We start from the raw sequence: 115,343 nt of genomic DNA, 5'->3' as shown, positions 1-115,343 counted from the left end.
CATCCTGGATAGAACTTAGGTACCAGGAAGTAATCTGTACCGGTCTGCTTCTTAATCTACCGGGATTATTGGGTATGCTGTATTCTAAACATGAGACGTCTCCTCCAAAATAGTAAAGATAGCCATCCGGTGTCGTGATCTTGATGACAGAGCGTTTAGGAGCATTTGTGGTACTATAATCCTGAACAGACATTTCGCTTAAATCTATCCTATATCCGCCTCCTGATATACATTTTGCATTTCCATTATTGTCGATAATAAAGCGTCCTTTATGCCGCCCGAAATTAAAATCGAAGATATCTGGAGCCATATCATATTCAGTTTCCGGATAAGGACGGTTTTTAGTAGCATGGGGAATATTCAGTTTGAATAGATCCGCTTTACTGTACTGCTTAAACTTTCCGTCGCGAATAGCAGCCAACAGACCGCTTTTCTGCTCCTGGCGAACATCATCAGGATTTCCCACTACATTTCTTGTAATAGTGCCACCCACGTTCAGTATCCAGTTATTACCTACTACCGAAGGACGCCGCCCCGGTTTGAAACCATCGGAAATATACTTGATAGACATGTTCAACTCAAAAGCCGTATCTTTGTAATCGAACAATGGGATATCCAGATCAAGCAACCCGTTGTAGTAGTTCACACTAGTGTTGCCATATTGTACGAATTCTGCTGTTTGCGGTGTAGAAAACCCGAGATTCTGCGGTGAAAAATAGTACCCTTGAAAATCGGTCGGAATAAATCCGGAACTGTTTTGCGCATATATATGTGTGCCTGTGCCTAACAGCAGGAGCAAACACAACATTTGTTCTATAAAATTCTTCTTTCTCATTTTTTATATGATTTATCTTATGAGTAATAAAAAAATAGAGAGGGTGAAATAGAAAACTTATACACCCTCTCTTCAAATGAACTAACCCTCTGTATCTTTACAGATTCATCGCATTACCGCCCAATACGCCCGCTACTGCTGACGCCACTGCGATGACTACTTTCAGAATCACATCCCAAAGGGATTTTTTAACTGCCATAACCTTACACACCTCCTTTCCATACTCTATTAATAATTGACTGATTTCAGTAACCAATTACGTTTAATGATTAGTTACTTTCAATACCCTGTTACTTCCTGAAAACCTTCCTACCTCATTTTCTCGTTATCCTATTGAGAACTAAGCTTTTACTCATCAGGAGTTCAAAACTCCGCTTTCACCTCAAAACACGGACACGCCTTGATCCATTCTTCCGGTTCAATCTCCCCGTTTCCGTTGCGGTCGGGACTTAAATCCCGGTGACCGCACACCCGGCTACCGGGGAAAGTCTCAAATAATTGATGTACCAGTAAGCGGAGTGCCGCCCGTTGTTCCGGTGTCCGCGTGTCTGCCGGACAACCGTGGCCATCCAAACCGCCTTCGTAGCAGATACCGACACTGTTCGAATTGAATCCTTTCACGTGCGCACCGATACGTTCAATCGGTCGGGTGAGGTGCACTGTTCCATCCTTGCGGATGTAGTAGTGATAACCTGTTCCGTTAAATCCACGCCGACGGTGTTGCATCTCCAAGTCATCCGGGGTGAGAGAACGGTCGGCACGGGTGGCGGAACAGTGGATCACGATCAAATCAATCTTTCTCATCATAGTGCCACTATTTTTCTTATCAGTTGTAAACATTATCTGCACTCTACGAATTAAGCTGCCGGATCCGGAGCTTCACCACTACCTCCACCGGAGTCTCCGCCACCTTCATCACCGGGATCTTCACCATCGGTTTTCTTTTTCTTGGGCGCGTCGAGATCCAGGAACTCGATTTTCTCACCGGCACGGGTAGACGTCAGATTAGGACGGACACTGCTCGAAGGACGGAAATTAATGTTCACCGTCTTGATGTTCTTCATCGTACACTCATCTTTCGTGTCCACTCCCCGCGTGGTAGCGGAAAGGCTGAATACACCAAAATCATGGATATTGACGGATTTACCGTCGAACAGCGCCGTACGCATCGCTTCTACGAGATTAGTCAGCACACTCTGAATGTCACCCAGCGACAGGGAACTTTTCTCTTTCATCGTGTAAGCAAGTTTATCCAGGTCTACACTCTGTCCCTGCGTCACAAGTTGCGGATGATACTTCACCACCCCATCAACCTTTCTCGGGTCTTTACGACCCATTCTTTTAAATGGTATTGCCATGATAAATTAAAAATTGAGAATTAATAATTGAAAAATAAATATTACAGATTGCGGTTGCCGCAATCAATATCGGAAGAGAGGAACGAGCTCTGTTTCTTTTTCTTTCGATACCTCAAAGGTAGTGTATTATAAGGGGATGAAATGACGTACTTTGTCTTACTTTGACCTAGTTTGTCTTACTTTCATTCAGAATGTATTTACTTTTATTCAGAGTGATTTTATTTTACTTATATACTTGGACAAGCGGGAGATTTTCCGTATATTTGGAATACGATAAAATTAATTTTCCGAAGATATGAAAGCAGAAAAAGAAGAGATAGCAGAGGAGCCGTTTGTCATACGTCCGTATTTGAAATCGGAGCTGGCACATTTATATAATCCGTATGTACCGTTGGTGTATGCCATGCGAAAAATGAGGGAGTGGATCAGAAATAACAAGGAATTATATGACGCAATGTATAGTGGCGGCGAAGGAAAAAACGACCACGCTTATAGTGCAAGGCAGGTGCGGCTCATCGTGAGGTATCTTGATGAGCCATGAATCTCTTTAGGGCAAGTGCTGATTAGCTATAACGAAAATAAAATTAGCTATAATGAAATCGAGATTAGCTATAATGAAATCGAGATTAGCTATAATGAAATCAAGATTAGCTATAATGAAAACAAAAGCGGTTATGGGAGTATTCTGTCCGATATCTGTTTTATAATGCCAGCCCTGCAACCGTGCCCTGTCGATATTATGATGGGACGCGGTGTAATACATGGTATCTTGAGGACAAACAGGCTGTGTGTTTTCTTATTGAATGCTGTTAGTTTTCTTATTTAATAATGTACACGTGCGCAGGCGCGAGAGAATATTCTTTTTATATAGAAAAAGCGTGTAATTGAGGTGGAGGGGTTCCACCTCAATTACACGCTTTTTCCATCAAATAAAATATATAAAGAGAATAAAAAGTATAAGTAAACGATAGGAACAAAATAAAATGTACCTTTGCGTCTTTTTAGACCAACATTTTTTAACACTAATCAAATAACACTTAAAATCATGAGAAAAAAGACATTTTTTCCGAAGGCTTCGTTTACCAGAACAAACAGGCTGTAACACTCGAAAAGGGAGAATTTCCCCAAGTATCCCCGTTTATCACGCAAATGCTTGGCACTGTCAACAATTTGTATACCAACAGAATAGAGGTAAGTCCAGGCGACCGCAAGAAGTTTCTCCTCCCCTTTGTCCATCTCTGTTATGACCATGACTCTGTTTTTAACATTAAAAGCCCCAAATACTTTGCAGAGTTGTTGTTTATGGCTGTTGATTTCAAGAAATCGGATGATTCGGACGAATCATTAAGCGTGGAAGAGATTGATTATGAGATACAAAGAATGAAAAGAACGCTTCTTGAGGATTAACACGAAAGAACCGACTGTTAAAAAACTGCTTTTTGAGTACCAAAAGCAGTTTTTTTATTCTACATGAAAAGCCGTCCTTTGCAGTGTGTTAATATTGACACGACTTACATTCATATCAATAATTAAAATGGAAAATATCTCAATAACGACATACAGGGGATTATCACTCGTATCAGGAAGTATCAGTATCCGGCAAATGTTCGAATTTATCCGGGGAGATGTCTATCGCGACAGAATCCGGAGACTCCGGGAAGCAATGGATGCAGGAGAAACGGTGAAAGCAGACCACATGAAGAAGCAACTGCCCTACTGCACCATCACAGCTACTTACGCCAAGGAAAGGCTGGCTTACAGTCTGGACAAGTATCAGGACATCATCACGCTCGACTGTGACGATATGCCGGCAGAAAAGATCCCGGAATTCCGCCAACTAGTGAACGATTGCCCCGACACGCTAGGCAGCTTCGTCAGCCCCCGGATGCACGGGCTGAAGATCTTCGTCTATCTTACCGGCAATGAAGCGGAAACCTTACGCACCGAACTGAACGCATTGGGAACCGTAGACTTCCTCACCCTCGAACGCTACCACCACCGCATATACGCCCTGGCAAGCAGCCAATATGAAAAGCTGCTCAATACCAAAGTAGACACCAGCGGAAGCGACCCGGGACGCGGATTCTTCGTGTCGCACGATCCGGACGCCTTCCTCTCTACCGAACGACTGGAAAACGTGAAGCCGCTGACCGTAAAAGTGACACTGCCCACTGAAGAAGAATGTAAAAACAAGAAGCGCAAGAATCCGGGAAAACGATCCCCGCTCCTCCCCGTGCAGGAGAATGTGTCGCCCATCGACCTGCAAGTGCAACTCGACTTCCGCAAGGCGCTGGAATACACCAAACGCAAAGAGCGTCTCGAGATAGGCAACCGGGACAATTTCTTCTATTGTCTCGGCAATCAGTGTTACCACCGCCATATCACGGAAGAGGAAGCCGTCAGTCTGGCACACAGTCATTTCGGCGACCTACCCGACTTCGACCTCGAACTGCCTTTGCACAATGCCTACCAATACACCTCAAAGACCGATCAGGCGGAAGAAGAAAGCCAACAACCGAGAATATGCCAGGTCATCAAATTTATGGACGAACACTACGAAATCAGGAGAAACGTGGTGAAAGAGCAAATCGAGTTCCGGAAAATAATACCTGATCTCCCTAAAACAGAGCAGCCGCCTTTCAGTACATTGCGCACAAAGGATGTCAACACATTCTATATCAACGCACAGATGAAGAAGATATACAGTTCGCAAGCTAATTTGAAAGCACTGGTAGACTCGGACTATGCAAAGCCGTTCAACCCGTTCATCCATTATTTCACCTCACTCCAGACATGGGACGGGAAAACAGACCACATCGGCCAACTGACAAAAACAGTGAAAGCGGCAGACCAGGCTTTTTTTGAAGACAGCTTCCGCCGCTGGCTGGTGGGAATGGTGGCATGTGCCATCGACGACGAAGCGCAAAACCACCAGTTGATGCTGCTCCACGGCGCACAGGGAAAAGGCAAGAGTACTTTTGTCCGCCATCTCCTCCCACCGGAGCTGAAGGATTATTATCGCAACGGCATGATTAGTCCCGACAACAAAGACCACCTCCTGCAAATGTCGTCCTGCCTGCTCATCAATCTGGATGAGTTTGATACACTCTCTCCCGCACGTATGCAGGAGTTGAAAAGTCTCATCACGCAAGATGTAATGAACGAACGGAAGGTTTACGACATCCAAAATTATACGTTCATCCGCCGCGCATCATTCATCGCCAGCACCAACAATCCGCACTGTCTGCCGGACATCGGCGAGAACAGGCGCATCCTGTTCAATACGTTGCTGGAAATAGATTATCACACGCCTGTCAACCATCAGGGGATATATGCACAAGCATACGCACTCTACCGGCAGGGGTTTCAATATTGGTATGAGAACCAGGAGATTACGTTTCTCAACAACCGCAATGAGGCGTTCCGCCAAAAAGATCCGGTAGAGGAGAATCTTTTCTTCTATTTCCGGGCAGCCAGACCAAACGATATACAAGCAAAATGGTATCCTGCCTCCCAGCTGCTGTCGGTATTGAGCATGAACGGACGCACACAAGCCAACGCACAGATGAAACAAATGCTGGTCACGGTATTGGAAAACAACCATTTCCACTCACGGAAGACCTCCAACAACATCACGGAATATTGGGTGGTGGAGTATTCGGCCGAAGAGCGCAAAGAAAATTCAATACGCCCGCAGCTTCCGGTGCAGACGGGGTTGGAGTTGTAGTTTTCCCCGAAATGGCAGTTTTCCCACGGATAGTCGTTTTTCCACAAAATAGCTTTTTCCTCCAAATAGTCGTTTTTGCACGAAATAACAGATAAACGGATAAATTAGTGGCATTAAACGTGTCACATTCATCCGTTTTCCGTATATTTGCTCGATATGAATGATGAATAAAGAAAGGAATCACAATATGATGAAGCAAATACCATACGGATTGACGGATTTCGGTCGCATCCAAAAAGAAAACTATTATTATGTGGATAAGACGATGTTTATCGAAAAGATAGAAATGCAACCGTCTTATCTGTTCCTGATCCGTCCCCGGCGCTTCGGGAAAAGTCTGACGCTGGCGATGCTGGAGGCTTATTATGACGTTCGGTATGCCGACCAGTTCGACGAATTGTTCGGCCATCTGTATATCGGGCAGCATCCTACGCCGATACATAACCAGTTTCTCATCATGAGATTCAATTTCTCGGAGGTGAGTTCGAATATCAATGAGGTGGAGGAATCTTTCCGGTTGCATTGTTGCGGGAAGCTAAGACATTTTCTGCAAAAGTACGAACATATATTGGGAAAGGAAATCTGGAACGTGCTGAACGAAGAAACGCTCGAAGAACCGGGAGCACTGCTATCCGCCATCAATTCGTATGCCACCCTCAAGGGAGACATCAAAATCTATCTCCTGATTGATGAATACGATAATTTCACGAATACCATTCTTTCTACTTACGGCACGGACTTATATCGAAAAGCGACGCATGGCGAAGGGTATATCCGCAGGTTTTTCAATGTAATCAAAGCCGCCACGACGGGAATGGGTTCTGCCGTCAACCGTTTGTTCATCACAGGAGTAAGCCCGGTGACGATGGACGACGTGACAAGCGGATTCAACATCGGAACGAATATCACCACCGACCCGTGGTTTAACGACCTTGTAGGTTTCAGCGAGAAGGAATTGCGCGAGATGCTGACGTATTATAAGGAACAAGACGCTCTCCCGATGTCGGTAGACGATGCGGTGACAATGATGAAGCCTAACTATGACAATTATTGCTTCAGTAAAAATAAATTAGCAGATTGTATGTTCAACTCGGACATGGTGCTCTACTGCATGAAGTCATTGATATTGCACGGAGTAAAACCGGACGAGATTGTAGATCCCAATATCCGTACGGACTTTAACAAGCTTGCCTACCTTGTCCGTCTCGACCATGGACTGGGCGAAAACTTCTCCGTCATCAAGGAGATTGCGGAGCAAGGCGAGATAGTGACTGAAATAGTCACCCATTTCTCCGCACTGGAAATGACGGACGTGGGCAACTTCAAATCTCTGCTGTTCTATTTCGGACTGCTTTCTATCAAAGGGGTGGATATGATGGGGCGTCCCATCCTGCACATTCCCAATCTGGTGGTTCGCGAACAGCTATTCAATTTCCTGATTCAGGGATATGCCCGTCATGACATCTTCAAGCTCGACGTGAACCGCTTGCGCACTCTGTTTGAGAATATGTCTTTCAAAGGAGACTGGAAACCGTTGTTCGAATTTCTAGCAGAGGCCATTCGGGAGCAGAGCCGGATAAGGGAGTACATAGAAGGGGAAGCTCATATCAAAGGATTCCTCCTCGCCTATCTAAGTATGTTCCGCTATTATCAACTATATCCGGAATATGAGATGAATAAGGGTTTTGCCGATTTCTTCTTTAAGCCCAGTCCGGCGGCACCCGTATCTCCACCGTACACGTATCTATTAGAGGTGAAGTATGCGAAAGCAGGAGCATCGGAGAAAGAGATACGCGCACTTGCCGATGATGCACGGGAACAGTTGATTCGCTATAGCAAGGATGAATGTGTGGCAGAAGCTCGTGAGAAAGGGGGATTGAAACTGGCAACGATCGTATGGCGCAGTTGGGAATTGGTGCTGATGGAAGAGGTATAATAAAGTACTTGTCACATCACAAACACCGATTTAGGTATGCACTCACCTCCACATCTGATATTGGGCTAAATAAATAATCCCATCAGAACAAGTGAATGGAATCCTATCTATAAAAATCAGGCGCGGATTACACGAATTGCACGATTTCTTTAAAATCAGAAACGTGTTATCCGTGTAATTCGCGCCTAAGTTTTATACGATGGCTACGACATCCAAGACGGGGAATTACTTATCCCCGTACATCTTCGCTCTCAATTCCTTGATGTGATCGGACGTGATATATTCGTCATACTCCATCATCTTGTCGATGATACCGTTCGGTGTCAGTTCGATGATGCGGTTGGCAACCGTCTGGATAAACTCGTGGTCATGAGAAGAGAAAAGGATGTTTCCCCTGTATGTCTTCAGGTTGTTGTTGAATGCCTGGATAGATTCCAAATCCAAGTGGTTGGTCGGAGTGTCCAGAATCAGACAGTTCGCATTGCGGAGCTGCATACGGGCAATCATACAACGCATCTTCTCACCTCCGGAGAGTACGCTTACTTTCTTCAACACCTCTTCGCCGGAGAAAAGCATACGGCCGAGGAAGCCTTTCATATATACTTCGTTTCCTTCGCCAAACTGGCTCAACCAGTCCACCAGGTTGAGGTCGGTATTGAAGAAATCGGTATTATCCAGCGGCAGGTAAGCAGTGGTAATGGTTACCCCCCAGTTGAAGGTACCGGCATCCGGCTTCATGTTTCCGTTGATGATTTCGAAGAACGCAGTCATCGCACGCGGGTTGCGTGACAGGAATACCACTTTGTCACCTTTCTCTACGTTGAAATTGACGTCGTTGAAAAGCACTACGCCTTCTTCCGTCTTCTTGCTCAATCCGGAAACTTCCAGAATCTGGTTGCCCGGCTCACGTTCGGGAGTGAAGATGATGCCCGGATACTTACGTGAAGAAGGTTTGATCTCTTCTACGTTCAGTTTCTCCAACATCTTCTTACGGCTCGTAGTCTGCTTGCTCTTCGCTACGTTGGCACTGAAACGGCGGATAAATTCTTCCAACTCTTTCTTCTTCTCTTCAGCCTTCGCCTTCTGGTTCTGCTGCTGACGGAGAGCCAACTGGCTGGATTCGTACCAGAAACTATAGTTACCGGCAAACATATTGATTTTTCCGTAGTCGATGTCTACGGTGTGCGTACATACAGAATCGAGGAAGTGACGGTCGTGGCTCACTACCAATACGGTATGCTCGAAGTTGGAGAGATACTCTTCCAACCAGGTCACTGTCTCCATATCCAAGTCATTGGTAGGCTCATCGAGCAAGAGATTGTCCGGATTTCCGTACAATGCCTGCGCCAGCATGACACGCACTTTTTCCTTACCGCTCAACTCACCCATCAATACATAATGCTTATCTTCTTTCACGCCCAGTCCGCTCAACAGCATGGCTGCGTCGCTTTCCGCATTCCATCCGTCCAACTCGGCAAATTTCTCTTCCAACTCGGATACTTTCAGTCCGTCTTCATCTGTAAAATCTTCTTTCGCATACAATTCTTCGCGTTGCTTCATGATGTCCCACAACACAGTATGCCCCATCATCACAGTATCCATAACGGTATAAGAGTCCCACTTAAAGTGGTCCTGGCTCAACACCGAAAGGCGTTCGCCCGGTCCGAGCGCAATGGTACCCGTTGTCGGATCCAAATCTCCGTAAATCGTACGAAGGAAGGTAGATTTTCCCGCACCGTTAGCACCAATAATACCATAACAATTACCACTCGTAAACTTCAGGTTTACGTCATTAAACAACACTCTTTTACCAAACTGTACCGAAACGTTCGAAACTGTAATCATCTTCTTTATTTACTATTTTACTAGTTACTATTTTACTATTTTGCTAGCTACTATTTTACTATTTCGTTAGTTACTATTTTAGTATTAACTATTTTAGTGTGCAAAGTTAGACATTTAAAATGAATTATGAGCTATCTGATATGTGCCAATCTGACATAAAAGTGTTACCTTTGCTGCGTTTTTTGGCAAAACAGCCAACTTGGCAAAGTTTTTGCAGACAAAATCAATGACATCCGGTCAGCCCGGTATGTTTATTGGCGTTATTTTACCAAGTTAAGATAACGTGTGTGTTAAATAGTAAATAGTAACTAGTAAAATAGTAAATACCAAGATGGATCCGAAAGAAAAAAAAGTGAAGGAAGAAGAACTGAACGTTGAGGAAACTCAAAACCATGCGGAAGAACAACCGCAAAACGAACAAGCGGAGGACGCCACTCCCCTGACTCATGAAGAAGAGTTGGAAAAAGAACTGGAAAAGGCCCAAGAGGAGATTGAAGAGCAGAAGGATAAATACCTGCGCTTATCTGCCGAATTTGACAACTACCGGAAACGCACCATGAAGGAAAAGGCCGAACTGATTCTGAACGGTGGCGAAAAGAGCCTTAGCAGCATTCTTCCGGTGGTGGACGACTTCGAACGTGCCATCAAAACAATGGAAACGGCAACAGATGTCAATGCCGTAAAAGAAGGAGTAGAACTGATTTACAATAAATTTATGGCTGTCCTGGCACAAAACGGTGTGAAAGTCATCGAAACAAAAGACCAACCACTGGACACTGATTACCATGAAGCCATCGCGGTAATCCCCGCACCGTCGGAAGCACAGAAAGGTAAGATTCTGGACTGTGTGCAAACGGGATATACACTGAACGACAAAGTGCTCCGCCACGCTAAAGTGGTAGTAGGAGAATGAGGAGATTTATGAATTATGATTTATGATTTATGGCTGCGCTATTGGTCTGCAGAGTAAATCATAAATCAGAATTCATAAATCATAAATCTTTTCAATCATAAATCAATAAATGGGCATGGCAGAAAAAAGAGACTATTACGAAATATTGGAGGTGACGAAGACAGCCACAGTAGAAGAAATAAAGAAAGCATACCGTAAGAAAGCAATTCAGTATCACCCCGACAAGAATCCGGGCGACAAGGAGGCTGAAGAGAAATTTAAGGAGGCGGCCGAGGCATACGACGTGTTGAGCAATCCGGAGAAGCGTTCGCGTTACGATCAGTTCGGTCATGCGGGAGTGAGCGGTGCGGCAGGCAATGGCGGTCCGTTCGGTGGTTTCGGTGGCGAGGGAATGTCAATGGATGACATCTTCTCTATGTTTGGCGACATCTTTGGTGGCCGCGGCGGCGGTTTCGGGGGAGGCTTCGGAGGATTCAGCGGATTTGGCGGCGGTGGCGGTTCACAGCAACGCCGGTATCGCGGCAGTGACCTCCGTGTGAAAGTGAAGCTGACGTTGAAGGAAATCTCTACCGGAGTAGAAAAGAAATTTAAACTCAAAAAATATGTGCCGTGCGACCAGTGTCATGGCACGGGTGCCGAGGGTGACGGCGGATCGGAGACTTGTCCTACTTGTAAGGGTAGCGGCTCGGTGATCCGTAACCAGCAGACCATTCTGGGCACGATGCAGACTCGCGTCACTTGTTCTACGTGTGGCGGCGAGGGAAAGATTATCAAGAATAAATGTAAGAAGTGTGGTGGCGACGGAATCGTTTACGGTGAGGAAGTGGTAACCGTAAAAATCCCTGCCGGAGTGGCAGAAGGTATGCAGCTCTCTATGGGCGGCAAAGGAAATGCCGGCAAGCACAACGGTGTGGCAGGCGACTTATTGATCCTCGTTGAGGAAGAACCGCATCAGGACTTGATTCGCGACGAAAATGATTTGATTTATAATCTGTTGCTTAGTTTCCCGACGGCTGCACTGGGCGGTGCTGTGGAAATTCCGACAATCGACGGCAAAGTGAAAGTGAAGATTGATTCGGGTACTCAACCGGGTAAAGTGCTTCGCTTGCGTGGCAAGGGGTTGCCGAATGTAAACGGGTACGGTACGGGAGATTTGCTGGTCAATATCAGTATCTATGTGCCGGAAGCTCTCAACAAGGAGGAAAAGAACACGCTCGAAAAGATGGAAGCTTCAGACAATTTCAAACCTAACACGTCGGTAAAAGAGAAGATTTTCAAGAAATTCAAGAGTTTCTTCGATTAGTCTTTTTGCTATCATATTATCATATATAAGGTATAAGTGGGCTGCAATCTTTTTGTGGCCCACTTTTTTTATGATATTCTCTAAATAGACTCCCTCTCGCACAATCTTTTCATATAGTTTACCTAAATAAGGCGCGATATAGGGCTATCCTAAAAAAAATGGCATATATTTGTATAACAAACAAATAGATCGGCATAAAATAATTATCAACACTTTAAAGTTCAAATTATAAAAAACGAATTTATCAAAGAAACATTATTTAGTCGCTCCATAAAAAAACAATAACTGTTTAACTAAACTATATATTTAAAGAATGGCAGAACCTTTTAAAAACATGTTTAACGAGCAATTTTTCGATCTGTTTACGAAAGATTTGAAACTTGTTATCGACAATTTTGATGCTCGCGAGTTTGTATCTCAAGTGATGGACGATGAATGGGAAGGCAGGGAACTTAAACAACGCTGCATGCACATCACAACGGTGCTAAGAAAGTTTTTACCGGCAGATTACAAAGAGGCGATCGCTAAGATACTTGAATTGTTGGATCATATAAAAAAGACACGGCCTGATTTCTCGGTGATAGACGACACGAAGTTTGGCTTGACTTTAGAGTATGGGGGGATTTTGGATAATTATGTCGAACAATATGGGCTGGACGATTACGAAACTTCTGTCAAGGCGATAGAGAAAATCACACAGTTCACAAGCTGCGAGTTTGTGACTCATTCTTTTATTATCAAATATCCGGATCAGATGATGAAACAGATGTTGGTTTGGTCGAAACACGAACATTGGGGAGTCAGGCGGCTTGCGTCAGAAGGCTGTCGTCCGCGTCTTCCCTGGGCGATGGCGTTGCCGAACCTGAAAGAGAATCCTGCGCCTATCATTCCTATTCTGGAAAATCTAAAAAATGATCCGGCAAGATTTGTGCGGTTGAGCGTTGCCAATAATTTGAATGATATCGCGAAAGATAATCCCGAAATCGTCATTGATTTAGTAAAGAAATGGAAGGGAGAATCGAAAGAAGTGGATTGGATTATTAAACACGGTTGCCGGACGCTCTTAAAACAAGGCAATCCGGAGGTGATGGAGTTGTTCGGCTTCAACTCTACTATCAGCAATATCTGTGTGGAGGATTTCCAAATTTCAAGCCCGGAAGTGAAAGTCGGGGATTCGTTGGAGGTTAGTTTTAAACTGTTGAACAAGAACGATCAAACGACCAAGATACGACTCGAATATGGGATCTATTACCAAAAAGCGAATGGAACGTTGACGAAGAAAGTGCATAAAATCAGCGAGAAAGAATATGCCGGGAACTCAACCACGCGAATCACCCGAAAACATTCTTTCCGGGTGGTTACAACGAGGAAGCTCCATCTCGGACTTCACCAAATTGCTATGATTATCAACGGGAATGAATTTGAAAAATATGATTTTGAGTTGATTGAATAATAACTGCTGTTAATACCCCGGATTCTGCTTCAACTTCGTATTCATCACCCGTATTTTCTCCGGTATAGGGAACACGGTAGTATATCCGTTTCCCTCATCCGGCAATTGCGGGCGGCTACTGTAAGCTCTTGTAAACTTCCCGAAGCGAACCAAATCTTGACGTCTCCAACCTTCCCAAGCCAGTTCGAGTTGACGTTCGGCAAGGATATTTTCTAAAGTGGCAGGACGGGAGGAGGCATTGACGCGGCTACGGACTTCATTCAGTTCTTCATCTCCACTGGCTCCATTGCGCACTTTCGCTTCACTCTTCATCAACAGAGCATCCGCGTAGCGGAACAGTACAATGTCATTCTCCATCAATTTACCGTCTTTTGTGGCAGTCGGGTCGACTTCGTACTTCTTCATACGGGCTCCTGCTGTTTGTTCATACGGGGTATCTGTAATATCCAGAGCTACTTTCCAAGGCAGATACTCCAATACGGTGCCATCATCCAGCTTGATGATGTTTCCTTTCAGATCGTGCACCACTCCCGCAAAATAGCAAATATCAAAGCGGGGATCTTGTTCGGCTGTTTCATAACCGAAGGTTTCGAGGGCTTCAATAGTTGCACTGGGGCCGTTCTCACCGCTTAGGCCGTACGCCTTGGCATGATTGTAGTGGCGGGAACGGAATAGATATTGCATTTGATTGGTGTACAAGGTTTTATTCATCGGAATAGTAAAAATATTCTCTATCGATGATTCATTAAAAATGGAGAAATTGGTTTCGTATTTTGATTCCAATTCGTTGTAGCCCAGCGTCTTTAGCTGGTCACAGTAGTAGATGACTGTTTCCCAGGCATTGAGTTCGTTGCCGTTCACTGAAAACTTTATGTTTTTTCCGTCCGGACGTTGTCCGTCTGTCCAATCATTGTCCGTATAGACTTCGGAATTCAGAGCCAGTTTAGCCAATAGGAAAGTGACTACCGGACGGGTGATACGGCCATAATAAGGACCGGACTGGTTACTGTGCGCATCGCTCAACAGAGGAGCCGCTTCCTGCAATTCCTTGAATACAAACTCAAAAACCGTTTTCCGTTCACTCTGGACAACATCTTTCATTGCCACTGAAGAGGATTGAACCAACGGGATGCGTCCGAACAAATCCATCAGATAATAATAATACATGGCTCGCATGGCCTGCACTTCGGCACGATATGCCGGAAGTTCCGCATCGGAATGGGATTCGGCAAACTTGTCTATCCGTTCGAGCGATTTGTTGCTTAGCATGACGACTTTGTAAAGATATTCCCATGTAGCTTGAATAGCGTCATTCTCAACACCCCAATCGTGCAGGTAAAGTCCTTGCCAAAAGCCGCCATCGTACCAGTCGCCTCCACGGGTGGGGATGATGGCTTCGTCGGAAGTGAAAGTGTTCAGGTCGTAGACTCCCCTACCCGTTCCCTGCAATCCCTGACTGTCGCTATAACCGCCTACGTAGGTATAAAGCGAAGCTACCGCATTGAGATATACTTCCGAGATCGTATTGTAGACATCCTCTTCCGGTAGTTTGTCCTTCGGATTTTCCTGTAAGAACTTATCACAAGAAAATAAGGTCAGACTCGTCACCAGAAGAAATAATAATATTCTTGAAGGGTAGATTATTTGCTTTGAGATCTGCAAAAACTGATTTCTATTTTTCATATATCGTTTCATCCTCTCCTCCTCCATTAAAAGTTAATACTCAATCCTAAGGTGTACGTCCGTGCCAACGGATACCCCCGTTTATCGTCCACGCCCAACGTTGAGTTCACCGTGGAACTGTTAATCATGGGCGAAAGTCCCGAATAACCGGAGATGGTTGCCAGATTGTTGACAATAAATGCTAAGCGCAGGGAACGGACATATTTCTTTAGTTTCTGCACCTTCTCAATCGGCACGTTCCAGCCCAGCGTCACATAGTCGAAGTTGACGTAATCTCCCTTTTCCAGCCAATAGTCGGTGGCGGTCTGATCCTTGATGTTCTGTTGCGGAGCTTTCTTCATTACGTTGTAGTCGGGGAATATATTCATGTTCATATAGGTCAGGGAAGTTCCGTTGTAGATTTTATGTCCGAAGGCTCCGTTGATCTGCAAAGACAGGTCGAAACGCTTGTAACGGAAACTGATGTTAGATCCCAGAATCGTTTTGGGTACGGCTTGCCCTGCCACATAGCGGTCTTCACCATCTTCCAGACTGACGCCTCCGCCATTCAGGTCGGCGATGCCATAGGTATATCCACCGTTTCCGTCGGACTCCAGTCCGGTGCTGTGAGGAAGATAGAACACGCCCAACGGTTGCCCCACCATCTGATAAACGATGTGGTTGTAGCCGCCGTGGAAGCCGGCTCCATCAAGGCTGGCAAGACTTTTATATTCGGAAGCGGAAAGCATTTCGCCGTTATACATACCGCTCAATGAAAGCAGTTTGTTGCGCTGGAAGGTGATGTTGGCATTGATATTCAGTTCCATGTCCTTCGTTTTCAAAGGGGTGATACCGATGGCGATTTCCGTACCCCAGTTGCGCATGGAGCCGATGTTGGCAAGCAAGGTGTTATAGGTGAAAGGGGGCACGCTTACGTTGTAAAGGTAGAGCATATCCGTGGTGCGGGAGTTGTAATAGTTGGCGGAAAGCAACAGGCGGTTGCCGAATAAAGCGATGTCGAAACCGGTATTAAAGGTATGTTTCACTTCCCATTTCAGATCGGGATTCGTATTCCGGAGATCTCCCAAAGATACGATAGCGGAGTTTCCGACAGGGACGACACCGTTCGGCTTGACGAGATTCAGCGTTGTGTATGAGTCAATCCCGCTCTGGTTACCTGCCAGACCGTAACCGATACGGAATTTCAGATTGTCTATCACGGGGAATTGCTTCATAAATTCTTCTTCACTAATCACCCATGCCGCGGACGCAGAGGGGAAAAAGCCCCATTTATGGTTGGCTCCGAATTTGGAGGAAGCATCTGTACGGGCATTCAACGTCAGTACGTAGCGGTCGGCGTATGTATAATTGAAGCGTCCCATGAAAGATGCCAGGCGCGGTTGCTCGTAGTAGGAATTAGTGCCTTCCCACAAACGGAGCGCTCCTGCCTGAAGGTTATTATACCCGAACTTATCGGTGCTGAAATTGCTGACTGTGGTATAATAGCCTGTGTAAGTCTCTTTCTGAAGTTCGGCAAGTGCCAATACGTCAAAGAAATGCTTTTTCCAGTTTTTCTTATAGGTCAGCATCATGTTTCCCAATAAGGATTCGCGCTTTTTGGTTCCTTTATATGCCTGACCGTTCGCCCAGACGGAAGTGGGAAGGTATTGCGAATTTTCTACGATATTGTAAGTGTAGGCACCGAACAGGCTTAGTTTCAGTCCTTCCATCAGATTGAAAGTGAGACGGGCGTGCGTACTGATGTGCGAAGTGGCATCATCGTCCTGCACTTCCATCCATGCCAATGGATTGGTGATTTGGCTGGCGGTCGTTATTCCGTCCCACGAATTGGTGACGGGGTCTTTATGATTGGGATAGGTAGGATTGAACGTAGCTGCCGAATAGAACGTTTTCTGATAATCTACCAGGTTATGGTTCTTCTGAATGGAACCAAACATTCCCAGTTCGCAGTTCAGGAAGCCGTCGAACATTTTCTGATTCATGTTCATATTTGAAGTGAAATTCTTCATGTCTTCATTCAGAATCACTCCCTGACGATCCATAAAACCGAGAGAAACACGATAACTGGACTCACTGGAACCGCCATAAAAGGCGATGTGATGATTCTGTTGCAGTCCTGTCTGCTCAATCTCTTTCTGGAAATCGGTATTGTTCCCTTTGTCCAGAATGGAAATGCCGCGTTCCGATGCTACACGACGGAATTCATCACCGGACAGCATTTTCAAATTCTTGTAGACGGTGGAAATCCCGAAGCTACCGTTGTAAGCTACCTGTGTCCTGCCGCTCATCCCTTTTTTGGTGGTGACTTCTATCACACCGGATGCACCTCGCGAACCGTACTGTGCGGTTTCGGAAGCGTCTTTCAGAATGGTAAAACTCTCAATATCCGTAGGGTAAATGGAGGTAAGCATACTCAAGTCGCCAAATACTCCGTCGACGATAATCAAAGGGTCGTTGCCGCTGGTCAGTGAGGTAGTTCCCCGCAGGCGCACCGCATCCAGAGCCGCCGGTCCGTTGGAGCCCCGTTGGATGGTCAATCCCGGCACACGTCCACGGATTGCTTCCAAAGGGTTCGTTATCTGGTCTTTGTTCATCTGTGTCTCCGTGATTTTCTCTACGGAACCGGACAGGGTTTTCAAACTTCCGGTGGCATATCCTACGGTAATCAATGAGTCTATGGGCGCGACGGGAATCTTCTGTGCCAACGTGCCCTCGCACGGGATTACCAGAAGAAGAAGGCTGTAGAAAATGAGTCTAGCGTGTTGTACCATATTCTTAGTTTTTAAGGTAATAATACAAATATAACAAAAAAAGAGGGAATCTGGTTGAGTAGATTCCCTCTTTTATTTAAATGATATTGACAGGTTGAAATCAACAAGTCCGGATGATACGGATTACACGGTTGCTTTAGGCCGGAATAATCCTAAAAAAACGCATCATACGTATTATCCTTATGCCTGCAATATTTATTTCACAATAATCTCATCCGTAAATATCCAGCCTCCGAATTCACTTCCGGCCTGTGCCTGATAGCGTACGTATCTTCCTTTGGCTTCGCCCTGCCATGAAATATCCGTAAAGCGGATGGGTGTTTCTTTGCTCACTTCAAAGTGTTGGTTTCGCAACTCGGTGAAATGGGTTCCGTCATCGGAAATGGAAATCACCACAGTCTCCGGCAGGAATACTTCCGCACCTACCACCTGCATAAAGGCGGCAGTGACGGAATGGATGGAGGTTTCTTTTTCCATATCAATCGTCACATCGAGGCGGTTGTCCGAGATGAATCCTTGCCACGAGCCATCACCATAGGTCCAATCGCCACGTATGCCGTCCGTCAGAGCAGTGTTTCCCTGTGCCGGATAATGGGAGCTGTAAGGTGAATTATAAATCACCTTTTTACCCAATGCCAGATGGCTGACCGATTGAAGCGACTCGGGACGGCTGCCGATTTCTTTTTTCAAATCGAAAGGATGGTATCCTTTTGCCTGCAAATCGGCCACTGCCGACAATGCACGGACATGGAAATCCGGCCATGACTTACGTTCCGGAGCCGACCAGGCTGTTTCCGCCAATGCCAGGATTCGGGGGTAAATCATATACTCCACGTGTTCGGGAGTGGGAATGTATTCCACCCATAGGTTGCCCTGCACACCGTAGACCAACTTCGCCTGTTCCGCAGTTAAAGAAGCGGGAACGGGATTGTAAGAATATACTTTCTTCAACGGCAGGTATCCACCGATGGCTTCCGGCTGCGAATATGGGGCATCCTGATAACTGTCCAGATAGCAGTAGGCACCCGGCGTCATGATGGCACGATGGCCGGAGGTTACGGCAGCGATGCCCCCCTCTTCTCCACGCCATGACATGACGGTTGCGTTGGGGGCAATGCCTCCTTGCAGAATCTCGTCCCACCCCAGCAGATGACGCCCATGATTGTTCAGGAACTTCTCAATGCGGTGTATCAGGTAACTTTGCAGCTCGTCTACATTGGCAAGATGCTCGTCTTTCATTCTCTTCTGACATTTCGGGCAGGTCTTCCAAGCCGACTTGCCGGCCTCATCGCCACCGATATGAATGTATTCGGAAGGGAAAAGTTCCATGACTTCCGTCAGCACATTTTCCAGAAACGTGAAGGTTTCTTCATTGCCGACACAGAAATCGGAGTTCTTGTAAGGTTCGCCCGAACAGGATAACTGCGGGTAGGCTGCCAGCACTTCTTCCGAATGGGAGGGCATCTCAATCTCGGGAATCACCGTGATATAATGCTGACGGGCATATTCCAAGATTTCACGAATATCATCCTGGGTGTAATAACCGCCGTAAGCTCCGGGAGCATCGAAACGGACATATTTACGTCCGCCGTTCCACCATTGCTTCCAGGTGGGATCTGTACGCCAGGCTGCAAATTCGGTCAGCAAAGGGTATTTCTTGATTTCTAATCGCCAGCCTGCCGCATCCGTCAGATGCAGGTGCAGACGGTTGATTTTGTAATACGCCAGTGCGTCTATCTGTTTCTTTATAAACTCTTTGGTAGAAAAGTGGCGGGACACGTCCAGCATCAGTCCACGGTAAGCAAAACGGGGAGTGTCTTCTATCTCGACAGAGGCTATGGAATAGCTGCCTGCCCCCGAAGGTTGTGCCAACTGCAACAGGGTTTGCATACCATAGAATAATCCGGCTCCCGAAGTGGCGCGTATCAGGATTTGTTGCGGAGTGACGGAAAGGGTATAGCTTTCCGGCGATGGCAACTGGTGGTTCTTTTCAGTTATCAACAGAGAAAGTATATTCTGCGTATCCTTCTTTTTCCCTTTCTTCAAATGAACCGGCAATGCTTGCAAGCAATTTTCCAGAAGCTGCGCTTCTAAACCCTGCAAGTTTATATAAAGTTTTGTGTTCTCTGACAGTAAAAAACAGCCCGTCCCCTGCTCCATTTTTAATGGGACAGGTATGACGGACTGTGCTTTGAGGGAATGTGCGGTTAAGCACATTCCCAATACCCATAAGAAAAGACAAACTTTAGCGTATCTATTTCTTATATTCATTAATCTATCGTGATTTCGTCTACAAACAAAAATGCCGGACTATCTTTGCCGCCATGCCATGCCGGCATTTTACTTTCAGACAAGGCAACCACTTTCACGTATTGAGTTTTCACCGGGCTGAATGACAGTTTATGTTCATAGATACCATTCTTATCGCTTTCTTTCATAGCAGGATACTCCTCGGAAGCAACTTTGGTAAAGTTCTTGCCATCGTCCGAAACTTCTACGGAAAGTCCTCGCGCGTCAAACACCCAGTCGCCCTTCTCCACGCAAGTAGAAATAGCAACGCTCGAAATCTCGGTAGGCTGCTGAAGATCGATAGTCATGTCCATATCGTTCTTGTAGAACGCAATCCAACGACCGGTTTTGTAATTGCCATTTCCTTTCAAGCCGTCTACTAATGTAGATTCGCCTTTGAACATGTATTGCTTGTTGACCGGCTGGTTGGCTACAATCGGCTTCATGCTGGATTTGCTGAAATTAACCTTTTCAGAAACCACACGGCTATTTCCGGTAGGACGGACAGCAATGGCAGAGAAAGTTACATTTTCCTTGATTTTCAGCGGGCTTTCATAAAGCGGGGAAGCAGCGGTAGGTTCCGTGCCGTCCAAGGTGTAATGGATAGGCGCATTGTCAATGGTAGACAAAGTGATGTCCAGTGTACCGTCCGTCGGGTTCGGCGTGTATTCGGCAGTTACATTAAATACATGTTTGGCATAGTTGTATCCTTCCGCATCGTACCATTTAATCAGGCGCGGCAGACGGGACAGGAAGTCTTCATAATTCTTCTTGTCGGGAGCCGACCACTGGATTTCGGACAAGGCAGCCCAACGGGGCAATACCATATACTGGGCATGAGAGAAAGTAGGAATGTATTCAGTCCAGAGGTTAGCCTGCACGCCTTTGATATATTTCTGTTCTTCCGGAGTGAGGGAAGCCGGCATCGGCTCGTAGCTGTACACTCTTTCAAGAGGCAGGTAACCACCAATACCGAGAGGTTCGTTCTCCGTATCTTTTGTCTGGTAGTAGTCGAAATACAGGTAAGTGTTCGGAGTCATGATAACATCGTGTTTCTGCTTGGCTGCTTCGATACCACCCTTTTCACCACGCCATGACATAACAGTAGCGTTAGGAGCAAGTCCGCCTTCGAGGATTTCATCCCAACCGATGATCTGACGTCCGTGGTCGTTGAGGAATTTTTCGATATGGTTGATTACGAAGCTCTGCAGACGTTCTTCCTTGCTATGCTTATCATCCGATTTCAAGCCCAGCGCCTTGATACGTGCCTGACATTTCGGACATTTTTCCCAACGTACTTTCGGACATTCGTCACCACCTACATGAATATATTCTGAAGGGAAGATTTCAATCAATTCGCTATATACATCTTCGAGGAATTTCAAGACTTGATCGTTTCCGGCACAAAGCACATCTTCAGATACTCCCCATTGTCTCCATACTTCGTACGGGCCACCGGTACATCCCAATTCGGGGTAAGCGGCAAGGGCAGCTTGCATGTGTCCCGGAAGGTCGATTTCGGGAATAACTGTGATATAACGTTCGGCAGCATACGCTACTATTTCTTTCGCCTGCTCCTGGGTATAGAAGCCACCGTAAGGTTTGCCGTCGTATTCACCGGAGTTACGTCCGATGACTGTTTCTGTTCTCTTGGAACCGATTTCTGTCAGCTTCGGATATTTCTTGATTTCCAGACGCCAGCCCTGGTCTTCGGTAATATGCCAGTGAAAACGGTTCATATTGTGCAAAGCCATCATATCGATATAAGTTTTCACTTCATCTACTGTAAAGAAATGACGGCTGGTATCGAAGTGTGCACCACGATAGCCAAAGCGGGGAGCGTCATTGATTTCTACGGCAGGCATGGAAATGTCTGCACCGACAGCCACAGGCAATGATTTGCGCAGGGACTGGATGCCATAGAATACGCCGGCCTCAGTAGGACCAGTAATCGTGATTCCGTCACCGGTTACTTTCAACTGATAGGATTCCGGATTTTCGTTTGCCGTGCCCAATGTCAGTACGATTGCATTCTTACCTTCCGTTCCGGCTTCGATAGCGAAATCTTTTCCGGTAGCGGTTTTCAGATAGTCGGCCAGGAATTGTGCGTTGCGTTGCATCTTCTCGTTTCCTTCCGGATAAAGGATTTTCACACCGCTCTTCAGAATGAAGGGATTTCCTTGAGCTGTTACAATTTCTTGTGGCATGGGGATGATCTGGTAGTTGGCGTCCTGTTGCGCCGATTGGCAAGAGGCAAAAAGTCCTGCTAGTGCCAGACATCCGGTTAACTTTAAGAGTTGTTTCATAAACTAAAAAATTAAGTGTTAAGTTATTAATAAATTAATTATAGGTTTCACGAATATGTTTGATTGTCAAAGGCAACTCCTCTCCTTTCTTTATTTGGGGAGAAGTGATGACAACTGTCTTACGCTCTCCGGGAAGGAGGTCGAAAAAGTTGTCACTGAAACGGGCTCCCTGCAAAGGGATTTCAATAAAGACGTCTTTTGCAAGAGCGGGAGAAAGCAGGGTCAATTCGCACACGCCGTCTTTCTGTTTTATCTTGCAGGAAACGGTTGTCTTGGGCAGAAGCAGGTCTTTCGTCTTTCTAAAGAAGTAGACTGTTTCGGCTACCGTATGCCCGGACTTGTCTTTCAAGGTCAGTTGCATGAAGCAATGGCGCAGGTCATCCGCAAGCGGGCGCTTTGCAGGAAAAAACAAAGTGGTAAGCGAAGTGCGATATACACATTGGGAAGTGTTGGCCGGAAGAGTCAAAGAAGGAAGGACAACCGTTCTTCCGGCTTTCTTTCCTGCAAAATTCGTCAGTCTCATTTCCAGCGTCAGTTTCTCCCGGGTGTCAAGATGATCGGAAAGCAGGTAAACACACAGGTTGTCACCTTCCAGCAAAGGGTTGATATGAACGGGGGCAAATGCACGCTTTGCCTGATTATGCAAGGCTTTCCAGTTACCGTAGTAATCAATACCCGACCATGACACTACCGGCCAACTGTCATTCAATTGCCAATATAATGTACCCATACAATAGGGACGGTTGCGGCGGTGCGCTTCCAGACCGTGACGTATGCCATGTCCCTGCAATACTAGTCCGACATAGACAAAGTCTTCAAATTTTTCGGGAATGATATAGTCACGTTCCATATAGGTGCGAATCAGGGCATTGCCGATGCTGCTTTTCTGATGGGCATTCATCACCTCCGATTCGATTTGATAATCTTCAGGAGCCGCAAAGGTGGCAATAGTCTTCATCTCCGGGAAGGACTGGAAACCGAATTCGCTCATGAAACGAGGAAGATCTGTATCTAGTGATTCGAAAGTTTTTTGTCCATACCATACTCCCCAGTTGTGGCTGTCTCCTATCCCCCATGATTCGGGGCGTCCCCAATTGGCTAAATACGGGGAGCTGTGTATATAAAAACGGTCGGCATCCAGCTCTTTTACCTTGGTAGGAAGGAGTTGGTGGAACAGTTTGTCATAGCCTTGGAACATTTCCTGATAGATTTCCGGCGTGAATTTCTTGTCGAATCCCCAATATTTCAAGGCTTCCAGTATTTCATTATTGCCACACCACATCGCCAGGGAAGCATGATTGCGAAGACGGCGAATGTTGTAGCAGGCTTCTGCTTCTACTCTTTTCAGGAAGGTTGGATCGGACGGATAGGGAGTGCAGGCAAACATAAAGTCCTGCCATATCAGTATTCCGTTTTCATCTGCCAGGTCATAGAAACGGTCGTCTTCGTAGGTTCCGCCTCCCCACACACGAATGACATTCATGTTGGCTTCTTTGATGTCCCTAAATAAGGTTTGGTAGCGTTCGGTAGTGACGTTAGTCAATAGGGCATCCTGGGGAATATAGTTGGCTCCTTTAGCAAACATCGGAACGCCGTTTACTTCAAAATAGAAGGATTCTCCGTCCTGATCTTTTTCATTGACGAGGCGAACGGTACGCAGTCCTATCCGGTGGGATTGTTGGGCTACGACTTTATCTTCTACGATTATTTGAGCAGAGAAATCATACAAGGCGGGCTTTCCCCAGCCATTCGGCATCCAACGTACCGGCGACAGCACTTCGGAAGGAATAGATATATGATTGATTCCGGGCTGTAGGGTGATTGCCTGGCTAATGCCTTTTTCTGTGTTTCCTTCGAAGGAGGTATTGATTCTCACCTCTGCTTGAAGTGCTTGAGGGAGGATATTATTTATTTCCAATTCGTTGGATAGTTTTGCCAGTTGGTCGGTCAGCGAGAGTTGCTTTACGTGGTAGTCGCTGATAGAGGCTGCGTCGTAATAACGGATGGTTACCGGACGCCAGATACCACTAGTCACCATGCGGATTCCCCAGTCCCAGCCATAACTGTAAGGGGCTTTACGGGAGAATACGCTTACATGTTTTTCGTGATGGTCGTTGTCTGCCGGATAGTTGAATCCGTTAGAGTTATATTGAGGCATTGTCTGCCGGATGGGTGAATGAAAATAGATGTGAAGAAGGTTTTCTCCGAGACGGAGTTGTGACTTGACGGGTATCGTATAGCCGACGAACATGTTATCGGCTTTCAACAACAGTGCTCCGTTGAGGTATACATCGGCGTATGTATCAAGACCTTCAAAGACTAATTGGGCGTCGTCCCGTTTCAGTTGCTCGGGGGTAACTGTAAAAGCAGTCCGATACTCCCAGTCTTCATTTTCCACCCACTGAATCTTCTGTTCATTGATACCGTAAAAAGGATCGGGAATTTGTTTATGATAGATAAGATCCTGATGAACGGTGCCGGGAACCTGTGCCGGTCGCCATAGCTCCGTGCCTGCCTGGGAAAATTCCCAACCTGCATTTAAAACCACAACTTCGGAATTGTCATTGCTCTGCGCATATGCCATACTGCAACAGCATAGTAGTCCACATGCTATTTGAGTCTTTTTTCCGATCAAATCAATCATCATAGTGGGGGCATTAGATATTAACGGTTTCAAAGATATTACTTTTTCAGCAAATTTCACGGATAATTTAACAAAATATGTTGTTTTAGCATGAGCTGTCCAGAAAGCCCCAATTAAATCGGCTAAAATTTCAGTTTATAATTAGTTAAATAAAGAGTAGTATTCTGCCCTCAAATGTAAGCTGAAATGGCGTTTTTTATTATAATGATATTCTTTTTCATTATAACTAAATCTTGCTACCTATAAATCGTAAGCATAGATTTAAATCTTCGGACTTTCGGGACAGACTCTTTATTCCTTTATTATATCTGTCAATTTTATCGCTTGAAAGGTTATATGTGCGACGCTACTCTCATATAGTATACCAATTGTCTCTTTATCAATCATTGTCAGACAACTATACCCCCATCCTTCTGCCTCGTCGAGCATTAATTGATGTTCCGGCAACCAGGTAAGTCCTTTGTCCAGACTTGCTTTTATTGTTATATGATTACGTCCTTTGGTCGTATTCGGGTTCGAAAACAGCAGGATATCTTTATTTAATATGTTATCTTTGGCATCTACATGAATCAGACTAGCCATGCATACCGGTTCCTGAAGTGCTTGGCGGGAAGATGGGTGTTCTGTCCATGTTTCTCCCAAATCTTTCGTTATGGAAACAGCACGACTTCCTCCTCTATTATCACGCATATTCAGCATCAATACTCCCGGTTCTATTTCCACCACTTGCGCTTCTGTTGTATTGGTTCGTGCCATATTGTGCATTTTCCATGTGTTTCCCCGGTCTTTACTATACATGATTCCTGCATTCGGAACACGGGTAGAGTCTATAAATTGCGTTGGAAATACCAATGTGCCATCACTCATCGTTATTCCACGTCCGGGACCTTGAAGCAGGAAGTACCAGGAAGGATCTTTCACCTGCTCTGTTATATTGATAGGCTTCGACCAGGTTTTACCATCGTCTGTGCTTTTAGCCAATACTAACTGTGCCGTATGATTCAGATCCATTCCCGGATGGGAATTCCACCAGGCGCGTTGATTACCCATACCATGTGTCCATGCGGCAACCACCCAGACGGTATTCGTCTTAGTGTCTACTAAAATAGAGGGGTCCCCTACCCCATTCTGTGCTTTAGGCAGACCACCATACTCGCCAAATGAAAGCGGAAGACGCATCTTCTCCCAACTCTTTCCTCCATCGATGCTACGGCTCAAACCCACGTCAACATATTCCTGTAAATCGACACTACTGTTGTATCGAACATCATACACGCCTAATAAGGTTCCTTTATTGGTAGTCACCAACCCGGGAATACGGAAAGAAGCAGAACCGTCATCACCGGCATGACGAACTCCAACTGCCATCCGGTGAACGATATTCTTTGGAGAAATAGATTTACAACATAATTCTTTCCCATCTACTTTTACGGCACACAAGTCAGAGAGTATCTTAGTCTGCAAAGAGGCATCTTTTTTCATCTGCAAACTGATCCAAAAATAATTTACACCCGGAAATAAATTGTAATTACCTTTTAATACAACTTTTTCTGATGATCCCACCTCTGCACATTTGATCGAATAGGAAGGAATAGCCGCCAATGTCCCATCCGGACGGTGGCTGGATATGTACTCTACTGGAGCAAAGCGATTTTTGTCTTTGTCCTGCAACGCCTCTGTTCCTCCATAATAGAGTTTGATTGCCTGAATATCAGTCAGATTCGTACTTTTACTAAAATCTAAAATGATTTCATCGAGCTTCTTACTTTCTTTTGCATCCAAACGAAGATAGAACAGAACATTGTCTTGCCGCTCTATCAAAACCGGGATTTGTGTTTCATGGATAAATACTGTGTCTGAAGCTTTTACGTCAAAAGAATATCCTAAGAGGATAAGGAAAAGTAAATAATAAATTCTTCTCATAATGGGGGTATTAGTTAGTTTAACGCGATAAAGATAAAACTTTTCTACTATAATATTACTATGCAAACAGTAAACTTTGATTTTACCAAGTTCTGGTAGGACTAGTCAATACTTTGACCACCATTCTGGCTCTTGTCATCATTGATAAGGTAGGCCGCAAGAAACTTGTTTATTACGGAGTTTCGGGAATGGTTGTTTCTCTGATTCTCATCGGCCTGTACTTCCTCTTCGGAGATTCCCTGGGAGTATCCAGCCTCTTCCTGCTTATTTTTTTCCTGTTCTATGTATTCTGCTGTGCCGTTTCTATCTGTGCCGTGGTGTTCGTGCTCCTCTCTGAGATGTATCCCACCAAGGTTCGCGGACTGGCCATGTCGATAGCAGGATTCGCTCTGTGGATCGGAACGTACCTGATCGGACAGTTGACCCCCTGGATGCTCCAGAACCTTACCCCCGCCGGAACATTCTTCCTGTTCGCCCTCATGTGCGTGCCGTATATGCTGATTGTCTGGAAACTCGTGCCGGAGACTACCGGGAAGTCGCTGGAAGAGATTGAAAGATATTGGACCCGTTCGGAATAGTAAAACAAAAAGACCTTAATAACTTAATAATAAAAGATGTATGGATTTTAAGAAACTGGCAAATCAATACAAGGATGAACTCTTGGATAATGTTCTTCCTTTCTGGCTTGAGAACTCACAAGACCATGAGTATGGTGGCTACTTCACCTGTCTGGATCGTGAAGGAAAAGTTTTCGATACAGATAAATTTATCTGGCTGCAAGGTCGCGAGGTGTGGATGTTTTCCATGCTTTACAACAAGGTAGAAAAACGTAAGGAATGGCTTGATTGTGCCGTTCAAGGTGGTGATTTTTTAAAAAGATACGGACATGATGGAGACTATAACTGGTACTTTTCACTTGACCGTTCGGGTAGACCATTGGTAGAACCATACAATATCTTTTCGTATACATTCGCTGCCATGGCTTTCGGGCAATTAAGCCTTGCAACCGGTAATCAGGAATATGCTGACATAGCCAAGAAAACCTTCGACATTATCCTTTCCAAAGTAGATAACCCGAAAGGTAAATGGAACAAGCTTCATCCAGATACCCGTAATCTGAAAAACTTTGCCCTGCCGATGATACTATGCAATCTTGCTATGGAAATTGAGCATATTTTAGGCAAGGACTATTTGGAACAAGCGATGGATACTTGTATTCATGAAGTTATGTCTGTCTTCTATCGTCCCGAACTTGGTGGTATCATTGTTGAGAATGTAGATGTGAATGGTAATCTGATAGATTGCTTTGAAGGACGGCAGATTACCCCTGGCCATGCGATTGAAGCCATGTGGTTTATAATGGATTTAGGGAAACGCCTAAACCGTCCGGAATTAATCGAAAAGGCTAAGAATATCACTCTTACAATGCTTGAATATGGTTGGGATAAAGAATATGGAGGTATCTACTATTTTATGGATCGTAACGGTTGTCCTCCCCAACAACTGGAATGGGACCAGAAACTCTGGTGGGTGCATATTGAAACACTCATATCTCTTCTGAAGAGTTATCAATTGACCGGAGATAACCAATGTCTGGAATGGTTTGAAAAAGTACACGATTATACATGGACCCATTTTAAAGATAAAGAGCATCCCGAATGGTATGGATACTTAAATCGGAGAGGTGAAGTGCTACTACCACTCAAAGGAGGAAAATGGAAAGGATGTTTCCATGTACCAAGAGGATTATACCAATGCTGGAAAGTATTGGAACAGCTATAAACAATAATGGATATGTTAACCAATCTATATTAATAATCTAAAAATTAATTCTATGACAGAGTTTAACTCAAAAATCAAGAAGAACTCTCGTATATTGAAAATATTTATGTTTTCAATCTGCGCACTATTTGCATGTGCTATCAGTAGTCATGCACAGAGTTTAGTGAAAGGAACTGTTACTGATGGTATAGGAGAACCGCTACCAGGAGTAAGTGTTGTCGTAAAAGGAACTACTAATGGCACTATTACAGATGTAAATGGAAAATATAGCATTCAGGCCACCGCAAAAGACATTTTATCATTCTCATATGTTGGAATGTCAGATCAGGAAATAAAGGTAGCAGGTCAGACGACCATTAATGTGGTTATGAAAGATGATGTGGCAGCTTTGGATGAAGTGATTGTGGTAGGATATGGTACTGCCAAGAAGCAATCTTTAACCGGAGCCGTATCTGCGGTGAAAGGCGACGAACTGCTGAAAGCACCGGCAACCAATGTGTCGAGTCTTTTAGGTGGACGTTTGCCAGGTATTTCATCTGTTCAAGTATCTGGTGAACCCGGAGACGATCAGGCTACATTACGAGTTCGTGGCTCTATTTATAATGTTACTTATATAGTAGACGGAATGCCTCGTTCTATTAATGATATTGACCCTAATGATATCGAAAGTGTATCTGTTTTGAAAGATGGAGCTTCTGCAGCTGTTTATGGATTAAAAGGAGCCGGTGGTGTTATTATTATAACTACAAAAAAAGGTCAGGAAGGAAAATCCAAAATCACTTATAATGGTTCAATAGGAGCATCTATGAATGCAAACTTCCCGCAGTTTATGAATGGACCTCAATTTGCATATTATTATAATATGGCTGACATGATGGATAAAATGGCTAATGGAAGCATTTCAAACATTAGTCAATATAATCCCGTTTTTACAAAGGCGAATGTGGAAGCTATGTTGAATGGTGATCCTACTGACGGATGGGATAATGTTAACTATATTGATAAAGTATTCGGAACCGGTATTAATCAGAAACACAATGTAACAATACAGGGAGGTAGTGATAAGATGCGTTACTTTGCTTCTGTGGGTTATTTAGGTCAAAAAGGTAACATTGACAATTTCTCTTACAAGAGATACAATTTAAGAACTAATCTTGAGACTCAACTGGCTAAGAACTTCCAGTTAAGTTTAGGTATTGCAGGAAATGTCGGTAAACGTGAAACTCCGGGATATGCTTCAGGCGGTACGGATTCTAATTCCGAATTGGGTGAACAAGGTTGGTTGTCAGTAGCTCATCAGACTATAATGATGCATCCATATTTGCCGGAAACATATGACGGACTTTATTCTGCTACCACACAGAATAACACAAGTCTGCCCAACAGTCCATTGGCTGCCATTTATGAATCAGGATACAAACATACCAATAGCTTTGATTTACAAACTAACATCTCTTTACAATATAATGTACCTTGGGTTAAAGGCTTGAGCGTGAAAGTAACCGGAGCTTATGACTATACAACTTCTCATAATAAGAATTTGAATACACCTTACTCCACATATATACATAAAATGCCGACTTCGACAGCAGATTGGACTTGGTCTAAAGCAGACGATCCTCGCGGCACAGCAAATGGAATAAATTTAGGTGAAGGACAGTATAGTTCTCATCAAATGGTAGGCCAAGGAAGTATAAACTATGCAAGCTCCTTCGGAAAACATAATGTAGAAGCAATGGTATTGGCAGAAATCCGGGATTATAAAGAAAACAGTTTCTCCGGCTATAATAAAAACATGAGTTTCTCTGAACTACCGGAATTGAGCTTTGGACAACCTGCAGACTCTCCAATCTCGGGATACAGTGATGCAAACCGTAGTATTGGTTATGTTTTTCGTTTGAAATATGACTATGACAATAAGTATTTGGCAGAGTTTACAGGTCGATATGATGGTTCTTACAAATTTGCCGGCAATGTTAGTGGGAAACGTTGGGCATTCTTCCCGTCAGCGTCAGTAGCGTGGAGAATATCTAAAGAAGATTTTATGTCTAATCTGACATTTCTGGATGATATGAAGATACGTGCATCTGTCGGTTTATTAGGAAACGATGCAGTGAGTCCGTATGCTTTCCTTAGTACTTACAATTTGATGGATGGTAACAAAAATGCATACCAGACAATTCTGAATGGAAAAGTAATGCAAGCATTACGCGCCTCTGTAATTGCCAATCCTACTCTAACTTGGGAGAACACCTTAACCTACAATGCAGGATTTGACTTTACGATGTGGAATGGTCTGTTGGGAATGGAGTTTGACGCATTCTATAATTATACCTATGATATTTTGACAGCAATGGGAGGCGATTACCCGCCATCTATGGGAGGATATTATTATACTTATGCCAACTATAATAAGGTGGATAGCAAAGGCGTTGAAGTAACGGTGAGCCATCGTAATAAATTAAACTTGGCAGGTAAGCCATTCTCCTATGGCGCAAGCTTCAATCTGACATTTGCAAGAAACCGTTATCTCCGTTATCCAGATAGTCCGAACACAGTAGAGTGGAGAAAACGCACAGGACGTAGTGTTGATGCTTCTGTTGTGTGGGTTGCAGATGGCTTATTCCGTTCAGAAGAAGAAATAGACAATTCAGCCTGGTATGGCACTCGTCCTAATGTCGGTGATATCAAATACAGAGATTTAAATGGTGATGGTAAAATAGACGAAGATGACAGAACACGTGTTGGACGTGGCAATCGTCCCGAATTAACTTACGGTTTGAACCTGAATTGTGCCTGGAATGGATTCGATTTAAGTGCACAATTTACTGGAGGTGCACTGTTTGATGTATCGTTGACAGGAACTTATTACAATGGATATGACGATAATACAGTCTGGACACAGGCATTTAAAGAAGGAGCCAACTCACCACTATATCTGGTTCAGAATGCATATACAGTAGAAAATCCGAATGGAACATTCCCACGACTTACACTGGGTAATCAAGGACACGGAGGAGATAATGGATTAGCTTCCACTTTCTGGTTGCGTAACGGTAGATACCTTCGTCTCAAATCCGCACAATTGGGTTACACATTCCCCAAGAGATGGATGAGTCCTGTCGGTATTCAGAATCTTAGAATTTATGTAGAAGGTTCTAATTTATTCACGATTTCCGGTCTTCCTGATGGAATCGATCCTGAATCTCCGGGAGTAAATAACGGATACTATCCTCAACAACGCACCATTATGGGCGGTATAACTTTGACTTTCTAAACCTTTAAAAGTTCTATTATGAAAACAAAAGTATTAAGTATCATATTGTTGGGAGCCTCTTTAGGGCTTGGCTCATGTAGTGATTATCTGGACATGACTCCAACAGACAGAGCATCAGATAAACTTGTATGGAGTAAACTCGACTATGCAGAACAGGCAGTCAACGATTTCTATCGCTATATAGATTATTTAGGAGTCTACAGGGATGGACAATGTTTGGCAGGAATGACAGAAGCTCTGACAGATCAGCTTAAATATGGTTCCTACAACTATATGGCTAAATGTCAGATACCTAGTGAAATTGCTTATGGAGGTTCTGTTCTCACAGTGAATTATGTTAGTACTTACCTTGGCAACTGGGGGACGATGTACGAATATGTGCGCCGTGTCAATGAAGGTATCAACAAATTAAAGAAATATGCTTCATTTGGTCAGGCTGATGAAGAACGCTTGGAAGCTGAAATGCGTTTCTTCAGAGGGTATCTCTATACAGATTTATTAAAGCGTTATAAAGAAGTGATTATATACGATGAGAATCTGGATAATATAAAAAAGGATATGCCAGTTAGTTCGGAAGCCGACGGATGGAATTTTGTATATAATGATCTAAAATATGCCGGTGAACATTTGCCTGTTGATAAAACTCCTAACGGACGTTTAACTAGCGGAGCTGCTTATGCAATGTTATCGAGAGCTATGTTGTATGCGGAAAGATGGGATGACGCTCGTATCGCAGCTGAAAAGGTGATGGGAATGGGTTATGAATTAGAAGCAAAAGAAGACTATTCAAATGCCTTTAAAGCAGGAAGCAAAGAAGCCATTCTACAATATTGTTATGATAAGAGTTCCACTGTGACTCATGACTTTGATGGATATATGGTTCCTGGGGGTGATAAAGCGCTCGACGGCAATTCCATGACCGGAGGATTCGGTACCCCGACACAAGAAATGGTTGAATCGTATGAATATGCAGATGGTAGTGGTTTCCCCGATTGGAGTGCATGGCATACTGCTGAAGGTACTACAACGACTCCTCCTTATGCCAAATTGGAACCACGTTTTAAAGCTACCATTCTCTATAATGGAGCAACATGGAAAGGCAGAACGATAGAATCTTTCGTAAACGGTACTGATGGTTGGGCTGCATGGAAAACAGATGCCAAACCGGAAGGACGTTCTACTACCGGGTATTATTTACGTAAATTGGTAGATGAAGCTCATAATTTTACTTCCATACAAGCCAGTACACAGCCATGGACAGAAATTCGTTACGCAGAGGTATTACTGAATCATGCAGAAGCATGTTATCATCTGAATGGCTATACGGATAAGGCAAATAAAGACATAAAAGATATTCGTAACAGAGTGGGATTGTCTTACACAGACAAAAGTGGGGATGATTTAATGAAAGCCATCCGTCAGGAACGCAAAGTAGAACTTGCTTATGAAGGACATTATTATTGGGACATGCGTCGTTGGAAATTATCTGCGACAGCATTCACCGGTATTCGTCTTCATGGAATGAAAATAGAGAAAAATGCAAATGGGTCTTTCACTTACATTTATACAGAATGTGATGATAAAGATCGTAATTTCCCGACTAAGATGTATCGTTTCCCAATGCCACAGGCAGAGTTGGACAATAACGGTGCGGTAACTCAATATGCAGAATGGCAATAAATCTAAAATGAAAACATTATGAAAAAGAATATACTATATCTATTATTAGGGATTTTGGCTCTCACGAGTTCTTGCCAGGATCCGGAATATGTGCTTCCTACTGCGGACAGACAGGGAATCACGAGCTTGACTGCACTCTTTACTTCTGGGCCATACGTGGATAAAGAGGCTGTGGTATATACTATTGCAGATGCTTCTGTAGATAAGTATGTAATTCCTATGCCATGGTATTATCCGGAAAATAGTGATAATGAAACTTCAGAATATATGAAAGCGATGAGGATTCAGGCAAAGTTGGCACCAAACTGTACTATTGAACCGGTTCTTTCAATTCTCGATCTGACTAAAGAGAATTATTTCACTTATACAGACGCTCAAGGATATAAGAAACAAATCTGCATCACAGGCGAAAGAGTTAAGTCTACTAAGTGTCAGTTATTAAGTTTCTCAATACCGTCTGAAGACATTACAGGTATTATTGATGAAGACCACAAAACTGTATCTTTAATCTCTGCGGAAGATTTATCTTCTTGCTTGGCAGATTATTCACTGTCGGCTCATGCGACCATGTCACCGGATCCTAAAACAGAGCCTCTTAATTTTAATTCACCTGTTGAGCTTACAGTGATTGCTCACGATGGAGTGACAAAGCAAACTTATACTATTCAAAAAGCAGTACCGGATAAGATTCCTTACGGATATAGAAAAGGTAGTGAGACAGAATTATTTAAATTGGATATGGGAGTTATCGGCTTACCTTGGACTGGAGCAAATGCACCTTCTTTAGCTGTTTCCGGAAATAATCTGGTAGTTTGCTTGGGTGATGGTACCACAACTCCTGCATATTACAATGCATCTACGGGAAATAAGATTGGTAATGTAACTTTGGGTAGTGTGAGTGTTGCATCTTTAGGATGTATGACAAGTGATAGTAGGGGAAATATATTATTAGCAACGAAGGCTACTAATGGCAAGTCTTTCTCAATCTATAAGACTTCTTCTGTTACGACTGCTCCAACTTTATTGACTACTTATACTAATAATACAGGGTTAGATATGGGTACGAAAGTGTCTGTTCAAGGAGATATTAATACTAATGCCTCTATTATTGCTACTTGTGACGGAACAGCCAGTTCAGGTTCCAATAAGTTTGTTCGTTGGATTATAACAGACGGTGTATTGGGAAGTCCTCAAGTAGTAACAGTGAATGGTGTAGGTAATTGGGGAGCTCCCGCATCAAACACTAAAGTTGTGACTAAAGGAACTACTGCTCAAAGTGATTATTTCTTGTCATACTATGATTCTAACATTCTTTATTGGGTGAATGGAACAAATAATAATGCAAGTAAATCTCTGGAAGACTCCGACAATGGTAATTCTTGGGCAATGAATAACAACTGTCTGGATACAAGAAGCTTTAATAATGCACAATATCTTGTATTGGTATGTACAGCTCATTTCCCGCAATGGGGTGGAACTCCATGCTTATATATGTATGATGTAACGTCAGACGGATCATTCACTGGTACAATATCTACTTCAGATGCTCTGTCATTCAATCCTTCACTTTCCTCATACAATTCATCCGATGGTGTAGCTGCAACAGGTGATGTATTGCTTGCTCCGACAACAGATGGATATAAGCTCCGTGCTTACTACGTGGATAACAACTGTAAGGTTATCGGAGGATATGAGTTTGATTGTATCGACAAATAATTAATTGATCTCTTTATCTCATATATGATGAGAAAATACCCATTCATCATATATGGGATAAAGAAATCTGTAAATCATTTAAAGGAGTAGCTATATGTCAACAAAGAAAAAAATGTTATGGTTATTATCATTACTGCCTTTTTTCATAGCATGTGGTGATGATAACACTGATATCCCGGATTGGCCATGGGCGGAGCCGGAGACTCCAACTGAACCTGTTGAAGCCAATCCTGATATTGTAAATTTAGGCTGGACCAATGTGAAAAGCACTTATGGAACCTTGCCTGAACATATCAACGTATATAAATCACCAGAAACACTGGAAGGCAAAAAAGCGATAGCTTATATTGCGGTAGGTGATATGAGTAAGGCAGCATTTGGTGTATTAGGAGAAAAGACTGGATTGAAAAAGCCAAAAGAATTTTATGAAGAGAACAACTCCACAATTGTAATCAATGGAGGTTTCTTCTATGAGGGGTCATTAAGCCTAATATGGCGTAACGGTGAAATGGTGTGTAAGAACAATGATGTAACAGCAGAAGATTGGACTAACGGTCCATTCTGGTATCCTGTATTAGCTGCATTCTGTGAAATGAATGATGGCTCATTCAAATCAATGTGGACTTACACAACACTATCCAATGTTACTTATTGGTATTCGGAGCCCTCACCGGTAAAATCAGAAACAACTCCTAATGAAAATTTTCCGTCTACAGGAACTGTCTTAAATGCTAAAACAGGAATAGGCGGTGGCCCCGTACTTCTGTTGGATGGAAACATAAAGAATACATACGAAGAAGAAATTTTATCAGATATTGGCGCCACGGTGAACAGACCTCGTTCGGCTATTGGTATCACCAATGATAAGAAAATGATTCTTTTTGTGTGTGAAGGAGATGGAATGACAACGGGAGTTGCCGGTATGACCACCGAAAATGTAGCTAATATCATGAAAACACTGGGATGTACGGATGCTATCAATTTGGATGGCGGTGGTTCCAGTTGCATGTTAGTCAATGGGCAAGAGACGATCAAGACAAGTGACTCCAGCGGAGACGAAAGATCCGTAGCATCAGTAGTCACTCTTAAATAAAAAATGTACTGCGGATATATCAGGCAGTATATACCTAATAAAACAAGTATGATATGAGAAAATTTCTAAAAATACTAATACTGACTTTCTTGGGAGCAGTTACAATAACCTCCTGTAGTGATGATTCTGATGGAATTCCCGGATGGCCGTGGAACGATAATTCGACAGAAAAGCCGGACGAGCCGGATGTTGCAGAAGCTAAGCCACGATATATTTGGATTGATGCGGCTGCTAATTTTCCTGACTATGCCAATAGTAAGGAAAACATAGCCAAAGATATGGAAAAGATAAAAGCGGCAGGATTCACTGATATTATTGTCGATGTACGTCCCACTACAGGAGATGTATTATTCAATACTAATGTTGTAGATCAGGTGAAACGTATGGATGTATGGGGTAATTCCGGATATAGTTATTATGAAAGGACGGAAACTTGGGATTATTTACAGGCATTTATTGAGGAGGCTCGTATACAAGGATTAAAAGTGAATGCTTCTATCAATACATTTGTAGGAGGCTATTTATGTCCGTATAATTTAGGACATGATGGAGTCTTGTTCCGTGATGAATCAAAAAAAGGATGGGCTAGTGTAGCTAATCTAGCTGACGGGCTAACCAATACGATGGATTTGTTGGACGATGAAACCGATTATGGAGCGAAATTTTTCAATCCCGCTAATGATGATGTACAAAACTTTGTTTTACAGTTGTTGGCCGACTTGGCTAAATATGATTTGGATGGCATCATATTGGATCGTTGTCGTTATGATGACTATGGCTTAGAAAGCGATTTTTCAGATATTTCCAAACAGAAGTTCGAAGAATACATCGGTGAAACTGTAGCAAACTTCCCGGCAGATATTATGGCACCCGGTACGGATGAAATACCTTCTGACCAGCCTGTTTATTTTAAGAAGTGGTTGGAATTCAGAGCGAAAGTTATTCATGATTTCATAGTAAAGGCACGCGAGAAAGTTAAATCTGTCAATAACAATATCAAGTTTGGAGTTTATGTTGGTGCCTGGTATTCAACATACTATACATCAGGCGTGAACTGGGCCAGCCCTAAATACAACACCTCCGCTTATTATCCGAAATGGGCTACTTCCGATTATAAGAATTATGGATATGCGGACCATTTGGACTATATCTTTTTGGGTGCTTATGCTTCCGTGAACAATATATATGGAAGTGGCGAATGGACCATGGAAGGTTTTTGTAAGAATGGACGTGAACTGTTACAAGGAGATGTACCTTTTGCAGGCGGACCAGATATCGGTAACAGTACCGGATGGACTGACGGAGGACAATCTGCAAAAATTCCGGATACTATTGATGCTTGTATCAGTAATAGTGACGGCTTCTTTGCCTTCGACCTTTGCCACGTTAAGAAATACGACTATTGGAACGCTTTTAAAACAGGCTTTGATAAATATCTGGAATCTATCGAAGAATGAGGTTTGAACTAACCAACTAATTATGAAAATATATTTATTACAATTCTTTTTATTAATAGGTCTGGGCTTGAATTTACAAGCCCAGATTCCTTCTAACCCTATTCGCGGGAAAGTAACCTGTAATGGGACAGGAGTCCCGGGGGTAGTAGTGACCGACGGAATAGACTGTGTGTTGACTGACCAACAAGGCCAATATACTCTCCCCCCTAATAGGAATGTGCGTTTCATTTATTTATCCACTCCTTCCGGATATTTACCGAAAACAGAACAAACAATACCTTTATTCTATCAGAAGCTGAATCCGGCCAAGCAAGATATTTACGACTTCGAATTGGTAAGAAATCCGCAAAATGAGATCAATCATTTGTTTTTGGTGCAGGCAGATGCGCAGGTTACTTCCGAAGATGACGTAAAGGCTTATGCTAAATATCTGCAAGATATGAAAGAATATATTCGTCCGTATATGGGCAAAAAAGAAGTATTCGGCATAGATTGTGGGGATATCGTAGGAGATACTCCTTCTTTATATCCTTCCTATATAGATACGGTATCATCATTAGAGATTCCCATCTATCGGGCAATTGGTAATCACGACATGACGTATGGAGGGCGTACTTTTGAATATTCTTATCGCACTTTCGAAAGTTATTTCGGTCCTATCTACTATTCATTAAATAAAGGTAATGCTCATTATATCGTGCTTGACAATTGCTTTTATGTCAACCGTGATTATCAATATATAGGTTACATTGATGAACGTACTTTCCAATGGCTGGAGAAAGACCTCTCTTATGTGCCCAAAGACAAACTTGTCTTTGTAGTGATGCATATTCCTTCCAGTCTTCAGAAGAAGCTAAGATATAACACGCTAGATCAAGATGAAACGGTCAATACAGCTGCACTATATAAATTATTGGAAGGTTATAATGCCCACATCATTTCCGGACATACACATTTTAATGTAAACGTATGTTTTAATGACTCATTAATGGAACATAACACAGCTGCCGTATGCGGTACTTGGTGGCGTGCAGATATTAATGTGGATGGTACTCCGAGGGGATATGGGGTATATGAAGTAGACGGGAACCAAGTGAAATGGCTATATAAAAGTGCAGGCTACCCGAAAGAGCATCAATTACATGTATATCAGGCCGGATCATCTGACGAGTACCCTTCCGATATTATTGCTAACGTATGGAACTGGGATGAACAGTGGAAAGTGGAATGGTATGAAAACGGAAAGCGAATGGGAGAAATGCAACGCTACAAAGGATATGATCCTGCAGCCAAAGCAATCTGTTCTGACAAAGAAAAGGTGAAATATGAATGGATTTCCCCAGTTCTTACCGAACATCTATTTCATGCTACTCCCCGTAATAAAAATGCTAAAATAGAAGTGAAAGTAACAGATCGCTTCGGCAATGTGTATACTGAAGCTGTCGAAAACAAATAAGAATCATATGTTGAAAGCCAAATATTTTATATTATTGATATGCTTCTCGTTTCTCCTGAAAACAGAAGCGAAAGTAACCCTTACTTCCATTTGGGGGGATAATATGGTGTTACAGCAACAATCGGAAGTTACTTTTTCCGGAACAGCGACTTCGGGAAAACGTGTGCAGGCTACCGCTTCATGGAATAATAAAAAAATCCAAACGAATGTTGATGCAAAAGGTGAATGGAAACTTTCTCTCCAAACACCGGTAGCTGGAGGTCCGTATAGTATTACGTTCTCGGATGGAGAGGACCTCACATTGCAGAATATTTTAATAGGAGAAGTCTGGTTCTGTTCCGGACAGTCGAATATGGAAATGCCAGTGAAAGGATTCCGTGGACAGCCTGTGTTTGGTTCCCAGCCATACATTGTATCTGCTAATCCCAAACGTCCACTGCGTCTCTATACTGTAAAAAATGCCTGGAGTACCATTCCACAGGAAGCTGGGGTGGACGGAGAATGGAAAGAAGCCTCTCCGGAAGATGTTGCTGATTTCAGTGCAACTGCCTATTTCTTTGGCAATCAGTTACAGCAATCTTTGGATGTTCCTGTCGGTCTGATACATTGTTCCTGGAGCATGTCAAAAATAGAGGCTTGGATGAATAAAGAGACTTTATCGGGCTTTCCGGAAATAGCATTGCCTGATGTAATACAGAGAGAGTTCGGGTGGACGGCAGGGACTCCTACATTATTGTGGAATGCAATGGTGAATCCATGGAAAGGATTTCCTGTTAAAGGAGTGATTTGGTATCAAGGTGAAGCAAACACACCCGATCCCGGATTATATAAGAGATTATTTCCTGCAATGGTTTCTCAATGGAGAACATTCTTCAACAATCCCCAAATGCCATTTTATTACGTACAGATTGCACCATGGAAATCGGAAGGCAATGATAAACTGGATTGGGCTTGGTTCCGCCAGTGTCAGTTGGAGTTGATGTCAGCTGTTCCAAATGTTGGAATGGTGACCACAGGTGATGCCGGGAGTGAAAACTTTATTCATTCGCCCTATAAGATAAAGGTCGGTGAACGACTGGCTTATTGGGCATTGGCAAAAACGTATCATCGTAAAGGTATTCAATATTCCGGTCCTATATACAAATCCCACCGAGTAAAAGGGAATGTAGTAGAAATAGACTTTGAACATGGTGAAGAAGGATTGATCCCGGAAAATCAAAACGTGAAAGGATTTGAAATAGTGGGGACGGATGGTATATTCCGACCGGCCAAAGCGGAAATTATCAATGGTTCTTCTACTGTAGAGGTCTGGAATGATTCGATCAATGCCCCCATAGAGGTACGTTATTGTTTCCGGAATTATATGTTGGGAGAATTATGCAATAATGCGGCTATTCCTGCTTCTCCTTTCCGGATTGTAATCAAAAAGAAACCTGCGTTAATGTGGTTCGATGCCGAAGCTAACTTCGAACGTTTCAGCCATAAAGACTCGATTGACTATTATTTGGAGAAAATCAAATCAGTAGGTTTCACTCATGCAATAGTGGATATACGGCCCATTACGGGAGAAGTACTTTATCAAAGTCAGTTTGCTCCACAAATGAAAGAGTGGAAAGGCGCAAAGGCCGGGAATTTTGATTATTTGCAATACTTCATTAAAAAAGGGCACGAATTGGGTCTTGAGATTCATGCTTCATTAAATGTATTCTGTGCCGGACACAATTATTTCGATCGTGGAATGGTATATAGTGGACATCCGGACTGGGCATCCATGGTATATACTCCCGATAAAGGCATTATTCCGATTACGGAAGAAAAACAAAAATATGGTGCTATGATTAATCCTCTGAATGAGGAGTATCGTGCGCATATTCTAAATGTACTGAAAGAAGTAGTGACCAAATACCCTGATTTGGATGGCTTGATGCTCGACCGCGTACGCTATGATGGTATAACAGCCGACTTCTCACCGCTTTCACGCGAAAAGTTTGAAGCGTATATAGGTAAGAAAGTGGCGAAGTTCCCCGAAGATATTTTTGTTTGGAAGAAGAATACGGATGGGAAGTTTATCACACAACCGGGAAAGTATTTCCAGAAATGGATGGAATGGAGAACGAAAAACATTACTGATTTTATGGCATTGGCACGTAAGGAAGTGAAAGCCGCCAATCCAAAAGTTTCTTTCGGCACATATACCGGAGCTTGGTATCCGTCTTACTATGAAGTGGGAGTTAATTTCGCCAGCAAAAAGTATGATCCGGCTAAAGACTTCAGTTGGGCCACTCCCGAATATAAAAATTACGGATACGCGGAACTGATCGATTTGTATGCAACCGGAAATTACTATACAGACATAACGATAGAGGAATACAAGAAAACGAACCGCAACATCTGGAACGAGACTGATTCGCAGGCTCAAGCCGGTACATGGTACTGTGTAGAAGGTTCCTGTCAGCACTTGCGTCAGATTCTTAAAGACAACAAGTTTATGGGCGGCATCTTGGTGGATCAGTTCTATGATAATCCGGGGAAATTATCCGAAACAATAGAGATGAACCTTCGTCGATCGGATGGACTAATGGTATTCGATATAGTACACATCATCCAAAAGAATCTTTGGAAAGAAGTAGAAAAAGGAATGCGCGAGGGGGGAGCTTTATGAACAACAGAGCTTTAGCTTTAGATGCCTTACGGGGATATGCAATTATTACGATGGTGCTTTCGGCTACCATCGTAACGCATGTTCTTCCCGGTTGGATGAGTCATGCTCAAACGCCTCCGCCAGATCATGTGTTTAATCCTCTGTTGCCCGGTATTACTTGGGTAGATCTTGTGTTTCCTTTTTTCCTGTTCGCTATGGGAGCCGCGTTTCCTTTTTCCATAAGGAAGCGTGCTGAAAAAGGTGATTCAAAATTAAAACTTGTTTATGAAGCTGTCAAACGGGGGATTCAGTTGACCTTCTTTGCTATTTTCATCCAGCATTTTTATCCGTATATGTTAAGCTCTCCGCAAGATATGAGGGCATGGTTGCTGGCTATACTCTGTTTTGTTGTTCTATTTCCCATGTTCATGCGTATTCCTTTGAAAATGCCGGATTGGGCACATACTTCTATAAAAGTCGGAGCTTACATGGTTGCTGCTATCATGTTGGCTACCACTTCTTATGCGGATGGAAAAACATTCAGCTTATTCTCCAGCAACATCATAATTTTGCTGCTAGCTAACATGGCTATTTTCGGTTCTATCCTTTACATTTTCACAATGAATAATCGTTGGATACGTTTAGGAATTCTAATATTGCTAATGGCTATGATATTAGGGAGTACAGTGGATGGTTCTTGGACACAGAGTGTATTTAATTATACTCCTCTGCCGTGGATGTATCGGTTTGACTATTTGAAATACTTATTTATCGTTATTCCCGGCAGTATAGCCGGGGAGTATTTAGCGGAGTGGATGAAAGCATATCAAAAAGAAACGGATGATTATGCTACATCTCCTTATCGTAAAATGAGTATCATGTTGATGATATTATCCGTTGTTATCATCATTAGCAATCTTTACGGCCTATACACTCGTAATTTGGTTGTTAATCTTGTGGTTACTGTTTTATTGTTATTAGCTGGCAAGTGTATATTTCTACGTAAAGTGGATGGAATAGCTCTATTGTGGAAAAAGTTGTTTAATGCAGGAGCATATTTACTTCTTCTGGGTTTGTGTTTTGAACCTTTTCAGGATGGTATTAAAAAAGATCCAACTACTTTTAGTTATTTCTTTGTCACTTCCGGGTTAGCTTTTCTGGCCCTTTTATTTCTAAGTATCGTTTGTGATTATTTCCGGTGTATCAAAAGTACTCGTTTTTTGGTGATGTCCGGTCAGAATCCGATGATAGCTTATGTGGTCGGAGATTTGCTGATTATGCCATTGATTAATCTACTTGGACTTGCTTCATTGCTATCTTATTTTCAACAAAATGCCTGGCTAGGTTTTCTCCAGGGAGTAATCCTTACTTCTTTGGCTGTGTTAGCAACTATGTTCTTCACTAAAATCAAATGGTTTTGGAGAACATGATTTTCAAAAGAATATTTTCTCGTTTATATTTATGTCTGTTTTGTAACCCTAGGAAATATTGATCATTTGCAACCGATCCTATTCCTCCAGGATGCCATACAATACATATATATATCATTCCTAGTTTATACATAGTAAAGTTACTATTCATTAGATACAAACTTCTTTTGATTAGAGGCTAAAGTTATGTTTGATAGATGGCAAACTTTAATTGCAAGCTTTGATTATATAAATGCAAGTTTCATTTTTATAATCAAAGCTTGCAATTATAAAAACGAAACTTGCATTTAAAGATTGAGATTAGCTAAAAAAAGTTTACTATGTATGCAAAAGAAGTTTGGACTTCATTGAAAGGAAGTTTTCTATGTATGAACTGGAAGCAGCCACCTTTATCGAAGGTGTCAATCTCGCACCACAATCAGTATAACAATTAAAAAAAATGATTATCTTTGTCGCACTCTAGGCAGAAACATGACAGAAGGATTAGCAGTGCTAATCATTGCCAACGTAGCTAATGCAATGAAAACAATAAAGGCAGTGACGGCAAACAAAGGAAAGTGCTGACCGCTGCCGGAATTAAATAGATGATGAAACAATTCTTTCTTTTCACAATGTTGTGCCTGTTCGGCATACAGTTGCAGGCACAACAACTGACGTACTATGATGCGTCATGCTTTCCCCTTTTAGGAAAAGCAACACAAGACACAGGGGCAAGATATGAGAGACTACCGGATTCTCTCAAAAACATTTCTCGTTCCCCTTTATGGAATTTGAGTCGTAATTCGGCAGGAATGGCGATACGATTTCGTAGTAACTCTACCCGAATAGCGTTGAAATGGGAGAATCTCTTTAACAATCACATGAATCACATGACTGATACAGGAGTAAAAGGACTTGATTTATACTGTTGGGAAAGCAACGGAAAGTGGAGATTTGTAAACAGTGCCCGCCCGAATGGAAAAACGAATCAAGCAACGATCATTGCCAATATGCAACCCCAAGAAAGAGAATATATGCTTTATCTTCCTCTTTATGATGGCCTTGTTTCTTTGTCTATAGGAGTGGACTCGTTATCCACCATCGATCAGCCTTTCATTGATTATCCGATCCGCAAAAGGCCGGTTGTATTTTATGGCACCAGCATTCTTCAAGGGGGGTGTGCTTCACGTCCAGGAATGGCACATACCAATATCATATCGAGAAGACTGAACCGTGAATGTATCAACTTGGGATTTAGTGGAAATGCACTTTTAGACTTGGAAGTGGCCAAAGTGATAGCCGAAGTAGATGCCAGTGTTTTTGTTTTAGATTTTGTGCCTAATGCTTCTGTAGAACAGATGAAAGAACGGATGGAAACATTTTATCGTATCATTCGTAGTAAACATCCGGATACGCCAGTCATTTTTATAGAAGATCCTATTTTCACTCATACGCTTTATGATGAAAGAATAGCTAAAGAAGTGCAAAGAAAGAATGACACATTAAAGGAAATATTCAACCGGCTAAAGAAAGAAAATGAAAAGAATATCATTTTTATCTCTTCCAAAAATATGCTGGGAGAAGATGGGGAAGCTACAGTTGACGGCATACATTTCACAGATTTAGGTATGATGAGATATGCTGATTTAGTTTGTCCGATCATTAAGAAAGCAATAAAATAATGACGCTATGCCAACAACATGGCGTCATTATTTTAGATCTCATTCTATTGAATTCCTATCTCACTAACAAACATCCAAGGAACAAGAGTAGAGGCCTTTGATACAGAAGCATTTGCTTGAATCTTAACAAAACGTGCCTTTGTAGATTCAAAGTCTAGTTGATGTTGGGATACACTGGCTTCTTTTCCCTGTTTTGCTATTATTCTTTCTTCTTTTACACATTGATAATATTTTCCATCATCAGAAACAAAGACAGAAATTAAATCCGGGTCCAAGATATTATCACTTATCACCGAAAGGTTAGTAAAAAGTAACTTACTAATGCTCGTTTGTTGTCTAAGATCAATGACTGCTTCAAACCCTTTAGGAAAACCTAACCATCGGGCATCGTCAGGACGCGTAGAACCGATAATGCCATCCACTAGCATTGAAGCTCCACCATATACATGCATGCGGCTTAACTCTGAATGTAATGTCACAGGTTTAAATGTCGCTTTATTACAATCAACTTTTAAACTCGAAACCTGTGACATTTGATTATTCCGATATGCCATAGCTTTCAAAGTTACACTACTATCTATTTTCAATACTCCTTTATATAAATAACTATTTCTATCGGGAAGACTTCCATCTAAAGTGTAAAAAATAGAATCATTCCCCAGAGTAGAAAGAGAAACTTCCAAATCTCTATTTTTTATATCAACCTTATCTGTAATAGATACATCCAGAATATGACGCGCGTAGTTATATCCATACAAGTCATATATATCAATGATTTGTGGTAAACGGGATAAAAAATCCAGATAGTTTTTCTTTTCCGGCATTGTCCATTGAACTTCGGAGAGGGCAGCAAGCCGTGGCAGAATCTGATACTGGCGTATCCGTTCGTTAGGCATATACTCGCACCAGACATTGGCTTGAACCCCTATTATATGTTTTTTTTCATTATCTGTCAGTCCTTCAGGTAATGGTTCAAATGAATATACCCTTTCTACATTTATATATCCGCCTACCGGTATTTCTTCTTTACTACTATCTAAGGTCTGGCTATAATCAAAATACATGTGAGTGGCAGGTGCCATGATGACATCATGATTCAATCTCGCAGCTTCTATTCCTCCGGAAATGCCTCGCCATGACATTATAACAGAACCATCCATGGGCATTCCTTCCAATATTTCATCCCATCCAATAACTTGTTTCCCTTTAGAATGCAGGTATTGGGCTATTTCTCCCATAAAATAGCTTTGCAAATAATCCTCTTTAGAAAATCTGGAATCACTTTTTAAATGAAGCTGTTTAATTTTGCCCTGACATTTCGAACATGCCTGCCATCGCTCTTTGACGCACTCGTCTCCTCCTATATGAATATATTTTCCGGGAAACAGCTCGCATACTTCATCCATCACGTCTTTAAACAACTGAAGGGATTGCTCATTTCCTGCACAAATTACATCTTTAATAACTCCCCATCGGTTAGCCACTTTATATTCTTTTTCAATACATCCTAACTCTGGATAGGAAGCTAACACTGCAGATGTATGTCCCGGCAAGTCTATTTCCGGAATGATGGTAATATATCTTTCGGCCGCATACGCAATAACGTCTTTTATTTGGTCTTGAGTATAAAAACCTCCATGACGTTGATTGTCTGTGGGATAATCATTACCACCTATATAGCGTCCCACCACAGTATTATCACGCCATGCGCCTATTTGTGTTAAAAGAGGACGTTTCTTTATCTCCATTCGCCAACCTTGATCGTCTGTCAAATGCCAATGGAATACATTTAAGTTATGCAAAGCCAGGATATCAATCGTTCGTTTCACCATTTCTACATCCGAGAAATGTCTACTCACATCAAGCATCATTCCTCTGTATGCAAATCTGGGATAATCTTTGATTTCCGTTGCCGGAAAATGAACTTCGGAAACTTCTTGCACAGGTATTGATTTAACAAGCGTCTGCATTGCATAAAATGCTCCGGATGGAGTCACAGATTGTATATGAATCTCGGAGGAATCAATATTGATTTGATAAGCCTCTTTATGGGTATGTTTCAATCCCAGTTCAAAGATGACGACATTTGCTCCTTCTTTCTTATCGCCCTGTTCTACTTGAAGATTGAGGTTGGCGTTACGCTTTACTGTCGTGGAAAATTGATTAGCGATACCCTTTAACGCTAAATCTTTAAAGAAAATCCGAGTAGCAGAATTCATAGTAAAGCTTCTCTCTGTTTTCTTTAAACTAATTTGTTGGGGCAATGGAATGACTTTATAAGATGCGTCAGAATATTTCTGCGTACATGCAAAAAGTAAAGAAGAGAATAATAGTGTTATAATTGATTTCTTCATACGTAAAAATAGATAAAAGTCTGCTCTAGTTTTGTTATTAACTAGAACAGACTTCTTAAGAATTTAACAATTAATATTTAATGCAACGTATAGCGTATCCTAAAGTAAATCCTCCTTCTGTTTGCAAAAGGCTACTACTTTCACTGGCATTTAGATTGAATCGTCCTAATCCTTCACCGTAAGTCGTTGAAGACAAATAGAATACATGGGCTTTTATTCCATCTGGAGCCAAAGTTCCGTCTCCATTTCCATATCCTATGCCATAAGCAGAGAAACCGGAGATATTAGTCCCCCCCTTATAGTCATACCAGACATTCCAGTTTTCACCAAAACCCGTAACCTTCAGCTTACTTCCAACATCTACCGTATTTGTCCCTGACAGATAACTAACTAACGAACTCCATTTTTCATTGGAAGGAATAGTAAAACCTTCCGGAGAAATAGCATCAGCAAAGGCACCGCTCAAATATCCACATGCGACGGCATTATATAAAAATCCTGCATCCGGGTTTTCCGGTGAACTAGATTCCCTATAAGCAGCAGTAGTCTTCCATGCATCAGCTCCTGTTATGCCCGTTGCAATGTCACTTCCATTGGCTAGTTTTGTAGTCTTCAGGTTATATTGCATCCAATATTGTGTTCCTATTTTTACTATACCATAATTATTGCCACTGGCATCTGTTGCATAATAAGGCGCAGTGGTTAACGTTTCATCACTAAGTGCTTCTACTGCTTTTATCTCACCGGAATTGCTAATAGATAAGAACTGGGCAGGAGCGGCCTTTGTACCAGCAATATAACTGGATATAGAATTAGCCGATTTGTCAAAGGCCACACTTCCATTATGAATGGGTTCTGAACTTACGTTAAAGACTTCGGTTGGCATATCCTCTTCATATACCTGATCCAAAACAGAAACTACAAATCCGCGAGTTAAATCAGCACTATTGCCTACCATTGGATATACGACGATAGCCTGTTTGTCAATATTGCCAGAAGAACATAAGTACTCGCGACAGATTTCACCTACCTGCGTATTTCCATCCATCAATTTATATACAAAAGTCTTATCTGTCCCTGTAAAGGTAGGAACAGTGAAGGTTTTAGGCTTTGCTTCCGGTGCTGGGGCAGCATCTTGTTTTACACGTATACGACTTCTTGCATCATTTAGTTTCACTGTTAATGTGGTAGAACGCTCTTGTTGGTCTACATTTTCATCCACTACAATTTTTACTGAATTATTTGCTGTGGATACATGGGCCCATGTTTCATCTCCAGTAGTGACTGAAGCCACAAAAGTATTTTCACTTGCCGTTACATTGATTGTTTTAGCCTCTCCTTCGTAAGTGAAAATCAAATCATCTTGCGGTACAGATAAAATCGTTTCGTCATCAGTAGCATATTCATCATTATCATCATCACAAGCAACAAATGCAGTTGTGATGAACAAAAGGCATAAAATCGAAAATAAATCTTTAAAATGTTTCATAATATAAGTATTGTTAAGTGAGTAATCTGTTATTTTTCACCTCTGATATGTTGTCTTTTCACAACAATGTCGGCAAACCAATTATATAAATCATTGTCTTCTTTATAGGAAGAAGTTGCCAGGTCATAAACCATGCAGTCTCCAATATAATAAGCTAATGGAATATCATAGAGTGCTCCATATTTTTCATAGGCTTCCATGTACTCATGTAGTCTATCCGCTCTATAGTCCGGGCTTTTCTTTAGTGCTCGTTCATCAAACTCGACTTCCAGATACATCCCTTTTTCTTTGGCAAATTCACAAACTGTCTTCAGGTGCATCGAATCTGGTTTTTGCTCATAAAAGAAATAGTTGGGTTGCTGGTAAGCTACATCAAATTTTAGTTCTTTCCATTCTCCATGCCCATCCGACCCCCAATATGGAATCCAATAGAATTTATAACCCAATGAACGCATATATGCGCCTATTTCATTCAAAATTGTCCGGCTATTGGTGGCTTCTTCCGCTATCCAATAGAACCCATCCAGAGATATATTTTCGAATTGAGCCTTCTTAAAGCGGTCTATCGCATAGTCAATATACCATTTACAAGCATTTATACGATCTGCCTCATTAGAGAAATCAAGCTGCCTACCGTTAAGCTCTCCCCAATCTTTTTGGTTAGGGACAGGCTCTGGCAATGTCAGAACAACCTTACGCGCATGCCGGGGAGCTCCTATTTCTTTTTTTACATCGTCAATACAGCTTTCAATAGCATCCAAAGCTTTACCTTTCTGAAAATACTTATCGCACAAGCCTTTCCATTCACTTTTCCTAGCGGACATGGGCTCATAATAGGAAGCAAAACTACGCCCTTTTCCATCCTTGAATTCTAAAAATAAGAAGCCGTCAAACATCCAATGTAAATCACCTTTTTTATCTCTGTAGGCAACATTTTTCATACATTGTTCTTCATTCCATTCTGTCTGGCGATGTGCACCTCCATAGTACATCAGTACCATATCGGCTATAACACCATTTTCTTTTATGATTGGTTTCTTTCTACTGCTGGCACAAGAAATAGCCAGCAGTGTCAAGAAAGAAAACATAACCAAACTTTTGTTCATATAGCCCATATTTATTTCTCTCCTCTAGCCTTTTGCCTTTTAGAAATCATGGTACACAATTCATTATACAAAGCTCGGTCTTCTTCGTATATAGAGCTTTTTAAGGAATACACCATGCAGTCACTTTGATAATAAGCTATAGGGAAAGATTTGATAATTCCATAAGAATCAAAAGCGCGTAAATAATCACGTAATCTGTCAGCCCGGTAATCTTGACTGTTCTTTTTCAATGCTCTTTCATCAAATTCCATTTCCAGAGCCATATTCTTACTTTTCGCATAGCTAATGACTCTGTCGAAATAGCTTGTATAATCAGGCTTTTGAGCGGGAAAGAAGTAATTTGGTTGTAGGAAAGCAGCATCAAATTTCATACTTTCCCATTCTCCCATACCATCAGTGCCCCAATAAGGAATCCAATAGAATTTTAGATTTTTTGATTTTATATAGTCTGCAACTTGAGGAAGATAGTGCCGATTATCCGTTAATTGTTCTGCTACGAAATAAATGCCATCCAAAGATAAATAATTTAAATTGGCTTCATTAAACTTCTGAATAATGTAATCAACATACCATGAGCATGCGCTGACACAATCAAGTGTTAACGAAAAGTCCATAGCTCTTCCTGATATTTCTCCCCAATCTTTCTGGTCTTTATATGCAGCAGGCATACTGATTATAAGCCTGCGCTTATATTTAGGAGCCCCTAAACGCGTAGCCGACTTTGACAGGATAGAATTTAAGCGAGCGATAGGACCGTCTGCCGCAAAATATTTGTCAACCAATCCCTGCCATTCGGTTTTCCGAGCTCCTAATCCGCCCAGGCCATTTTCAAAATTGCGACCCTCTCCTGTATGTGTTTCCAAAAACAAGAAAGAATCAAAAAGCCAGTTCTCTTTTCCTGCTGGGTCTGTATAAGTGACATTTGCCTGCAATTCTTCTTCTGTCCACCTGGTAGCGCGATGAGAACCACCATAATATAGTAGTGATATATCGTGTACAGGTCCATTCTGCATCACTCCGCCACCTATAGATTCCGGGAGATAGTTTCCAACAATGAGATACCGATAATCTTCACCCTTATATTCCAAATAAATAGGAATAATTTCTGTCAAGTCAAATGTGTTAGAAGTAGAAGATGGAGATTTCATCGTAACGCCAGACGCCAATTCAAGTTCCACAGGAATAGCTGTAGGTGTGCTCCCTATTGGAAAATCAATAGATATTTTATTCATTTCGTTATCAATCCGAATGCTAGTAGGACGCAAATCCCCTCCCACTGTGACCCCGGTAACAAAATCGGTAAAATAGTCATGTTTCACTTCCTCCTTATCATCATCTGTACAAGACAAGAATAAAGGAAATAGAGCTAATAGTAATATTATATTTTTCATAAATAATGTGTTCTATCAATTTATTATTTTAAAAGTATACTTTTGTATAAGTAGAGATACCTATTCTAATATGGGAATTAAAATCATTCTGGAAGAAGTCTCATTCACATCCACATTTCCATCAACATGCAACTTCAGTGGCAATACATACTTTTTTTCACCTCTTTGCTGATATCGTTTTATTATATCACCATCAAAAGTAATCAAGCTTTTATACGACACAGTGGAAGTCGAAAAGTCAAAATTTGTTTTGGAAATAGAATAGCATACATCAGGTATGATTTCAAAAGATGTATTTTCCTCCTCGTTGTAAACTTTTAGCGTCTCTTCGTCCACTTCTATCGAAACGTTTGCCGTTTGTTCACCAATACCCGATTTATACACTGTCACTGTATAATCGGCAAAGTCTCTATAATTTACATATACTTCCTGAACTCCGGACTGGACCAGATATACTTTATCTTTCACCATCCCATCCATTCTATTGTCTTCACAAGCTATAAAAAATGATATACTTGTTACGACCATAATTATTTTAATGATTAAATTTTTCATAACTATATCTTGTTTTAGTTCCAGCCTTCATTTTGGGTAAAGTTCTTCATTTCATTCAGTTGGGTTTGGGCAATAGGGAATAAATGATGTTTTCTTTCGAAAACAATGGGTTGACAAATTTTCGAGGTACGTACCCAAGAACTTTCATAATCAGTTGCCAGCAGATTCAAACCATAACGCAAACCGTTCGCTTCTTTATCAGCTACCATCCATGTACGTAGGTCATAATAACGCAGTCCTTCAAAAGCCAGTTCAACCATTCGTTCCTGACGAATCCATTTGCGCAGCTCTTCCTTACTGTCGACCACTGCCGGATATGCATTTTCCAGTTTACCTAATCCAGCTCTTTCGCGTATCTTGTTTATATATACTAAAGCTTCTTTGGCATCTCTGGCAGGCTTTTCATTGCATGCTTCCGCATAATTCAAATAAATTTCAGCCAAACGCAAATAACTCCACGTGAAAGAACCCCATGTGTTTTTACGAGTATCAATATTAGGATCTGTAAATTTAGTAAATACAAAACCTGTTTTTACATAATCACCGCTGCTATGGGCATAGGATGAAGTACCTCCTGTGAAGAAAGTTACAGGGGCATACTGTTCTTTAGTTCCATCCGGATGGATCCAATACATTCCATTAAAAAATATAGATGCGTAAAAACGTCCGTCTCTTCCTTTCATGCTATTATGTACTTTAATACCTTTGTCTCTATGAGTAGGATGCAGCCAACCGTCAGTGAAACCATTTGCTTCGTAACCTGATTTATCATCTATAATCGGGGAACCGTCTGCTTTATATCCTGTGACTGGATATCTGCCTGAAGCCATCATAGGGTATGCATCGACCAATTTCATGGTGGGAGTATAACCACCCAAGCCCACTCCAAATACTCTTGGGGGAACAACCCGTTGATTCCATACCTCACCATCTTTATAATATCTGGCAATAATTAATTCTTCATTCCATTTCTCGGTAAATACTTCTCGATAGGAATTCATCGCTTTAAGTACAGGGTCTGTTTCCGTCTTGTTAAAATGGAGTTTGTAAACATCCAGATCAATAACCATTTTTGCAGCTTCGGCAGCTTTCGTCCACTTATTCAAATCCTCACCTTGAGGGAAGATTGGTTTACCTTCATGATTGACCATTCCTCTGCCATATCCAATACTACCTCCCCCGTTGAATAAAGGGCGAGCGGCAAAGAGCAAAACTCGGGAACGCATACCTAATGCAGCCCCTTTGGTCATACGGCCCATCCAGGTAGTAGGATCTTGGATTGTTTTAGGTAAAATCTGTGCTGCATCATACATCTCTTTTTCGATAAAGCTTACGCACTCATCAACCGTGTTTCTATCTATTACTTCTGATTTAATGGCTAAATCTGCTATTTGATCATACCAAAGATATATGGGACCATATTGTTTGAATAAATTGAAGTAATAATAAGCTCTAAGAAAACGGGCCTCCGCTTTCATAACTTCCCTTTCTTCTCCCGTCAGCTCTTTGCATTCATCAATATGGGCAATAAATGTAGTCGCTTGATTAATTGCTACATAGTATTTTGACCAAGGATTAAATTTAGGTGTCCATTCACCTCTTACTCCTGTTGTCGACTGATTGTAACTTCCACTATTGACCAATTCATAGTCCATCTTTTCCCAAGAAAAATAAGCATCATCAGCGCAAGGGACAAAAGACTGATCGTATGCATTAATCTCTTCTGGTATATAACCGTAAAGTCCTGCCAGAAAGCGTTCTGTTGTAGGACGTTTGCTGAAAACTTCTTCTATTGTCATCTGATCATTAAAATTATGTTCTAAATAATCAGAACAAGAAAATAAACCTAATGACAAAAAAGCAATTATGATATATCTTAGTTTCTTCATAATATATTAGAAATTAAAGTTTAAACCAATATTAAATACACGCATATTAGGATATGATGAACCTTGTGAATTATCAATTTCCGGATCCCACAATTTAAATTTGGAGAATGTCAACAGATTCGTACCTGATACATAAAACCGTACGAGAGATATTCCCATCTTGTGGCACACTTCTTTGGGCAGCGTATAACCAATTTCTGCGCTTTTCAAACGCATAAAACTTTTGTCCACCTGATTGTGGGTTGAGGGTGCTTTATTGTTTTCACTACCACTGATTGCCAATCTCGGATATTTGGCATTAGGACGGTCGGGTCTCCAATAATTCAACGCAACATCTTGATAAACATTCGAGAATAACTGATTCGTATCAGACATATCGATTGTTTCACCACCTATGAATCCGGTAACATTGCCAATACCTTGAAAGAAGAATGCGACATCAAAATCTTTATAACTAATATTGGCACCAAAACCATAGTTTATTTCCGGAATGGCCGTGCGCCCTATTGCTACATAATCATCAGTATCAACAATGCCGTCTCCATTAATATCTTTGTATTTTAAATCTCCTACTCTCGGGTTACCAATTTGTTTAGGGCTATTTTGTATTTCTGACTCCGTTCTGAAATATCCCAATGCTATATAGCCAAACTGTTGATTCCAGGGCTTACCTATTACATCTTTATATGGGTAGTTCGCTGAAGGTTGATCATCATACAATTTTTTATTTCTATTGTATGTGAAATTACCTCTCACTGAAATATTCCAATCTTTATTGATAGTTTTATAATATTCTAAAGAGGCATCAACACCTTTATTCTCCATCTCTCCTAAATTAAGGTATGGATTAACATTTACACCTACTACTGACGGAACAGCACCCCGTTCAATAAAAATACCAGAGCGACGTTCATGGAAATAATCAACATTCAATTTTAATGAATTATATAGTTCCAACTCAACACCTATATTCATTTTCTTTGCTTCTTCCCAAGAAACATAGGGGTTACCCGGATATCCCGTACCTATACCAGAAATCGGATTTCCACCTGTAGTTCCGAAAGTATAGCCATTCACATCCGCCATTTCCGAATTAAAGGCAAATCGTCTGTTTCCACCAATCTGATCATTACCTATAATACCATAAGAACCTTTAAATTTCAGAACACTGACAATATGAGAGATTGGTTCCCAAAAAGCTTCATTACTGATCATATATCCGATAGCAGCCGACGGGAAAAAACCAAATCGTTTTTTAGGGGCAAAATTTTCTGAACCATTGTAACCAAAGTTTCCTTCAATAAAGTAACGGTCCTTATATGAATAGGTGACACGTCCTGCAATACCTTGATTCCTATATGGTAATGACATTATGTATGAATCCGGAAAGTTATCTGTTTTTTCTCTCATGTTGAATAAGAATAATCCCCCCACACGATGTGCGTTAGCAAAAAGATTTTCGTATGTTAGTGAAGCTTCCAGATAGGTTGTCCGATTTCCTTTATTATCTTTATATAACACCAAGTAATCATTCCCATCATTATTTTTCGTATACATCAGGTTTCCATCCTCATTACGTCCGGTAGCATAGTAAGTAGATGGATTTTTGGACCGATTCAGATGAGCATAATTATATGCATCCCATGAAAACTTTATATTGGCTTTTAACCCTTTAATCCACGGACTGAAGTCTTGTGTCAATCCAATCAAAGATTGAGCATTATTCGTGAATAATTCATTGTATCCATTGAGATTCAACAAATTATATGGATTATCGCCAATAGTAGGACGCGCCACAGTCCCATCACTATACTTTTTGGGGATAGCAATAGGTATTGTTTTAAACGTGTATATCCATAAGCTAGCATTATTATTAGGCTGCTTCTTCACATCGTATTGATTGGACAGATTGATGTTCAATACCGTATTTTTGAACAAATTGATATCCAAATTTGACCTGAAGTTAAATCTGGACCAACTGGAGGCAGGATTATATCCTAACCCCTTATCCGGTCTAAATACTCCATTTTCTTTATAATAAGAACCAGCTACATAATATTTTACCTTTTCTGACCCGCCAGTTACATTTATGTTCACACGTTCACTGGTTGTCGAATTTTTATATATTTCATCCATCCAATTAATATTAGGATACAGATCGGGATCTGAACCATTCAAATACTTAGCCATGGCTTCTGGTGAGTAGAATTCTTCTCCATTCTTATTATCAGCGTATGCAAAATTATACATCTCCATGAACTCTTGCGCATTGGCCATTTTCGGCATCTTAGTGGGTTGCAGTATTGAAAATTCTGCTCGTGCGCTGATTACAGGTTTGCTTCCTTCTTTTCCTTTACGAGTAGTAATCAATACAACGCCATTAGCACCTCGCACGCCATAAATAGCCGTGGCTGTAGCATCTTTTAGAATAGAAAAGGTCTCGATATCTTCCGGATCAACCAGGTTTAAATCTCTTTCAATGCCATCCACAAGAACTAACGGACGATTATTAGCACCAAATGTACTAACGCCTCTAATCCAGAAGTCAGACCCTTCACCCGGTTCACCACTGCGCTGCACGGCAACAACACCAGCCATTTGTCCTGCTAAGACATTACTTAATTTGTTGACGGAGCGATTGATCTTACCAACCGGAAGTCCTGTAATGGCACCTATCACACTGGCTTTCCTTTGGGTACCATAACCAACTACCGTAACCTCCTTTAATTCAGACGTCAAAGGTTCCATTTTGATTGGAATATCCTTACGCCCATTTACTAGAACTACATTTTTCTGATAGCCGATGTACGAGAATTCCAGTTTTTCATCCGGCGCAACCTCGATTGAGTAATTTCCATCTATATCAGTAATTACACCCTTTGTTGATTTCACTGCTAAAATAGAAACTCCGGGAAGGGGTTGATTAAATTCGTCTAATACACGCCCCTGAACTCTAATGGTACTCTTTTGTTGCGTTTCATCAGGTGTTTCCATGGCCATCACTTGCAATGCAGGCAACAACGACAGAAAAATAATGAGTAAAACCGCTTTTGTGGAAAGATGCTTTATATCATTAAAGACTTTCCTTTTTCGATTGTCGATACATGTTCTCATATTATTACATTTATAAAAAAATTATTAGATATATTACTTCCATTTCATTTATCAAAATAGGGGTTATACTTTATGTATAGCAAATTGGCAATTCTTATAGGATCCTCTCCTGAAGATTCAGAGTATACATTTGTTTGCAATGTCCACTGGTATTCGAATTCTGTGATTAAATTATAGAAAGATTTTTCGTCTATTTCTTTTCCATGCGACATCTCATCAATAGCATATTGGGTGAAAAGTTCCCATCGTTTCCGATAATAAGAATCAGTAAGCCCTCCCCATCCTCTATTCGCATAATCATTTAATTGAGTAGCCTTCTGTCCCCAAGTGGTCAATATACAACGTGCATTTTGTTCATAATATTCTTTCTCTTTGAGATTCTTACCCCAATCGCGAGCATCTTTTATCCATTTGCCTATAGAAAAACTGGACTCACAAGACAATAATCTATCGACATCTGTAAAAAGCGTGTTCATCTTTTCTGCCCACTCTTTCATGCCTTCTATATTTTTCTGTCGATAACAAGCTGTAAATGAATCCCGAAAATCAGAGAATAGATTTCCTAAGACCTGTCTTCCTATGTTTATTACGTCAAATTTATATCCGGATGAATCCACATTTTTTGCTTCCAGGAATTTTCCCCAAATATGCCATAGTTCCTTGTTATCGTAATAGATATCAGGGTGTGTATTCCAACTGTCAGTTCCTTCAAGCATGGGACGGGCGTTCATCAACACTGCTTGTCCTGCAGTGGCGTGATGGATATATATTTTTTTATATAATTGCTGCCAAGCATCTATAATATGGCTACTTTTACTTCCTCCCCGGCATAATGCCCAATTTTTCATCCAGTCTGCATTAGTGATGGTATGACTCCAGGCCTTCTCTAATACAAATTCATACATGAATGGATTTACATCCAGCCCTTCTAAAGTAGCTCCCACTCCGGATATATTTTTTCCTCCTTCAACAAACAGCCGATTCAGCTTAGCACTAACATCATCCACGTGACCTGCCAACATCGAATTTCCACCAAAATTGCCCAAGTAACACCAAATGTATGGCTTTCCATAATATTGCTGTGTCTCTCTCCAAATCTCAACGCTATCGCAATAGTAATCCAGTAAAATTAGTTTATCATCCGGCACTGAATTTAAAAAAGCCTTAATACGAGGTTGACTCCATTTGTCTTTGCTATGATAAAACATCCACGTCATCTGTATCCAATGTGCCAAACTATCTACCTGCTCAATCGAATGGAATATTTTATCTGATACAGTACGTAAGAAGTCCTCATCCCAATTAGGAGAATCGACTTCATTAAAAGGGTCAATGCCATATATATGGTCTGTTCCATAAAGTTTAGTCTGTTTCTCCAGATATCTTTTTTGGATTTTACCGAATAAAGGATCCATCGGATCAATAAAATGACTCCGATATTTTTCATCATAACCTCCCCATTGGCTCATTTGAGTAATTGCGGCATCCGGATATAACCTTTTGAGCTCTGCGGGAACATGGCCGGAGAAAGCCGGCAACACTGGTGTCATGCCTAAAAGTCTTTCCCGATCAACAATCTGTTTCTGCAACTTTCTTTGATTCTTCAGCCAGGATAAGGGTAATGGACTTTGCCAATAGTCAACATTTGACATCCTATGCCACGGCAGATGTGCAGGTCCTGTAAAATATGACCGGATTTCTTGATCTTTTAAGCCCATTTCTTTCCATACATCATACCATATAGCTTCTTGCCCGGTGATAGCAAGCGGTGTGTTCACTCCATTTAATGCCATCCAATCAATTAAGCGTTCCCAGTCCTTCCATTTCCAATAAGGCATTGAATATCCAAATGTGCAATAGTTCAGAAAAAATCTTGTTTTGCACTTTGCGAAAATGGTTATTTTATCTAACAAAACAGGTAGTTGCCGCGGCATTTCTATTTTATCGGTAGCATACCAAGACACATGTGTATGGCAATAATATTTCAGATAATGATTTAACCCTGTTGCCAATGAATTATTGTTATTCCCCGAGATTTTAATTTTATCATTGATAGATTCGATAGTAAAGAAATCATTCTCTAAGGAATCAGGCGCTAATTCAAAAGTAAAATTGCCTGAATGTTCGGGAAACAACCTATTGCACATATCTTTCATAGCCCTATTTTCAGCAAAAACAGGACTGCACCCAAATGATATTATCAGTAGTAATAGAATGTATCGCATCATTTATAGTTGTTATTGTTTATCATTTCTTCTATAACTTTATTTGCTGTCTTAGAGATATCTTTTCTGTTTGATAGTTCCCATAGCGATGTGTTTTTCTCCATTAGGAATTGAGTGCCTACAATCCAGCTTTGTATCCATCCGGTTAGCGTGCTCCATGCTCCCCAACCTGCATCAGCATTCGCAGCCCAATAATTCCAATCCTGATAATTGAAGGCTCTGAACCAAGCTCCATCCACATTTCTGAATTTGTCACTTTTTACCTGAATACGAATCAGAAAGTCTCTCATTTGATTCACTGCTTTTACATAGGTAGAATCATTGGTGGCCTTTGCCGCTTCGCATAATCCCACAAATGCAAAATTGGTTGTATACAGCATATCCGCTACAGGATCTCCATTGTCGAAAATTAAAGAGGCCTCTGTGCTGCCATACGCTTCATTGGAAGGTGAATGCCCGAATGAACTCTTAGATTCATCTCCCAGCTCTTCGCGGATACCTCCACAAGTTACTTGATTTTTAAGTAACTCATTTGTCATATAATGGAGCCATTTCAAATGTTCCTCTGTTGGTTCTACCCGGTATAACCAAGCCAATGGAAGAATCATACGAGCTCTTTCCTGCTGTATACCATTTGTCCACGACCATTGTTCAGGATAGGAAGCCATCATCATAGATAAGGCTTTTTTAGACCTTTCGAGTAACGGCTCATACTGTGTCTGATTATATAACCAAAGGTAGCAAGCCCAATTCCAAGCCTCAAAATGCGCATGAAGGTTCACTGTATTGTTATCATAGAATGACTTCCATCCTCTTTTTTGTATGTCTGTATCAAGCAATGATCCTCCTCTAAAGCCGTTAATGCCAGTCGTTCGGAAATTCCCGATAATTCCTTCGGCTATTTTCTTGTCCCATTCAGTGTCATTTAATAATGCAGATGAAGCTATGACTCCTAAAAGAAAGCGTGCATTATCGTCACCGTAATAGGTACCTTTATGCGTGTAAGCCCATCCTAATAATCCATACGAAGGAGATGCCGGATCGTTTCTTTCCGAATCCCTGTATTCCTTAAAAGAATAATCTATCAGATTGGTGGCTACCTTAGAATATTCATTATTCTCCAATAGATCTCCAGCCGCCGCAAATGCGTATGACGCCTCTCCTTGGACATCTGCTCTCATCCAATATCGATACAATTGACTTCCATCATAACGGATCTCGGACATGTGCCCTTCCAATACTCCTAAACTTCCATCACCATTTTGAAACTGATCTGGTATACTTGGGCCTATAGGCATTGTGCCATCTCCCATATATTTATCAACCCAATTCTGTTTCCATTCAGAATTCACTAGAAAATGCCCATTGTAAAACCATTCGATTCCTTTTTTTATGCTCTCGTAACCTGCATTTTCTGGCAGCACATCGCTGGGGGTATAAGAGGGGGTTATGTAAGTTATCCATGATGAGAATGTGACTGTATTCTTACTAAGTAACCACCTGAATATATATTCATACAATGATTTTATTTTTTGTTCAGGCATATATCTGTCGGATGCAAAATGACTAATGCAGGTTGTGGATACCAGAAGATGCGGAGTTCTATAATATAAAACAGGTCGGGTCTCTGTATCCTTAAGCCCATACACGGCTTTATCAAATCCTGCAACTTTGGCAGCAACAAGTATCGGATGATTGATAGAATCGCTGGTTTCTTTTAAAATACATCTATTAAAAGATAACAAGCTCATGAAAGGAAGTTCCGTGTTAATTGAATCACAGACTACAATCCGCTCTAAATTTAGTGTGTCAGACTTGCTACTATCAGTAGTTCCTATTCTTTGTGGAAATTCAACAAGAACACGCAATGATTTAGCTTCAATCAGACTTTCGTCTTCCTGACTAATGGATGTCCCTTTTACTGGATATGAATCACTTAACAAAAGGACGCCGGATTTTTCTGGAGCATTCTGCAGAGCTTCACTCACGGATGGATAAAATTTCAGAGTGTATCCTTCCTTTTCCAGAAGTTGTACTAAGTCACTGTCAGATCCTCCATAACATGTTATTTCATCTTTCATTTTACAAGATGCAAAAGTTAGGATCAGACAGCATATATATATGATTCGTATGTTTAGCATAAGTGACTTTTTTCATCAATAGAGTTTAACATTTTCCAGCATTGGTACAGTCCTCTTGGCACATGGAAACAACCTTTCCATTTCCCTCCTTTGAGTGGCAGCAACACTTCTCCTTTTCGGTTTAAGTATCCATACCATTCGGAATGCTCTTTATCTTTGAAGTGTGTCCATGTATAATTGTGTACCTTCTCAAACCATTCCATACACTGTTTATCCCCGGTCAATTGATAGCCTTTCAGCAGTGAGATAAGTGTTTCAATATGTACCCACCAAAGTTTTTGGTCCCATTCCAACTGTTGGGGAGGATAGCCATTACGGTCCATAAAATAATAGATACCTCCATATTCTTTGTCCCAACCATATTCAAGCATTGTAAGGGTTATATTCTTCGCCTTTTCTATCAATTCCGGACGGTTCAATCGTTTGCCTAAATCCATGATGAACCACATTGCCTCGATGGCGTGACCCGGAGTCACTTGGCGGCCTTCAAAGCAATCAACAAGATGACCGTCAGTGTCCACATTCTCAACAATAATTCCTCCCAGTTCCGGGCGGTGGAAAACATCCATCACCTCGTGAATGCACGTCTCCATCGTTTGTTCCAGATAATCGCCAGGCAATAAATGCTCAATCTCCAAGGCAAGGTTGCACAGAATCATCGGCAGGGCGAAATTCTTCAGATTTCTCGTCCCCGGATGCAGCTTGTTCCACTTGCCTTTAGGATTATCCACCTTGGAAAGGATAATATCGAAAGTTTTCCTGGCAATGTCTGCATATTCCTGATTACCTGTCGCAAGACTCAATTGTCCGAAAGCCATGGCAGCGAATGTATACGAAAAGATATTGTATGGTTCTACCAATGGTCTACCCGAACGGTCAAGTGAAAAGTACCAGTTATAGTCTCCATCATGTCCGTATCTTTTTAAAAATTCACCACCTTGAACGGCACAATCAAGCCATTCCTTACGTTTTTCCACTTTATTGTAAAGCATAGAGAACATCCACACTTCGCGGCCTTGCAGCCAGATAAATTTATCTGTATCGAAAACTTTTCCTTCACGATCCAGACAGGTGAAGTAGCCACCATACTCATGGTCTTGTGAGTTCTCAAGCCAGAAAGGAAGAACATTATCCAAGAGTTCATCCTTGTATTGAATTGCCAGTTTCTTAAAATCCATACATCTTTTATTATTAAGTTATTAAGGTCTTTTTGTTTTACTATTCCGAACGGGTCCAATATCTTTCAATCTCCTCCAGCGACTTCCCAGTGGTCTCCGGCACGAGTTTCCAGACAATCAGCATATACGGTACGCACATAACGGCAAACAGGAAGAATGTTCCGGCGGGGGTAAGGTTCTGGAGCATCCAGGGGGTCAACTGTCCGATCAGGTACGTTCCGATCCACAGAGCGAATCCTGCTATCGACATGGCCAGTCCGCGAACCTTGGTGGGATACATCTCCGAGAGGAGCACGAACACCACGGCACAGATAGACACGGCACAGCAGAATACATAGAACAGGAAGAAAATGAGCAGGAAGAGGCTGGATACTCCCAGAGAATCTCCGAAGAGGAAGTACAGGCCGATGAGAATCAGAGAAACAACCATTCCCGAAACTCCGTAATAAACCAGCTTCTTGCGGCCCACCTTATCGATGATGACAAGAGCCAGAACCGTGGTCAAAGTATTGACTAGTCCTACCAGAACTTGGTAAAAAAGAGAATCTCCTCCTGAAAGTCCTGCGTTTTCAAAGATAGAAGGGCCATAATAAAGTACTGCGTTCACACCCATAAACTGTCCTAAAATCGCAATACACACACCGATAATAACAGCTTTGAAAATTCCAGGCTTCATCAATAAAGACCATTCCGATTTTGTTTCAGAGGTCAGCACAGATTTCGTTTCATTTAATTGACTTTTCGCTTCTGTAATCGAATTATATATTTTCTCTAATATATTTACAGCTTTCAATTCCTTTCCACGTACGATTAACCAGCGGGGACTTTCCGGAATAAAAAATATGATAATGAAGAATAAGATTGCCGGCAATGTTTCCATACCCAACATACCTCTCCATACTTCAGTTATAAATATTTTATTCAACCAATCCACACTTAATTGCGTACCACTCTCCGCCCATGCCAATAATTGATAGTTAACTAAATAAGCTCCCAAAAAACCAACTGTTACAGCCAACTGATACAATGACACCAAACGTCCTCTATACTGCGCTACAGCTAGTTCTGATATATAAAGAGGAGAAACAATGGACACAACCCCTATTCCTACTCCACCTATAATCCGATAAACTACCAATTGGGCAAAATCGGCTGATAGAGCACATCCTAGAGCTGATGTGGAAAACAACACAGCTGATATAACCATCGTAAGTTTTCTTCCTAACTTATCGCTTAAGATTCCAGCAAAAAGAACACCTACGATAGAGCCTACTAAAGCACATCCTACATACCATCCCTGTTGTAGTGCATCTAATTGAAAAAGTTGAGTCACTTGGGCAATTGTTCCCGATATAACTGCGGTATCATATCCGAACAAGAAGCCTCCCAATGCTGCCACAACAGAAAGGAATATAAGATAACCAAAATTGATTGTAGACTTCATAACATTTATTTTATTTCAAAATATTCTTTATATCTGTCATATAAATGACCAGCTTGTAGATAGGCTGATTGCGGACTCATAAAATGAGAAAATTCAAAAGTAATAGCCTTATCATATCCGGCACGTTTAGCTGCTTCCAACTTCATCCGAAGTTTATCAAACTTAATGGGTAGAAAACGAATTGGCATATCACGGTCAAAAGATTCGGCATTTGTCCAACATTGCATACCATACTTATCTGCTAATTTTTTATTGACAGAAAAGAACGCATCCAATTCGTCATAATCAATATGCCCATCTTGAAATGCACATGCATCTACCACCTCATGAATTCCATCAAAAATTTCATCCCATTCTTTTTCGTGTTGTTGTACAGAAACGGCATCTTCTTTAGTCATTTTTGTCGTTCCCATGATTGCTTTTTTTCCATCAATCCAAGGCGATATAAAAGTCGGTAATCCATTAGATATATCCTTACATTGTTTTCCTAATGCATGGAAAGCACCAATCGCTCCTTTCGTTGCCCGGCTTATTTCACCACTGATATACCATCCTCCAAAACTTTTATACTTGGAACCATAATTTTCCCAAACTTCATCAATTACATATTTGTTATCTTCCACTTCCCAGGTCATATCTCCTGTGTCCCAGTATTTACCCGAATCGTATAGTCCAAAATAGAATTTCATTCCATACTTTTCAGCTAAACGTAAAAACATATCCACCAAGTCAACGGAAGGCATATAACAACCTTTCTTCAATAAATAAGGAGAAGGAAAAGTGACAAACTTACGATAACCAGAACGGATCATTATTACCGTATCAATTCCTATATTTTTCATGTGCTGAAAATCCAAGTCCCATTCTTTCTCACCCCAGTTCTGATGTGGAATATCATGTGATATTTCATCCAAAAAAGTTCCGGTAATTTTTAAGCCATTGTTTTTAGGAACAATGAGTTTACTTTCCAAACCATCAGTTGCCACTACTGTACTGGCACTAGCTTTTGAAGTACAAGATTCAAACAAAGTTGGTACAGTCAAGGCTGACGCGCTAGCCAATGTGGCTTTTTTTAGAAAGTCTCTTCGATCTAATGTTTTCATATTAGTTTAATTAAAACAGCAGTTAACACTTATATTATTATTACCTATTGAATATACTGTCCTGTAATATCTACTTTTTTATTATTGAAAGGATCTAATATCTGATCAATCAAAATAGCCATTTCACTTCGTAGGATGCCTCGATTCATATCAAAGTCCTTCAATTCAAATTCATTCCATATCTCTTCTACCCTACCCTCTTTCATCTCAAAACCTTCTTTTTCGGCAATTCCTCTTATTAACTCTGTAGCTTTCTGAATTGATATGGTATTATTACCTTCGAATATTTGCTTATTGACAAAAGGATAAACATCACCCAATCCTTTCAACTCATTTGCCAATAATAATGTATCCGCTCTGAACCACATTTGATTTGACCAGTCAACACTTTTACCTATACCTTTTAATATACCTGTAGAGCCGATACGTTGTAGTGACTTAAACATTGGGTGATCTAACTCAACATCTAAATAAGGCAATAAATATCCTTTTCCATCCAAAATCGCATTTTGTACTTCCCGAACAGATACTTCTCTTATATTTTTATCTTCTTTCACCGCAAGAGCTGCTAATGCTCCCGCTGCCTGCCCGATCTGCATAACCATCGGCTGCAAACGAGTGGTACCATTAATTATATTAGAAACAGATATTGATTTTTCAGCAACAATCAATCCTTCAACATCTTTCGGAATCAAAGTTCCTAAAGGTAAACCGTATGACGGTATCGGATGAAAATAAAGATTAGGCAACTCTTCATATCCATGATAACGCGTATGATGATGGTCCACAGGATAATTCCCCACGGCAATACAAGTACGATAAAGAGGTTGAGACTGCCTGAACGGTTCACAAGCATGATTTAAATCAAAACGTACTAGCCCATGGATTCTCCTAGACTCTCTATGGTAAGGAATAAATGGCAATTTGTCGGCTGTAGGATATTCATCATCAGCTAAGCCCAATGTATTAAAACCTAATTCATGTTGCAGAAAATAAACGAAACACATCGTATAATGTTTTGCATATTTCAAGGCTTCTTCACGTTCCTCACGGGTCATTTCAATCAAGTTTACATAATAATCATTGCCTTCTATCGGCCAATTAATCATGTATTTATTATTAGGAAGTTTTCCATAAGTTATCATCATGTCTTTAGACCATACACGATCCGGTTCTTTAGGCGTGATACAAACATGACTGGCACAAGCACAAGCAAATTCATCCTTATTATATCCTTCAGGACAAGGAATAGTCACATCTTTACCATAATCTTTCAAGATTGCTACGTATGTAATATCCTGAACTATATTATTTTTCTCTTCCGGAGCGATATCTTCTTTAGTATCATGACGGCTTTCCATACCGACATCATATTTCACCCCGCACATTTTTGCTATATCCCCCAATTCAGTACCATCAATCAATATTTTAGCATGTATTTTTTTGATTGTATTATCTTTCATCTGAATTTGAGCAATCCAAACATCTTTCTCTCTTTCCAGCTTTACCAAGGTAGCATTATGCCATACTTTTAGATTTTTCTCTACATCAACCATTTCATGGAAAATTTTATTTCCGACTGAAGGTTCAAACAACACTGCACTCACCCAACCGGTTTTTAGAGAATCAAGTCCGCCATAATAATCTGCCAAATGTTCGCGAAACTCACCAAACAAGCCTGCTGGCAAATCATAGTTTCCGTCAACAGCACTTACGCCTGCAGATGTAAGCATTCCACCCAGCCATTCAGTTTCTTCTACTATCAATGTTGCAGCCCCCATTCGAGCAGACTGAATACCAGCAGTCACTCCACTGGCACCTCCACCAATAATTAGCACATCAACAGAATCATCTGAATGAGAGCATGCTGTAAAACACAAAGCAAATAATAAACACAGACCTAAAAAATAGTTTCTCATACTAAATTCATTTAAGGATATAGAGTTTTATTAATAATATCACGGCACAAATATAACTATATTTATTAAACAAACAATAGATAATAAAATATTTTATTAATAAAATCATTATTTCTCGCATTATTAATTAATAGAAGGAGGAATTACCTCACAAATCATCTTCTTTCATTTATTATATCCACAATCATCCATAGCTACATTATCCTATATATAAATCCATTACATAGTATATAGGAAATATAACATTCAAGATATTCTAATTTTCAAGGCTTCAAAACCACGTATTAATAAAAAAATTAATTATCTTTGTGTGAATTACCAAATATGCATAGTTATGAACCAACAATTCTTGAAAGAAATAGAAAAGGGCTCTAAAAGCGCTCTCGTCAAAAAGAGGATTATTACACATTATATATATAATGGAAGTTCTACAATTCCCGTTCTTTCAAAAGAGCTGGATTTAAGTGTACCAACTGTCACCAAATTTATCGGTGAAATGTGTGATGACGGATATATTAATGATTATGGCAAATTGGAGACTAGTGGCGGACGCCATCCCAACCTCTATGGGCTTAATCCGGAATCCGGTTACTTTTTGGGTGTAGACATCAAAAGATTCGCCGTCAACATCGGACTGATAAATTTCAAAGGCGATATGGTAGAATTGAAAATGAATATACCTTATAAGTTTGAGAACTCAATCGAAGGGATGAATGAGTTATGCAAGCATATTCTCAATTTTATAAAGAAGCTCACTATTAATAAAGAGAAGATCTTAAATATTAATGTAAATGTGTCGGGACGTGTAAATCCTGAATCAGGGTATAGCTTCAGTCAATTCAATTTTGAGGAAAGGCCGTTGGCGGATGTATTATCCGAAAAATTGGGATATAAAGTAACCATTGATAATGACACGCGTGCCATGACTTATGGCGAATATATGCAAGGCTGCGTAAAAGGAGAAAAAGATATCATTTTTGTGAATGTAAGCTGGGGAGTAGGTATCGGAATTATTATTGATGGTAAGATTTATACCGGGAAATCCGGATTCTCCGGTGAATTTGGACACATGAGTGCTTATGATAATGAGATAATCTGCCATTGCGGAAAAAAAGGTTGCTTGGAGACGGAAGCTTCCGGATCGGCACTTCATCGTATCTTATTAGAGCGTATTCAAAGTGGGGAAAGTTCCATTCTATCTACACGAATCGCCACAGAGGAAAACCCGATCACTCTTGATGAAATCATTGCCGCTGTGAATAAAGAAGACCTGCTTTGCATTGAAATTGTAGAAGAAATCGGACAGAAACTAGGCAAACAGATTGCCGGGCTAATCAATATCTTCAACCCGGAACTGGTCATTATAGGTGGAACTTTATCTTTAACCGGTGATTATATCACCCAGCCCATAAAAACAGCCGTACGCAAGTACTCTCTAAATCTGGTTAATAAAGATTCAGCCATCATCACATCTAAGCTGAAAGACAAAGCCGGCATCGTTGGCGCTTGTATGCTCGCACGCAGCAGAATGTTTGAAAGCTAGTTTTATCTTCTACGTTGGGAGAAAAAGTTATCTATAAAGCGAACGATATAGACTACGGCTACTCCGGCAACCACTAAAACAATAATACGACTCAACATAGATTACATTTTTATATTTCACATCTATTACATACGCAGGATTTCCCTTTTAAAATAAGAATAGGGAATCCTGTAAAAATTAGAACGCTGATTATTAATTAATAATCAGCGTTCTAATTTGAGAGCCGCTAGCCAGACTTGAACTGGCGACCTACGCGTTACGAATGCGTTGCTCTACCAACTGAGCTATAGCGGCGTTTGTCTCTCGTTTACGGCGTGCAAAATTACAGCTTTATTTGAGAAAACAAAAAGAATCCGATTATTTTTTGAGCATAATTTTTAAATCAACTTTTGTTGACGTAATCTAGAACTTTTCTTTGCGTTCAAATTTCCCGTCCTCGGTATAGTACTTCCATGTACCCTTCGGTTTATTATTTGCATACTTTCCACGAAGCTTCAATGTCCCATCTTCATAATATTCACGGTAACGACCGTGACGTTTTCCTTCCTTTACTTCCACTTCACTCTTCAACGCTCCCTCCGAATAAAACTCCCTCAAAACGTTTCCTTCAAACTTTTCGACATAGAAACGCTTCAATTCGCTCATCTGTTCTTTTTCAGTTTCAGCATCTTCGTTCATTTCCTCATCATCTTCATCGGTAGCAACGGCAACAACCTCCTCCGGTTGATATGGACTGTAATCCATCACATATTGCAAAGAAGCTGACCGTCCATCTCCTATAACCTGCATAGTCCAGTAAGGAAACGAATACAGAATATCTTTATTGGATTGTATTTCATTCCATGTGGCAGGATTCATCATAGGTTTCAGTTGGGAATAAAACTTGTGCACATCCGTATATAAGAAAATGGTAGAACTTGACTTTAAATAGGAAAGCGCATTTTCAAATCCCGGATTATTTTTCAATAAATTCTTCTGCTCGTAATCTTCCACAAAAGAGAGCAAAGATGCAGCCTTATTACTAAAAACTACATAATCATCGACATAAGTATAATATGGCTTTTCAAATTTATCAAATAGTTTTCCAAAGAACAGGCGGAAAAAGCCTTTCATTTCGACGTAATTAATCTCGAAATCTTTATAATTAACCGTCTTTATCTTAACCGGACTGCGCCGCTTAATCTTCTTTTCTATTAATTCCATGTTCTTACGGGCATCTTTTATACTTTTAGCTCTGATAGCCAGAATTAGTTCTGGGTCATGCCCCAACAACCCCGGTTCAGATTGCGTAATAGCAAATTCTCCCGACATCCAACTCAAAAAGTTTTCTTCCAAAGATATCCCGAATAGCCCTTCAATCTTTTTCCGGGAACTTTGATAAGAATCATACAATTGTTTATTATGAACCGACATCGCATTCTCCAGCTCTTTTACAAAAGTTACCGGGTTGTTGAAACCTATATTGGTATAAAGAGCCGTCCGCCCGGACAGAATCTCATGCGCTTTCATTTTATGTTTTCCCGAATTCAATAAAGCAGTGACATAAGGATCGGCAGAATCTTTTCTCAACGTATACCCTTTCACTTCCATCCGCTCCTTATCCGTATTTAGGTAAAGTCCGGCAAAATTCATAGAATTGCTAAACAGATCAATGTATTCGTTTCTTGCCCCCAGATAAATAGACATGAATTGAGGTACGCGCGCATAATTAATAAAGACTCTGACAAGCCCCTTGCCGGAAACCAACTTCTCTGTTTCAATAAAAGACTGGTCAAGTCCGATTTTGGGTTTATTACGCGAATCAATAGCCGATTCGACAAGCCCGGACGTATAAGATCCTACCAAATGATTATCCACAAAAGCAATATAGAAAATATCCCTTGTTTCGGAATCACGCATTTCAAGGATATTAATGCCGTTATGCATCCGGTTGGTGACAGTAAAGCCACTCATGACCAATACAGTTTCCACCTGGTCTTTCAATAAATCCATTTTCGATGTTTTCTGCATATCCAGAATCAGCAGAAAATCCCACTTTGTGGCACGGGTCTTGTGAAGCGAAATAAGCATATCCCGTTCACCAACAAGCGACAACAACACTTTATTGCTTTTGACTACCGAATCGAGCTTCTCTACACTCTCCGTTACTTCCTCGAAAGATTTCGCTTTCTTCAGACATTGCCATGTTTCACTTCCACTAAACTTTTCCCAATCTTCAATCGGGGCCGATGATTGAATGATAAACGCAGCATCTTCGGGAACCAGATAGATTTGCTGAATATTACGATCAGGCGAAACAAATAAATAAACTACGGAATATACAACATATACCGCCAAAGCTAATGCAGCCACAACTAAAGTTCTCTTTACAATTTTCGAGGTACTTTTTTTCTTCTCCGGGCCTGCATATTGCTCTTCTTGCCCGCAATTTAATTCATTCATTATTGTTCTGTTATAAACTTGAGTGGACAAAGATACTAAAAAAACTATTCTGAATAAAACATAAACCATTGACTCGTATCGTAAATATGTACTAACTTTACAGCATGAAAAAGAAATTCCAACTCGAAGTTCCGGGAGGAGCCGATAAAGTCTTGCTTCATACTTGTTGTGCTCCTTGTTCATCAGCCATTATTGAATGTATGATGCAACATCATATCACCCCCGTTATTTATTATTGCAATCCTAATATTTATCCGCAGGAAGAGTATATTATAAGAAAAGAAGAATGTACGCGCTATGCCCAATCATTGGGATTGGAGATCATAGATGCTGATTACGATCATGAAAACTGGCGATGTCACATAATAGGAATGGAGCAGGAACCTGAAAGAGGAGGACGTTGCCTGCGTTGTTTTAAACTGCGTTTATTGGAGACAGCCCGTTACGCACACGAACATGGTTTCTCTGTAATTACCACGACACTTGCCTCCAGTCGTTGGAAAAGTCTGGAGCAGATCAATGAAGCCGGACAATATGCTACCGCCTCTTACCCGGATGTCACATACTGGGAACAGAATTGGCGGAAAGGGGGACTTAGCGAGCGACGTATTGCCATCATTAAAGAATACAACTTTTACAACCAACAATATTGCGGTTGCGAATTCAGCATGAGAAAAGAAGAATAAAACAAACCTGTCATCACCAGCCAATCAATGAATCGAAATAAAAAAGGTAAAAACAGAAAACTATTCAAAAAGAAATCACATTCTAATAATAGATTAGGATGTATCATCGCCATTATTGTGCTCATTCCTATTCTTTTTGGTGTTTATTTGTATTGCCAGCAGATTAATATCCAGAAAAATAACGAACCGCAAACTGATACTTCCTTTCAAATTCCACCCGGTAAAGATCTGGAGACACCTATATCACTAGTTCCCCGGCAAGAACAAATCATCCGCCATAGCGGATATACGGTATCATACAACAAAGATTTAAAAATTCCCAACTGGGTTTCTTACGAATTAACAAGAAAAGAAACCAAAGGAAAAGAAAAAAGAGGTAATCGCTTTATTACCGATCCACTAGTGACAGGTCCGATTGCCACAAATGCCGACTATACCCGTTCAGGATATGACAAAGGTCACATGGCTCCCGCCGCAGATATGAAATGGAGTCCTGAAGCCATGAAAGAATCATTTTATTTCAGCAATATGTGTCCGCAACATCCACAACTAAACAGAAGAGGATGGAAAAATCTGGAAGAAAAGATCCGGGATTGGGCCATAGCAGACAGCACCATCATTATTATATGTGGTCCTATTATTGAAAAATATCCCAAAACAATCGGAAAGAATAAAGTCGTAGTACCTCAAAAGTTTTTTAAAGTAGTCCTTTCTCCTTTTGTCAAGCCGATGCGAGCTATCGGTTTCTTATTCAATAATGAGCAGGCAGTAGAACCTCTATCATCCTATGCGGTAACAATAGATAGCATCGAGAGCCTGACTAACATGGATTTCTTCGCACCTCTGCCCGATGAGATAGAAAACAAAATAGAAGCAGATATTAATTACTCCCTGTGGCCTAATTAAGTAGCAAAACTCGTTTCTCTGAAATGAATTCATTTCCTTGTGCCAATGGCATTCTAGTTACAAACAGACTCTCACTTCAATAAAAGGGAGTTGTTGTATTACTCTCAAGGTTTCCCATTGTAACGTCAAGAGATTGTCTTATTCCCACATATTGTGGGAAAGTATTCTCTTATTTTATGAGAAAACATTCCCATATATTGCGGGAAAATAGTCCCACAATATATGGGAATAATGGAACTACTCTGGAAACAAAAAGATAATCACAATGAAAACAAAGAGACACAATAAGCAGCTGAATAAATCAAGCAAGGCAGACGTAACGTGAAAGAATGAATTCACAATCGCACCGAAAGAAAATATACTTTTGATGTAATCGCCTTATGATTCATCCTAAAAAGAGAACACTCCTATCCAAATTCTTTTTATCTTTGACGAACTTTTTAAATACACCTCAAAAGATGAAGAAAAAAAAGAGAAATATTCTACTATCAATTCTAATCGGAGCATTCCTCCTTTGTGCAGTTGCCGGAGGCACCTTTTATTATTATCTGTTTGCCCCCCAATTTCACCCATCTAAAACCGTATATATTTATGTAGACCGGGATGATACTGCCGATTCTATTTACCATAAAATAAAAGAATTCGGGCATGTCAATAAGTTCACCGGATTCCAGTGGATGGCAAAATACAAGGATTTCAATCAGAATATCCACACCGGTCGTTATGCCATTCGCCCCAATGACAACGTCTATCATGTATATAGCCGTTTTTCCAGAGGTTATCAGGAACCTATGAACCTTACTATCGGAAGCGTCCGGACATTAGACCGATTGGCGCGAAGCATCGGCAAGCAACTCATGATAGACTCTGCCGAAATCGCGAGCCAACTGTTCGACTCTACTTTCCTAGTTCAAATGGGATATACCAGTATAACACTCCCCAGCCTTTTCATACCGGAAACCTATCAGGTATATTGGGATATGAGCGTAGACGAATTCTTTAAACGAATAAAGGACGAACACAAACGCTTCTGGAATAAAGATCGCCTGTCACAAGCTACCGCCATCGGCATGACACCGGAAGAAGTCAGCACACTTGCTTCCATCGTTGAAGAAGAGACCAACAACAACGAAGAAAAGCCAATGGTAGCCGGATTGTATATCAACCGGTTACATCAAGATATGCCCTTACAAGCAGATCCCACCATCAAATTTGCCCTGCAGGATTTTGGCCTGCGCCGAATTACCAACGAGCATTTAAAAGTCAATTCTCCCTACAATACCTATATAAATACCGGATTACCTCCGGGTCCCATCCGTATTCCCTCTAAAAAGGGAATAGACAGCGTGTTGAACTATACCAAACATAACTATATCTACATGTGCGCCAAAGAAGATTTTTCCGGTACTCACAACTTTGCCTCCAATTACGCCGACCACATGGCAAATGCAAGAAAATACTGGAAAGCCCTGAATGAAAGAAAGATTTTCAAGTAAATTTGTGATAAAACGAACGGAAAAGCCTATCTTTGCCCGATAGATTAACAAACTGTGATCAACACTAAATAAAAGAAATAGATATGAGCAAGCAACTCTTACTTGGCGATGAAGCCATTGCACAAGCTGCACTGGATGCCGGACTTTCAGGCGTTTATGCCTATCCGGGTACTCCTTCAACTGAAATTACGGAATATATTCAAATGGCCCCTATAACGACCGAACAGAATATACACAACCGTTGGTGTGCCAATGAAAAAACAGCGATGGAAGCTGCGTTGGGTATGTCTTTCGTAGGTAAACGGGCATTAGTTTGTATGAAGCACGTAGGTATGAATGTAGCTGCCGACTGCTTCGTCAACTCTGCCATCACAGGCGTGAAAGGCGGATTGATTGTGATAGCCGCAGACGACCCCAGTATGCACTCCTCGCAGAACGAACAGGACAGCCGTTTCTACGGAGATTTCTCACTGATACCGATGTACGAACCAAGCAATCAGCAGGAAGCGTATGATATGGTATACAGTGGTTTCGAATTCTCTGAAAAAGTAGGCGAACCGATCCTGATGCGTATGGTAACCCGCCTGGCACACTCCCGTTCAGGAGTAGAACGCAAAGAGCAGAAGCCGCAGAACAGCATCTCTTTCAGCGAAGATCCGCGTCAGTTCATCTTGTTGCCGGGAAATGCCCGCAAACGCTACAAAGTATTGCTTGCCCGCCAAGACGAATTTATCAAAGCTTCAGAAGAATCACCTTATAATAAATACACAGACGGTCCTAACAAAAAGCTGGGAATCGTAGCTTGTGGTATCGGTTACAATTATCTGATGGAAAACTATCCGGAAGGTTGCGAATATCCGGTACTCAAGATCGGCCAATATCCATTGCCTAAAAAACAATTGCATCAATTGATCGAGTCTTGTGACGAAATCCTAGTTCTGGAAGACGGACAACCCTTTGTAGAAAAACAATTGAAAGGTTATCTGGGTATCGGCGTTAAAGTAAAAGGACGCCTCGACGGTACTCTGTCACAGGACGGAGAGTTAAATCCGGACTCTGTAGCCCGTGCCGTAGGTAAAGAGAATAAATCGGAATTCGGTATTCCTTCTGTTGTAGAAATGCGCCCGCCTGCACTTTGCGAAGGCTGCGGACACCGCGATATGTATATCACGCTGACCGAAGTTCTGAAAGAAGAATATCCATCTCATAAAGTATTCAGCGATATCGGCTGTTATACATTAGGTGCAAATGCTCCTTTCAATGCAATTAATTCATGCGTGGATATGGGTGCTTCCATTACGATGGCAAAAGGTGCCGCTGACGGAGGTCTTTTCCCGGCTGTAGCTGTCATCGGCGACTCAACGTTCACCCATTCCGGAATGACCGGACTGTTAGATTGCGTGAACGAGAACGCCAGTGTAACCATCGTCATCTCCGACAATGAAACCACCGCCATGACAGGTGGACAGGATTCTGCCGGAACCGGACGCATCGAAGCGATCTGTGCAGGTATCGGAGTAGATCCGGCCCATATCCGTGTAGTTACTCCATTGAAGAAGAACTATGAGGAAATGAAGCAAATCATTCGCGAAGAAATCGAATATCGTGGTGTATCTGTCATTATCCCACGCAGAGAGTGTATCCAGACATTAGCACGCAAAAAAAGAAGTAAGTAAGCCATGAAAAAAGACATTATATTATCAGGAGTCGGCGGACAGGGAATTCTGTCCATTGCCACAGTAATCGGCAAAGCTGCCTTGAAAGAAGGATTATACATGAAACAAGCGGAAGTGCACGGAATGAGTCAACGCGGAGGAGATGTCCAATCCAATCTCCGTATCAGCGACCAGCCGATTGCTTCAGACCTGATCCCGTCAGGCAAATGTGATCTCATCATCTCACTGGAACCGATGGAAGGATTGCGTTACCTCCCCTACCTTAGCCCTACCGGCTGGTTGGTGACTAACGAAACCCCATTTGTCAACATCCCCAATTATCCGGAAACAGACAAAGTGATGGCAGAAATCAACAAACTGCCTCATAAGATAGTATTGAACGTAGACAAAGTGGCAAAAGAAGTAGGCTCCGCCCGCGTTGCCAACATTGTCTTACTGGGAGCAACAATCCCATTCCTGGGCATTGATTACGAAAAAGTGCAAGACAGCATCCGCGAAATCTTCCTGCGTAAGGGAGAAGCAATTGTAGAAATGAATCTTAAAGCATTGGCAGCCGGCAAAGAAATTGCGGAAAAGCTGATGCAATAAAAGGCATTACCATGAGTACACAATACTGGGAAGAAGAATTAGAAACCATGAGCCGGGAGAAGTTGCAGGAATTGCAGCTTCAACGGCTTAAAAAAACAATTAATATAGCTGCGAACGCTCCATATTACAAAGAAGTTTTCAGCAAACATGGCATCACAGCAGATAGCATACAGTCATTGGATGATATCCGCAAAGTACCTTTCACTACCAAATCTGACATGCGCGCCCACTACCCGTTCGGACTGGTGGCAGGTGATATGAGCAATGATGGTGTACGTATTCACTCTTCCAGTGGTACCACCGGAAACCCGACTGTTATCGTTCACTCACAGCACGACCTCGATTCTTGGGCCAATCTGGTAGCCCGCTGTCTGTACGCAGTAGGAATACGCAAGACTGACGTTTTCCAAAACAGCTCCGGATACGGTATGTTTACAGGAGGTTTAGGCTTCCAATACGGCGCAGAACGCTTGGGCTGCCTGACAGTCCCTGCCGCTGCAGGAAACAGTAAACGACAGATTAAATTCATCAACGACTTTAAGACTACCGCTTTACATGCTATCCCCAGCTATGCCATCCGCCTTGCAGAAGTCTTCCAGGAAGAAGGTCTCGATCCCAAAGGAACCACACTGAAAACCCTGGTTATCGGCGCCGAACCCCACACCGACGAACAACGCCGGAAAATAGAAAAGATGCTGGGTGTAAAAGCATACAACAGCTTCGGTATGACAGAGATGAACGGCCCCGGTGTTGCCTTCGAATGTCAGGAACAGAATGGAATGCACTTTTGGGAAGACTGTTACCTGGTAGAAATTATCGACCCGGAAACAGGCGAACCTGTTCCGGAAGGAGAAATCGGAGAATTAGTACTTACGACTCTTGATCGTGAAATGATGCCGTTAATTCGCTATCGTACCCGCGATTTAACCCGTATTCTTCCCGGAAAATGCCCATGTGGCCGTACCCATATCCGTATCGACCGTATCAAGGGCCGCAGTGACGATATGTTCATTATCAAGGGAGTAAACATCTTCCCGATGCAGGTAGAAAAGATTCTCGTACAATTCCCCGAATTAGGCAGCAACTACCTGATTACGCTGGAGACAGTCAACAATCAAGACGAAATGATCGTCGAAGTAGAATTAAGCGACCTTTCTACCGACAATTATATTGAACTGGAGAAGATCCGCAAGGATATTACCCGCCAATTGAAGGATGAAATATTGGTGACTCCTAAAGTTAAACTGGTAAAGAAAGGCTCTCTTCCTCAAAGCGAAGGAAAAGCCGTCCGGGTAAAAGACTTAAGAGACAACAAGTAACGATTCAAATATCCATGTGCTAATATACCAACCGCCGTTTTCACCATGCGGAATGGAATATTAGCACATTATTAATTAATATCATACAGCATGCAATTACTTAAAAAAAGAATTCTGCAAGACGGAAAATGCTACGAAGGAGGTATCCTGAAAGTAGACGGTTTTATTAATCATCAAATGGACCCTGTCCTGATGAAATCAATCGGAGTCGAGTTTGTCCGTCGTTTTGCAGCCACAAACGTAAATAAGATTATGACAATCGAAGCCAGCGGCATCGCCCCGGCTATCATGACGGGCTACCTAATGGATTTACCAGTTGTATTTGCAAAGAAAAAGTCTCCTAAAACCATCCAGAATGCACTAAGCACCACTGTGCACTCATTCACTAAAGATCGTGATTATGAAGTCGTTATCAGTGCCGATTTCCTCACTCCAAATGACAATGTTCTTTTCGTGGATGACTTCCTCGCGTATGGCAATGCTGCATTAGGCATTATCGACCTCATCAAGCAATCCGGAGCAAATTTGGTAGGAATGGGCTTCATAATTGAAAAAGCCTTCCAAAATGGGCGTAAAAAACTCGAGGAGCAAGGCGTCAGAGTAGAAAGCCTGGCTATCATTGAAGATTTATCCAATTGCTGCATTAAAATCAAAGACGAGTAGATTAATTGGCGAGTAGATTAATTAGGATTGAAATACTGCCCTTTATCTTTCGTTCTTTTCCCATATTGCACCGCATGCTGCGGACAAACATGATAACATGCCAGGCATGAGGTGCAATCCATCCCCCAAACAGGCTTTCTGCCCACCATCATAATATTCCCTACCGGACAACTCTTCTCACAACGCTTACATCCAATACAAGCATCCGTAGTATAAAAATTCTCGGGAGACATCTGAAAGCGATTAAATAAAGGATTGATAATCCTCGTCTTAATAAAAGGGATACTCCCTTCATGACAAAGAAACAACTCCTCTCTCCTACTTATCGAAGCATTTATTTGATTGACAGTCGGAATAGCATCTGCCAGCTTTTTCTCCTCCAGCTCTTTCTTATCTACGTCAAAACCGGGAAGCAATACATAATTATTGGGCATAGTCACAGAAAAGCCTGCATGACACTTCCAGCCTTTATAACTCAAAGCCTTCTCCAACACCTGCTGCGTAAGCCCGGTATCATCCCCACAGGAACAAACAAAAAACAAATATTGCCTTTTATACCCCTTTAAAGAGAGTTGCCGAATAAAATTAAGTACGATTGCAGGAGGCGCCCACGAATAGACAGGAAATACAAAACCGATCTTTTCATCTTCCCGCAAACAAAACTCAAACGTTCTGTTCTTTAACGCATCGGGAATAAAAACCAATTCTTCTTTTTGCTCTTTGGAAAGCTGATTTGCAATCCATTTAGAATTACCTGTACCGGAGAAATAGAATATCATAGAAAAGTATATAAAAAAGCCGCATCGACGATGTGATGAAACTCTGATAGAACAAGATTTGAGCGCTCGCCCTCTTTGTAATCCACCGGCTTAAAGCTGTCCCGAAGGATGTGGCCCGCCATTGAAGAACGAAGCTTTCTCGGTGCATCAGATTAATTTGAAGAGTTTCCCGATCCAGTCGATACGGCTAATATTTTTGTATCACAAATGTAATAAGAATACATGAAACTAACAAGAAAAAAAAGGATTTTGTTTGCCAACTAACATTTTTTTTATTCCCTTTCATCTGCCTAACAAAAGAAAAGTGTCAGTTACTAGCTTAGTAACTGACACTTTGTAACTCGTAAACTATTGATGCTTAAGCAGCTTTTGCTTTTGCAACTACAGCTTTGAAAGCTTCCGGGTGATTCATAGCTAAATCAGCCAAAACCTTACGGTTTATTTCAATACCGGCTTTGTGCAGACCGCCCATCAATTTAGAATAAGACATTCCTTCAAGACGTGCAGCAGCGTTGATACGTTGTATCCAAAGAGCGCGGAAGTTTCTTTTCTTATTTCTACGGTCACGGAACGCGTAAGTCAAACCCTTTTCCCAAGTGTTTTTAGCTACGGTCCATACATTCTTTCTTGCACCAAAGTAACCTCTGGTTAATTTCAAAATTTTCTTTCTTCTTGCTTTTGAAGCAACATGATTTACTGATCTTGGCATAGTTTTACTTTTTTTGAATGTTAGCGCCGCTACTTCACGCAGCGAACTTCAGGCTAATGCATTCGGTTAATACTTTAATAATACTTTTACGCTTTTGATTACTTCATTGCTAAGAGTTCCTTAACCTGGCTTACATTTGTTGTATCAACAGTTGTAGAGTAGCACAGATTTCTTTTTCTCTTCTTAGTTTTCTTAGTCAAAATGTGACTGTGAAAAGCGTGCTTTCTTTTGATTTTACCTGTTCCGGTAAGGGTAAACCTTTTTTTAGAACCGGAGTTAGTCTTCATCTTTGGCATCTTACTTGTTTTTAAATTATTAAATATATAATGGCAACGCACTATACCTGCGCGTTACGCATCCTTTCTTATTCTTCGCCCTTTTCCGGCTTCTCTGCTTTTTGTGCAGGAGCAGCAGGTTTCGGTGCTCCAGCTGTTGCCGACTTTTTAGGAGCTTCTTTCTTTTTCGGAGAAAGCTGAATAGTCATGCGCTTACCTTCCAGTATCGGCATTTGATCTACTTTAGCGTAGTCTTCCAGGTCATTTGCAAAACGAAGCAAAAGCACTTCACCTTGCTCCTTGAAAAGGATGGAGCGACCTTTAAAGAATACATAAGCCTTCACCTTATCGCCATCTTCCAAAAATCCTTTAGCATGCTTCAACTTAAAGTTGTAATCATGGTCGTCTGTCTGGGGTCCGAAACGGATTTCCTTCACATTAACCTTAACCTGCTTCGCTTTCTGTTCCTTCTGGCGTTTCTTTAATTGATAAAGAAATTTAGAATAATCAATAATACGACAAACAGGGGGTTGAGCATTAGGAGAAATTTCCACTAAATCCAATTCTCTCTCTTCAGCCATTTTCAGAGCCTGAAAGATTGGATATACTTTCGGTTCAATATCATCGCTTACTATGCGAACTTCCTTGGCACGAATCTGTTCATTGATTCTGTATTGCCCTTTTAGAGTGTCATTCTTCATTAAAAACGTATACTTCCTAGTTTGATCTTTTTATTGTTATACTAAATATTTTATTCTGAAACGGCTGCAAAGTTACCATTTATTTATCATATTCTGAACTTCTTCGTTCAAAATTTTAGCAAATTCTTCAAATTTCATGGTTCCTTTGTCACCTTCGCCTTGTCTACGAACAGAAACTTCTCCATTTTCAGCTTCTTTTTCGCCGACAATCAGCATATAAGGAATACGTTTCATCTCATTATCACGAATCTTACGGCCGATCTTCTCGTTACGATCATCTACAATCGCACGGATTTCGTGTATCTTCAGATACATCTTCACCTGCTCTGCATATTCATTGAACTTCTCACTGATTGGCAGAATAACTACCTGTTCCGGTGTCAGCCACAATGGGAATTTACCGGCAGTATGTTCAATCAGTACGGCAACAAAACGTTCCATTGATCCGAACGGAGCACGGTGAATCATTACCGGGCGATGCTTCTGATTGTCAGAACCCATATATTCAAGTTCAAAACGTTCCGGCAAGTTGTAGTCAACCTGGATCGTACCCAGTTGCCAACGACGACCGATAGCGTCTTTCACCATAAAGTCAAGTTTAGGACCATAGAAAGCAGCTTCTCCATACTCAATCTTAGCCGGCAAGCCTTTTTCCGCACAAGCCTCGATAATAGCCTGTTCAGCCTTCTCCCAGTTATCATCGCTACCGATATACTTTTCACGGTTCACTTTATCACGCAAAGATATCTGTGCTTCAAAATTCTGGAAATCCATAGAACGGAACACGATAGATATGATATCCATCACACGAAGGAATTCATCTTTCACTTGTTCCGGACGGCAGAAGATATGCGCATCATCCTGTGTAAAGCTACGTACACGAGTTAAACCATGTAACTCACCACTTTGTTCATAACGACAAACCGTACCAAATTCTGCAATACGCAATGGAAGGTCCTTATATGAACGTGGGAAGTTCTTGTAAATCTCACAGTGGTGAGGGCAGTTCATCGGTTTCAAGAAATACTCTTCACCCTCTTCCGGAGTATGAATAGGCTGGAATGCATCCTTACCATATTTTGCATAGTGACCTGAAGTCACATACAGCAATTTATTACCAATTGGCGGAGTGATTACTTCCTGATAATCGTAACGTGTCTGAATACGACGCAAGAACTCTTGCAGACGCAGACGCAATGCAGTACCTTTCGGCAACCACATAGGCAGTCCCTTACCTACAGTTTCGGAGAACATAAACAACTGCATCTCCTTACCGATCTTACGGTGGTCACGCTTCTTCGCTTCTTCCAGCAATACCAGATATTCATCCAGCATTTTCTTCTTCGGGAACGTGATACCATAAATACGGGTCAGCATCTTACGATCTTCATGACCGCGCCAGTAAGCACCAGCCACTGAAGTCAACTTGATAGCCTTGATCGGAGCAGTCGTCATCAAGTGAGGACCACGACAAAGGTCAGTAAATGCACCCTGAGTATAAGTTGTAATGTGTCCGTCTTCCAATTCGGAGATCAATTCACATTTGTATGTTTCGCCACGATCGCCAAACATTTTCAGAGCATCTGTCTTTGCGATGCTTTTTCTGACTACCTCTTCTTTCTTTGCAACCAGTTCCAACATTTTAGCTTCAATGGCTGGAAGGTCGCTTTCTTTAATCACAGCTTCACCCGGATCCACATCATAGTAGAATCCGTTCTCGATAGCCGGTCCGATACCAAACTGGATACCCGGATAAAGTTCCTGCAAAGCTTCCGCCAGCAAGTGTGCACTTGTATGCCAAAACGCATGTTTACCTTCTTCATCATCCCATTTATAAAGAACAAAATTAGCATCTTCATTAATAGGACGTCCTAAATCATAAGTCTCGCCGTTCACTCCACATGCCAGCACTTCCTGTGCCAGACGCGAACTGATACTTTCAGCAATCTGTAAACCGTTCACTCCTTCGTTATACTCACGAACGGAGCCATCGGGAAATGTTATCTTTATCATAATATGATGATGTTATATTTTCATAATTTGAACGCAAAAGTAACTAAATCTTTTGAGTTTTCTATTTTTTATCAAAAAAATGTTATTCCGATTGATCCGTAAAACGTTTGATAACATTATAAGCAGAAACAATCCCCAACTCACCGGCTTTACTCAAATCTGAAATACCTAGTTTATTATTTCCTAAGAAAATATGAGTCAATCCACGGTTGAAGTAAGCATCCGCAAAATCAGGATTCAGTTCAATCGCCTTATCATAGTCGACAATTGCAGCCCGGTAATCTTTCAACATGGCAGAAACATTGGCACGATTATAATATGCATATACAAAGTCCGGAGCCAGATTTATCACCTTATCCAAATCTTTTCTCACCACCTCATAATCTACTGCGGTAATCTCTTTACGCTTATTATCGCCAGGAACAACATCTGTTTCGACAGCTTGTTCCGCTTTCTGATATTCCAACTGTTTACAACGAATCAATGCACGCATAAAATATGCCGGGAAGAAATCACCATCCAACAAGATTGTCTGAGTCAAATCAGAGACCGCACTCGAGAAGTCCTGCACCAAATAAAAATCAATTGCACGGGCAAAACGTTTTGAGGCATTCTTATCATCTTCCACAATAGCCGATGTATGTGTATCGATCAAGGCAAAATGCACTTTCACCTGTTCTTCCGTCAACGGAGCTTCCATATTCGTGATGCGAAGACGTTTCGGAAGTATACCTGTACGGTTTAAATCCTCAATATATTTGTGGAAGTTCACCGAACGCTTCACGTCACTCATCTTCTCATAATAAGTCAAAGCGAACATCGGTTCCAGTTTTATATTTACGTTCTTATCCTGCACACGTCCACGATAATCACTTGTATAGCGTTGTTCAGCTTCGGAATCATCGGCAATCACTATCTTACGATAGTTATTCATATTCTTATCTGATTTCTTACGGGTCTTCTCTCCGCCTTCCTCTTCGTTTTCCTTATCCTTATTCTGTGCTACATCTTTATTCGTCACACCGTTCTGCTTATCTATCTGAGCTTTCATGACTTTAAACTCGTCCTGCTCCGCTCCTTTCTTGTCACCAATCTTTCTGCGAGCTTCTGAACGCTGGTAATATCCGGCAAGGAAGTTCGGATACTGGTTGATAACAGTTGTGTAATCTTGTATTGCCCCGCGATAATCACCCGTTTGGGCACGTAGCAATCCACGGTTAAAGACAGCCATCATATTATCCGGCTCCATCTTGATGACAAAGTCAAAATCTTCAATAGCCCGGTTGTCATCTCCTACCCGAGCACGCAACAAACCACGGTTATAATGACCGATAAAGTTATTCGGATCAATATCCAACGCCAGATCATAATCGCTCATAGCGCCTCTCAAATTATTCTGATGAAAGCGTGCCAATGCACGGTTTATATAATTTCCCGCATTCTTAGCGCTCAAAGGAATAGCACGGTTGAAATCCGCTTCAGCTTCCGCATACTTAGCCTGCTGTAATTTAACGATCGCTCTTGCAGACCATGCGTCCGGATCATATTTATCCAGTTCAAGAGCCTTATTGAAGTCGTTCAAGGCAGCAATCGTATCTTTCTGTTGCAAGGACACTTCCCCCCTCATCAAATAAGCGCGGGTATAACGCGGAGATACTTTCAGCAAACTTTCCAAATCCTCTTTCGCAGCATCATAATCTTTCTTCTGGATATGAGATAATGTCAGATTATGCCATAAGGTAATATTCTCCGGATCATAATGCAATGCTTTCTTGTAATCTTCAATCGCTCCATCAAATTTACTCTGACGAATCCTTGCCAAACCACGAATCTGATAAGCACCCACCACAAACGGATTGCGTTGGATAGCTGCATCACAGTCTATTTCAGCACCCTGGAAATCCTCCAGGTTTAGTTTTGCCAATGCCCTGAAGAAATAAGGCTCATACAGATAAGGTTTAGCGTTAATAACCTGGTTAAAGTACTGAATAGAAAGTACATAGTCCTCAAAATAAAGAGCGTTTCGGGCAATAGTCATCACCCGATCCGTATTTATCTGAGCACACACCAGCGTTGGGAACAGTAATAAAACTGTTAAGATTCTTTTTACCATTGATATTTTATGCTTGTAAACGAAGCAAAAATAATGCTTTTCGCTTACTTAACAGGGATATAAACGTTTTTTATCTTTATTTCACCTGTTTCATCTTATAAGAACTGCGTGCTTTTCCCTTCAACATCGTATTCAGCTTTCCTTTAATCATCTGCTTACGAAGCGGTGAGATATGGTCGATAAACATCTTACCATCCAAATGATCGAATTCATGCTGCATCACCCGAGCCAGATAACCCTCCACCTCTTCTTCATGCTCCACAAAATTCTCGTCCATATATTTCACGCGAATTTTATCACCTCTTTTCACTGTTTCATGAATACCGGGAAGACTGAGACAGCCCTCTTCCATGTTCACTTCTTCGCCCCCGACTTCCAGAATGTGGGGATTGATATAAGCCTTATTGAAGTCTTTAAATTCAGGATACTCCTCCGAAAGCGGATCCAACGTAATAGTAACCACGCGAATAGGCAAACCAATCTGCGGAGCAGCCAGTCCTACGCCATCGGCGTGCACCATTGTTTCAAACATGTTTTCAATCAACTCTTTCAGGTTCGGATAATCCGGTGTTATGTCCTCTGCAACCTTTCTCAATACAGGCTGACCATATACATAAATAGGTAAAATCATATTTTTATACTCTACTAAAAATTAAGTTATTCAATATCTTCTATTAAAAACGTTTACTCTCCAAATATGTTTGCAAAATAATAGTAGCACTTATCTCATCCACCAATGCTTTATTTTGGCGGTCCTTTTTCTTCAGACCGGCCTCCAACATGGTACGATGCGCAAGAACAGAAGTGAACCGTTCGTCCACATACTCGACCGGAAGGTCCGGATAGCGCTTCTTCAGCGAACGAACAAAAGGTTCTATATTCTTCATATTCTCCGAAACCTCATTATTCATTTGCTTTGGCAATCCAATAATAATCCGCTCCACCGGTTCTTTAGCCATATATTCACCGATAAAGTTTAGAAGTTCATGCGTAGGCACTGTTGTCAATCCGTTCGCGATCAACTGCATAGTATCGCTCACAGCTATCCCAGTACGCTTTCTTCCATAATCAATTGCTACTATTCTGCTCATGGGGTACAAAAATACAAAAAAGACGCTTCCTGTGAAAGGAAACGTCTCTTTTATTCTATTATTTAAAATGTATATTATTCTTCAACAATAGCTACACGGCTTAACTTAGCATCATCATAGAACATGTTGCCTACGCCACCCTTGTAATCAACTTTCAACTGAGAAGCAGGAACACCGAATTCATTAACCATCAAGTCACGAACTGCTTCAGCTCTCTTCTTACTCAATTTCATGTTATATTCAGCAGAACCAGTACCTTTATCAGCATAACCTGTTACAGTAAATACTTTATCAGTTGCTTTGATACCTTTAGCCATAGCTTCGATATTCATATACTCTCTCTTGCTGATGTTGCTCTTTCCGATATTAAATACAACAACGTAACGTGGAATGAAACCAGCTTCTTTCTTAACGATCACTTCCGGTTTTTTGTTACGTGCTTCAACCAAGTCACGTTTCAAAGATTCGTTTTCACCCTTCAGAGCGTTTACTCTGTCTCTCATGTCGTTCAACTGGCTTTCCGGAACCATCGGTACAGTAGGAACAGCATCCCAACCACGTTTCTTGAACTTGTAAGTAACACCTACAGTCAGACCAGCCAATCCTTCAGGACCTGAGTTACCAAATGCGCCTTTCATCAAAAGTCCGCGCAATTCAACGTTAAGATCCAAAGCTGAAGACAGACGGAAGCGGTTGATCAAACCGGCATTGATACCCAGTTCATCATAACCCGGACCTTTACCTGTGTGTACGAATCCAGCACCTACATAAGGAATGAATGAGTACAGACGATCTTCTTTATAACCACAGAACATATTGGTAAGGTTCAACAATACGTCTCCGTGAAGGTTAACAACATTCCATTTTTCTTTGTAGTAACCATTAGAGTACTGTCCTCCGTCTACAAGCGGACCGTTAGCATAAGGAGTAGCACCTTTAGCCTGAAGACCGTTGTAAGCCACGCGTAATCCGATACCTGGAGTAAACCACTTACCTACAGCAATGTCAAGTGCCGGAGCAAGACGTTTTCCGAAATCAGCTTTACCATCATTGTCGCCAAAATACATTTGTGCGCCAACGCCACCACTAATAAACCAGTTAGCACCAAAGCGGTTAGTTTCCACTCTATAACTCTTTGCTGCATTTTCTTTTTCTTGTGCAGGCAAACATACAGATGCTGCTGCCAATAAAATAAACAATAAACCCTTTTTCATCTCAATTTATTTTAGTAAATAATATATTTCAATTGTCTTACAGGATAGATACACAACCCAAATGTTCTACACCTGACTAAGAGACAATAAACGTCATTCTTCTTTCTAAATTTAGTGCAAATATAGATATTTAATATAACACAAACAAAAAAACACGTAAATTTTCATTCATTCATAGATTTTTATAGAGCGATAAAAGTCTTTCTGATTATCCGTTTATGCACCTGTTATATTCGCAATTACTAGTCTGTCAAAGAGTTTGTCTCCAAAATACCGTCTGTTTAATTTGTAAATAAACTCGTTGAGATACAACTGTAAGTATTTCCTTTTGATTTTATGGTAGTTGCCCAGCAATGTCCGTTTTGCATTACTGATTGCGATATGCACCCATTTGAGTGTTTCCTTGGTGGTTTTGGCGTCTGATTTCTCGGTGACGTGCAATTCCACCAGATCGGAGATGTCAACGTAAGAAGTGCTTTTGTCCGAAAATACGATGGCATCATCCTCCATGCAGTCCCTGACCACGCCGTTGATTCCTTCACTTTGATGGCTATCCAGTACCCTGGCCTTGAAATAACGCACATGCTTCTCCTTTTTGCCCGTTTCGATATCTTCCAACGGGGTGCTTTCGGCCATCACCGCAACGTTCTGCTTTCCCTCGGCTCCCCGGCCACGTGTACCCTTGCCTCGCTCGATTTCCTTACTGGCCACCGAAAAGTAACCCTCATCCAGTTCTATCATCCCTTCCAGTGTATACCTTGCATCCCGGTTGCCCATCGCCCTGCGGAGTTTGTGTACCATCGCCCATACCGGTTCGTAACGCTTCAATCCTAATTGCTTCTGGAGTTCGTTGGTGGAGAATCCCTTTTTTGTGCAACTCATCAGGAACATCGTTTTGTACCACACCAGAAACGGCAGCTTGGAGCTCTCCATGATCGTACCGCTGCGCAACGAGGTGCGGAAACGGCAACCTTTGCATTCATAACTCCATTTACCCTGTAACCAATAATGGGAAGTGCCCCCGCATCGCTTGCAGACAACCCCTTCCTTATCACGCTGCTCCTTGAAATGCAAACGACAATCTTCCTCCGAACCGAAATGAGCCGTAAAACTGAATATGTTCATAATCCCTGCTTTTTGAGCGCTAATATACTAAAAATATTAGGTGTGTTTGCGGAGAATCAGAAAAGTCTTAGATAACTCCAGAAGGCATCTGAAAGGGTTTGTGACAAAAGAATTAAAACAAAAAAAATAGTCAATGATAAATAATATCACTGACTATTTTTCTTCTTTGTCTATATACTTTGTTAATATACCAGTTTTACATTGTCAACCCATAATGTATTTCCCGGAGAACCGATATAAGCTCCTCCATGACTGGATGTAAATTGAATATACATATGAGTCGGAACATCATTTTCATCTCCCCAGGCCACTTCGTGGATAGGCACGCTTTCACCCTTGCTGTTCACCGTATAACTTTCGGTTGCTTGCAGACGCATCATGTGCGCCTTGTATTCCGGACGATTCGTTATATCACCATACATAATCTCATAAGTTACATTATTTTTCCAGTCCGTAGAGTGATAATAATAAGTCACCATTGTCCCTATCCGTTTCGCATACACATTTCCATTGGCATCTTCCCAACGTTTTTGCAGCAACAGGATAGCTGCCGGATAATCTTTTCCGGGCACATCCGTAATCTTACTGAAACCGGTAGCACGAATACGATTCTCCCGGTCAGACATCTTCACCTTGTAATCAAACTGAAGAGCAACCGGTTTTTTTGTAAACGGAATACCCGTCTGCAACATTTTCTGCGGATTTTTAGTGCCCTTAATCGGCTCATGCACCGAACCGGTAAAGATAGAACCTGCCGCCAACACTGTAATATTAACCAATCCCAGCACTTTCACACTTTCCATGCGTGTATCCAAACGGGCACAGTATCCATCTCCCCGCTTCTCCGGAAAGACCGAAGTATTAGTTTTCGTAATACCGGCCACTTTCGCCATCACATTCGAAGTAGCCCAAGGCGAACCACCCATATTCTTATAAACCTGATCTCCCTTGATCACCGACGTCGGCCCTATCGCATATACATTCTTAGTATTCCCGCCAATAATGCTCGACTCCTTTATCTGACGGTCCACCCATTGATCCATGTCCCCGAAAGGAACCACCTCAACTTTATGTTGCGCCATCAAAGACAAGGAAGAAATAAATGCAACGAAACCTGTCATCAACAGGCGATGAATGCTTTTCTGAATCATCAATACTTTTCCTTTCTTTTTCTTCTTATAAATTATAATCCCATTGTTTCAAAGCAAAATCCCAGTTCTTTTCTACCAACTGAATCGTACGGTCGTCATATTTATATTTATTCTTCTTATATCCCTTCTTTCCGCCCACGTATTTTTCTATATCGCTACGTGCTTCAGCAAATCCGGGGATAGAAAGAGACTTATAAATAGTTTCCGTCATACCCATCGCATCCGCTTCGAAATCTTCAAATTTCACTTCCATCAGGTTACCTTCCGGAATAAACTTCTTATCCGATTCATACTTATGATAAAGCTTTGCATAGATAGAAAGGATATTTTCCTCCAATTGTTCATTGCTGACATCCTGCAACTTCAACGGCTGAATCGTATTTGTAAAGAAACTGCGTGTAGATTCGAATACGGTATACGGATTACGCATCAGGTAGATAAACTTAGCATTCGGGAACATTTTCACTAATTCCTTCACCCTTCCGGTATGCGGAGGGTTCTTACTAAGGAATTGAGTACCATGAGTATTCCACAAAGAAATCTTAATCAATTTAGTGAACACCTCTTCAAATACCTTCAATTCGGCATCCGTTATGTCATCAAACAAAAGATATTTATCAGCATACTCCTGCTGATACTTCGGCAGAAACCAGAAATTATAATAGGTATAAGGCATCATGTTCGACAAAGCAAACTCCTCTTCCTGGGGAAGATCCACTGCCAGTTCCATATTATCCGTCGGACGCTTATCCGGCATCAGCCAACTCATATTCTTTTTGAAGAAAGGTTGTCCCCACATCATCAGATGAGGAAATACAGTCTGATAAGTAGTGTTATACCCAAAATGCTTATCACAAGAGAATACATTATGTACAAACGTAGTTCCGCTTCGCCAGTGTCCCAGGATAAATACCGGGTCATGCTCCAACGGCTGATTAGCGAGCAGTTTCTCGTAACGCTTGTCCTGCAATGACGCCAATGGAGAAAGCAAGCGGCACACAGCCTTAGTCAATCGATATTTCCCCTTGTAGGCTGCATCAATTTCACGACCGGCAGTAATAGCCTTGAATGTCTTCCAGTCGGCACCTACCAATGTATTAATCGGAAGTTTATTAAATTCGAGTAATCCCACTTTATTAATTAAAAATTAAAAATCGAAAATTAGAAATGACAGTAAAACCATCATTTCCAACTTCCAAATTATTGTTTAACAATCTATTTTATTAGTCGTACGGCCAAGCCCTGGCGTTCCAACTCCTTCACTGCTTTTTCTACTGCTTCATAATGCTCCGGAGCAATTCCCAGCTTCGTCATATCCAATACCGGCACATCTTCCGTGTCGCTCATATCTTTCATTTCCACCCGGTCGATAATCATACCTACCGCTGAAGTATTATTGGTGATCGGATCGATCAAGATAAAGGAACCGCACGATTTATTTTTCTTATAAGGATCAAAGAACAGCTCTTTAGCCGTAGTCAATACCACGCGGGCAATCTGATTCAATTGCAAAGGCAAAGTCTCTTTGGTCAACTGACCATTCTCCAGAGACAGATGTTCCATTGTATTCACATCCACCTTGTACTTTATTGTATCGATGCGCGTACGGCTCAAATTGGTAGTCTGTTTAATAAAGAACGATTTATTAATATCCATCGGTTCTTCATCCATCCAAACCATCATCGCTTCAAAATTACGATCCACAGTCGGCAGATTGTCAGGATGCACCAACATTTCACCACGTGACACGTCAATTTCATCTTCCAGCGTCAAAGTCACAGACTGCGGTGGGAAGGCATAATCCAACTCTCCGTCATAAGTCACGATGCTCTTCACCTTAGAAGTTTTTCCGGAAGGAAGTGCCATCACTGTATCGCCTTTGCGAACAATCCCCGATGCCACTTTACCGCAGAATCCTCTGAAGTCCAGATTCGGACGAAGCACATACTGAACCGGGAAACGGAAATCCGTAAAGTTGTGGTCATTGTCGATATGAACCGTTTCAAGGAAATCGAGCAAAGAAATTCCCTTGTACCACGGAGTACGTTCTGACTTATCCACCACATTATCCCCATCCAATGCAGAAAGAGGAATGCAGTTTACGTCCGGAATACCCAACGGAGTAACAAACTTCTTATAGTCAGCCACAATCTCATTAAAACGCTCTTCCGAGAAGTCCACCAAGTCCATCTTGTTGACAGCCAATACCACATGCTTGATCCCCAGCAAAGACACCAGAAAAGTGTGACGACGAGTCTGGGTAATCACTCCCGTGCGGGCATCCACCAAAATGATAGCCAGGTTAGCCGTAGATCCGCCGGTAATCATGTTACGGGTGTACTGTTCGTGCCCCGGAGTATCCGCGATGATAAACTTACGTCCATTAGTAGAAAAATAGCGATAAGCCACATCAATTGTAATTCCCTGTTCACGTTCAGCCTTCAAACCATCCAGCAATAACGCATAGTCAATATGCTCACCTGCATTTCCTACACGTTTACTATCACGTTCCAGTGCATCCAGTTGATCTTCATACAATTTCTTACTGTCAAACAACAAGCGTCCGATCAATGTTGATTTTCCGTCATCCACCGAACCTGCAGTCAACAGTCTCAATAAGTCTTTCTGTTCATCCTTGTCCAGAAAAGCTTTTATATCTAATTTATTATCTGCCATTACTAGTTACAATTAAAAGTATCCTTCACGTTTCTTTTGTTCCATACTACCCTCCTGGTCAAAGTCAATCACACGGGTAGTACGTTCACTCTTGGTGGTAGTCATCATTTCTTCCACAATCTCTTCGATTGTAGCAGCTCCGCTTTCCACCGCCCCAGTCAGAGGCCAGCAGCCCAACGTACGGAAACGCACCATCTTCATTTCAATCTGATCCCGGTACTTTTCAGGCAAACGCTCATCATCTGCCATAATGATATTACCATCCAAATTAATCACCGGACGTTCCTTAGCATAATAAAGCGGAACAATCGGAATATTCTCCAGACGAATATACTGCCAGATATCCAACTCTGTCCAGTTACTAATCGGGAATACACGGATACTTTCCCCCTTGTGCACACGGGCATTATAAATATCCCACAATTCAGGACGCTGATTTTTCGGGTCCCATTGATGAAATTTATCCCGGAAAGAGAAAATACGTTCCTTCGCGCGTGACTTTTCCTCATCGCGGCGGGCCCCACCAAATGCAGCATCAAACTTATATTTATCCAGCGCATGAAGCAATGCCTGCGTCTTCATCAAGTCTGTATGCACTTTACTTCCATGCGTAAAAGGTCCTACCCCTGCATGAAAAGCCTCCATATTACTTTCCACGATCAGATTCCATCCGTACTTCTTCGCATATTCATCACGGAACTGAATCATCTCCTTGAATTTCCATTTCGAGTCGATGTGCATCAATGGGAATGGCACTTTACCCGGATAAAACGCTTTTTCAGCCAAGCGTACCATCACCGAAGAATCCTTTCCGATACTGTAAAGCATCACCGGATTCTCAAATTCCGCCGCCACCTCGCGGATGATATGAATAGACTCGGCTTCGAGTTCCTTCAAGTGGCTTAATTTATATTCTTCCATTATTTTAAAAATTATGAATTACGAATTATGAATTTGCTGATAACCGCATACTAATTCTTCATCCCTAATTCCTCATTCTTCATTTTATACTCTTCACTTTTGGCAAAACAAGCTCCAACAAACGGTTCACCGATTCCTCCAAAGTCAATTTGGAAGTATCCAGTGACAAAGCCGGATGTTCCGGAACCTCGAATGGTGCGGAAATTCCTGTAAAATTCTGAATCTCCCCTTTCCGTGCCTTCGCATATAAGCCTTTCACATCACGTTTCTCACACTCCTCCAGCGGAGTGCTAACGAAAACTTCCAGAAAATCATCCTTACCGATAATATTCGCAGCCATTTCGCGAATATCATTATTAGGGCTGATAAATGCAGCAATCGTAATGATGCCACTATCCAAAAACAGCTTAGACACTTCAGCTATACGACGAATATTTTCCACCCGGTCCGTTTCGGAAAATCCCAGGTTATTATTAATTCCACTACGGATATTATCCCCATCCAAGATACGGCAAAGCAATCCACGCTTATGGAGTTCACGTTCCAATGCAATAGCAATCGTGCTCTTTCCGGAGCCGCTCAATCCGGTAAACCAGATCATCACACTGTGTTGCCCTAAAAGTTCTTCTTTATCCTGCCGCGTCATCATGCGGTCAAATATCGGATATATATGGTTCTTTTCTTCCATTTACAGATTTATTTATTAAAAGTTCCAGATCAATGGGATCAGGATAATAGATATTAAGAAAGTTATAATATTAAGCGGCAAACCGATACGTACAAAATCCGTAAACTTATAGTTACCGATACCTTGCACAATCAGATTCGTTTGATAACCGATAGGCGTTGAGAAGCTGGCAGACGCAGCCATACAAATCACCACAAAGAAGGGCGTCGGGCTTACTCCCAATTGTGAAGCAATCGACAATGCCAGCGGGAAAGCCAAGGCAGCCGCAGCATTATTCGTTATCAGTTCCGTAAACAGATTCGTAATGATAAACAACATCGCGAGCAACACGTGCGGACCATAATCATCACTCAATCCGATAATAAACTTCGCAACGCTATCTGCCACGCCGGAGTTCACCATTGCCTTACTGATAGCAAACGCACAGGCAATCGTAATCAATATATCCCACGAAATATATTTAGTGTATTTACGAGCAGGGAACAGATTTGTCCATGCCATAATAATAGTAGTGATAGACACAAAGAAAAACATATCCAACTTGATATCCGGAAACATCTCCTTTGTTACCGGAAGTTCACCTACCGTTGCGCCGACAATCATCAGAACCAACAATAACAAAGCAAACCACCGCTTTTTCTTTCCGGTAGTATCCGGTTCATTTCCGTTCGTCAACAAGACAAACACAGAAGATTCACCCCATGTCGGAATAAATGTATCATCAGCCATCACCACCAGCGTATCTCCTTCGTGAAGTACCACATCCTCCAGATTCGACACAAAACGTTGTCCGTTACGTGTTTTAATCTCTTTTACCTCCGCACCGTAATGACGTTGGAAATTAAAATCCTTCAGTTTTTTATTGATACCGGGAAAACGAGCCCCCAAAACAGCCTCTACCCGATGCAACTTCTCCCCCTCTTCTACTTCTTCATCCGGCACAGCCGTGTCCGGACGCGCATCCGGCAAAAGACGCTTGGAAAAAAGAAATATATAAATAATTCCGGCAATAGCGATGAATATTCCCACCTTTCCGAGTTCGAACATAGAAAAGCCCTCAAATCCGGCCTCCAATATCATTCCGTGCACCACCAGATTGGTAGAAGTACCAATCAACGTACAGATACCTCCCAAAATAGTCACATAAGAAAGAGGAATCAGGAACTTCGTAGCCGGGAGATTCACCGATTTAGCCCAATGCTTGATAATCGGGGCAAAAATAACCACGACAGGCGTATTATTCAGAAAGGCAGAAATAAAAGCCACCGAAGGCAAGATACGCAACTGTGCTTTAAACACCGTTGTCTTTCCCTGCGGAAGCAACTTCTTAATCACTTGTCCCAGTGTACCCGACTGACGAATACCTTCACTCACCAAAAACAGCAGAGCAACGGTAATCATCCCTTTATTACTAAACCCTTCCAGCATCTCCTTAGGAGTCAGAATGCCGGCACACAGAAACAAAACCACTACCGAAAAAAGTATCATGCCCGGACGCATCTTGTCTGCTACCAAAGCCGCTACCATTCCTAATAGGGATAATAGTACAAATACAATTTCAAATGTCATATAAACATTATTTAGTGTTCTCTTTTTGGCTCAACAACAAACCACGGATTCAATAAATCCTCCTTGTTATATCGTAGAGGTTCTTCCTTTCCAGCCTGATATACTTCCATCCCTGCGGCACGGGCTATCGCATGCCCTGCAGCCGTATCCCACTCCATCGTCGGAGCGAAACGCGGATATACATCAGCCTTTCCTTCAGCAACCAGACAGATTTTAATAGAACTTCCACTCGAAATCAACTCCACACTGCCGTGTTTCTTCTTTAAATCTGCAATATATGATTCTGTTTCAGGCGACAGGTGCGAACGTGAAGCAACCACAATCAGATGATCGTGCACTTCCTTCAAAGGTAACCGTTCTGATTTTCCGATCAGTTCTTCCAATGCCACGCCGTCACCTTCCAAACTGACAATACCGGAACATTTATAAGCTCCTGCACCTTCAATCCCGAAATAAAGTTCTTTTTTCACAGGCACATAAATAACACCGAACACAGGCACAGAGTTCTGCACCAAAGCGATATTTACCGTAAATTCTCCATTACGCTTGATAAACTCCTTCGTTCCATCCAGCGGATCTACAATCCATAAAGTATCCCACTCACGTCGAGTCTCATACCCTAAATGCTTCCCTTCTTCACTAAGAACAGGAAAAGGAGTATCATTCAGAATAGCCACAATTGCTTCATGCGCTTTTCTGTCTGCTATAGTTAGCGGAGAGTTATCAGCCTTCCTTTCTATTTCAAAGTCCGATGCCGGATCATTATAAATAGAAAGAATCTTTTCACCTGCTTTTAAAGCCGCGTCGATAGCAGCCATTACATATTTTTGTTCCATTCAATCTCTAAATTAATGCCCTATTCACATTCAGGCAATACATTCTCCAAATTAAGAATTGACAAAAGTAAAAACTTTCTTTGCTATAAAAGTTTCCCTCCTATCATTTATAACTTCTTTTAGTAGAAAGATAAAAATATCTAAACGAAGAAGTCACTCATTTTCAATAAAAAAGCAGTAACTTCCCAGTTACCGCCTTCTTATTCGGAAAAAAACGTTCGTTCTTTCCAATATATATTACCAAAAAGAAATCAATATACGCGATACAGCAACCAAGCACCCTGGAAATCCGAACGGTTCGGATATTTAGCCTTGAATGCGTCGCGAGCTTCAGCAGCAGCAGCCTTATCAGCAAATGAATTCACGATAACGCGATACATTGCCTTGTCAGCATTAAATGCAATCGTAGAGTGATATCCTTGTCCATCCAACCAATCTTTCAGGCCTTCAGCATTCGCTTTCACACCAAAGCTACCTGCTACGATACTATAATCTTTCAACCCTTCGTTGCCGGAAACCACTGTAACCTTTTCCTGACGAACGCCGGATGTATCTGCCACTTTAGTAGTTGTCACAGGAGCTGCAACCACCGGAGTTACTTCTACCGGAGCTTCCACCTGCGGTTCTGCCAATTCTTGCTGTTTCGCTTTTTCGTAAGCTTTCTTATAGGCACTTTCGCTGGATTTACAAGATGCAAATGCTAGCACCAAGCATACTCCCATTCCTAATACGACTAATTTTTTCATAATCCTATACTCTGTTTTAATTAATAATTCAATATTCTCGTCTATTATATTTAGTTTCGGGCAACAAAATAATAGAAATTTTATCATCCGGCAAAGAAATCCGTCAAAAAAACGTCTATTCCGGCTTCTTCTTATACGAAATAGTGCCTGTTGCCTGATAAGTAGGCATCAAAAGTACCTCCGCAATCTGAATATGTGCAGGAGCCGACGCGGCAAAATAAACCGTTTCTGCAATGTCATCTCCCGTCAACGGACGAATCCCTTTATAAAAATTATCGGCAGCTTCCTTATCTCCCCGATAACGCACCACTGTAAAGTTTGTCTCCACCATTCCCGGTTTGACATTCGTCACTCTCAATGGAGTATCCACCAGATCAATCCGGAGTCCGTCCGAAAGAGCCTTCACGGCAGCTTTCGTTGCGCAATACACACTTCCGCCCGGATAAGCGGCATCCCCCGCAATAGATCCTATATTAATAATATGTCCGCGTCCGCGTTCCACCATACCGGGCACCACCAAACGCGTCATAGCCAACAGTCCCCTTATATTCGTATCGATCATGATATCCCATTCATCCAGGCTACCCTCGAATTCCTTATCCACACCGATCACCAGTCCGGCGTTGTTCACCAACACATCAATCGCCTTCCATTCTTCGGGTAATGATTCCAAAGAGGCGGCAGCCAATTTCCGGTCGCGCACATCAAAAGGCAATATATAAACCTGGACACCATACGCCCCTTCCAGTTCAGCTTTCAGTTCTTCCAGTTTCGATACGGTACGGGCATTCAGAATCAGATTCCATCCCTCCCTCGCAAATTTACGGGCACAACCCTCACCAATTCCGCTACTGGCGCCAGTTATAAAAACAATCTTAGCTTCCATTATGTTTTGATTTACAATATTCGAAAACAAAAGTACGCCTTAACCTTCAAAGGTTAGCTACGAAAGTCAGTTAAATAAGATTAAACCATAAAAGAAAAAAAGAATTATAAAACGTAGCAAAAAATTTCAGTTTTCACGAACAACCTTTCCATAAAAATGTTATATTTGTTGTATCATAATCATTTTAAACATTATACATTATGAAAGGATTGAATGTTTTAGCAGCTTTTCTGGGTGGTGCAGCCGTAGGTGCAGCCCTTGGTATTTTATTTGCTCCTGAAAAGGGAGAAGATACCCGTCATAAAATCGCAGAGATTCTTCGTAAAAAAGGAATCAAGCTTAATCGCAGTGAAATGGAAACTCTCGTTGACGAGATCGCTGCCGAGATGAAGGGAGAAATAGCAGAATAAGTGAGTAACCAAAGACTAAAAACAGAGCGACCATGTTTGCAGACGATAAAAGTATTGAGAATTTTCAGCAGTTGTTTTTCGAGTTCAAGAAATATCTGGAGCTTCAAAAAGAATATACCAAATTAGAATTGACGGAGAAGTTAACCATACTTTTTTCCACGTTAATTATGATATTAGTACTTATTATCCTTGGCATGGTTGCCCTGTTTTATCTGCTTTTTGCTCTTGCTTATATATTGGAGCCTTTAGTGGGCGGTCTGATGTCGAGTTTCGCCATCATAGCAGGCATCAATGTTGTTCTCATCGCCCTGGTTATTATTTTCCGCAAGCAGCTCATCATTTCTCCGATGGTGAACTTCCTCGCTAATTTATTTTTAACTGATTCAAATAAATAAATTATGAATGCGCAGACCCCGCAGAAATTTACATTAGAAGAGATTGCCGAACGTAAAAAGAAGCTTTTAAATGAGATCCATGCCCAAAAAAAAGCCATGACAGCTACTACACGCGAAATATTTGCCCCACTTGCTCCGGCAACCAACAAGGCGGATGCACTCATGCGTTCGTTCAATACCGGTATGGCTGTATTTGATGGCGTAGTGATGGGAATCAAGATTATGCGGAAGATACGGGCGTATTTTAGAAATTTGAGATAAAAACCATTTAGTCAATCGCTTGATTGGATATTTTCAAATCGTCTATGATTTGTTGCAACACATCTTTTAACTTCGGCAAATCATGTTTTATCACGTCATAAACAATTTCAGCATCTAAATCAAAATAATGATGTGCGATTATATCCCTCATTCCCATTACACCTTTCCAATCCATCTCTGGATAGAAAGATAATAACTTTTTATCTGTTAATTTATCAACACCTTTCACTCCTTCACCGATGGCTATTAATAACATACAAGTACTCTCTAGTCTTTCCATTCCGGATGGAGTCAATAAATAAAAAGAAGGGGAAGTAATAGTTTCCGAGTTCGCTAATATCCTTTCCACCGTTTGGAAAATTTTCTTTAGCAATGATTCTATTATCTGACTTTTACACATAAATTCCATCTTTATTGATACACCCTCTCAATAATTCATCCATATTATTTCGCAACCGAACCAGATCAACAGGGCATTTCAATAGTTTTTCCAATTCTTCTTTAATATGAACTAAAGTAAAGATAGAAGGTCTATCAATTTCAACACAAATATCGACATCACTACCCTCATGTTGTTCACCACGAGCAACGGAGCCAAATATCCCCATGCGAGAAATACCATATTTAGCAGCATTCTTGCGCATATACTCACGAAGCAAAGATAAGTATTCTACAGTAGTCAACATAATAAATTGCTTTTATCTATATTACAAAGAAATGCATTTTCTTTCAAAAACACAATAGATAATCAATAAAAAATATTCTAATTCTTTCTATTATACAAAACTAGAAATCTGAATATTATCTTTAATCAATAAGCATGGTATTAAAAAAACAATATATCAACGATCTTCACAGACAGTTGATATATTTAGAATACATATCAGCATTTTGCCAATATGAGGGGACAGATCAGGAATATACCGCTGTATTTTTCCCAACCTGCAGAATGTAGGGGATTCATGTGTGTAGCATGAAGTTAGGGACCTACATATTTCGTTATATTATAGGCTAATAATCTTCAGAAGTTTATTTTTAGAAAGTGGCTAGTTGATCAACACAAATCAACGATCAATTTCATTTAATTGCCATTATCCTTTCAATAATGCCAATACAAACTGTGGTACTTTCCATGCCATCTTCTCTAATTTAGTCAGAGTAGGCCATAGACCGTGAGAGGAATACACTCTAATGTCCTCTCCCCACATTTTCTTACGCTTAGCACTATCAGTAGAAAGCCCTCCCATACGCATACGTACAACATACTCTTTCAAATAAGTAACAGAAAGTCCGCCCGTCATCAGATAACGCACCAGCAGTTCACTATCCGCAGCAATCTTATAACTTTCGTTATAAAGACCTAGTCTCATCATTACCTCGCGGCGAATATAACAAGTAGGATGTAATGGAAGCCAGCCATGACGTACCTTCCACAAACGATAATCACCGCCAATCCAGTTACGTACTACCTTGTCAGTATTATCGGGATTCACAAAAAGTCCGTCACCATACAGAAAATCCGCTCGAGTAGTCTTCATGTGTTCCACAATGCGGCTTATGACCCCATTATCATAAAAGAAATCATCCGAATGTAGCAATCCGATTACATCACCTGTAGCCACACGAATTCCCTTATTGATGGCTTCATACATACCATGATCAGGCTCACTGATAATAGTTGATATACGATCTTCATATTCTCTAATAATCTCTAACGAACCATCTGTACTCGCCCCATCTACAACAATAAACTCTATGTTATTATAGTCCTGCGCCAAGACACTCTCTATAGCACCACGAATCGTCGCCACACGATTAAAGCATGACGTTATTATAGATACTTTCATAAGATTCTATTTTGAACTCGCTAATTATTGTCATCTCGGAAACCACTCCTGCAGTTTCTTCTCAATCAGTTTCTGTGCGTTTCCTTTCTCTATTTGCTTAAACTCAAAAGTTTTTGCCTGTTCCATTTTTGCAGCAAGCTCCCTTTCGTCAAATACCCCTAGCACACATCCCAAAGTATCCAATTTCCTAATTAATTGAAATTGGTCATGGATATGCTCTACCTTGTCATATCTTGGTATCACAACTATTCTTTTCCTCAATTCCATCGCTTCCGATATTGCTCCCCAGCCACCTTGAAGTATTAATATATCAGCTCTAGAAATATAACCCTTCATCTGCTCCTTTGTACAAAATTTAAAAGCTTTCGCATGTTTGTAGGGATAATCTGTATACCCAGTTTGTACTATCACCTCTTCCTTAGTTATAGCTGCCCATTCATCCACGGCTTTTGCCATACGATTGAAGGCTATGTTCATTGTACCTAAACTAGCAAAAATCATAAAACACCACAACAAATTGAATTAGGAAATAATTGCCGCATCTCTTCCCATTGGACCAAAAATAGATCACTATACCGTTCTATCCATACGGGAGTTTTAGAAGCATGTGTCACATCAGCAGCCGAATTAACAAATATTACTTTTGTCCCCAATAGTTTTTTTGCGAAAAAAACCGTAGGTACAGTCACACCAGCTCCTGTAGTAATGATTACATCTGGGCGTTTCACCAGCACCCAGAATATTGCTTGCAAACAGTTCACTATCAGTGTCCATTTCTTTGCTGGTTGAAAATTCACTAAAAATACATGTTCCTTGTCTGCCATAAAAGCTTTAGTTGATGTCGTTTTTAAGGTAAGCCAATAGCAATCCCATTGCTCGGGAATAGCACCGATAGCCAATTGTAGCTCACGTAAATGCCCGCCTGCCGAACAAGCTAAACAGATTTTAGGAGATTTATGCAACATAAGAGCCACCATAATAATGATTATTCACCATAAATATTTCTTTCTTTTATAAATCTTGCAGGATTACCTGCATAAATGCCAAAATCAGTAGTATTTTTGGTAAGTACTGCGCCAGCACCAACAACCGAATATCGACAAAGATGTAATCCTGGCAGAATTATGGCTCTTGCTCCAATAAACACATCATTGTCAATAACCACATCACCTACAACCAAAGGTAATTTATTATCAGATAAGTCATGGGATCCATTACAGATATAAGCATACTGTGCTATGGTTACTCTTTCTTTTATAATAACAGGTCCCAAATTATATATTTCGCTTCGAGTCGCTATACAAGACCTATCTCCTACGGTTAAAAGCCATGGGGCATATATACGGGCAGTAGGTGCAATAAAAGGATGACCACTAATATGTGCACCAAACAGTTTCAATAGAAATATATGCCACCGATAAAAAGGTTTTGGCAACCACCTTACAAAAAGTGTCCAAACCACTTCCCATATACGAATCATGATTGCTTCTTTCTTTGGCCATGGGCTAGAATACGCATCACGTTGGTTCTTATTTTTACGATAAAGCTCACTCACCACCTAATACTTTTTTAAAAATACTCATATACATATCAGACACTCTACTCACACTAAAACCTGCAGACTTTTTAATTGCTTTCGCTGACATTTCTGAATACATTTTTTCATCTGATAATAAGCGCATTAAACAATTAGCTAACAATTCATCACATCGTACATCAGTATGATCAAAGACCAATCCGTTCTCATTATCCACTATAAAGTCCTTAAAACAATCTAAATTCGAAACAATAGGAACCAATCCTAAGCCCATTGCCTCAAGAGGGGCTACACCGAATGTCTCACCTAATCCAGCTATAGAAGGATAGCAAAAAATATCACCTTTACGTATTTCTTTTGCCAACAAACTAGGTGAGAAAATAGGTTCCACCCATGTTATCCTGTATCCTCTTACTAAAGATTCTAAATAATCTACATAGTCTTCACCACTACCTCCGTCTTCTATTTTCGTTGCACCAATTATCCGTAATCCAACAGATATCCCCACCTCATGGAGTCTTGTCACTGCTTTTACTAATATATCCAATCCCTTTTCTTTATGTACTCTGCCAGAATAAACCACTTCCGGACTATCTGAAAGAGTTTTTACCATGTGTTCATTACAGAATATATGAGTATCAATCGGATTGGGTATGACACAAGCCCTAGATTTCATACTCGGACTCTGTTCTATTAATGCATTGTAAACTGCAGTTGACACACATGCCAAACTACTCATAGCAAAATACGCCCCCATCTGTTTCTTCGGAAATCGTGCCACATTATATAAAGCCCTACGATACTTCCATTTAAATAATAGACAAAGAATAGGGCTCCATATTGAATTAAGCACAAGCATATCACATTTAGGCATTTTACTTAATGCCTTTATTGAAAAAACAAAATCCAGAACAAAGTCCTTTACCCAAGATCCAGTTCTTTCATAGCCATGCAGAAGAAGATTATCATCCATAGAACTCTCTTTTAGTGGTTTCTTAGATATAAAGATGACTTGATGTCCCTTATTTCTCATATCTGTACCGATAGAGTACCATAATTTTTCCACTGCTCCAATAGCATATGGGGGTAGACAGCCAAAAGGCCCTGTTATTATATTTACTTTCATGTCAGCTCAATGATATTATGCAGCATCAAGCCGACTGATTATATAAAATAAGAGATAAGGGTTCACCCCCCGCTAACATTTATTAACACTCTTTTCTTTATAAACTTTGCTGGATTTCCTCCAACCACAGTCCATGGTTCAACATCTTTAATCACCACTGCACGAGCAGCACATACAGCTCCCTGACCTACCGTGACCCCTTGAATAACAAAGGCTTCAGCACATACCCATGCCTGTTCTTCAATTACAATCGGAGCATCAATTTGATGATGATGTGGGTCCATAATATTATGCCCTGCAGTACAAAGAAAAGCCCGTTGACTTACCGTAGCATTACGCCCTATATGAATGGGCGCTGCATTATAACAGTCTACCCCATCGGCCAAACAAGCATAATCATCCATTATTAGCAGCCACGGTTGAAATACCCGAGCAGTAGCATACACAACAGCAGTAGACGCGATCTTAGCCCCAAAAGCACGAAGTAGCATACGTTTCCATCCCATCGCCATAGAGCGAGGAAATGGACGGGCAAAACAAGTCCAAACTACGCCCCATACTAAACGACGTAATTTATTACTCTTTGAATATGGAGTTTTAAACTCCATCAAATCTTTTGTCATATTATTGAGTTATACAATTCTACTATTTGCTTTGCAACAATATCACTTGCAAAGCGCTCCTTTACCAATTGACGACCTCGCAGGCCCATCAGTCTACGCTTCTCAATAGGAGTATGGACAAAATCAATTATGGCATAAGTTAATTCATCCACAGTTCTATCTATCCACCATCCACAGTTATACTTCTCAATCATCGACCAAGGGGCTCCCTTCGTAGTAATTACAGGTGTTCCACAGAGATACGATTCTGCTATCACAATGCCAAAATTCTCATTAAGAGTAGGAAGTACAAACACATCCGAAGAACAATAAGCATCCCACTTATCATCTCCGAACAATCCGCCTACAACATCTACCATATCTGATATATTTAATCGGATAGCCATTTCATTCAACTCTACTACAGTATAATCAGATTCAATACCTGCTATCACTATCTTCCACCCATTAAGTTGTTGCTTTATTTTAGCTACAGCTTCCATCAAAATGTCAATACCTTTATTCTTACGATAAAGTGCCAGGAAAAGTATTTGTTTCCGCTCTTCCCACGATTCTTTGCAACCAATACCATCAACGATTACCCCATTGGGGACAACAGCTACATTTGAATTATATCCCAATGCTAAAAGATTCTCTTTCTCTTTCTCTGCTGTTGCTACAAGTACATCACTTATCTTGATGCTGTGTTTCTGATATAGTAATAATGCAGGCAGTTTCTTTATCCAATAATTCTTCTTGATATCCCAAGGTTCAAGCATGCCATGCGGTGAAAGAGCAACCGGATACCCTTTCGCTTTAGCCCAAAACACAGTCCATGAACATTGTAACATCCAGCAACCATTAACATGTACTACATCAGGCTTTAAATTATCAAGCAAAGCGCAGAACTCATGCTTCATCTTTAGTGGATGCTTAATGCTGCTCTCTATATAATGCACTTTGCAATTAGTTAGTTGCAATTCATTATCACAGAGATGACATACAATATGCAACTCCACTAACTGTCCCAAATTATGTGATAATAACTGTAAATATGCACTTACCCCCCCACCTGATTTTCCAATAGAAGGAATATAGTGTACTACTTTCATAAACTTTCGATTATAAATTCTGCATAAAATAATGTGCCACAGCCTTACATGAAATATGATCTTTGCTCCACGCGATTCGCTCATTTACAGTTTTCCTTATCCAATCACGATTAGCAATACAAGTATCTATCACATTATTCAAACTTGAGGAGCTTTCCAAATTAAATACAATTCCTTGCTGTCTATCTTTTAGTAAATATGAAGCCCCGCAATGATTACTAGTAACCACATATAATCCCATTGTCAGCGCCTCGTTTACCACAGCCCCCCAGCCATCATGCTTAGAAGGTAAAACTAAGACATCATACTGTTGCATAATCTCTGAAATCCTATTCATAGGCTGCATACCATAAAGAATAACTTTCGCCTTAGCTTCTTTATTCATCGTTTCTATCAATGTACGTTTCTCACCATCACCCACTAAGCCTAGCTCCAGTTCGCTCTTCTGGCTTAATATACTAAACATTGCCACAACATTCTTTCTGTCCGAAAAACTACCAACATAAAGGACCTTAAGCTTTTCAGTTATAGGTACAGGCAAAGTCCGCTCTTTCCATTCCGTACAATATATAAAAGGCAATACTTTCCATCGTTTACTCCAAAATCTATAATAATTCACAAACTCATCTTCCATCACCAATAGATAGTTGAAATGTTTTACATATTTCCAATCCTTCAACGCAAACCTTAGGCTGTGTTGCCATAAAGGATAATGATAAAGTAAAGGAGGTTCTGTGATCACTCCACGTTTAAAAGGATAATTTAGTGAAAGTTTCATCCAAGACACAACCTCTGCAAAAGCATTAATACCTGAAAAGAAGCAATAGGTATCCTCACCTTTACATGACTCATATAACTTTTTCACCTGATCAACAGAAGAAGCAATAATAAACTCAACATTACTTACTTTAAGCAGGTTAGAAGCTTTCCATCCCATCAGCTTTCGATCATCGTAATCCACACGAGGAGCTATCACCACTACCCTATCAACATCTGTAAAAACTGACAGTTCTTCGATAAAAGGTATCTGATGCGGACTAATACAATTTTGGAAAAAAAATAAGTTCATTTCAATACAAGATTTTGCAAATAAAAAAGATCATAACAAATAAGCTATTAACACATGAACATCAACTGAATGAAGATAGAATGATATTAAATATTTTAAATAGATTCAACCCATCACAATCAATACAAAAGAACAATACACTGTAAACAAAAGTATCCAAAGAAAACATTTTCATGATTCAAAATTTAATTTGTACTTCTTCACCATATCCGGATAACATATTATATGAGAAATTAGAAGCCAAAATACAAAACCTATATAATAACCGACAGTTAATAAATACCCCTCAAAACAAGAATGCAAACACAGAAAAAGTAAAGAAATAACAAACAATTGTAACCTTCGATCATGTCTAATATATTTAAAAACTCGAGTTACTTTCTTTAGAATGAATAACATTATTATTGCACCTAGGGCACCTAATTGAAATAATATAGACAACCATCCGCTACCACTCTCCAATCGACCTTTATGAAGTACGCCTCTATACCAAGCCGTTGCAAATCCACTTCCAATAAGAGGAGATTCATTTAATTTTTCAAACCCCTCTCCAAAATGGGCAGAGCGAGAACCATATTTTTCACCTTTTCCCCCTTCAAACTTATTTTGTATTTGAGTTGAATGCTCAAGATATACAGGAATCGATATTGTTGCAAGAAATCCTATAACCAACAAATACAATATTATTTTTTTAACATTTCTTGCATTGTATACAATGTATAACACCATAGTTATCACGGATGCAAAAAGAGCAGTACGAGATGCAGCAACAACAGTGACATAAATAGACAGTAACAAAATAGACAACACAATACATCTGAAACATTTATTTTGTAACTGAAATAGACACCACAACAAAATAACATTAGCTAATCCTGCAATAGGAGCTAACCACATAGGATGATAATAAATAGCCGAAAAAGAGAGGTCAATATGTACCCCCTCCTGTGCAAAGGCATTTATGCCTTTTAGATAGCAATACATAGCTATCATTGATACAACAGGAAAAAATAATAAAATTACAGATAAAATTTTGCGTTCAAATAAGAAGACTTTTTTAGATACATAAAATGGTGCACAAATAAGCATCATCCCAGTAAACATAAGAATGCGATAATCGATATATAAATTTGAAAATACAGAAATATAGCAGGCTAAAAGAAATAAGATATTTAGTTTTGAATATTTAATGGTAAAGGTTCCATATCTAATTTTGTAAAATGCCACATACCCAAATGCAATGAGTAATGTATATATACCAGGAAAAATAATTGAATTTGAACAAATAAGAAAAAAAGCCATTAAGGAAGGAAAACAATATTCCTTAATATCACGATTAATTATTACCAAGCTAAGACCCAACATATAATAATAAAATTTACTAGAAATTATGCATTCCTATATGGCTATAATACCCAATGTTCTACAAACACACATTTTCACCCTTCAATAGAACTGGCTGGAATTTTAGAATATTAGCACAATATTCTTTATAATCATTATCTGAAACAGCAGAAATTCTAGCAGAAATCTCTGAAAGCGATGTCACGGTAATACCAATATTCTTCATCTCTACCAATTTCGCCATCGCCGAATCCTTCCATACTATTAATGGTAATCCAGCTAACACATATAACGAAAATTTATGAGGTGCAATAATTTTAAGATAACTCCCCCATGTACCAGAGCAGGTTTCTGTGGAATCTCCGTCCCAAACAAGTCCCCAACTCCCTTCTAAGTGACCAATTATATCAGGCTTAAAAACTCCTTTATACTCATATTTATTCTTCATAGCATTATTTGAGGAACAAGAACCATATACTATAAGATCTAAATCTTTATTCTCAAAAACAAAATCACTAAAAAACACGCTCTTATCTATATTACCTGCGAAACAAACCTGCTTACTTAACTGACGTGCTTCTTTATCTGGGACTGCAATATAAGGGAAACAACCTAAATAATGATATTTAATACCCGGTCTCAATCGCTGCTCAAAATAAGTTTGCATTTCAGGTGTATGCACAATTATTTCATCAAAATTTGACAAAACCTTATTCTCAAAGCCCGATAGCTCCCCTTTTTCTCTTACAGAATTAATATCATGCAACAATGTTATCAGATATTTTTTTTTCAAGAAAGGAAGAATAAAATAAAGCATTTTAGGATTTAAACTTGGATACTGAATCAACAATGTTGCACCATTAGGTAAATTGATAGCAAGACGAATCATTTTTAGGAATAAAACAACAATAAAAAGTAGCTTATTCTTATACCCTCTCAAAATGATAGGATATTCTTCATAACCATTTTGTAAAGCAATTTTATGTATATCTTGAGGAGCCTTAACACTTGCTCCACCACCTATTAAAGATTTACTAAGTTTATCATTTGTTATAGTTTTAATAATAAGTATGTATTTCTTCATTTTATAAACCTTGTGATTTAACTATTTCAAAAACCCTTTTCACAATAGGAGCCATATCATAATATTTGTATTCAGCCAATCGACCTCCAAAGATGATATCTTTTTCGTGAGCTGCTAATGCACGATATTTATCGGCTAAATCATTATTTAGAGTATCATTTACTGGATAATAGGGCTCCATACCAGGTTTCCATTCTGTAGAATACTCTTTGCTAACTACAGTTTTCGGACAATCCAAAAGTTGCTGACCAAACATCTCAAAATGTTTATGCTCAATGATACGAGTATAGGGTACTCCTCGGTCAGTATAATTCACTACAGCATTACCTTGATAGTTGGCAGTATCATAGATCTCTGTTTCAAAAGATACGGTGCGATATTGCAAACGCCCCAAACGATAACCATAGAACTCATCTATCGCACCTGTATAAACAATCTTATCGGCAAGAGCTGTCAGTTCTTCACGATTCTCCCCAAAATCACAATTCAGACGACACTCTACACCATTCAATAGACCAGCAATCAGTTTATTATAGCCACCGATTGGAATTCCTTGATATTTGTCATTAAAATAGTTATTATCGAATACCATACGTACCGGCAATCTACGAATGATAAAAGCAGGCAATTCTGTACAAGATCGTCCCCATTGTTTTTCAGTATATCCCTTGATGAGTATTTCATAAATATCTTTTCCAATAAGAAGCTGCGCCTGTTCTTCCAAATTTTCAGGTTCACGACCATTAAGAGCAACTTTTGCTTCCGTCCGCTGTTCCTCCAATTTAGCTTCAGCTTCAAGAGGAGTTGTCACGCCCCACATCTGATAGAAGGTATTCATATTAAAGGGAAGATTATAAAGTTTGCCTTTATAATTAGCCACCGGTGAATTGGTATATCGGTTAAACTCCACTATAGAGTTGACAAAATCCCACACTTCTTTGTTTGAAGTATGAAAGATATGCGCTCCATATTGGTGAACATTTATTCCTTCTATATTTTCACAATAAAGATTGCCACCCAGCTGTGGACGCTTATCAATGACCAAACATTTCTTACCTTGTCGTTTAGCCATACAGGCAAAAGTGGATCCAAAAAGTCCGGAACCCACTATCAAATAATCATACTGTTTCATATATGTAAATATCTTGTTTTTATACCAGCTTCAACAAGTGCGGATGATATTCTTGAAATATCCTCTGCTGTCGGAGTCGTAAATGTTGAGAAGCAACGTTTCAATCGTTGATATTTTGCGTGTCCCAACGTATGATAGCTCAATAATTCTATAGAGTTTACAGAATAGTTCTTTAATTGTTCGACAAGCCAAGATAGCCAATCGATATTATCTAGCAGTTCTGCAAATACAACCAATCGGTAAGTTGCATTAGATAATTTTATAGTAGGGAAAAAAGTATAATAAGGAGATTGAAATTTCAAATCAACAATCCATTCATCCACCCACTGGAACATTTCTGCAAGAGGGGGGACAGAAAGTGCGGTTTCCACTGCTATATTATATTCTTCCTCTTTCAAGCTTCTTATCAATGCACAGAGACTTTCACCTTGTAACAAAGGCTCACCTCCGGAGAAGGTGACCCTCCGATACCCACTCGCTTCAATTTTGGCTTTAAGTTGATCCAAAGCAAACCATTCGCCCACAGATTCCCTCGCACCAAAAGGACAAGTGTTTTCCAAATTAAAAACATCATTACAACTACCACAATATTTACTCCCCTTAAAAACTGCACATCTTTCTTCATTGTAAAAAGTTTCAGGTTTGCTGGATTGAGTCTCCGGATTGCAGCACCAAGGACACTTAAGAGGACACCCTTTAAAAAACACAGTTGTACGTAAACCGCTTCCATCATCTAAAGTCATTCTTTGAACAGCTGTTACCAATAATTGCCGTTCAGCACTCATACGCCTCTGCCCGATTTATTAGGTTTACTTTATATTCATCCGGAAGTTCATTAAAATATGCGCTAAATCCCCATACACGAACAACTAAGTTAGGATACTTTTCCGGATGATTTCGTGCATCAATTAATGTATTTTTGTCCAACACATTCAACTGAAGTTCGTATAATCCACGCTGCACACTGTCATTCAACAGTTCGCTCAATTTATCCACATGCCTATTAAAAGCCGCAGGTATAATAAAGTCCACCACATTTCCATTGATACGACAACCCTCATAATTCATCAAAGACGCAAAGTTGATAACCTCCACAATATCAATATTTTTCCCAACCGGCGATATATGCGTAGAGAGAGGTTCACCCGAACGACGCCCATCCATAGACGCTTCTATATCAAATGCTTGAGAAATATAGTTGGGTGAGCTAAACCCCACTTTTGCCCGCCTTCCATTGATGCGAATATTCGAAACAACTGATTCAATTTTATCACTCACCCGATTAGTTAATCGCAAAACACTGTCATCAACTTTCCCAAACTTGAGAGGTTGCGACTGAAGCAAGCCCCTAAGATCCGCCGCGTTTTCAAAATTATGCTCTATCACGTCCTTGCACTCTTTAAGAGTAAGTAACTTTTGCTTAAACACCAGTTCCTTTATATTAAGCAAAGCATTGATGGTATTAGGCAAACCGACCACTAACATTCCATGATAAGCATACTTCGCTCCTCCCTTACTGATATCCTTTCCCGACTTCGTGGCATCCGAAAACAACAATGTAAACAAAGGAGAACAATCCATTACCAAGTCGTGAGCGCAACTTCTGATATTCTCTTCCAGACATTGTTCAAACAACCGCATAAAGGCTTCAAAGTCCGCTGTATAAGAAGACGCCATCATTATAGCATTATTGACAGCTTTCAAAGGAGAAATACTGTTAAGATTATTATTCTGGTCAAAACTCTTCCCTAGGATTAGCGGCTCCCAACAGGCGCTAGTCCCTAAGTTGTAACAATCTTCCGGAGCATAGCCAAACCTCTCCATCAGAGGTATCACCTTATCCTCATTCAAAATCAGAGGTGACCCATTCCCTTTGAGTAAACACCGGGCAGTAGCGTCATAGACAGACTTTGATGTATGATTATTTACTCTTAAAATCAGTTTTGGATCAGGAATGGAAAGTGTGGCGAATATTCCCAGAAAAAGGTGAGTCAACTCATTCTCCACATTCCGACCTTCTTTATCGAAACCTCCCAAAAGGATATATTGTCCGGTATCTCCATAAAGTGTAGCGCTTTTTTGATGCGTCTGCGATCCGATAAGAGCAATCATCTCCCGAAGAATGACTTCAGCTTTTTCTCTCGTAAGCCGCCCCTCTTCAATATCTTTCTTATAGTAAGGGAACAGAGCCATATCCAATCGCCCCAGGCCATTATGCCCATGCTCCATTTGCCAAAGCATCGCATGAAAAAACAGAATTTTCTGTAGTGCTCCCTCGAAAGAATCAGAAGGATACAAGACACGCCTACAAAGGCGTGTCACCTCCATAAAACGCACTACGCAAGATTGCTTTTCAGTCACTCTGTCAACTAAGATTTTCAACGCTCGCACCACTCTATTTTCTCCCATTGCAGCAAAGTCTGTCGCAAGCACCTCTTCATAAGCCGGAGTAATGCTTAAAATGTTCATAGCGTGCGTGGGGAAAAAGCGGTGAAGCGTCTTGGAATATGGATAAAAGAAATAATTGTTTTCATCGATTTCAATCTTACGGCATATCTTTTCCAACTGTTCAAGATAGGCTGTCTCTTCATCCTTAGCGTGCGAATACACCCACTTTTGACACTGAAAATCCTTTAAACCTCCAAGTATCATGTCCATTTTACCTTCAGCACGATGGCTCTTCACACATCTGACCAAAGTAACAAGCCGCATGGGCATTACTTTTTTTATCGTATTTTTCATCTCTCTATGAATTTATATTGCCGTTTACGTTGCAACTCTCTGATGGCGCACCTCACCTTTTCCGGCAGTTTCTTTCCCCAACGCATTGCAAAAGTTTCTCTTTCTTTAGGCACATGCCTGTATGGAGATGGAAGAGCGCTCAATTCATCCTCACGCGTTTCCACTTCCTCCATCATTTGTTGTACAGAAACATCGATCTTACGCATTGTTTCATCTTGCTTCCATAATTCATGCAATATATTACCATATCGATTCAGAATATCCATCTTATCGAGTCCTTCCCGTTGAGTTCCAAAAGCGAAATGAGCAATCAGCGCATCACCATTAAAGCAGTTAGCTTTGCCTAGTTGAGTTGGCTTGATACAACTCAAAAACTCTTCATCATCTCCAGGCACTTCGCCCTTGAATTCAGCCATTTCACCACCAAACCATAAAATACAGTTGATTGAAAAACGCCCCATTGCCATAGGATGTTTACCAACATATAACTCTTGATACTTACCAGTAGTAAGATACTTCTCCATGAACCAATTGTGCAAATCCGCTGCAAACCAACCGTCCAAACTAATAGTCCTCTCCATACAGATACTCATATAATACTTATCCAACTTGATTTTATTATGCACCTGTAAAAGATAAGTAGACAAAGCGTTATTGATTACGAGCGGTGATACTAAAAAATACTCTGGATTATCCACACGAAACTTTACCATCTTCTCGAATAATTCCGGTTCAAACCATACCACATCATCATCAAGTTTCATATAAATAGTATCTTTGTCACAACAATCACGATAAAATGCATTAATGCTCGCAATACCATTAACGACTCCGTCCGGTTGCCACACCAAATTAACTTTCGGATATTTCTTCGCAAGCTTTTTAAAGAACTCAATATCCACCATATTGTGAGTATTAACCCATATATCATACCGATCTACAATATCAGCATTCAAAATGGGAGGAACCAAATATTGCATATAACGGCGGCGACCTGCAGCCGTATTCACTACAACTTTATAATTTTGATACATATCATCTGAATTTTAGGATTAAATTACGTAAGAGACACATCAAAAGTACACTCACAGGAGTGGAGAACCGTATCAGCATCTTTCTCCTGCCTAGATACTTCTTGAATTCAGTCTTGAAACCAAGTGTTTCGATTTCTCTCAAAAGTATGCGTATATATTGTAATCTTTGCTTTATGCCACGGCTGCTATCAACCGCATGAAGCATGTTATTATAATATTCAAGAATTGTATATTGAGTCAGTTCATCACTTTGAGGAAGTAAGTCACTTCGCCTCTTCAATTCACGTGCCACTTCGACAATCACTCTAGGCTCGGTATATTTTCCACCTAAATGTTCTCCCGGATGATGCACATAATTATAAGCAATCTGGTCAATCACTCCTACAGATTTTGCTCTGCCCAGACAATCAAGAGCAAAGAGGCAATCCTCAAAATAGTGGAGATTTGTTGACAACCGGGAATTCCGGTTGTCAACAAAATTAAAAAATTTGTTGACAACCGGAAACATCAGATAGTTCCGTTTCATATCCAAATATAACTGCGCCAACGATTCGGCATTGTCACACCGACATTGTTTCAACACATGTCCACCGCTGCCGTCGATAGGATAATCTTTATAACCAAATACATATACATCTGAAGGATTTTGACGATGCAATCTCAACACTTCTTTATAAAGACCGGGATCAAGAAAATCATCCGAGTCTATAAAAGTAAAGTATTCACCTTGAACATGTTCAATACCATAATTACGCGCATTGCCTACTCCTCCGTTGGGAATATGAAAGGCATGAATCCAACTATACTTCGATGCATATTCATCACATATTGCCCCCGATGCATCTTTGCTACCGTCATCCACCAACAGCAATTCTATTTCATCACCCATATCTTGGGCTATGACACTATCAATACAACGATGCAAATAAGGTTCTACGTTGTATACAGGAATAATAACTGAAAGAAACATATTTAATTAAAGTGAACGATGTTTTATCCCTTTACCGGCTAGTACAGGAATGTATTTATTGATTAGTGGTATCATTATCAAACAGCAGGAAAATACAAAAATAAACTGAACTAACTTACCGATAGCAAACGACGGTATCAATGGACGCAAAAAATAATCAGCTAATGATATAAATATACCCTGAACAGACATAATTATCAATGTATTTCTACCTATATATATCAATACATTTCCTAATTTAGGCATTCTTTTCATAGAAAAAACCGAGAACGAAGCTACGCCGACAATAGCACTGAAACAAGCAAGAACCATCCCTATCTCAAAATAGTTTAAAATTTCCTGACTATGTTTTAACGCATCAGTTCTCACATATACATAAGTCAAAACACACCCCAACAAACCCAACAAACAATATTTCCACAAAGACATCCAATTGCTATTCATCAAAAACCTTTCAACAATAGCATATTTTCTCAATGAATTTCCTATTAGATAGAACAAAAGACACATTGGAATTTGAATAAGCCTATATGTTAAAGGGAATTCCCAAAAACGAAAGCAAGCAGCTAAGACCACGCATAGCAATATGACAAATATTTTTACCCCCCCTTAAAGCGAGCCACGTTATACCCTAGAACTTCTACTATAAATAATATTGGAAGAAACCAAAGTGCGCCGGGAAGCAATGTCTTCAGTTCATAATATCTCCCTTCACAAATATATTCCGGAGAAACTACAAGACTAACCACCGTATATAGAACACAAGGAACGAGAAGTGT

Annotated in this window: 91 protein-coding genes, 1 tRNA gene and 1 pseudogene (2 of these 93 only partly in view); 29 read left to right on the top strand and 64 right to left on the bottom strand. The window is 40.9% G+C overall.

All coding sequences use genetic code 11. The annotated features are described in order from the left end of the window. From INE92_RS04445 to INE92_RS04430, 4 genes are all read right to left on the bottom strand, one after another. On the bottom strand, nt 1-835 hold the 5' end (the start) of the coding sequence (locus INE92_RS04445) for a hypothetical protein (protein WP_055235414.1). It extends 2,189 nt beyond the left edge of the window; only the first 835 of its 3,024 coding nucleotides appear in the window; its start codon is at nt 833-835; the stop codon falls past the left edge of the window. Between the two features lie 97 nt (nt 836-932). After that, entirely contained in the window at nt 933-1,034 is a 102-nt protein-coding gene (locus INE92_RS04440; protein ID WP_151874894.1) for a smalltalk protein, read from the bottom strand. A 164-nt stretch (nt 1,035-1,198) separates the two neighbouring features. Continuing rightward, nucleotides 1,199-1,642: an N-acetylmuramoyl-L-alanine amidase gene (locus tag INE92_RS04435; protein ID WP_195435868.1), complete on the bottom strand. Its 444-nt coding sequence runs from the start codon at nt 1,640-1,642 to the stop codon at nt 1,199-1,201. 50 nt (nt 1,643-1,692) lie between these two features. Then, nucleotides 1,693-2,193: an HU family DNA-binding protein gene (locus INE92_RS04430; protein ID WP_008644168.1), complete on the bottom strand. Its 501-nt coding sequence runs from the start codon at nt 2,191-2,193 to the stop codon at nt 1,693-1,695. A 295-nt stretch (nt 2,194-2,488) separates the two neighbouring features. Here INE92_RS04430 and INE92_RS04425 point away from each other — a divergent pair, with 295 nt between their 5' ends. From INE92_RS04425 to INE92_RS04410, 4 genes are all read left to right on the top strand, one after another. Continuing rightward, on the top strand, nt 2,489-2,734 hold the full coding sequence (locus INE92_RS04425) for a DUF4248 domain-containing protein (RefSeq protein ID WP_004297879.1): 246 nt from the start codon (nt 2,489-2,491) through the stop codon (nt 2,732-2,734). Between the two features lie 608 nt (nt 2,735-3,342). Beyond that, complete coding sequence (locus INE92_RS04420) at nt 3,343-3,600, top strand: hypothetical protein (RefSeq protein ID WP_009039383.1); 258 nt, start codon at nt 3,343-3,345, stop codon at nt 3,598-3,600. A 127-nt stretch (nt 3,601-3,727) separates the two neighbouring features. Beyond that, nucleotides 3,728-5,920, top strand: a complete 2,193-nt coding sequence (locus tag INE92_RS04415; protein ID WP_212701972.1) for a VapE domain-containing protein — start codon at nt 3,728-3,730, stop codon at nt 5,918-5,920. A gap of 187 nt (nt 5,921-6,107) precedes the next feature. Further along, nucleotides 6,108-7,856 carry an ATP-binding protein gene (locus INE92_RS04410; protein WP_212701971.1) on the top strand — a complete coding sequence of 583 codons (1,749 nt, stop codon included), beginning with the start codon at nt 6,108-6,110 and terminating at the stop codon, nt 7,854-7,856. Nucleotides 7,857-8,081: 225 nt separating this feature from the next. Here the strand turns inward: INE92_RS04410 and INE92_RS04405 are convergent, their stop codons facing one another. Beyond that, entirely contained in the window at nt 8,082-9,701 is a 1,620-nt protein-coding gene (locus INE92_RS04405; RefSeq protein ID WP_004315798.1) for an ABC-F family ATP-binding cassette domain-containing protein, read from the bottom strand. Between the two features lie 331 nt (nt 9,702-10,032). Here INE92_RS04405 and INE92_RS04400 point away from each other — a divergent pair, with 331 nt between their 5' ends. From INE92_RS04400 to INE92_RS04390, 3 genes are all read left to right on the top strand, one after another. After that, the gene (locus tag INE92_RS04400; RefSeq protein ID WP_004315797.1) at nt 10,033-10,614 is read left to right on the top strand and encodes a nucleotide exchange factor GrpE; all 582 of its coding nucleotides are present in this window, start codon (nt 10,033-10,035) and stop codon (nt 10,612-10,614) included. Between the two features lie 115 nt (nt 10,615-10,729). Further along, nucleotides 10,730-11,917: a molecular chaperone DnaJ gene (gene dnaJ / locus INE92_RS04395; RefSeq protein WP_008022049.1), complete on the top strand. Its 1,188-nt coding sequence runs from the start codon at nt 10,730-10,732 to the stop codon at nt 11,915-11,917. A 313-nt stretch (nt 11,918-12,230) separates the two neighbouring features. Next, complete coding sequence (locus INE92_RS04390) at nt 12,231-13,370, top strand: DNA alkylation repair protein (RefSeq protein WP_212701970.1); 1,140 nt, start codon at nt 12,231-12,233, stop codon at nt 13,368-13,370. A 9-nt stretch (nt 13,371-13,379) separates the two neighbouring features. Here INE92_RS04390 and INE92_RS04385 read toward each other — a convergent pair whose 3' ends face one another. From INE92_RS04385 to INE92_RS04360, 6 genes are all read right to left on the bottom strand, one after another. Further along, nucleotides 13,380-15,080, bottom strand: a complete 1,701-nt coding sequence (locus INE92_RS04385) for a RagB/SusD family nutrient uptake outer membrane protein (RefSeq protein WP_212701969.1) — start codon at nt 15,078-15,080, stop codon at nt 13,380-13,382. Continuing rightward, the gene (locus tag INE92_RS04380) at nt 15,080-17,824 is read right to left on the bottom strand and encodes a SusC/RagA family TonB-linked outer membrane protein (RefSeq protein WP_212701967.1); all 2,745 of its coding nucleotides are present in this window, start codon (nt 17,822-17,824) and stop codon (nt 15,080-15,082) included. Before INE92_RS04380 ends, INE92_RS04385 begins: the two co-directional genes overlap by 1 nt. Nucleotides 17,825-18,019: 195 nt before the next feature. Beyond that, nucleotides 18,020-20,095: a glycoside hydrolase family 20 protein gene (locus tag INE92_RS04375; protein WP_212701965.1), complete on the bottom strand. Its 2,076-nt coding sequence runs from the start codon at nt 20,093-20,095 to the stop codon at nt 18,020-18,022. After that, nucleotides 20,095-22,419, bottom strand: a complete 2,325-nt coding sequence (locus INE92_RS04370; RefSeq protein WP_134985574.1) for a glycoside hydrolase family 20 protein — start codon at nt 22,417-22,419, stop codon at nt 20,095-20,097. The genes INE92_RS04375 and INE92_RS04370 overlap by 1 nt, the downstream gene beginning before the upstream one ends. 34 nt (nt 22,420-22,453) lie before the next feature. Further along, nucleotides 22,454-25,066, bottom strand: a complete 2,613-nt coding sequence (locus INE92_RS04365) for a beta-mannosidase (protein WP_195435900.1) — start codon at nt 25,064-25,066, stop codon at nt 22,454-22,456. 288 nt (nt 25,067-25,354) lie between these two features. Beyond that, on the bottom strand, nt 25,355-26,986 hold the full coding sequence (locus tag INE92_RS04360; RefSeq protein ID WP_195435896.1) for a sialidase family protein: 1,632 nt from the start codon (nt 26,984-26,986) through the stop codon (nt 25,355-25,357). A gap of 80 nt (nt 26,987-27,066) precedes the next feature. Between INE92_RS04360 and INE92_RS04355 the strand changes: the two are divergent. The 11 genes and pseudogenes from INE92_RS04355 to INE92_RS04305 all read left to right on the top strand — a co-directional run. Continuing rightward, nucleotides 27,067-27,564, top strand: a pseudogene (locus INE92_RS04355) (MFS transporter); the annotation flags it as partial. A gap of 40 nt (nt 27,565-27,604) precedes the next feature. Next, the gene (locus INE92_RS04350; protein ID WP_008644151.1) at nt 27,605-28,768 is read left to right on the top strand and encodes a n-acyl-d-glucosamine 2-epimerase; all 1,164 of its coding nucleotides are present in this window, start codon (nt 27,605-27,607) and stop codon (nt 28,766-28,768) included. A gap of 52 nt (nt 28,769-28,820) precedes the next feature. Beyond that, a complete protein-coding gene (locus INE92_RS04345; RefSeq protein ID WP_195436721.1) occupies nt 28,821-32,045 on the top strand; it encodes a SusC/RagA family TonB-linked outer membrane protein in 3,225 nt (1,074 codons plus the stop codon). Nucleotides 32,046-32,063: 18 nt separating this feature from the next. Further along, a complete protein-coding gene (locus INE92_RS04340; protein ID WP_008022031.1) occupies nt 32,064-33,725 on the top strand; it encodes a RagB/SusD family nutrient uptake outer membrane protein in 1,662 nt (553 codons plus the stop codon). Nucleotides 33,726-33,743: 18 nt separating this feature from the next. Further along, the gene (locus INE92_RS04335; RefSeq protein WP_004308394.1) at nt 33,744-35,441 is read left to right on the top strand and encodes a DUF5018 domain-containing protein; all 1,698 of its coding nucleotides are present in this window, start codon (nt 33,744-33,746) and stop codon (nt 35,439-35,441) included. Between the two features lie 94 nt (nt 35,442-35,535). Beyond that, complete coding sequence (locus INE92_RS04330) at nt 35,536-36,534, top strand: phosphodiester glycosidase family protein (RefSeq protein WP_008644146.1); 999 nt, start codon at nt 35,536-35,538, stop codon at nt 36,532-36,534. Nucleotides 36,535-36,587: 53 nt separating this feature from the next. Further along, nucleotides 36,588-37,991: an alpha amylase family protein gene (locus INE92_RS04325; RefSeq protein WP_008644145.1), complete on the top strand. Its 1,404-nt coding sequence runs from the start codon at nt 36,588-36,590 to the stop codon at nt 37,989-37,991. A 22-nt stretch (nt 37,992-38,013) separates the two neighbouring features. Continuing rightward, nucleotides 38,014-39,447: a calcineurin-like phosphoesterase C-terminal domain-containing protein gene (locus INE92_RS04320; RefSeq protein ID WP_004308395.1), complete on the top strand. Its 1,434-nt coding sequence runs from the start codon at nt 38,014-38,016 to the stop codon at nt 39,445-39,447. 7 nt (nt 39,448-39,454) lie between these two features. Then, complete coding sequence (locus INE92_RS04315; protein WP_032846667.1) at nt 39,455-42,109, top strand: alpha amylase family protein; 2,655 nt, start codon at nt 39,455-39,457, stop codon at nt 42,107-42,109. Then, nucleotides 42,106-43,518 carry a DUF5009 domain-containing protein gene (locus INE92_RS04310; protein WP_015532839.1) on the top strand — a complete coding sequence of 471 codons (1,413 nt, stop codon included), beginning with the start codon at nt 42,106-42,108 and terminating at the stop codon, nt 43,516-43,518. Before INE92_RS04315 ends, INE92_RS04310 begins: the two co-directional genes overlap by 4 nt. Before the next feature lie 611 nt (nt 43,519-44,129). Further along, on the top strand, nt 44,130-45,179 hold the full coding sequence (locus INE92_RS04305; RefSeq protein ID WP_008022018.1) for an SGNH/GDSL hydrolase family protein: 1,050 nt from the start codon (nt 44,130-44,132) through the stop codon (nt 45,177-45,179). 44 nt (nt 45,180-45,223) lie between these two features. On the opposite strand, the gene INE92_RS04300 is transcribed toward INE92_RS04305, so the two are convergent. From INE92_RS04300 to INE92_RS04240, 13 genes are all read right to left on the bottom strand, one after another. Next, nucleotides 45,224-47,533: a beta-N-acetylhexosaminidase gene (locus tag INE92_RS04300; protein WP_008022017.1), complete on the bottom strand. Its 2,310-nt coding sequence runs from the start codon at nt 47,531-47,533 to the stop codon at nt 45,224-45,226. 70 nt (nt 47,534-47,603) lie between these two features. Next, entirely contained in the window at nt 47,604-49,022 is a 1,419-nt protein-coding gene (locus INE92_RS04295) for an FISUMP domain-containing protein (protein WP_134993296.1), read from the bottom strand. A 29-nt stretch (nt 49,023-49,051) separates the two neighbouring features. Continuing rightward, nucleotides 49,052-50,128: a DUF4855 domain-containing protein gene (locus tag INE92_RS04290; RefSeq protein WP_004319062.1), complete on the bottom strand. Its 1,077-nt coding sequence runs from the start codon at nt 50,126-50,128 to the stop codon at nt 49,052-49,054. Nucleotides 50,129-50,139: 11 nt separating this feature from the next. Continuing rightward, a complete protein-coding gene (locus INE92_RS04285; protein ID WP_004319058.1) occupies nt 50,140-51,519 on the bottom strand; it encodes a DUF4855 domain-containing protein in 1,380 nt (459 codons plus the stop codon). A 60-nt stretch (nt 51,520-51,579) separates the two neighbouring features. Beyond that, nucleotides 51,580-52,074 carry a DUF1735 domain-containing protein gene (locus tag INE92_RS04280; protein ID WP_004319047.1) on the bottom strand — a complete coding sequence of 165 codons (495 nt, stop codon included), beginning with the start codon at nt 52,072-52,074 and terminating at the stop codon, nt 51,580-51,582. Nucleotides 52,075-52,088: 14 nt separating this feature from the next. Then, the gene (locus tag INE92_RS04275) at nt 52,089-53,963 is read right to left on the bottom strand and encodes a RagB/SusD family nutrient uptake outer membrane protein (RefSeq protein ID WP_015532846.1); all 1,875 of its coding nucleotides are present in this window, start codon (nt 53,961-53,963) and stop codon (nt 52,089-52,091) included. 6 nt (nt 53,964-53,969) lie between these two features. Further along, complete coding sequence (locus INE92_RS04270; protein ID WP_004319044.1) at nt 53,970-57,077, bottom strand: SusC/RagA family TonB-linked outer membrane protein; 3,108 nt, start codon at nt 57,075-57,077, stop codon at nt 53,970-53,972. Nucleotides 57,078-57,121: 44 nt separating this feature from the next. Then, entirely contained in the window at nt 57,122-59,302 is a 2,181-nt protein-coding gene (locus INE92_RS04265; RefSeq protein ID WP_008022009.1) for an alpha-N-acetylglucosaminidase, read from the bottom strand. Next, nucleotides 59,302-61,443: a hypothetical protein gene (locus tag INE92_RS04260; protein ID WP_004319033.1), complete on the bottom strand. Its 2,142-nt coding sequence runs from the start codon at nt 61,441-61,443 to the stop codon at nt 59,302-59,304. The genes INE92_RS04265 and INE92_RS04260 overlap by 1 nt, the downstream gene beginning before the upstream one ends. Then, on the bottom strand, nt 61,437-62,621 hold the full coding sequence (locus tag INE92_RS04255; protein ID WP_203462685.1) for a n-acyl-d-glucosamine 2-epimerase: 1,185 nt from the start codon (nt 62,619-62,621) through the stop codon (nt 61,437-61,439). Before INE92_RS04255 ends, INE92_RS04260 begins: the two co-directional genes overlap by 7 nt. Nucleotides 62,622-62,661: 40 nt before the next feature. Beyond that, on the bottom strand, nt 62,662-64,065 hold the full coding sequence (locus INE92_RS04250) for a sugar porter family MFS transporter (RefSeq protein WP_151935923.1): 1,404 nt from the start codon (nt 64,063-64,065) through the stop codon (nt 62,662-62,664). A gap of 5 nt (nt 64,066-64,070) precedes the next feature. Then, nucleotides 64,071-65,168, bottom strand: a complete 1,098-nt coding sequence (locus INE92_RS04245; RefSeq protein ID WP_015531651.1) for a DUF4434 domain-containing protein — start codon at nt 65,166-65,168, stop codon at nt 64,071-64,073. Nucleotides 65,169-65,212: 44 nt separating this feature from the next. Beyond that, on the bottom strand, nt 65,213-67,087 hold the full coding sequence (locus INE92_RS04240) for an FAD-dependent oxidoreductase (protein WP_015531650.1): 1,875 nt from the start codon (nt 67,085-67,087) through the stop codon (nt 65,213-65,215). A 334-nt stretch (nt 67,088-67,421) separates the two neighbouring features. On the opposite strand from INE92_RS04240, the gene INE92_RS04235 reads away from it, so the two are divergent. Then, entirely contained in the window at nt 67,422-68,630 is a 1,209-nt protein-coding gene (locus tag INE92_RS04235; RefSeq protein WP_212701963.1) for an ROK family transcriptional regulator, read from the top strand. A gap of 221 nt (nt 68,631-68,851) precedes the next feature. Here the strand turns inward: INE92_RS04235 and INE92_RS04230 are convergent. Next, a tRNA-Thr gene (locus INE92_RS04230) sits at nt 68,852-68,924 on the bottom strand. Nucleotides 68,925-69,032: 108 nt separating this feature from the next. After that, a complete protein-coding gene (locus INE92_RS04225) occupies nt 69,033-71,072 on the bottom strand; it encodes a DUF3352 domain-containing protein (protein ID WP_008644111.1) in 2,040 nt (679 codons plus the stop codon). A 104-nt stretch (nt 71,073-71,176) separates the two neighbouring features. Between INE92_RS04225 and INE92_RS04220 the strand changes: the two genes are divergently transcribed. From INE92_RS04220 to xpt, 7 genes are all read left to right on the top strand, one after another. Beyond that, nucleotides 71,177-71,758, top strand: a complete 582-nt coding sequence (locus INE92_RS04220; RefSeq protein ID WP_008022000.1) for an epoxyqueuosine reductase QueH — start codon at nt 71,177-71,179, stop codon at nt 71,756-71,758. A gap of 27 nt (nt 71,759-71,785) precedes the next feature. Next, entirely contained in the window at nt 71,786-72,664 is an 879-nt protein-coding gene (locus INE92_RS04215; RefSeq protein WP_004313252.1) for a DNA/RNA non-specific endonuclease, read from the top strand. 458 nt (nt 72,665-73,122) lie between these two features. Next, complete coding sequence (mltG, locus tag INE92_RS04210) at nt 73,123-74,160, top strand: endolytic transglycosylase MltG (RefSeq protein ID WP_008644108.1); 1,038 nt, start codon at nt 73,123-73,125, stop codon at nt 74,158-74,160. Nucleotides 74,161-74,243: 83 nt separating this feature from the next. Further along, complete coding sequence (locus tag INE92_RS04205; RefSeq protein ID WP_008644106.1) at nt 74,244-75,836, top strand: thiamine pyrophosphate-dependent enzyme; 1,593 nt, start codon at nt 74,244-74,246, stop codon at nt 75,834-75,836. Nucleotides 75,837-75,839: 3 nt separating this feature from the next. Further along, nucleotides 75,840-76,424 carry an indolepyruvate oxidoreductase subunit beta gene (locus tag INE92_RS04200; RefSeq protein ID WP_004311458.1) on the top strand — a complete coding sequence of 195 codons (585 nt, stop codon included), beginning with the start codon at nt 75,840-75,842 and terminating at the stop codon, nt 76,422-76,424. An 11-nt stretch (nt 76,425-76,435) separates the two neighbouring features. Then, nucleotides 76,436-77,743, top strand: coding sequence for a phenylacetate--CoA ligase (locus tag INE92_RS04195; RefSeq protein ID WP_004313249.1), 1,308 nt, complete (start codon nt 76,436-76,438; stop codon nt 77,741-77,743). A 90-nt stretch (nt 77,744-77,833) separates the two neighbouring features. Then, the gene (gene xpt, locus INE92_RS04190; protein ID WP_004311456.1) at nt 77,834-78,406 is read left to right on the top strand and encodes a xanthine phosphoribosyltransferase; all 573 of its coding nucleotides are present in this window, start codon (nt 77,834-77,836) and stop codon (nt 78,404-78,406) included. Between the two features lie 17 nt (nt 78,407-78,423). Here xpt and INE92_RS04185 read toward each other — a convergent pair whose 3' ends face one another. From INE92_RS04185 to INE92_RS04095, 19 genes are all read right to left on the bottom strand, one after another. Further along, nucleotides 78,424-79,185 (bottom strand): EFR1 family ferrodoxin, encoded by a 762-nt coding sequence (locus tag INE92_RS04185; protein WP_195436398.1) that lies wholly within the window; start codon nt 79,183-79,185, stop codon nt 78,424-78,426. Between the two features lie 358 nt (nt 79,186-79,543). Then, nucleotides 79,544-79,894 carry a 50S ribosomal protein L20 gene (rplT, locus tag INE92_RS04180; protein WP_004297540.1) on the bottom strand — a complete coding sequence of 117 codons (351 nt, stop codon included), beginning with the start codon at nt 79,892-79,894 and terminating at the stop codon, nt 79,544-79,546. 98 nt (nt 79,895-79,992) lie between these two features. Further along, the gene (gene rpmI, locus INE92_RS04175; protein WP_004326827.1) at nt 79,993-80,190 is read right to left on the bottom strand and encodes a 50S ribosomal protein L35; all 198 of its coding nucleotides are present in this window, start codon (nt 80,188-80,190) and stop codon (nt 79,993-79,995) included. Nucleotides 80,191-80,258: 68 nt separating this feature from the next. Further along, a complete protein-coding gene (infC, locus tag INE92_RS04170; RefSeq protein ID WP_195436399.1) occupies nt 80,259-80,870 on the bottom strand; it encodes a translation initiation factor IF-3 in 612 nt (203 codons plus the stop codon). Nucleotides 80,871-80,942: 72 nt separating this feature from the next. Continuing rightward, complete coding sequence (gene thrS, locus INE92_RS04165) at nt 80,943-82,883, bottom strand: threonine--tRNA ligase (RefSeq protein ID WP_195436400.1); 1,941 nt, start codon at nt 82,881-82,883, stop codon at nt 80,943-80,945. Nucleotides 82,884-82,965: 82 nt separating this feature from the next. Continuing rightward, on the bottom strand, nt 82,966-84,996 hold the full coding sequence (locus tag INE92_RS04160) for a tetratricopeptide repeat protein (RefSeq protein WP_195436401.1): 2,031 nt from the start codon (nt 84,994-84,996) through the stop codon (nt 82,966-82,968). A gap of 76 nt (nt 84,997-85,072) precedes the next feature. After that, nucleotides 85,073-85,627, bottom strand: a complete 555-nt coding sequence (gene def / locus INE92_RS04155) for a peptide deformylase (protein WP_004313245.1) — start codon at nt 85,625-85,627, stop codon at nt 85,073-85,075. Between the two features lie 43 nt (nt 85,628-85,670). Continuing rightward, the gene (ruvX, locus tag INE92_RS04150) at nt 85,671-86,087 is read right to left on the bottom strand and encodes a Holliday junction resolvase RuvX (protein ID WP_008021987.1); all 417 of its coding nucleotides are present in this window, start codon (nt 86,085-86,087) and stop codon (nt 85,671-85,673) included. 74 nt (nt 86,088-86,161) lie between these two features. Continuing rightward, nucleotides 86,162-87,301 (bottom strand): OmpA family protein, encoded by a 1,140-nt coding sequence (locus INE92_RS04145; protein WP_004313243.1) that lies wholly within the window; start codon nt 87,299-87,301, stop codon nt 86,162-86,164. Between the two features lie 216 nt (nt 87,302-87,517). Beyond that, nucleotides 87,518-88,426: an IS1595-like element ISBbi1 family transposase gene (locus INE92_RS04140; RefSeq protein WP_005807145.1), complete on the bottom strand. Its 909-nt coding sequence runs from the start codon at nt 88,424-88,426 to the stop codon at nt 87,518-87,520. Nucleotides 88,427-88,608: 182 nt separating this feature from the next. Next, on the bottom strand, nt 88,609-89,577 hold the full coding sequence (locus tag INE92_RS04135; RefSeq protein WP_008021985.1) for a PCMD domain-containing protein: 969 nt from the start codon (nt 89,575-89,577) through the stop codon (nt 88,609-88,611). A 25-nt stretch (nt 89,578-89,602) separates the two neighbouring features. After that, nucleotides 89,603-90,709 (bottom strand): sulfotransferase family protein, encoded by a 1,107-nt coding sequence (locus INE92_RS04130; RefSeq protein ID WP_195436402.1) that lies wholly within the window; start codon nt 90,707-90,709, stop codon nt 89,603-89,605. Nucleotides 90,710-90,792: 83 nt separating this feature from the next. Beyond that, a complete protein-coding gene (gene cysN, locus INE92_RS04125; RefSeq protein WP_049702999.1) occupies nt 90,793-92,253 on the bottom strand; it encodes a sulfate adenylyltransferase subunit CysN in 1,461 nt (486 codons plus the stop codon). Nucleotides 92,254-92,265: 12 nt separating this feature from the next. Next, entirely contained in the window at nt 92,266-93,177 is a 912-nt protein-coding gene (gene cysD, locus INE92_RS04120; protein WP_181981116.1) for a sulfate adenylyltransferase subunit CysD, read from the bottom strand. Between the two features lie 76 nt (nt 93,178-93,253). Beyond that, on the bottom strand, nt 93,254-93,862 hold the full coding sequence (gene cysC / locus INE92_RS04115) for an adenylyl-sulfate kinase (RefSeq protein ID WP_015531641.1): 609 nt from the start codon (nt 93,860-93,862) through the stop codon (nt 93,254-93,256). A gap of 15 nt (nt 93,863-93,877) precedes the next feature. Then, nucleotides 93,878-95,431 (bottom strand): SLC13 family permease, encoded by a 1,554-nt coding sequence (locus tag INE92_RS04110; RefSeq protein WP_055235434.1) that lies wholly within the window; start codon nt 95,429-95,431, stop codon nt 93,878-93,880. A gap of 11 nt (nt 95,432-95,442) precedes the next feature. Continuing rightward, the gene (gene cysQ / locus INE92_RS04105; protein ID WP_195436403.1) at nt 95,443-96,267 is read right to left on the bottom strand and encodes a 3'(2'),5'-bisphosphate nucleotidase CysQ; all 825 of its coding nucleotides are present in this window, start codon (nt 96,265-96,267) and stop codon (nt 95,443-95,445) included. Nucleotides 96,268-96,518: 251 nt separating this feature from the next. Then, complete coding sequence (locus INE92_RS04100; RefSeq protein ID WP_004313235.1) at nt 96,519-97,013, bottom strand: SPOR domain-containing protein; 495 nt, start codon at nt 97,011-97,013, stop codon at nt 96,519-96,521. 115 nt (nt 97,014-97,128) lie between these two features. Continuing rightward, the gene (locus INE92_RS04095) at nt 97,129-97,899 is read right to left on the bottom strand and encodes an SDR family oxidoreductase (RefSeq protein ID WP_009039349.1); all 771 of its coding nucleotides are present in this window, start codon (nt 97,897-97,899) and stop codon (nt 97,129-97,131) included. Nucleotides 97,900-98,099: 200 nt separating this feature from the next. On the opposite strand from INE92_RS04095, the gene INE92_RS04090 reads away from it, so the two are divergent. The 3 genes from INE92_RS04090 to INE92_RS04080 are packed head-to-tail and all read left to right on the top strand — an operon-like array spanning nt 98,100 to nt 98,965. After that, complete coding sequence (locus tag INE92_RS04090) at nt 98,100-98,309, top strand: YtxH domain-containing protein (protein WP_004297513.1); 210 nt, start codon at nt 98,100-98,102, stop codon at nt 98,307-98,309. Nucleotides 98,310-98,341: 32 nt separating this feature from the next. After that, nucleotides 98,342-98,704 carry a phage holin family protein gene (locus INE92_RS04085; RefSeq protein WP_004297511.1) on the top strand — a complete coding sequence of 121 codons (363 nt, stop codon included), beginning with the start codon at nt 98,342-98,344 and terminating at the stop codon, nt 98,702-98,704. A gap of 3 nt (nt 98,705-98,707) precedes the next feature. Beyond that, entirely contained in the window at nt 98,708-98,965 is a 258-nt protein-coding gene (locus tag INE92_RS04080) for a hypothetical protein (RefSeq protein WP_004297510.1), read from the top strand. Nucleotides 98,966-98,972: 7 nt separating this feature from the next. Here the strand turns inward: INE92_RS04080 and INE92_RS04075 are convergent, their stop codons facing one another. From INE92_RS04075 to INE92_RS03985, 19 genes are all read right to left on the bottom strand, one after another. Further along, nucleotides 98,973-99,365, bottom strand: a complete 393-nt coding sequence (locus INE92_RS04075) for a HepT-like ribonuclease domain-containing protein (protein WP_008644079.1) — start codon at nt 99,363-99,365, stop codon at nt 98,973-98,975. Next, nucleotides 99,358-99,651: a nucleotidyltransferase family protein gene (locus INE92_RS04070; RefSeq protein WP_004311443.1), complete on the bottom strand. Its 294-nt coding sequence runs from the start codon at nt 99,649-99,651 to the stop codon at nt 99,358-99,360. The genes INE92_RS04075 and INE92_RS04070 overlap by 8 nt, the downstream gene beginning before the upstream one ends. 405 nt (nt 99,652-100,056) lie before the next feature. Then, nucleotides 100,057-100,812, bottom strand: coding sequence for a glycosyltransferase family 2 protein (locus INE92_RS04065; RefSeq protein WP_008651635.1), 756 nt, complete (start codon nt 100,810-100,812; stop codon nt 100,057-100,059). 30 nt (nt 100,813-100,842) lie between these two features. After that, nucleotides 100,843-101,268, bottom strand: coding sequence for a glycosyltransferase (locus tag INE92_RS04060; RefSeq protein WP_229096967.1), 426 nt, complete (start codon nt 101,266-101,268; stop codon nt 100,843-100,845). 41 nt (nt 101,269-101,309) lie between these two features. After that, the gene (locus INE92_RS04055) at nt 101,310-101,789 is read right to left on the bottom strand and encodes a glycosyltransferase family protein (protein ID WP_004313228.1); all 480 of its coding nucleotides are present in this window, start codon (nt 101,787-101,789) and stop codon (nt 101,310-101,312) included. 8 nt (nt 101,790-101,797) lie between these two features. Beyond that, on the bottom strand, nt 101,798-102,367 hold the full coding sequence (locus tag INE92_RS04050) for a DapH/DapD/GlmU-related protein (protein ID WP_230297196.1): 570 nt from the start codon (nt 102,365-102,367) through the stop codon (nt 101,798-101,800). Further along, on the bottom strand, nt 102,360-103,475 hold the full coding sequence (locus INE92_RS04045) for a glycosyltransferase family 4 protein (RefSeq protein ID WP_074708516.1): 1,116 nt from the start codon (nt 103,473-103,475) through the stop codon (nt 102,360-102,362). The genes INE92_RS04050 and INE92_RS04045 overlap by 8 nt, the downstream gene beginning before the upstream one ends. A 62-nt stretch (nt 103,476-103,537) precedes the next feature. Beyond that, nucleotides 103,538-104,098 (bottom strand): LbetaH domain-containing protein, encoded by a 561-nt coding sequence (locus INE92_RS04040; protein ID WP_212701961.1) that lies wholly within the window; start codon nt 104,096-104,098, stop codon nt 103,538-103,540. Continuing rightward, complete coding sequence (locus tag INE92_RS04035; protein ID WP_074708514.1) at nt 104,095-105,189, bottom strand: glycosyltransferase; 1,095 nt, start codon at nt 105,187-105,189, stop codon at nt 104,095-104,097. Before INE92_RS04035 ends, INE92_RS04040 begins: the two co-directional genes overlap by 4 nt. A 10-nt stretch (nt 105,190-105,199) precedes the next feature. Then, on the bottom strand, nt 105,200-106,258 hold the full coding sequence (locus INE92_RS04030) for a glycosyltransferase family 4 protein (protein ID WP_212701959.1): 1,059 nt from the start codon (nt 106,256-106,258) through the stop codon (nt 105,200-105,202). A gap of 171 nt (nt 106,259-106,429) precedes the next feature. Continuing rightward, nucleotides 106,430-107,623, bottom strand: coding sequence for an O-antigen ligase family protein (locus tag INE92_RS04025; protein WP_074708511.1), 1,194 nt, complete (start codon nt 107,621-107,623; stop codon nt 106,430-106,432). Nucleotides 107,624-107,681: 58 nt separating this feature from the next. Then, nucleotides 107,682-108,686 carry a galactofuranosyltransferase gene (locus INE92_RS04020; protein WP_074708508.1) on the bottom strand — a complete coding sequence of 335 codons (1,005 nt, stop codon included), beginning with the start codon at nt 108,684-108,686 and terminating at the stop codon, nt 107,682-107,684. 1 nt (nt 108,687) lies between these two features. Beyond that, entirely contained in the window at nt 108,688-109,818 is a 1,131-nt protein-coding gene (gene glf / locus INE92_RS04015; RefSeq protein ID WP_120080427.1) for a UDP-galactopyranose mutase, read from the bottom strand. Then, a complete protein-coding gene (locus INE92_RS04010; RefSeq protein WP_120080425.1) occupies nt 109,815-110,603 on the bottom strand; it encodes a 4Fe-4S cluster-binding domain-containing protein in 789 nt (262 codons plus the stop codon). The genes glf and INE92_RS04010 overlap by 4 nt, the downstream gene beginning before the upstream one ends. Continuing rightward, nucleotides 110,593-112,560, bottom strand: coding sequence for a pyruvate formate lyase family protein (locus tag INE92_RS04005; RefSeq protein ID WP_120080423.1), 1,968 nt, complete (start codon nt 112,558-112,560; stop codon nt 110,593-110,595). The genes INE92_RS04010 and INE92_RS04005 overlap by 11 nt, the downstream gene beginning before the upstream one ends. After that, nucleotides 112,557-113,594 (bottom strand): hypothetical protein, encoded by a 1,038-nt coding sequence (locus INE92_RS04000; RefSeq protein ID WP_120080421.1) that lies wholly within the window; start codon nt 113,592-113,594, stop codon nt 112,557-112,559. The genes INE92_RS04005 and INE92_RS04000 overlap by 4 nt, the downstream gene beginning before the upstream one ends. 1 nt (nt 113,595) lies before the next feature. Continuing rightward, nucleotides 113,596-114,564, bottom strand: coding sequence for a glycosyltransferase family 2 protein (locus tag INE92_RS03995; protein ID WP_120080419.1), 969 nt, complete (start codon nt 114,562-114,564; stop codon nt 113,596-113,598). A gap of 6 nt (nt 114,565-114,570) precedes the next feature. Further along, a complete protein-coding gene (locus INE92_RS03990; protein ID WP_233476925.1) occupies nt 114,571-115,008 on the bottom strand; it encodes a hypothetical protein in 438 nt (145 codons plus the stop codon). Nucleotides 115,009-115,163: 155 nt separating this feature from the next. Beyond that, nucleotides 115,164-115,343 carry the 3' portion of an acyltransferase family protein gene (locus tag INE92_RS03985; RefSeq protein WP_232286469.1) on the bottom strand. It continues 135 nt past the right edge of the window, so 180 of the gene's 315 nt are visible here — the last part of the coding sequence; the start codon falls outside the window, past its right edge; it ends in the stop codon at nt 115,164-115,166.

The organism is Bacteroides xylanisolvens (assembly GCF_018289135.1).
Classification (GTDB): Bacteria; Bacteroidota; Bacteroidia; order Bacteroidales; family Bacteroidaceae; genus Bacteroides; species Bacteroides xylanisolvens.
Note: the sequence above shows the minus strand (reverse complement) of the source record. Positions and strands in the feature narration are given on the sequence as shown.

Excerpts from the sequence above, each read along its gene's own strand:
- INE92_RS04430 (WP_008644168.1), bottom strand. The coding sequence starts at position 2,193 with ATGGCAATACCATTTAAAAGAATGGGTCGTAAAGACCCGAGAAAGGTT.
- INE92_RS04390 (WP_212701970.1), top strand. The coding sequence starts at position 12,231 with ATGGCAGAACCTTTTAAAAACATGTTTAACGAGCAATTTTTCGATCTG.
- dnaJ (WP_008022049.1), top strand. The coding sequence starts at position 10,730 with ATGGCAGAAAAAAGAGACTATTACGAAATATTGGAGGTGACGAAGACA.
- INE92_RS03995 (WP_120080419.1), bottom strand. The coding sequence starts at position 114,564 with ATGTTTCTTTCAGTTATTATTCCTGTATACAACGTAGAACCTTATTTG.
- INE92_RS04285 (WP_004319058.1), bottom strand. The coding sequence starts at position 51,519 with ATGAAAAATATAATATTACTATTAGCTCTATTTCCTTTATTCTTGTCT.
- INE92_RS04080 (WP_004297510.1), top strand. The coding sequence starts at position 98,708 with ATGAATGCGCAGACCCCGCAGAAATTTACATTAGAAGAGATTGCCGAA.
- INE92_RS04145 (WP_004313243.1), bottom strand. The coding sequence starts at position 87,301 with ATGAAAAAGGGTTTATTGTTTATTTTATTGGCAGCAGCATCTGTATGT.
- INE92_RS04000 (WP_120080421.1), bottom strand. The coding sequence starts at position 113,594 with ATGTATCAAAATTATAAAGTTGTAGTGAATACGGCTGCAGGTCGCCGC.
- INE92_RS04025 (WP_074708511.1), bottom strand. The coding sequence starts at position 107,623 with ATGTTGGGTCTTAGCTTGGTAATAATTAATCGTGATATTAAGGAATAT.
- INE92_RS04160 (WP_195436401.1), bottom strand. The coding sequence starts at position 84,996 with ATGGTAAAAAGAATCTTAACAGTTTTATTACTGTTCCCAACGCTGGTG.
- INE92_RS04195 (WP_004313249.1), top strand. The coding sequence starts at position 76,436 with ATGAGTACACAATACTGGGAAGAAGAATTAGAAACCATGAGCCGGGAG.
- INE92_RS04065 (WP_008651635.1), bottom strand. The coding sequence starts at position 100,812 with ATGAAAGTATCTATAATAACGTCATGCTTTAATCGTGTGGCGACGATT.
- mltG (WP_008644108.1), top strand. The coding sequence starts at position 73,123 with ATGAAGAAAAAAAAGAGAAATATTCTACTATCAATTCTAATCGGAGCA.
- INE92_RS04305 (WP_008022018.1), top strand. The coding sequence starts at position 44,130 with ATGTTGTGCCTGTTCGGCATACAGTTGCAGGCACAACAACTGACGTAC.
- INE92_RS04265 (WP_008022009.1), bottom strand. The coding sequence starts at position 59,302 with ATGCGATACATTCTATTACTACTGATAATATCATTTGGGTGCAGTCCT.
- INE92_RS04060 (WP_229096967.1), bottom strand. The coding sequence starts at position 101,268 with ATGGCAAAAGCCGTGGATGAATGGGCAGCTATAACTAAGGAAGAGGTG.
- INE92_RS04290 (WP_004319062.1), bottom strand. The coding sequence starts at position 50,128 with ATGAACAAAAGTTTGGTTATGTTTTCTTTCTTGACACTGCTGGCTATT.
- INE92_RS04245 (WP_015531651.1), bottom strand. The coding sequence starts at position 65,168 with ATGAAAACATTAGATCGAAGAGACTTTCTAAAAAAAGCCACATTGGCT.
- INE92_RS04280 (WP_004319047.1), bottom strand. The coding sequence starts at position 52,074 with ATGAAAAATTTAATCATTAAAATAATTATGGTCGTAACAAGTATATCA.
- INE92_RS04325 (WP_008644145.1), top strand. The coding sequence starts at position 36,588 with ATGAGAAAATTTCTAAAAATACTAATACTGACTTTCTTGGGAGCAGTT.
- INE92_RS04385 (WP_212701969.1), bottom strand. The coding sequence starts at position 15,080 with ATGGAGGAGGAGAGGATGAAACGATATATGAAAAATAGAAATCAGTTT.
- INE92_RS04440 (WP_151874894.1), bottom strand. The coding sequence starts at position 1,034 with ATGGCAGTTAAAAAATCCCTTTGGGATGTGATTCTGAAAGTAGTCATC.
- cysQ (WP_195436403.1), bottom strand. The coding sequence starts at position 96,267 with ATGGAACAAAAATATGTAATGGCTGCTATCGACGCGGCTTTAAAAGCA.
- INE92_RS04435 (WP_195435868.1), bottom strand. The coding sequence starts at position 1,642 with ATGATGAGAAAGATTGATTTGATCGTGATCCACTGTTCCGCCACCCGT.
- INE92_RS04420 (WP_009039383.1), top strand. The coding sequence starts at position 3,343 with ATGCTTGGCACTGTCAACAATTTGTATACCAACAGAATAGAGGTAAGT.
- INE92_RS04360 (WP_195435896.1), bottom strand. The coding sequence starts at position 26,986 with ATGAGAAGAATTTATTATTTACTTTTCCTTATCCTCTTAGGATATTCT.
- INE92_RS04365 (WP_195435900.1), bottom strand. The coding sequence starts at position 25,066 with ATGATGATTGATTTGATCGGAAAAAAGACTCAAATAGCATGTGGACTA.
- INE92_RS04225 (WP_008644111.1), bottom strand. The coding sequence starts at position 71,072 with ATGAATGAATTAAATTGCGGGCAAGAAGAGCAATATGCAGGCCCGGAG.
- INE92_RS04135 (WP_008021985.1), bottom strand. The coding sequence starts at position 89,577 with ATGATTCAGAAAAGCATTCATCGCCTGTTGATGACAGGTTTCGTTGCA.
- INE92_RS04205 (WP_008644106.1), top strand. The coding sequence starts at position 74,244 with ATGAGCAAGCAACTCTTACTTGGCGATGAAGCCATTGCACAAGCTGCA.
- infC (WP_195436399.1), bottom strand. The coding sequence starts at position 80,870 with ATGAAGAATGACACTCTAAAAGGGCAATACAGAATCAATGAACAGATT.
- INE92_RS04005 (WP_120080423.1), bottom strand. The coding sequence starts at position 112,560 with ATGAAAAATACGATAAAAAAAGTAATGCCCATGCGGCTTGTTACTTTG.
- INE92_RS04095 (WP_009039349.1), bottom strand. The coding sequence starts at position 97,899 with ATGGAAGCTAAGATTGTTTTTATAACTGGCGCCAGTAGCGGAATTGGT.
- INE92_RS04415 (WP_212701972.1), top strand. The coding sequence starts at position 3,728 with ATGGAAAATATCTCAATAACGACATACAGGGGATTATCACTCGTATCA.
- INE92_RS04275 (WP_015532846.1), bottom strand. The coding sequence starts at position 53,963 with ATGAAGAAACTAAGATATATCATAATTGCTTTTTTGTCATTAGGTTTA.
- INE92_RS04370 (WP_134985574.1), bottom strand. The coding sequence starts at position 22,419 with ATGAAACAACTCTTAAAGTTAACCGGATGTCTGGCACTAGCAGGACTT.
- glf (WP_120080427.1), bottom strand. The coding sequence starts at position 109,818 with ATGAAACAGTATGATTATTTGATAGTGGGTTCCGGACTTTTTGGATCC.
- rplT (WP_004297540.1), bottom strand. The coding sequence starts at position 79,894 with ATGCCAAGATCAGTAAATCATGTTGCTTCAAAAGCAAGAAGAAAGAAA.
- INE92_RS04260 (WP_004319033.1), bottom strand. The coding sequence starts at position 61,443 with ATGCTAAACATACGAATCATATATATATGCTGTCTGATCCTAACTTTT.
- INE92_RS04335 (WP_004308394.1), top strand. The coding sequence starts at position 33,744 with ATGAAAAAGAATATACTATATCTATTATTAGGGATTTTGGCTCTCACG.
- rpmI (WP_004326827.1), bottom strand. The coding sequence starts at position 80,190 with ATGCCAAAGATGAAGACTAACTCCGGTTCTAAAAAAAGGTTTACCCTT.
- def (WP_004313245.1), bottom strand. The coding sequence starts at position 85,627 with ATGATTTTACCTATTTATGTATATGGTCAGCCTGTATTGAGAAAGGTT.
- INE92_RS04090 (WP_004297513.1), top strand. The coding sequence starts at position 98,100 with ATGAAAGGATTGAATGTTTTAGCAGCTTTTCTGGGTGGTGCAGCCGTA.
- INE92_RS04345 (WP_195436721.1), top strand. The coding sequence starts at position 28,821 with ATGACAGAGTTTAACTCAAAAATCAAGAAGAACTCTCGTATATTGAAA.
- INE92_RS04320 (WP_004308395.1), top strand. The coding sequence starts at position 38,014 with ATGAAAATATATTTATTACAATTCTTTTTATTAATAGGTCTGGGCTTG.
- INE92_RS04410 (WP_212701971.1), top strand. The coding sequence starts at position 6,108 with ATGATGAAGCAAATACCATACGGATTGACGGATTTCGGTCGCATCCAA.
- INE92_RS04100 (WP_004313235.1), bottom strand. The coding sequence starts at position 97,013 with ATGAAAAAATTAGTCGTATTAGGAATGGGAGTATGCTTGGTGCTAGCA.
- INE92_RS04055 (WP_004313228.1), bottom strand. The coding sequence starts at position 101,789 with ATGGTGGCTCTTATGTTGCATAAATCTCCTAAAATCTGTTTAGCTTGT.
- INE92_RS04300 (WP_008022017.1), bottom strand. The coding sequence starts at position 47,533 with ATGAAGAAATCAATTATAACACTATTATTCTCTTCTTTACTTTTTGCA.
- thrS (WP_195436400.1), bottom strand. The coding sequence starts at position 82,883 with ATGATAAAGATAACATTTCCCGATGGCTCCGTTCGTGAGTATAACGAA.
- INE92_RS04250 (WP_151935923.1), bottom strand. The coding sequence starts at position 64,065 with ATGAAGTCTACAATCAATTTTGGTTATCTTATATTCCTTTCTGTTGTG.
- INE92_RS04315 (WP_032846667.1), top strand. The coding sequence starts at position 39,455 with ATGTTGAAAGCCAAATATTTTATATTATTGATATGCTTCTCGTTTCTC.
- INE92_RS04310 (WP_015532839.1), top strand. The coding sequence starts at position 42,106 with ATGAACAACAGAGCTTTAGCTTTAGATGCCTTACGGGGATATGCAATT.
- INE92_RS04030 (WP_212701959.1), bottom strand. The coding sequence starts at position 106,258 with ATGAACTTATTTTTTTTCCAAAATTGTATTAGTCCGCATCAGATACCT.
- cysN (WP_049702999.1), bottom strand. The coding sequence starts at position 92,253 with ATGGCAGATAATAAATTAGATATAAAAGCTTTTCTGGACAAGGATGAA.
- INE92_RS04110 (WP_055235434.1), bottom strand. The coding sequence starts at position 95,431 with ATGACATTTGAAATTGTATTTGTACTATTATCCCTATTAGGAATGGTA.
- INE92_RS04220 (WP_008022000.1), top strand. The coding sequence starts at position 71,177 with ATGAAAAAGAAATTCCAACTCGAAGTTCCGGGAGGAGCCGATAAAGTC.
- INE92_RS04010 (WP_120080425.1), bottom strand. The coding sequence starts at position 110,603 with ATGAGTGCTGAACGGCAATTATTGGTAACAGCTGTTCAAAGAATGACT.
- INE92_RS04040 (WP_212701961.1), bottom strand. The coding sequence starts at position 104,098 with ATGACAAAAGATTTGATGGAGTTTAAAACTCCATATTCAAAGAGTAAT.
- INE92_RS04340 (WP_008022031.1), top strand. The coding sequence starts at position 32,064 with ATGAAAACAAAAGTATTAAGTATCATATTGTTGGGAGCCTCTTTAGGG.
- INE92_RS04425 (WP_004297879.1), top strand. The coding sequence starts at position 2,489 with ATGAAAGCAGAAAAAGAAGAGATAGCAGAGGAGCCGTTTGTCATACGT.
- INE92_RS04400 (WP_004315797.1), top strand. The coding sequence starts at position 10,033 with ATGGATCCGAAAGAAAAAAAAGTGAAGGAAGAAGAACTGAACGTTGAG.
- INE92_RS04070 (WP_004311443.1), bottom strand. The coding sequence starts at position 99,651 with ATGTTGACTACTGTAGAATACTTATCTTTGCTTCGTGAGTATATGCGC.
- ruvX (WP_008021987.1), bottom strand. The coding sequence starts at position 86,087 with ATGAGCAGAATAGTAGCAATTGATTATGGAAGAAAGCGTACTGGGATA.
- INE92_RS04045 (WP_074708516.1), bottom strand. The coding sequence starts at position 103,475 with ATGAAAGTAAATATAATAACAGGGCCTTTTGGCTGTCTACCCCCATAT.
- INE92_RS04235 (WP_212701963.1), top strand. The coding sequence starts at position 67,422 with ATGAACCAACAATTCTTGAAAGAAATAGAAAAGGGCTCTAAAAGCGCT.
- INE92_RS03990 (WP_233476925.1), bottom strand. The coding sequence starts at position 115,008 with ATGAATAGCAATTGGATGTCTTTGTGGAAATATTGTTTGTTGGGTTTG.
- INE92_RS04215 (WP_004313252.1), top strand. The coding sequence starts at position 71,786 with ATGAATCGAAATAAAAAAGGTAAAAACAGAAAACTATTCAAAAAGAAA.
- INE92_RS04185 (WP_195436398.1), bottom strand. The coding sequence starts at position 79,185 with ATGATATTCTATTTCTCCGGTACAGGTAATTCTAAATGGATTGCAAAT.
- INE92_RS04270 (WP_004319044.1), bottom strand. The coding sequence starts at position 57,077 with ATGAGAACATGTATCGACAATCGAAAAAGGAAAGTCTTTAATGATATA.
- INE92_RS04375 (WP_212701965.1), bottom strand. The coding sequence starts at position 20,095 with ATGAATATAAGAAATAGATACGCTAAAGTTTGTCTTTTCTTATGGGTA.
- INE92_RS04085 (WP_004297511.1), top strand. The coding sequence starts at position 98,342 with ATGTTTGCAGACGATAAAAGTATTGAGAATTTTCAGCAGTTGTTTTTC.
- INE92_RS04140 (WP_005807145.1), bottom strand. The coding sequence starts at position 88,426 with ATGAACATATTCAGTTTTACGGCTCATTTCGGTTCGGAGGAAGATTGT.
- xpt (WP_004311456.1), top strand. The coding sequence starts at position 77,834 with ATGCAATTACTTAAAAAAAGAATTCTGCAAGACGGAAAATGCTACGAA.
- INE92_RS04380 (WP_212701967.1), bottom strand. The coding sequence starts at position 17,824 with ATGGTACAACACGCTAGACTCATTTTCTACAGCCTTCTTCTTCTGGTA.
- INE92_RS04075 (WP_008644079.1), bottom strand. The coding sequence starts at position 99,365 with ATGTGTAAAAGTCAGATAATAGAATCATTGCTAAAGAAAATTTTCCAA.
- INE92_RS04020 (WP_074708508.1), bottom strand. The coding sequence starts at position 108,686 with ATGAAGAAATACATACTTATTATTAAAACTATAACAAATGATAAACTT.
- INE92_RS04330 (WP_008644146.1), top strand. The coding sequence starts at position 35,536 with ATGTCAACAAAGAAAAAAATGTTATGGTTATTATCATTACTGCCTTTT.
- INE92_RS04035 (WP_074708514.1), bottom strand. The coding sequence starts at position 105,189 with ATGAAAGTAGTACACTATATTCCTTCTATTGGAAAATCAGGTGGGGGG.
- INE92_RS04200 (WP_004311458.1), top strand. The coding sequence starts at position 75,840 with ATGAAAAAAGACATTATATTATCAGGAGTCGGCGGACAGGGAATTCTG.
- cysC (WP_015531641.1), bottom strand. The coding sequence starts at position 93,862 with ATGGAAGAAAAGAACCATATATATCCGATATTTGACCGCATGATGACG.
- INE92_RS04405 (WP_004315798.1), bottom strand. The coding sequence starts at position 9,701 with ATGATTACAGTTTCGAACGTTTCGGTACAGTTTGGTAAAAGAGTGTTG.
- INE92_RS04295 (WP_134993296.1), bottom strand. The coding sequence starts at position 49,022 with ATGAAACATTTTAAAGATTTATTTTCGATTTTATGCCTTTTGTTCATC.
- INE92_RS04240 (WP_015531650.1), bottom strand. The coding sequence starts at position 67,087 with ATGAGAAACTATTTTTTAGGTCTGTGTTTATTATTTGCTTTGTGTTTT.
- INE92_RS04350 (WP_008644151.1), top strand. The coding sequence starts at position 27,605 with ATGGATTTTAAGAAACTGGCAAATCAATACAAGGATGAACTCTTGGAT.
- INE92_RS04255 (WP_203462685.1), bottom strand. The coding sequence starts at position 62,621 with ATGGATTTTAAGAAACTGGCAATTCAATACAAGGATGAACTCTTGGAT.